General features: G+C 73.0%; 108 protein-coding genes, 3 tRNA genes and 1 pseudogene (1 of these 112 cut by a window edge). 66 read left to right on the forward strand and 46 right to left on the reverse strand.

Going from position 1 to position 112,165, the window contains the following annotated elements; genetic code table 11:
- Both ACIGG8_RS19755 and ACIGG8_RS19760 read left to right on the forward strand, forming a co-directional pair.
- A partial coding sequence (locus tag ACIGG8_RS19755; RefSeq protein WP_396549444.1) for a hypothetical protein occupies window positions 1–274 on the forward strand: 274 nt, incomplete at its 5' end.
- 105 nt (window positions 275–379) lie between these two features.
- Complete coding sequence (locus ACIGG8_RS19760) at window positions 380–949, forward strand: hypothetical protein (RefSeq protein WP_396549604.1); 570 nt, start codon at window positions 380–382, stop codon at window positions 947–949.
- A 54-nt stretch (window positions 950–1,003) separates the two neighbouring features.
- Here ACIGG8_RS19760 and ACIGG8_RS19765 read toward each other — a convergent pair whose 3' ends face one another.
- Together ACIGG8_RS19765 and ACIGG8_RS19770 are read right to left on the reverse strand one after the other, a co-directional pair.
- A complete protein-coding gene (locus tag ACIGG8_RS19765; protein WP_396549446.1) occupies window positions 1,004–1,762 on the reverse strand; it encodes a glycosyltransferase family A protein in 759 nt (252 codons plus the stop codon).
- A 2-nt stretch (window positions 1,763–1,764) separates the two neighbouring features.
- Window positions 1,765–2,553, reverse strand: coding sequence for a GntR family transcriptional regulator (locus tag ACIGG8_RS19770; protein WP_396549448.1), 789 nt, complete (start codon window positions 2,551–2,553; stop codon window positions 1,765–1,767).
- Window positions 2,554–3,034: 481 nt separating this feature from the next.
- Between ACIGG8_RS19770 and ACIGG8_RS19775 the strand changes: the two genes are divergently transcribed.
- The 16 genes from ACIGG8_RS19775 to xerC all read left to right on the forward strand — a co-directional run bounded on the left by ACIGG8_RS19775 (window position 3,035) and on the right by xerC (window position 14,532).
- Window positions 3,035–3,334, forward strand: coding sequence for a hypothetical protein (locus ACIGG8_RS19775; protein WP_396549449.1), 300 nt, complete (start codon window positions 3,035–3,037; stop codon window positions 3,332–3,334).
- 145 nt (window positions 3,335–3,479) lie between these two features.
- Window positions 3,480–4,451, forward strand: a complete 972-nt coding sequence (locus tag ACIGG8_RS19780) for a DUF2637 domain-containing protein (protein ID WP_396549451.1) — start codon at window positions 3,480–3,482, stop codon at window positions 4,449–4,451.
- The gene (locus ACIGG8_RS19785; RefSeq protein ID WP_396549453.1) at window positions 4,448–4,804 is read left to right on the forward strand and encodes a hypothetical protein; all 357 of its coding nucleotides are present in this window, start codon (window positions 4,448–4,450) and stop codon (window positions 4,802–4,804) included. The genes ACIGG8_RS19780 and ACIGG8_RS19785 overlap by 4 nt, the downstream gene beginning before the upstream one ends.
- Window positions 4,801–5,187, forward strand: coding sequence for an RRQRL motif-containing zinc-binding protein (locus ACIGG8_RS19790; RefSeq protein ID WP_396549606.1), 387 nt, complete (start codon window positions 4,801–4,803; stop codon window positions 5,185–5,187). Before ACIGG8_RS19785 ends, ACIGG8_RS19790 begins: the two co-directional genes overlap by 4 nt.
- Window positions 5,188–5,234: 47 nt before the next feature.
- A complete protein-coding gene (locus ACIGG8_RS19795; RefSeq protein WP_396549455.1) occupies window positions 5,235–5,651 on the forward strand; it encodes a hypothetical protein in 417 nt (138 codons plus the stop codon).
- A gap of 164 nt (window positions 5,652–5,815) precedes the next feature.
- On the forward strand, window positions 5,816–7,951 hold the full coding sequence (locus tag ACIGG8_RS19800; RefSeq protein WP_396549608.1) for a cell division protein FtsK: 2,136 nt from the start codon (window positions 5,816–5,818) through the stop codon (window positions 7,949–7,951).
- Between the two features lie 148 nt (window positions 7,952–8,099).
- Window positions 8,100–8,354: a hypothetical protein gene (locus tag ACIGG8_RS19805; RefSeq protein WP_396549457.1), complete on the forward strand. Its 255-nt coding sequence runs from the start codon at window positions 8,100–8,102 to the stop codon at window positions 8,352–8,354.
- A 46-nt stretch (window positions 8,355–8,400) separates the two neighbouring features.
- Entirely contained in the window at window positions 8,401–8,589 is a 189-nt protein-coding gene (locus tag ACIGG8_RS19810) for a hypothetical protein (RefSeq protein WP_396549458.1), read from the forward strand.
- 11 nt (window positions 8,590–8,600) lie between these two features.
- Entirely contained in the window at window positions 8,601–8,813 is a 213-nt protein-coding gene (locus ACIGG8_RS19815) for a hypothetical protein (protein WP_396549460.1), read from the forward strand.
- On the forward strand, window positions 8,810–9,076 hold the full coding sequence (locus tag ACIGG8_RS19820; protein WP_396549461.1) for a hypothetical protein: 267 nt from the start codon (window positions 8,810–8,812) through the stop codon (window positions 9,074–9,076). The genes ACIGG8_RS19815 and ACIGG8_RS19820 overlap by 4 nt, the downstream gene beginning before the upstream one ends.
- The gene (locus tag ACIGG8_RS19825; RefSeq protein ID WP_396549463.1) at window positions 9,066–10,049 is read left to right on the forward strand and encodes a DNA cytosine methyltransferase; all 984 of its coding nucleotides are present in this window, start codon (window positions 9,066–9,068) and stop codon (window positions 10,047–10,049) included. The genes ACIGG8_RS19820 and ACIGG8_RS19825 overlap by 11 nt, the downstream gene beginning before the upstream one ends.
- A gap of 104 nt (window positions 10,050–10,153) precedes the next feature.
- Entirely contained in the window at window positions 10,154–10,351 is a 198-nt protein-coding gene (locus tag ACIGG8_RS19830) for a hypothetical protein (RefSeq protein WP_396549465.1), read from the forward strand.
- Window positions 10,352–10,454: 103 nt separating this feature from the next.
- Complete coding sequence (locus tag ACIGG8_RS19835) at window positions 10,455–11,309, forward strand: bifunctional DNA primase/polymerase (protein ID WP_396549467.1); 855 nt, start codon at window positions 10,455–10,457, stop codon at window positions 11,307–11,309.
- A gap of 2 nt (window positions 11,310–11,311) precedes the next feature.
- Window positions 11,312–12,787, forward strand: coding sequence for an ATP-binding protein (locus tag ACIGG8_RS19840; RefSeq protein WP_396549469.1), 1,476 nt, complete (start codon window positions 11,312–11,314; stop codon window positions 12,785–12,787).
- A gap of 423 nt (window positions 12,788–13,210) precedes the next feature.
- Window positions 13,211–13,402 carry a helix-turn-helix domain-containing protein gene (locus ACIGG8_RS19845; RefSeq protein ID WP_396549470.1) on the forward strand — a complete coding sequence of 64 codons (192 nt, stop codon included), beginning with the start codon at window positions 13,211–13,213 and terminating at the stop codon, window positions 13,400–13,402.
- The gene (gene xerC / locus ACIGG8_RS19850; protein WP_396549472.1) at window positions 13,399–14,532 is read left to right on the forward strand and encodes a tyrosine recombinase XerC; all 1,134 of its coding nucleotides are present in this window, start codon (window positions 13,399–13,401) and stop codon (window positions 14,530–14,532) included. Before ACIGG8_RS19845 ends, xerC begins: the two co-directional genes overlap by 4 nt.
- A gap of 55 nt (window positions 14,533–14,587) precedes the next feature.
- Here xerC and ACIGG8_RS19855 read toward each other — a convergent pair.
- Window positions 14,588–14,662, reverse strand: a tRNA-Val gene (locus ACIGG8_RS19855).
- A gap of 161 nt (window positions 14,663–14,823) precedes the next feature.
- Between ACIGG8_RS19855 and ACIGG8_RS19860 the strand changes: the two genes are divergently transcribed.
- A complete protein-coding gene (locus tag ACIGG8_RS19860; RefSeq protein WP_396549473.1) occupies window positions 14,824–16,233 on the forward strand; it encodes a hypothetical protein in 1,410 nt (469 codons plus the stop codon).
- Between the two features lie 147 nt (window positions 16,234–16,380).
- Entirely contained in the window at window positions 16,381–16,602 is a 222-nt protein-coding gene (locus tag ACIGG8_RS19865) for a zinc ribbon domain-containing protein (protein ID WP_350523191.1), read from the forward strand.
- Between the two features lie 107 nt (window positions 16,603–16,709).
- Here the strand turns inward: ACIGG8_RS19865 and ACIGG8_RS19870 are convergent, their stop codons facing one another.
- The 3 genes from ACIGG8_RS19870 to ACIGG8_RS19880 form a co-directional block, all read right to left on the reverse strand.
- A complete protein-coding gene (locus ACIGG8_RS19870; RefSeq protein WP_350523190.1) occupies window positions 16,710–17,531 on the reverse strand; it encodes an HAD family hydrolase in 822 nt (273 codons plus the stop codon).
- Window positions 17,531–20,326: a phosphoribosyltransferase gene (locus ACIGG8_RS19875; protein WP_396549474.1), complete on the reverse strand. Its 2,796-nt coding sequence runs from the start codon at window positions 20,324–20,326 to the stop codon at window positions 17,531–17,533. The genes ACIGG8_RS19870 and ACIGG8_RS19875 overlap by 1 nt, the downstream gene beginning before the upstream one ends.
- Before the next feature lie 266 nt (window positions 20,327–20,592).
- Window positions 20,593–21,804, reverse strand: a complete 1,212-nt coding sequence (locus tag ACIGG8_RS19880) for an HpcH/HpaI aldolase/citrate lyase family protein (protein ID WP_396549476.1) — start codon at window positions 21,802–21,804, stop codon at window positions 20,593–20,595.
- A gap of 413 nt (window positions 21,805–22,217) precedes the next feature.
- Between ACIGG8_RS19880 and ACIGG8_RS19885 the strand changes: the two genes are divergently transcribed.
- The gene (locus ACIGG8_RS19885; protein ID WP_396549478.1) at window positions 22,218–23,408 is read left to right on the forward strand and encodes a TerD family protein; all 1,191 of its coding nucleotides are present in this window, start codon (window positions 22,218–22,220) and stop codon (window positions 23,406–23,408) included.
- Between the two features lie 135 nt (window positions 23,409–23,543).
- On the opposite strand, the gene ACIGG8_RS19890 is transcribed toward ACIGG8_RS19885, so the two are convergent.
- Window positions 23,544–24,293, reverse strand: a complete 750-nt coding sequence (locus ACIGG8_RS19890) for a Tellurium resistance (RefSeq protein WP_396549480.1) — start codon at window positions 24,291–24,293, stop codon at window positions 23,544–23,546.
- Window positions 24,294–24,770: 477 nt separating this feature from the next.
- On the opposite strand from ACIGG8_RS19890, the gene ACIGG8_RS19895 reads away from it, so the two are divergent.
- Entirely contained in the window at window positions 24,771–25,949 is a 1,179-nt protein-coding gene (locus ACIGG8_RS19895) for a DUF2637 domain-containing protein (protein ID WP_396549481.1), read from the forward strand.
- 182 nt (window positions 25,950–26,131) lie between these two features.
- Here the strand turns inward: ACIGG8_RS19895 and ACIGG8_RS19900 are convergent, their stop codons facing one another.
- The 5 genes from ACIGG8_RS19900 to ACIGG8_RS19920 form a co-directional block, all read right to left on the reverse strand.
- Window positions 26,132–27,226, reverse strand: a complete 1,095-nt coding sequence (locus ACIGG8_RS19900; RefSeq protein WP_350523184.1) for a DUF475 domain-containing protein — start codon at window positions 27,224–27,226, stop codon at window positions 26,132–26,134.
- 146 nt (window positions 27,227–27,372) lie between these two features.
- Complete coding sequence (locus ACIGG8_RS19905; protein WP_350523183.1) at window positions 27,373–27,951, reverse strand: TerD family protein; 579 nt, start codon at window positions 27,949–27,951, stop codon at window positions 27,373–27,375.
- Between the two features lie 315 nt (window positions 27,952–28,266).
- Entirely contained in the window at window positions 28,267–28,842 is a 576-nt protein-coding gene (locus tag ACIGG8_RS19910) for a TerD family protein (RefSeq protein WP_350523182.1), read from the reverse strand.
- A 263-nt stretch (window positions 28,843–29,105) separates the two neighbouring features.
- The gene (locus ACIGG8_RS19915; protein WP_396549484.1) at window positions 29,106–29,564 is read right to left on the reverse strand and encodes a peroxiredoxin; all 459 of its coding nucleotides are present in this window, start codon (window positions 29,562–29,564) and stop codon (window positions 29,106–29,108) included.
- 306 nt (window positions 29,565–29,870) lie between these two features.
- The gene (locus ACIGG8_RS19920; RefSeq protein WP_350523984.1) at window positions 29,871–30,311 is read right to left on the reverse strand and encodes a DUF3052 domain-containing protein; all 441 of its coding nucleotides are present in this window, start codon (window positions 30,309–30,311) and stop codon (window positions 29,871–29,873) included.
- A 518-nt stretch (window positions 30,312–30,829) separates the two neighbouring features.
- On the opposite strand from ACIGG8_RS19920, the gene aceE reads away from it, so the two are divergent.
- Window positions 30,830–33,580: a pyruvate dehydrogenase (acetyl-transferring), homodimeric type gene (gene aceE / locus ACIGG8_RS19925; RefSeq protein ID WP_350523983.1), complete on the forward strand. Its 2,751-nt coding sequence runs from the start codon at window positions 30,830–30,832 to the stop codon at window positions 33,578–33,580.
- 180 nt (window positions 33,581–33,760) lie between these two features.
- On the opposite strand, the gene ACIGG8_RS19930 is transcribed toward aceE, so the two are convergent.
- Complete coding sequence (locus ACIGG8_RS19930) at window positions 33,761–35,365, reverse strand: MFS transporter (protein ID WP_396549486.1); 1,605 nt, start codon at window positions 35,363–35,365, stop codon at window positions 33,761–33,763.
- A 216-nt stretch (window positions 35,366–35,581) separates the two neighbouring features.
- On the opposite strand from ACIGG8_RS19930, the gene ACIGG8_RS19935 reads away from it, so the two are divergent.
- The 9 genes from ACIGG8_RS19935 (at window position 35,582) to ACIGG8_RS19975 (ending at window position 47,270) form a co-directional block, all read left to right on the forward strand.
- Window positions 35,582–36,262: a TetR family transcriptional regulator gene (locus ACIGG8_RS19935; RefSeq protein ID WP_350523981.1), complete on the forward strand. Its 681-nt coding sequence runs from the start codon at window positions 35,582–35,584 to the stop codon at window positions 36,260–36,262.
- A gap of 84 nt (window positions 36,263–36,346) precedes the next feature.
- Window positions 36,347–37,660: a sensor histidine kinase gene (locus ACIGG8_RS19940; RefSeq protein ID WP_396549488.1), complete on the forward strand. Its 1,314-nt coding sequence runs from the start codon at window positions 36,347–36,349 to the stop codon at window positions 37,658–37,660.
- Window positions 37,657–38,346: a response regulator gene (locus ACIGG8_RS19945; RefSeq protein WP_396549490.1), complete on the forward strand. Its 690-nt coding sequence runs from the start codon at window positions 37,657–37,659 to the stop codon at window positions 38,344–38,346. The genes ACIGG8_RS19940 and ACIGG8_RS19945 overlap by 4 nt, the downstream gene beginning before the upstream one ends.
- A gap of 125 nt (window positions 38,347–38,471) precedes the next feature.
- On the forward strand, window positions 38,472–39,593 hold the full coding sequence (locus tag ACIGG8_RS19950; RefSeq protein ID WP_396549492.1) for an alpha/beta hydrolase: 1,122 nt from the start codon (window positions 38,472–38,474) through the stop codon (window positions 39,591–39,593).
- 26 nt (window positions 39,594–39,619) lie between these two features.
- Entirely contained in the window at window positions 39,620–40,849 is a 1,230-nt protein-coding gene (locus ACIGG8_RS19955; protein ID WP_396549494.1) for an acyltransferase, read from the forward strand.
- A 192-nt stretch (window positions 40,850–41,041) separates the two neighbouring features.
- Window positions 41,042–42,982 carry a galactose oxidase-like domain-containing protein gene (locus ACIGG8_RS19960; protein WP_396549495.1) on the forward strand — a complete coding sequence of 647 codons (1,941 nt, stop codon included), beginning with the start codon at window positions 41,042–41,044 and terminating at the stop codon, window positions 42,980–42,982.
- Window positions 42,983–43,010: 28 nt separating this feature from the next.
- A complete protein-coding gene (locus ACIGG8_RS19965; RefSeq protein WP_396549496.1) occupies window positions 43,011–45,437 on the forward strand; it encodes a Dyp-type peroxidase in 2,427 nt (808 codons plus the stop codon).
- Window positions 45,438–45,519: 82 nt separating this feature from the next.
- Window positions 45,520–45,855, forward strand: coding sequence for an MmcQ/YjbR family DNA-binding protein (locus ACIGG8_RS19970; RefSeq protein WP_350523974.1), 336 nt, complete (start codon window positions 45,520–45,522; stop codon window positions 45,853–45,855).
- A 200-nt stretch (window positions 45,856–46,055) separates the two neighbouring features.
- On the forward strand, window positions 46,056–47,270 hold the full coding sequence (locus ACIGG8_RS19975; RefSeq protein ID WP_350523973.1) for an alpha/beta hydrolase: 1,215 nt from the start codon (window positions 46,056–46,058) through the stop codon (window positions 47,268–47,270).
- Between the two features lie 78 nt (window positions 47,271–47,348).
- Here ACIGG8_RS19975 and ACIGG8_RS19980 read toward each other — a convergent pair whose 3' ends face one another.
- Window positions 47,349–48,338, reverse strand: coding sequence for a WYL domain-containing protein (locus tag ACIGG8_RS19980; protein ID WP_350523972.1), 990 nt, complete (start codon window positions 48,336–48,338; stop codon window positions 47,349–47,351).
- 101 nt (window positions 48,339–48,439) lie between these two features.
- On the opposite strand from ACIGG8_RS19980, the gene ACIGG8_RS19985 reads away from it, so the two are divergent.
- Window positions 48,440–49,018 (forward strand): TIGR03086 family metal-binding protein, encoded by a 579-nt coding sequence (locus ACIGG8_RS19985; protein WP_396549499.1) that lies wholly within the window; start codon window positions 48,440–48,442, stop codon window positions 49,016–49,018.
- A 132-nt stretch (window positions 49,019–49,150) separates the two neighbouring features.
- On the opposite strand, the gene ACIGG8_RS19990 is transcribed toward ACIGG8_RS19985, so the two are convergent.
- Both ACIGG8_RS19990 and ACIGG8_RS19995 read right to left on the reverse strand, forming a co-directional pair.
- Window positions 49,151–50,164 carry an aldo/keto reductase gene (locus ACIGG8_RS19990; protein ID WP_396549500.1) on the reverse strand — a complete coding sequence of 338 codons (1,014 nt, stop codon included), beginning with the start codon at window positions 50,162–50,164 and terminating at the stop codon, window positions 49,151–49,153.
- Window positions 50,161–50,667, reverse strand: a complete 507-nt coding sequence (locus tag ACIGG8_RS19995) for a MerR family transcriptional regulator (RefSeq protein WP_396549501.1) — start codon at window positions 50,665–50,667, stop codon at window positions 50,161–50,163. Before ACIGG8_RS19995 ends, ACIGG8_RS19990 begins: the two co-directional genes overlap by 4 nt.
- 158 nt (window positions 50,668–50,825) lie before the next feature.
- Between ACIGG8_RS19995 and ACIGG8_RS20000 the strand changes: the two genes are divergently transcribed.
- On the forward strand, window positions 50,826–51,671 hold the full coding sequence (locus ACIGG8_RS20000; protein ID WP_396549502.1) for a serine hydrolase domain-containing protein: 846 nt from the start codon (window positions 50,826–50,828) through the stop codon (window positions 51,669–51,671).
- A 61-nt stretch (window positions 51,672–51,732) separates the two neighbouring features.
- On the opposite strand, the gene ACIGG8_RS20005 is transcribed toward ACIGG8_RS20000, so the two are convergent.
- Window positions 51,733–52,509: a pirin family protein gene (locus tag ACIGG8_RS20005; RefSeq protein ID WP_396549504.1), complete on the reverse strand. Its 777-nt coding sequence runs from the start codon at window positions 52,507–52,509 to the stop codon at window positions 51,733–51,735.
- A gap of 207 nt (window positions 52,510–52,716) precedes the next feature.
- On the opposite strand from ACIGG8_RS20005, the gene ACIGG8_RS20010 reads away from it, so the two are divergent.
- The 5 genes from ACIGG8_RS20010 to fabF all read left to right on the forward strand — a co-directional run bounded on the left by ACIGG8_RS20010 (window position 52,717) and on the right by fabF (window position 57,754).
- Complete coding sequence (locus ACIGG8_RS20010; protein WP_350523991.1) at window positions 52,717–53,913, forward strand: helix-turn-helix domain-containing protein; 1,197 nt, start codon at window positions 52,717–52,719, stop codon at window positions 53,911–53,913.
- 91 nt (window positions 53,914–54,004) lie between these two features.
- Entirely contained in the window at window positions 54,005–54,955 is a 951-nt protein-coding gene (locus tag ACIGG8_RS20015) for an ACP S-malonyltransferase (protein WP_350523966.1), read from the forward strand.
- Complete coding sequence (locus tag ACIGG8_RS20020; RefSeq protein WP_396549506.1) at window positions 54,952–55,983, forward strand: beta-ketoacyl-ACP synthase III; 1,032 nt, start codon at window positions 54,952–54,954, stop codon at window positions 55,981–55,983. The genes ACIGG8_RS20015 and ACIGG8_RS20020 overlap by 4 nt, the downstream gene beginning before the upstream one ends.
- A 79-nt stretch (window positions 55,984–56,062) precedes the next feature.
- Complete coding sequence (locus ACIGG8_RS20025) at window positions 56,063–56,305, forward strand: acyl carrier protein (RefSeq protein WP_189918130.1); 243 nt, start codon at window positions 56,063–56,065, stop codon at window positions 56,303–56,305.
- Between the two features lie 183 nt (window positions 56,306–56,488).
- Window positions 56,489–57,754 carry a beta-ketoacyl-ACP synthase II gene (gene fabF / locus ACIGG8_RS20030; protein ID WP_396549509.1) on the forward strand — a complete coding sequence of 422 codons (1,266 nt, stop codon included), beginning with the start codon at window positions 56,489–56,491 and terminating at the stop codon, window positions 57,752–57,754.
- A 63-nt stretch (window positions 57,755–57,817) separates the two neighbouring features.
- On the opposite strand, the gene ACIGG8_RS20035 is transcribed toward fabF, so the two are convergent.
- Window positions 57,818–58,312 carry a DUF3145 domain-containing protein gene (locus tag ACIGG8_RS20035; RefSeq protein ID WP_097238046.1) on the reverse strand — a complete coding sequence of 165 codons (495 nt, stop codon included), beginning with the start codon at window positions 58,310–58,312 and terminating at the stop codon, window positions 57,818–57,820.
- Window positions 58,313–58,677: 365 nt separating this feature from the next.
- Window positions 58,678–59,703 carry an NADP-dependent oxidoreductase gene (locus ACIGG8_RS20040; RefSeq protein WP_350523962.1) on the reverse strand — a complete coding sequence of 342 codons (1,026 nt, stop codon included), beginning with the start codon at window positions 59,701–59,703 and terminating at the stop codon, window positions 58,678–58,680.
- Between the two features lie 103 nt (window positions 59,704–59,806).
- On the opposite strand from ACIGG8_RS20040, the gene ACIGG8_RS20045 reads away from it, so the two are divergent.
- Both ACIGG8_RS20045 and ACIGG8_RS20050 read left to right on the forward strand, forming a co-directional pair.
- Window positions 59,807–60,271: a MarR family transcriptional regulator gene (locus tag ACIGG8_RS20045; protein WP_350523961.1), complete on the forward strand. Its 465-nt coding sequence runs from the start codon at window positions 59,807–59,809 to the stop codon at window positions 60,269–60,271.
- Between the two features lie 120 nt (window positions 60,272–60,391).
- Window positions 60,392–61,948: an LCP family protein gene (locus ACIGG8_RS20050; RefSeq protein WP_396549511.1), complete on the forward strand. Its 1,557-nt coding sequence runs from the start codon at window positions 60,392–60,394 to the stop codon at window positions 61,946–61,948.
- 45 nt (window positions 61,949–61,993) lie between these two features.
- On the opposite strand, the gene ACIGG8_RS20055 is transcribed toward ACIGG8_RS20050, so the two are convergent.
- From ACIGG8_RS20055 to ACIGG8_RS20075, 5 genes are all read right to left on the reverse strand, one after another.
- Complete coding sequence (locus ACIGG8_RS20055) at window positions 61,994–62,908, reverse strand: 1-aminocyclopropane-1-carboxylate deaminase/D-cysteine desulfhydrase (RefSeq protein WP_396549513.1); 915 nt, start codon at window positions 62,906–62,908, stop codon at window positions 61,994–61,996.
- 86 nt (window positions 62,909–62,994) lie between these two features.
- Window positions 62,995–63,642 carry a GPP34 family phosphoprotein gene (locus ACIGG8_RS20060; protein ID WP_396549515.1) on the reverse strand — a complete coding sequence of 216 codons (648 nt, stop codon included), beginning with the start codon at window positions 63,640–63,642 and terminating at the stop codon, window positions 62,995–62,997.
- A 38-nt stretch (window positions 63,643–63,680) separates the two neighbouring features.
- Window positions 63,681–63,923, reverse strand: coding sequence for a hypothetical protein (locus ACIGG8_RS20065; protein ID WP_396549517.1), 243 nt, complete (start codon window positions 63,921–63,923; stop codon window positions 63,681–63,683).
- A gap of 9 nt (window positions 63,924–63,932) precedes the next feature.
- Entirely contained in the window at window positions 63,933–64,880 is a 948-nt protein-coding gene (locus ACIGG8_RS20070) for an SPFH domain-containing protein (protein WP_396549519.1), read from the reverse strand.
- Between the two features lie 341 nt (window positions 64,881–65,221).
- Window positions 65,222–65,295 (reverse strand) — tRNA-Ile (locus ACIGG8_RS20075).
- Between the two features lie 191 nt (window positions 65,296–65,486).
- Here ACIGG8_RS20075 and ACIGG8_RS20080 point away from each other — a divergent pair.
- Both ACIGG8_RS20080 and ACIGG8_RS20085 read left to right on the forward strand, forming a co-directional pair.
- Window positions 65,487–66,341, forward strand: a complete 855-nt coding sequence (locus tag ACIGG8_RS20080) for a trypsin-like serine peptidase (RefSeq protein WP_396549520.1) — start codon at window positions 65,487–65,489, stop codon at window positions 66,339–66,341.
- Between the two features lie 120 nt (window positions 66,342–66,461).
- The gene (locus tag ACIGG8_RS20085) at window positions 66,462–67,208 is read left to right on the forward strand and encodes a trypsin-like serine peptidase (protein WP_396549522.1); all 747 of its coding nucleotides are present in this window, start codon (window positions 66,462–66,464) and stop codon (window positions 67,206–67,208) included.
- Window positions 67,209–67,333: 125 nt separating this feature from the next.
- Here ACIGG8_RS20085 and ACIGG8_RS20090 read toward each other — a convergent pair.
- A tRNA-Asn gene (locus tag ACIGG8_RS20090) sits at window positions 67,334–67,406 on the reverse strand.
- 231 nt (window positions 67,407–67,637) lie between these two features.
- Here ACIGG8_RS20090 and ACIGG8_RS20095 point away from each other — a divergent pair.
- The 3 genes from ACIGG8_RS20095 (at window position 67,638) to ACIGG8_RS20105 (ending at window position 71,116) form a co-directional block, all read left to right on the forward strand.
- A complete protein-coding gene (locus tag ACIGG8_RS20095) occupies window positions 67,638–67,943 on the forward strand; it encodes a hypothetical protein (RefSeq protein ID WP_396549523.1) in 306 nt (101 codons plus the stop codon).
- A 107-nt stretch (window positions 67,944–68,050) separates the two neighbouring features.
- Complete coding sequence (locus ACIGG8_RS20100; RefSeq protein WP_396549524.1) at window positions 68,051–69,484, forward strand: FGGY family carbohydrate kinase; 1,434 nt, start codon at window positions 68,051–68,053, stop codon at window positions 69,482–69,484.
- Window positions 69,485–69,982: 498 nt separating this feature from the next.
- Window positions 69,983–71,116 carry a DUF2690 domain-containing protein gene (locus ACIGG8_RS20105; protein ID WP_396549526.1) on the forward strand — a complete coding sequence of 378 codons (1,134 nt, stop codon included), beginning with the start codon at window positions 69,983–69,985 and terminating at the stop codon, window positions 71,114–71,116.
- Here ACIGG8_RS20105 and ACIGG8_RS20110 read toward each other — a convergent pair.
- The 5 genes from ACIGG8_RS20110 to ACIGG8_RS20130 all read right to left on the reverse strand — a co-directional run bounded on the left by ACIGG8_RS20110 (window position 71,113) and on the right by ACIGG8_RS20130 (window position 78,002).
- Window positions 71,113–72,309 (reverse strand): RNA polymerase sigma factor, encoded by a 1,197-nt coding sequence (locus ACIGG8_RS20110; protein WP_396549527.1) that lies wholly within the window; start codon window positions 72,307–72,309, stop codon window positions 71,113–71,115. The genes ACIGG8_RS20105 and ACIGG8_RS20110 overlap by 4 nt on opposite strands.
- A 120-nt stretch (window positions 72,310–72,429) precedes the next feature.
- Entirely contained in the window at window positions 72,430–74,334 is a 1,905-nt protein-coding gene (dnaG, locus tag ACIGG8_RS20115; protein WP_396549529.1) for a DNA primase, read from the reverse strand.
- Window positions 74,335–74,401: 67 nt separating this feature from the next.
- Window positions 74,402–75,709: a deoxyguanosinetriphosphate triphosphohydrolase gene (locus tag ACIGG8_RS20120; RefSeq protein ID WP_396549530.1), complete on the reverse strand. Its 1,308-nt coding sequence runs from the start codon at window positions 75,707–75,709 to the stop codon at window positions 74,402–74,404.
- Between the two features lie 123 nt (window positions 75,710–75,832).
- Window positions 75,833–76,831 carry an SGNH/GDSL hydrolase family protein gene (locus ACIGG8_RS20125; RefSeq protein ID WP_350523947.1) on the reverse strand — a complete coding sequence of 333 codons (999 nt, stop codon included), beginning with the start codon at window positions 76,829–76,831 and terminating at the stop codon, window positions 75,833–75,835.
- Window positions 76,832–77,057: 226 nt separating this feature from the next.
- Window positions 77,058–78,002 (reverse strand): PAC2 family protein, encoded by a 945-nt coding sequence (locus ACIGG8_RS20130; RefSeq protein WP_350523946.1) that lies wholly within the window; start codon window positions 78,000–78,002, stop codon window positions 77,058–77,060.
- A 645-nt stretch (window positions 78,003–78,647) separates the two neighbouring features.
- On the opposite strand from ACIGG8_RS20130, the gene ACIGG8_RS20135 reads away from it, so the two are divergent.
- Entirely contained in the window at window positions 78,648–79,382 is a 735-nt protein-coding gene (locus ACIGG8_RS20135) for a GNAT family N-acetyltransferase (protein WP_396549532.1), read from the forward strand.
- Here the strand turns inward: ACIGG8_RS20135 and ACIGG8_RS20140 are convergent.
- Window positions 79,372–80,621 (reverse strand): annotated as a pseudogene (locus ACIGG8_RS20140) (ADP-ribosylglycohydrolase family protein). The gene ACIGG8_RS20135 and the pseudogene ACIGG8_RS20140 overlap by 11 nt on opposite strands.
- A gap of 109 nt (window positions 80,622–80,730) precedes the next feature.
- Here ACIGG8_RS20140 and ACIGG8_RS20145 point away from each other — a divergent pair.
- The gene (locus ACIGG8_RS20145) at window positions 80,731–81,726 is read left to right on the forward strand and encodes a hypothetical protein (RefSeq protein ID WP_396549534.1); all 996 of its coding nucleotides are present in this window, start codon (window positions 80,731–80,733) and stop codon (window positions 81,724–81,726) included.
- A 45-nt stretch (window positions 81,727–81,771) separates the two neighbouring features.
- Here the strand turns inward: ACIGG8_RS20145 and ACIGG8_RS20150 are convergent, their stop codons facing one another.
- The 6 genes from ACIGG8_RS20150 to ACIGG8_RS20175 form a co-directional block, all read right to left on the reverse strand.
- Complete coding sequence (locus tag ACIGG8_RS20150; protein ID WP_396549535.1) at window positions 81,772–82,284, reverse strand: ribonuclease; 513 nt, start codon at window positions 82,282–82,284, stop codon at window positions 81,772–81,774.
- 378 nt (window positions 82,285–82,662) lie between these two features.
- A complete protein-coding gene (gene ppdK / locus ACIGG8_RS20155; RefSeq protein WP_396549537.1) occupies window positions 82,663–85,371 on the reverse strand; it encodes a pyruvate, phosphate dikinase in 2,709 nt (902 codons plus the stop codon).
- Window positions 85,372–85,935: 564 nt separating this feature from the next.
- The gene (dusB, locus tag ACIGG8_RS20160; RefSeq protein WP_396549539.1) at window positions 85,936–87,105 is read right to left on the reverse strand and encodes a tRNA dihydrouridine synthase DusB; all 1,170 of its coding nucleotides are present in this window, start codon (window positions 87,103–87,105) and stop codon (window positions 85,936–85,938) included.
- Window positions 87,106–87,208: 103 nt separating this feature from the next.
- Window positions 87,209–87,985 (reverse strand): DUF4097 family beta strand repeat-containing protein, encoded by a 777-nt coding sequence (locus tag ACIGG8_RS20165; RefSeq protein WP_350523937.1) that lies wholly within the window; start codon window positions 87,983–87,985, stop codon window positions 87,209–87,211.
- Entirely contained in the window at window positions 87,982–88,626 is a 645-nt protein-coding gene (locus tag ACIGG8_RS20170) for a response regulator transcription factor (RefSeq protein WP_350523936.1), read from the reverse strand. Before ACIGG8_RS20170 ends, ACIGG8_RS20165 begins: the two co-directional genes overlap by 4 nt.
- The gene (locus ACIGG8_RS20175) at window positions 88,614–89,828 is read right to left on the reverse strand and encodes a histidine kinase (RefSeq protein ID WP_396549541.1); all 1,215 of its coding nucleotides are present in this window, start codon (window positions 89,826–89,828) and stop codon (window positions 88,614–88,616) included. Before ACIGG8_RS20175 ends, ACIGG8_RS20170 begins: the two co-directional genes overlap by 13 nt.
- Window positions 89,829–89,963: 135 nt before the next feature.
- On the opposite strand from ACIGG8_RS20175, the gene ACIGG8_RS20180 reads away from it, so the two are divergent.
- Window positions 89,964–90,494, forward strand: a complete 531-nt coding sequence (locus ACIGG8_RS20180; RefSeq protein WP_396549543.1) for a hypothetical protein — start codon at window positions 89,964–89,966, stop codon at window positions 90,492–90,494.
- Window positions 90,491–90,886 carry a hypothetical protein gene (locus ACIGG8_RS20185; protein ID WP_396549545.1) on the forward strand — a complete coding sequence of 132 codons (396 nt, stop codon included), beginning with the start codon at window positions 90,491–90,493 and terminating at the stop codon, window positions 90,884–90,886. The genes ACIGG8_RS20180 and ACIGG8_RS20185 overlap by 4 nt, the downstream gene beginning before the upstream one ends.
- 53 nt (window positions 90,887–90,939) lie before the next feature.
- Here ACIGG8_RS20185 and ACIGG8_RS20190 read toward each other — a convergent pair whose 3' ends face one another.
- Entirely contained in the window at window positions 90,940–91,866 is a 927-nt protein-coding gene (locus ACIGG8_RS20190) for a helix-turn-helix transcriptional regulator (RefSeq protein WP_396549547.1), read from the reverse strand.
- 102 nt (window positions 91,867–91,968) lie between these two features.
- Here ACIGG8_RS20190 and ACIGG8_RS20195 point away from each other — a divergent pair, with 102 nt between their 5' ends.
- The 3 genes from ACIGG8_RS20195 (at window position 91,969) to ACIGG8_RS20205 (ending at window position 94,345) form a co-directional block, all read left to right on the forward strand.
- A complete protein-coding gene (locus ACIGG8_RS20195; protein WP_396549549.1) occupies window positions 91,969–93,459 on the forward strand; it encodes an MFS transporter in 1,491 nt (496 codons plus the stop codon).
- A 176-nt stretch (window positions 93,460–93,635) separates the two neighbouring features.
- Window positions 93,636–93,929 carry a type II toxin-antitoxin system Phd/YefM family antitoxin gene (locus tag ACIGG8_RS20200; protein ID WP_396549551.1) on the forward strand — a complete coding sequence of 98 codons (294 nt, stop codon included), beginning with the start codon at window positions 93,636–93,638 and terminating at the stop codon, window positions 93,927–93,929.
- The gene (locus ACIGG8_RS20205; protein ID WP_396549553.1) at window positions 93,926–94,345 is read left to right on the forward strand and encodes a type II toxin-antitoxin system VapC family toxin; all 420 of its coding nucleotides are present in this window, start codon (window positions 93,926–93,928) and stop codon (window positions 94,343–94,345) included. Before ACIGG8_RS20200 ends, ACIGG8_RS20205 begins: the two co-directional genes overlap by 4 nt.
- A 69-nt stretch (window positions 94,346–94,414) precedes the next feature.
- Here the strand turns inward: ACIGG8_RS20205 and ACIGG8_RS20210 are convergent, their stop codons facing one another.
- Window positions 94,415–95,011, reverse strand: a complete 597-nt coding sequence (locus tag ACIGG8_RS20210) for an alpha/beta hydrolase (protein WP_396549555.1) — start codon at window positions 95,009–95,011, stop codon at window positions 94,415–94,417.
- Window positions 95,012–95,159: 148 nt separating this feature from the next.
- Here ACIGG8_RS20210 and ACIGG8_RS20215 point away from each other — a divergent pair, with 148 nt between their 5' ends.
- The 3 genes from ACIGG8_RS20215 to ACIGG8_RS20225 all read left to right on the forward strand — a co-directional run bounded on the left by ACIGG8_RS20215 (window position 95,160) and on the right by ACIGG8_RS20225 (window position 96,480).
- Window positions 95,160–95,642, forward strand: coding sequence for a MarR family winged helix-turn-helix transcriptional regulator (locus ACIGG8_RS20215; RefSeq protein WP_396549556.1), 483 nt, complete (start codon window positions 95,160–95,162; stop codon window positions 95,640–95,642).
- Window positions 95,639–96,139, forward strand: a complete 501-nt coding sequence (locus ACIGG8_RS20220; protein WP_396549558.1) for a MarR family transcriptional regulator — start codon at window positions 95,639–95,641, stop codon at window positions 96,137–96,139. Before ACIGG8_RS20215 ends, ACIGG8_RS20220 begins: the two co-directional genes overlap by 4 nt.
- A gap of 107 nt (window positions 96,140–96,246) precedes the next feature.
- A complete protein-coding gene (locus ACIGG8_RS20225; protein WP_396549560.1) occupies window positions 96,247–96,480 on the forward strand; it encodes a hypothetical protein in 234 nt (77 codons plus the stop codon).
- 39 nt (window positions 96,481–96,519) lie between these two features.
- Here ACIGG8_RS20225 and ACIGG8_RS20230 read toward each other — a convergent pair whose 3' ends face one another.
- Together ACIGG8_RS20230 and ACIGG8_RS20235 are read right to left on the reverse strand one after the other, a co-directional pair.
- A complete protein-coding gene (locus tag ACIGG8_RS20230; RefSeq protein ID WP_396549610.1) occupies window positions 96,520–97,647 on the reverse strand; it encodes a serine hydrolase domain-containing protein in 1,128 nt (375 codons plus the stop codon).
- A gap of 151 nt (window positions 97,648–97,798) precedes the next feature.
- The gene (locus tag ACIGG8_RS20235) at window positions 97,799–98,245 is read right to left on the reverse strand and encodes an Lrp/AsnC family transcriptional regulator (protein WP_350523926.1); all 447 of its coding nucleotides are present in this window, start codon (window positions 98,243–98,245) and stop codon (window positions 97,799–97,801) included.
- 168 nt (window positions 98,246–98,413) lie between these two features.
- Here ACIGG8_RS20235 and ACIGG8_RS20240 point away from each other — a divergent pair, with 168 nt between their 5' ends.
- The 5 genes from ACIGG8_RS20240 to ACIGG8_RS20260 all read left to right on the forward strand — a co-directional run bounded on the left by ACIGG8_RS20240 (window position 98,414) and on the right by ACIGG8_RS20260 (window position 102,119).
- Window positions 98,414–99,148 (forward strand): LLM class flavin-dependent oxidoreductase, encoded by a 735-nt coding sequence (locus ACIGG8_RS20240; protein WP_396549561.1) that lies wholly within the window; start codon window positions 98,414–98,416, stop codon window positions 99,146–99,148.
- Entirely contained in the window at window positions 99,145–99,579 is a 435-nt protein-coding gene (locus ACIGG8_RS20245) for a nucleoside deaminase (RefSeq protein ID WP_396549563.1), read from the forward strand. The genes ACIGG8_RS20240 and ACIGG8_RS20245 overlap by 4 nt, the downstream gene beginning before the upstream one ends.
- 51 nt (window positions 99,580–99,630) lie before the next feature.
- Window positions 99,631–99,756, forward strand: coding sequence for a hypothetical protein (locus ACIGG8_RS20250; RefSeq protein ID WP_396549564.1), 126 nt, complete (start codon window positions 99,631–99,633; stop codon window positions 99,754–99,756).
- 110 nt (window positions 99,757–99,866) lie between these two features.
- Window positions 99,867–100,445, forward strand: a complete 579-nt coding sequence (locus ACIGG8_RS20255) for an NADAR family protein (protein ID WP_396549566.1) — start codon at window positions 99,867–99,869, stop codon at window positions 100,443–100,445.
- A gap of 489 nt (window positions 100,446–100,934) precedes the next feature.
- Window positions 100,935–102,119, forward strand: a complete 1,185-nt coding sequence (locus ACIGG8_RS20260) for a hypothetical protein (RefSeq protein WP_396549567.1) — start codon at window positions 100,935–100,937, stop codon at window positions 102,117–102,119.
- 167 nt (window positions 102,120–102,286) lie between these two features.
- Here the strand turns inward: ACIGG8_RS20260 and ACIGG8_RS20265 are convergent, their stop codons facing one another.
- On the reverse strand, window positions 102,287–103,669 hold the full coding sequence (locus ACIGG8_RS20265) for a glycine--tRNA ligase (protein WP_396549569.1): 1,383 nt from the start codon (window positions 103,667–103,669) through the stop codon (window positions 102,287–102,289).
- 191 nt (window positions 103,670–103,860) lie between these two features.
- Here ACIGG8_RS20265 and ACIGG8_RS20270 point away from each other — a divergent pair, with 191 nt between their 5' ends.
- The 4 genes from ACIGG8_RS20270 to ACIGG8_RS20285 are packed head-to-tail and all read left to right on the forward strand — an operon-like array spanning window position 103,861 to window position 107,037.
- Window positions 103,861–104,883: a metal ABC transporter substrate-binding protein gene (locus tag ACIGG8_RS20270; protein WP_396549571.1), complete on the forward strand. Its 1,023-nt coding sequence runs from the start codon at window positions 103,861–103,863 to the stop codon at window positions 104,881–104,883.
- A gap of 14 nt (window positions 104,884–104,897) precedes the next feature.
- On the forward strand, window positions 104,898–105,662 hold the full coding sequence (locus ACIGG8_RS20275; RefSeq protein ID WP_350523919.1) for a metal ABC transporter ATP-binding protein: 765 nt from the start codon (window positions 104,898–104,900) through the stop codon (window positions 105,660–105,662).
- On the forward strand, window positions 105,659–106,591 hold the full coding sequence (locus ACIGG8_RS20280; RefSeq protein ID WP_350523918.1) for a metal ABC transporter permease: 933 nt from the start codon (window positions 105,659–105,661) through the stop codon (window positions 106,589–106,591). Before ACIGG8_RS20275 ends, ACIGG8_RS20280 begins: the two co-directional genes overlap by 4 nt.
- Window positions 106,592–106,626: 35 nt before the next feature.
- Window positions 106,627–107,037 carry a Fur family transcriptional regulator gene (locus ACIGG8_RS20285; RefSeq protein ID WP_350523917.1) on the forward strand — a complete coding sequence of 137 codons (411 nt, stop codon included), beginning with the start codon at window positions 106,627–106,629 and terminating at the stop codon, window positions 107,035–107,037.
- A 106-nt stretch (window positions 107,038–107,143) separates the two neighbouring features.
- Here ACIGG8_RS20285 and ACIGG8_RS20290 read toward each other — a convergent pair whose 3' ends face one another.
- The 4 genes from ACIGG8_RS20290 to leuA form a co-directional block, all read right to left on the reverse strand.
- Complete coding sequence (locus tag ACIGG8_RS20290; protein ID WP_350523916.1) at window positions 107,144–107,977, reverse strand: isoprenyl transferase; 834 nt, start codon at window positions 107,975–107,977, stop codon at window positions 107,144–107,146.
- Between the two features lie 4 nt (window positions 107,978–107,981).
- Window positions 107,982–108,728 carry a DNA repair protein RecO gene (gene recO, locus ACIGG8_RS20295; protein WP_396549574.1) on the reverse strand — a complete coding sequence of 249 codons (747 nt, stop codon included), beginning with the start codon at window positions 108,726–108,728 and terminating at the stop codon, window positions 107,982–107,984.
- A gap of 329 nt (window positions 108,729–109,057) precedes the next feature.
- Entirely contained in the window at window positions 109,058–109,723 is a 666-nt protein-coding gene (locus ACIGG8_RS20300) for a TerB family tellurite resistance protein (RefSeq protein ID WP_350523914.1), read from the reverse strand.
- Between the two features lie 237 nt (window positions 109,724–109,960).
- Window positions 109,961–111,757: a 2-isopropylmalate synthase gene (leuA, locus tag ACIGG8_RS20305; RefSeq protein WP_396549575.1), complete on the reverse strand. Its 1,797-nt coding sequence runs from the start codon at window positions 111,755–111,757 to the stop codon at window positions 109,961–109,963.
- 335 nt (window positions 111,758–112,092) lie between these two features.
- Here leuA and ACIGG8_RS20310 point away from each other — a divergent pair, with 335 nt between their 5' ends.
- On the forward strand, window positions 112,093–112,165 hold the beginning of the coding sequence (locus tag ACIGG8_RS20310) for a M4 family metallopeptidase (protein ID WP_396549577.1). It continues 950 nt past the right edge of the window; 73 of the gene's 1,023 nt are visible here — the first part of the coding sequence; the start codon lies at window positions 112,093–112,095; the stop codon falls past the right edge of the window.

Consider the following 112,165-nt stretch of genomic DNA (forward strand, 5'->3'; position numbering starts at 1 on the left):
AGTCTTTGGCGTGGAGTCAATCTCCGCCGGAAGCCCCAGAAAGGTCCGAGTCAGGCTCGCCGACGAAGAGGATTACCACGCGGCCATCCGGGCACATGAGGAAGATTTGGCCTTGCAGGTGAGCGGCCGGCTAGAAAAAGAAGGAAATCTAAGCTGGCTTTACAATGCCACTGTAATGCGAATTCTCGGGCCGATCGAAGAGCTAGAACCCAAAAATTCAAAGAGGCGCCGATCCCGGGTAGACCAGCCATCACTATTCGACTCCACCGAGTAGCCTCGCGCGCCAGATGGCGCGCCATGACGGCGTTCGCCATGCCATTCTGCGGTCTATGATCAGCAGCTCAAAATACGAACGGCTCATCTCATAGGCGTGGGAGACATGGATACGGCTGCCCAGCTTGTGACCATCGCAGCGGTGGTCCTCGGCGCGTTGACGACGTACGCCACGAACGCCCTTATGGAGCGGAGCAGACGGAGGGACGGCTTACGGGTTCGGTGGGATGAGAAGAAGCTCGACGCCTACGCCGAGTACGTGGGGCAGGTCCGAACCACGCTCCACGCGGCGATCATGCTGTACGAGGTGCGCGAAGACCTCCGACGAATGCCTCGCGCCGAACACGAGCTACTGATGGACCTCACGGACGCCGGCGGCACTCAAGCTATGACCTTCGAGCGGGTCATGTTGCTCGCCGGAGCCGACGTGATTGAGGCGGCTCACGCAGTCCAGGAAGCCGCCGCCGCGATCGGCTGGCATGCGCGCGGGCTGGTGGAGGGCACCTTGGAGGAATGGCGGGCACTCCACACGAGCGCATTCAAGGCGATCAACCGATTCCACGAGGCCGCACGGGCCGACCTTGGGGTCGGGGGCCGCTTTGAGGGCGACCAGCACACCGCTCGCGGGCTCCTGCTCCCGGGTTCCCGCACTGCGGAAGCACCAGCAGAGAGTTGAGCTGATGCAAGCGGCCCCGACGGACATCCGTCGGGGCCGCTTGCATTTGGCGCATCACGCGACGTCGAACCGCCAGTTCTCCAGCGCGAGAAGCACCTCCGCGCGAGCTTGGACGATCGCCATGCGGGCCGCCCTCTCGACTTCGTGACTGTGTGCGGCGTGGTGAGTGCTCTGCCCCGGCCACTTCCGGTACAGCAGTCCCGTCTCCGCGAGGAACCAACCGCGGCTCACCGCGTTGAGCGCCATGAGCAGGCCGGTGTCCTCGGAGGCCGGCAATGCCATCCAACCCCCGAGCGCGAGCAGTAGGTCCCGTCGAACGCAGAGCGTCGCCGGGTGAACCTGGGCGCGGAAGTCGTGCGCCTTCCAGTGGGCCAGCACCTCACCCCGCTCGATCGGCCCGGCCGACGGGTCCTGGTCGAATCCAACCGTGCTCCCATCCGGGAGGAGATCCAGCACCCGCGACGTCGTCCATGCCACGTCCGGCCGTGCGGCGAGCACCGCAGCGTCCCGGGCAAGCGTCCCGGGCGGCAACATGTCGTCGGCATCGAGCACCTTCACGAACTGCCCCGTGGCGCGGGACAGGCCCATCGTCCGCGCCATGCCCGCCCGGCCATGGCGCCCCTGGCTGAAGCTGATGCGTGCGTCGTCCGGGACATGAGGAGCAACGTCGTCCGTCTCCCCGTCTTGCTGAATGACCCACTGCCAGTCCCAGCCTTCCGGGAGCTGCTGATCCAGAAGGGATTTGTAGGCGTCCGCCAGGTACTCGGCGGACGGGCCGTGCACCGCCGTGATGACGGAGATGACGTTGGTCATGCTCACCACCTGTTCAGGGGAGTCGTGAACACCATCTCGGTGCGGTCGCCAGGCAGCGTGACTTCAGAGATCTCAACCGCCTTGCCCGTGGTGTCGTACGAAATCTTGCGGAGCACCATCACTGCGACGCCCGCCTTGAGGCCCAGTTCCTCGGTCTCCTCAGCCGTCGGCGGGCGGGCTGTGACACGTTCTTCGATGCGGTCGAGTTCGATCCCGAGCGTGAACAGCTGGTTCTGCGTTCCGCCCGGCCAGGGTTCCTGTGCAGGATCCAACAGGTCGGGATTGGCCTTGACCACGTCGTAGACGAGGTACGACCGGGCCACGTTGAACGGCTCATCTTCCTCGCGGTAACGCGTCCGGTAGATCCGCTCCAGCAGCTTGGTACCGACCGGAACCTCGAAGAGGCCAGCCAGATCGTCGCTCGCCTCAGCCTCACGGAAGTCCGCGCTGAACACGAGGTCCGACACGGTCAGCCCGGTGTCGTGTTCAGTTGCCCCCGTCTGCCGGCGGGTGTCCTCCGGCTCTCGCGCCCGGTCCTTCTCCCACTGGTGGCGTTCGTTGGTCCGTGTCACCGGCTTGCGCGGCTTGCGAACGAAGTTTCCGCGGCCGTGGACCTTGTCCACCAGCCCCTCGAATGCCAGTACGCCAAGAGCCTGCCGAACCGTGTTGAGGCTGGTCTTGTAGTGGGTCGTCAGATCCGGGGTCTCGGTCGGTAGCCGCTCGCCGGGCAGCCACTCCCCCGCCTGAATGCGGCCGCGAAGGTCGTCCGCAATCCGCTCGTACTTGGCCATATCGGGCCACACCGCCATTCACTCGAAGACCATGACAGCTTAAGTCCTCTCAAGCAGTTGACGCGAGACTGACGGACCCTCATAGTTTTCCTCACGTCCTCTAGAGGACTCAAGGAAGGGATCTCTAGAGCTTGGCAGGGCTTTGCCTTCTCCTGGGCACAGCTCTGACTTCGACGACGCCCGGAGGGGTGGGGTGACAGCCCCCCGAAGGCAGTGCTCGTTCCTTCACAACTCCATAGGTTCCGCCGAGAACCCCACGAAGGGAGGTGCCTGGGGAGAGGCGGAGGCAGACCAAGCGGACGGCCCGTAGCGGGCCCCTGCGGGGGCGAGGGTGCGACTCCCTCCCCGTCCACGTACAGCACGCCGCGCTCCCGCGCCGGCGGCTGTCTTCCTTGGGTCCGTGGATCGGGCCACCGCGCATTCCTTGGCCGGGCGCGCGGTGGCCCTCCCGGGTCCACCCACGACTACGAAGAGGTGAACTGTGAAGGCCATCATTGCAGGCAAGCAGCCCCGCACGCGGCTGGAGTTCGCTGAGCTGGCGCTCGGCATCGACAACGAGCCGTTCGACCCGCTCTTCGACCCGCTGTTCGGCGGCGTGGCCGGCGAGAGCACGGATGAGCACCGGGCCCGTACCGACGTCGCCCGTGAGGTGCTGGCGGAACTGTGGGAGACGGACCCCGAATCCGCCGAGATCGCGGCCGAGCTGCTGCGAACCGCTCCCACCCCGCTGTGCCGTCCGCGCCCCGCCGGCCGCCGGACCCGCTCGGGGGTGGCGGCGTGACGGCCGATGCTCGCGCGGAGGTCGAGCGGGCCGCCGCCGCTGCGGAGGCAGCCCGGATCGCCGCTGCGGCTGCTGCCGAGGCTGCCCGCTCCGCCCGCGAAGCGGCCCGGCCTCTGGTCTCCGCCGGAGCGCCGGGAGGTGCCCAGTGAGCCGCGCCGGGAAGGGGTGGCTGGTCACCGGCCTGCTGGCCGTGGCCACCATGGCGTTCCGCGTCTCCTGGAACGCGCTGAAGGACATCGCGTCGGCGATCGGGGCCGACCCGACCGCCGCCACCGTCTACCCGCTGGTCGTGGACGGCCTGATGGCACTGGCGCTGGTCGTCGCGCTGGTGCTGACCGACGCCGACCGTCGGTTCGCGCTGCGGGTCCTGGCCGGATACACCGCGGCGTCGCTGGCGCTCAACTACGTGCACGGCCTGGTGCCGACTCTGCACGGCGGCGGGCGGACCCGACTGGCCGAGTGGGCGCCCGCGCACTGGGCCCTGGTCCTGCTCGCGAGCAGCCTTCCGGTCGGGTCGATCTACTTCGGCTCCGACCTGGTCGCCAAGGTCCTGCACGCCAAGCCCAAGGGCGACAAAACAGACCAAACCATGACGAATCAGTCGGGGTCTGACCTGCCCGAACACGGGACGGCCGAACCGGACTGGCCGCTGTACGGGTCGGCCGACCAGACGCCCGAACCGGCCCCGACCACCCCGGAAGCCGAGCCGACCACAGCCCCGACCGAGCAGACGCCCGAACCGGCCGCCGAGCCGGTTCGCAAGCCGACCGCTCCGGCCCCGAACCGGCCGCGTCGGACGACCGGCACCGTCCCGAAGTCGGCCCGCACCACCCGCCCGAAGCGCACCAACGCCGAGCTGCTGACGGAGGCCCGGTCCGTCACGGCCGACTGGCCGGACACCGATCTGACCGCCGACCGGATCCGCGCCGCAGTCCGCACCTCCGCCGAAAACGCGCGCGGCCTGCGCGACACCCTCCGCGCCGAGCGCGCCACCGCGGCCGCCACCGAGCCGGAGCGGCCCGCGCTGCACGCCGTGCCCGACCCCGCCCCGACCGACGACAACGCAGCCGACACGACCACCGAGACCACCAACTCCCCCGAGGAGCAGGCATCGTGACCACCAGCACCGAAATCCGCCCCGTCGCCGCCGACCAGATCAACGCGGCCGGCGTGCTGCTGTCCCTGCTGAGCGCCCACTCGACGCTGCCCACCGCGATCGTTCAGCTCCAGTACCTGCGGGTGCCCGACACGCACGACTTCACATGGGGGCTGGACGTCGAGCTGCACAACGGCCTCGACCACTTCGAGCAGTGGCGGCAGGCCCTCGGCGTCGACCCGCGCATCATCGACCACGACACCGCCGTGTCCGGCACGCTCGCCTGGCTCACCGCCACCATCACCCACGGCGGCGTCCCGGTGAAACTGATCGGCTACTACTACCAGTCCGAACCCGCCGCCACCGAGGCCTGAGCGTGGCCCGGCCCCGGTTCTGGGACCCGGACGGCAGCCGGTTCGGGGGCATCCCCACCTACCCGTGGAAGATGGCCCCGCCTGGCCTGCTCACCCGCCGACAGCTCCGCGCTCACGGCCTACGCCCCGGCGGGCAGGACGTCGCCGCGCAGATCATGTGGCGCTCCCGCCGCTCGAAGTCCGGTCCCCGGGTCGCCTACCTCTACCGCCCCGACCTCGCCGCGCCTGTCCGTCCGATGACTGAGGGGCGCCGCCGGGCGCTGGCCGCCGCCAACGCGGCCCGCCGCACCTGCCCGACCTGCGGGCGCGATGCCGGATACGTCCTGCCCGCCCATCTCGGCGCCTGCCTGCCCTGCGCCGACGGCCTGCCGCTCGCGGCCTGAAGACCAGCGCCACCACCCCGGACACCCACCGAGACAAGGGAAACGCCATGTCCGACGTGCAGATCGTCTCCGACCCGAAGCTCATCGCCTACATGGCCGCGTTCCAGACCTCCGTGAAGCACACCGCCGACTGCGAACCGTGCCTGAACATGCAGCCCTGCAAGGCCGGTGACCCGCTCCACGACGACTTCACCGCCAAGCAGGCCGCCTGGACCGCCGAGCAGCGCCACCAGGCGTGCAACGAGCGCCGCCGGGCCAAGCGCCGTGCCGACAGCCGCGCTCGGATGGCCCGTCACGCCGCGAGCGAGCTGATCGCCTACGGCCCGTGGGAGAACGGCCGGCCGACCGCCACCCCGGCGAGCGTCGCCCACCGCGCGAACGGCATGTACGTCGCCTACCTCAAGGGCGAGCCCATCACCACCACCGAGGCCGCCGCCGCCCTGCAGGCGGTCCTGAGCCGCTGACCTCACCCCGGGACGGCCGACCAGGTCGCCAAACTCAACCGGCCGTCCCGGGCCCCCTTTCCGCACCACAACCAGCAGTGAGGAAGGAACCCCCAGTGAACCACCACACCCCCGGCGCCGGTGACGACGCCGAGAACGAGCTGTTCGCCCGCCTGGCCGCCGAGATGGCCGAGGACGGCGTGGTCGACCTCGCCAAGGCCCGCGCCGAACGCCGCCCCGCCACCGCGACCGCCGTGGACGACGACAGCGACGGCGACGACGAGCCGTCTGTCTACGTCGACCAGCCCGTCACCGTGCCGCTGCCGGTGCCGGAGGGCACCCGCCGCCCGATCCTGCCCGCCTGGCTGCTGTCCAAGGCCGAGCTGAAGACCCAACTCGCCTACACCGCAGGCCGGATCGGCCACACCGCCGCGTACCATGCGATCCGCACCCCGCTCTACGCCGCCCGTCTCGCCGCCCGTGCCCCGCGCGGCACCGCCCGGGCCCTGAACTTCCTGGGCCGGTGGACGTCCGACGCCGAGGGACAGCCGCTGCGCGCGGCCGCCGCCCGGCGCGAGGACGCGGAGCTGTACCTGAAGCTCACCCGCCAGCGCGACAACCGGGTGCGCCTGCGCTCCCTGATCTCCCTGCTCGGATCCGTCTTCGGCCTCACCGCGGTCGTGGTGTTGTGGGTTCTGACGAGCACCGCGACCCTGCTCGCGCTGGCCTCGGCCGTGGTGCTGGCGCTCGGCGTCGCCGGGGCGCCTGCCGATGAGCCGCTGATCGGCCGCGCGGTGGTCAAGGCGAAGGCCCCGAAGCTGACGTCGGACATGGTGGTGCGGGCGCTGGAGTCGCTGGGCATCGGCGGGATCACCTCCGCCAAGTCCAAGGGCTCCGGCATCACCTTCCCCGCGCCGATCATGCGCGACGGCCCGGGGTGGCGCGCGGACGTCGAGCTGCCGCACGGCGTCGAGGTGGCGGACGTGATGGGCAAGCGCGGTCAGCTCGCCTCCGGCCTGCGCCGCCCGCTCGGCACGGTGTGGCCGGAGCAGAAAGCCGGCGAGCACCCCGGCCGGATGATCCTCTGGGTCGGGGACCAGGACATGGCCAAGGCCAAGCAGCCCGCCTGGTCACTCGCCCGCAAGGGCACGGTCGACCTGTTCGACCCGGTCCCCTTCGCCACCGACCAGCGCGGCGCCTGGGTCACCGTGACCCTGATGTTCGTCTCCGGGGTCATCGGCGCCGTCCCGCGCATGGGCAAGACCTTCCTGCTCCGCCTGCTGCTGCTGATCGCCGCCCTCGACCCCCGGGCCGAGCTGCATACCTACGACCTCAAGGGCACCGGTGACCTCGACCCGGTCGGAGAGAAGGTCTCCCACCGGCACCGGGCCGGCGACGACGACGAAGACATCGAATACGCGATCGCCGACATGCGGGAGCTGCGGGCCGAACTGCGGCGCCGGGCCAAGGTGATCCGGTCCCTGCCCCGGGACGTGTGCCCGGAGTCGAAGGTCACCAGCAAGCTCGCCGACAACAAGAGCTTGCGGCTGCACCCGGTCGTCATCGCCGTGGACGAGTGCCAGGTGTGGTTCGAGCACCCCAAGTACGGGGCGGAGTTCGAGGAGATCGGCACGGACCTGGTCAAGCGCGGACCGGCGCTCGGCATGACGTTCCTCGCCGCCACCCAGCGCCCCGACGCCAAGTCCCTGCCCACCGGCATCTCGGCGAACGCGATCCTGCGGCTGTGCCTCAAGGTCATGGGGCAGACCGAGAACGACATGGTGCTCGGCACCAGCACCTACAAGAACGGCATCCGGGCCACCACCTTCACCCGCGACGACAAGGGCCTGGCCTACTACATCGGCGGTGAGGGCGCCGACGCCCAGATCATCCGATCGGTGTTCGTGGACGCCCCGGGCGCCGAAGCGATCGCCCAGCGCGGCCGCGAAGCCCGCGAGAGCGCCGGGCTGCTGACCGGCCACGCCGCCGGCGGCACCGACACCGCCCCCGCGACGGCCCCGCGGTTCGACCTGCTCGCCGACATCCTCGCCGTCATGGACCCGGACGAGCCCAAGCTGTGGTCGGAGACGATCGCCGCCCGCCTCGCCGAACTGCGGCCGGACGCCTACGGGCCGTGGGCCGAGCTGGAGGGCCGCGCGAAGGCCGACCAGATCGCCACCGCGCTCAAGCCCTACGGCGTCACCACCGGCCAGGTCTGGGGCACCACCGAGGGCGGCAAGGGCGCCAACCGGCGCGGCGTCGAACGCGACCACATCACCAAGGCTGTCACCGAGCGCGACAAGAAGCACGACGCCGGATAGCCCGGCGGGCCCCGAAACGGTCGCTAGGCCTAGCAACTGCACTCGCTAGACCTAGCGACCCCGCTAGCGACCCAAACACGCCCTGATCAGGGGCCTAGCGCCTAGCGAACCACCTGCTAGACCCCCGGAAACCGCCCCGGAGGCACCCATGACCCCCCTCATACTCGCCGCTGTGGCCGCCGCCCTGCTCGCCGCGCTCGCTTACGCAGCGTTGTGCGCCGCAAGCCCCTTCGGCGACTGCCGCCGCTGCGGCGGACTCGGCTTCCAGCTCACCCACGACCGGCGCGGCAAGCCCAAGCGCGGCAAGCACTGCCGCCGCTGCCGCGGCGTCGGCAAGCGCATCCGCGTCGGCCGCCACCTCTACAACGTCGCCCACCGCACCTGGACCGCCGGCACCAACTAGCCCACCCCGCAGACCACCCGCCACCGCTCAGCCCCGGGAGAACCGCATGAACGTGACCATCTCCGTCGCCGCCGTAACCGGCCTGATCACCATCACCCTCGTGTGGACCAAGCGAGTCGGCGCCGGCACCGCACTCATCGTCTGGCTGTCCGGCCTCACCGCCGCCTCCACCGGCCTCGCCGGACCCGTGAACAACCTGCTCGGCGCGCTCGTCAACGCCCTCAGCAGCCACTGAGGCCCGGCCCCGTGACCACCCCCGCCACCATCCGGCCGCTCGCCGCCGTCCACCTGCGCGAAGCCCTCACCGCCGCCGCCAACCGCGAACCGGCCGCCGCGCTCGCCGCGCTCATGCACATCGACTCCGAGTCCTGGACCGCCATCGAGCAACGCGCGTCGCTGCTCGGTGCGGACCTGGTCGACCTGCTCGCCCACGCCGCCCGCACCGGAGGAACCCCGTGAGCACCACCACCGACGCCATCACCGCCGCCGTCCTCTTCGGCCCCGGCGCCGTCCTCAGCGCCGCCGCCCTCATCACCCAGCACCGCGGCAAGGCCGACTCCGCCGCCGTAATGCAGGTCCTCGCCGAGTCCGCCGCCGAACGCGCCGAGCGCGCCGTCCCGCCGGACGGCGGCGAGGGTGCCCCGGCCCCGACCACCGGACAGTCCGCGCCGCTCGCCACCGTGCTGGCCTTCCCGGAGGGGCGGGTGCGGCGTGCTGCCTGACACCACCGCGTACACGCAGGCGGTCGATCTGTTCGCCGGGGTCGGCGGGCTCGACCTGCCCGCCCGCGCGCTCGGCGTCCACGTCACCGGGATCGAGATGAGTCCGGACGCGTGCGCCACCCGCCGCGCCGCCCGACTCGCCACCATTCAGGACGACGTCCGCCGCTACGGCCCCGGCGACTTCCCCGACGCCCAGATCCTGATGGGCGGGCCGCCCTGTCAGCCGTTTTCCGCCGCCGGTAACGGCGCCGGACGCCGGGCGCTCGGGGACATCGTGGCCCTCGCCCACCGGCTGGCCGCGCGGCACGCCATCGCACGCCACGGCCACGGCGGGACGGACGACCTCATCCGTCTCGTCCTGGAGCCGCTGCGGTGGGCGCTGGATGCGGTGGATGCCGGGCGGCCGTTCGAGGCCATCGTGTTGGAGCAGGTCCCGGCGGTCCTGCCCGTCTGGAACACCTACGCCGCGCTCCTGCAGGCCGAGGGCTACAGCACGGCGGCAGGGGTCGTACGGGCCGAGCAGTACGGCGTCCCGCAGACCCGCAAGCGGGCCGTGCTCATCGCCCGGCGTACCCGCGCCGCCACCCTGCCGGCACCGACGCACCGGCCCTACGCCAAGGGCGCGCCGCGCACGGCCGGTGACCCGGGGCTGCTGCCGTGGACAGCGATGGCCGACGTGCTGCCCGAACGCGGCCCGTTCACAGTCGTCTCCAACTACGGCACCGGCGGCGACCCCAAGGCCCGAGGACGCCGCACCAGCGGCGACCCGTCCGCGACCGTCACCGGCAAAGTCTCCCGCGTCCGGGTCGTCTCCGACGACGGCACCGAGGACCGGTTCACCTGGGCCGAAGCGGGCGCCCTGCAGTCCTTCCCGCCGGATCACCCGTGGACCGGCCGGGACATCGGCCAGCAGATCGGCAACGCCGTCCCGCCCCGCCTCGCCCACCACCTCATCACCGCTGCCATCGACTGACCGGCCTGTGCTGGCCCCAGCGCCGCCCGTCCCTCCCCCGCGCGCGGGGTGCGGAGGTGTGCGGGCCGGACAGACCGGCGCCCGCATCCACGAGGAGAAGCCCGATGCCGGACACCACCCCCGAACAGCGAATCGCTCAGCTCGCACGCCTTCTCGCCTCCGTGCTCGACACGCTCCCCCCGGAGCAGGCCCAGCCCATCCGCGAGGCACTGGACCAGGTCCAGGCGATCCCCGCCGACGAACGCGCCCGCCAGCGCATGGCCGTCGTCATGGCCCACAAGAACGCCTTCCGCCCGCGCTGACACGCACGGGTCGCACCGGGGACACGGCAAACGACAGCGGCGGCCCCCTTCCGCCAAGAACCGGGGCCGCCGCCAACCCAGCAGAGAACTGGAGGAATCCAGCATGACCCACCCGACCCACATCCGGGGAGAGCACCTGCTCACCGCGCTCTCCCTGGCCCCTCGCGGCGTGCCCGTGCTGCCGCTGCGCGCCGGGAAGGTGCCGTTCGGCAACTGCCGCACCTGCGCCGACAACGCGTGCGGCGGCCGGCCGAACATGAAGACCCCCGGCCCCTGCGAGTGCCCCCTGCCGTGCCACGGCTGGGCCGCCGCCACCACCGACCCCGACGTCATCAACTCGCCCGAGTGGGCACGGGCGTGGCGCGAGGCGGCGGCCGTGGCCTACCACCCCGGCGGCGCAGGCCTGACCGTCGTCGACCTCGACAACGCGCAGGCCATCACGTGGGCGCACGACCACCTGCCCGCCACCCGCACCGTGGCCACCACCCGCGGCGAGCACTGGATCTACCGGGGTTCCATGCCCTCCGCCAACCGCGTCAGGCCCGACGTGGACATCAAGTCGACCATGGCGTACGCCCGGTGGCTCGGCCCCGGCACCGGCACCATGACGCCCCTGCCCGACGCCGTCCGGGACCTCATCGTGAAGACGCCCGCCCCGGCTCAGCCGGCGGCCGTCACGGTGCCCGCATCGGCCCGCGGCGGGACCTGCCCCCACCGCACCCCGACCTACCTCGCCCGGGGCATCGCCATGGCCGAGCAGCGCATCACCGAAGCCGCCGGCGCCGTGCACAACACGGTGTTCACGACGTTCCTCGCCGTGCTCGCCACGCACGGCCGATGCGGCTGCCTCACCCCCGCCCACACGGAGCGGCTGTTCGCCGCCGCGCAGGCCCGGGGCGAGTCGCCCCGGCACTGCGCCGACGCGTGGACCAACGCCCTGACGAAGTTGGGGATGTAGCCGTGGCCGAGGACGAGAAGAACCCCGCGCGCGAGATCATCGCCGACTACGCGCAGACGTACTTCCGGTACTTCCGCACCGCCGACGGCACCGTCTACGCCCAGAAGACCGGCCACCCGGTCGCGCGCCCGATCCGCTCGCAGGGCACGACCGGCAGCCACCGCCAGGAACTCATGGTCGGCCTGTACCGGGACGGGATCGGCCTGTTCAACGGAACCGCACTCAAGGAGGCACTGGACTTGATCGAAGCACTCGCCCTGTCCGAGGACGTGCAGCCCGTCCACATCCGTGTCGCCCCCGGGTTCGACGGGGCCACGTGGCTCGACCTGGGCCGCGCCGACGGGAAGTCCGTGCGCATCCACCCCACCGGCTGGGACATCCTCACCCCGGACCCGCGTGAGGTCTGCTGGAAGCGCACCCAGCTCACCGGGGAACTGCCGCTGCCCGTCAAGGACACCAACGGCAAGGGCATCGACCTGCTGCTCAGGCTGACGAACTTCGCCAACGCCGCCACCGAGTGCCTGGCCCTCGCGTGGCTGATCGGCTGCCTCTCGCCGGGCGTGCCCGTCCCCGCGCCGTTCCTCACCGGCCCGCAGGGCGCGGGCAAGTCCACGGGCGGGCGGATGCTCGTGCGCATCATCGAGGGCATGAGCGGTGACCTGCGCCGGGCCCCGAAGGACGAGGAGAACCTGATCGCCGCCGTCGCGGCCGGATGGGTCACAGCCCTCGACAACCTGTCCCACATGACCCCCGACCTGTCCGACGCCATGTGCTGCATCGTCACCGGCGCCGAATCCGTCAAGCGCGCCCTGTTCACCGACGGAGACGTGCACCGCTCCGCCTACCGCCGGCCCCTGCTCCTGACCGGCATCGACGTCGGCGTCATCCGGCCCGACCTCGCCGAACGCCTCCTGCCGCTGCGGTTGGAACGGCCCCGCGTCCGCCGCACCGAGGCGGAACTGTGGACCGAGTACGCCGACGTGCTGCCCATCGTGCTCGGGTCCCTGCTCGACCTCACGGTTAAGGTCCGCGCGGCCGAGGCGGAAACCCCCACCGACCTGCGCATGGCCGACTTCGCCCACCTCTGCGCCCAGCTCGACGCCGCCACCAGCTTCGGGGCGCTCGCCGCATACCGGGCCAGCCTGGACGACCTGAACGACGACGTCATCGAAGGCGACCTGTTGGCCCAGACGGTCCTCAAGCACGCCGAGACCATCGAGCCCGGCACCGCGCAGCGAATGACGTCCACCGAGTGGTTGGCCTGTCTCGGGCGCCTCTACAGCGGCGACGAACTCCGCTCCCTGCCGAAGGGGTGGCCGACCACCGGCAAAGTCCTCTCCGACCGCCTCAAGCGCCTTCAGCCGACGCTCGCAGCCCGGGGCGTCCTCATCGACAGTGGCCGCGCACATGAGGGCCGCTACCTCGAAATGGCCCGCCCGGCCGTCCCGCCCCCGCACGAACAGCCCCGGCTCGTCTGAGCCGCCGCACGAACAAGCAAGAAGAGCACCAGCGCCCGGGTGCTCCTCTTGCTGTTCGGCGACGTCGGCCCCGGCGGTGCGGCTCCTTCTCCACGCCCTGAGGCGCACCGAACCACAAGCAAACAGCCCCTTTTCGTCCTAAGTGGGAGAACGCTGCGTCACCTGCGTCACCAGGCCCGGAAAACGGCCCCTGACCTGCATCGGAGGCCGTGACGCAGACGGCGCGCTCTGCGTCACCGCTGCGTCACCTGCGTCACCCGGTGACGCAGCCCATGGCGCAGCGGTGACGCAGCCCCAAGCACTGCGTCACGCAAAACTGCAGGTCAGAGGCTTGCGTGACGCTGGTGACGCGGTGACGCAGAAATCCCCACCTAGGACAACCACGCACCACGAGAAGCCCCCGCCACCGCCCTGGGAGCGCACGTGACCACCATCCCGCCGCTCGTCCTGGAAGTCCCCGAAGTCATGACGGCCCTGCGCATGAGCCGCAGCAAGGTCTACGACCTCATCCGCACCAAGAAGCTCGAAAGCTTCACGGAGGGCCGTCTCCGCCGCATCCCCGTCACCGCCCTGCACGACTACCTGCGCACCAAGAAGGAAGAGAACGCCCAATGACCAAGCGAAACCCCAACGGCGCCGGCACCGTGACCAAACGCAAGGACGGCCGCTACCACGCCGCCGTCTACGTCCCGCAGCCCGACGGCACGTGGGCTCGCAAGTTCGCCTACGGGGCGACCTGGGACGAGTGCGACAGCAAGCGCAAGGAGCTGGTGGAGCGGGCCAAGCAGGGCATCGTTACCCCGACCCGGTCAGCTCAGCTCGCCGAGTGGCTGCCGTACTGGCTGGAGCACTTCATTAAGCCCCAGAGGAAGAAGACCACGCAGGCCAAGTACGAGACGCACGTGCGCCTCTACCTGGTCCCGCTGCTCGGCTCCAAGGGGCTGGAGTCGCTGAGCCCGCGCGATGTGCGGACGTTCCTGGCGAAGGTCACCCAGCAGTCCAGCGCCGCCACCGCGAAGGAGTCGCACCGGGTGCTCCGGTCGGCGCTGAGCGCCGCGTGCCGGGACGAGCTGATCGTGCGGAACGTCGCGATGCTGGTTCCTCCGCCCCGGGTGACGAGCCGTGAGATCAAGCCGTGGACGCTCGACCAGACGCTCACCTTCCTCTCGGCCAGCCGGACCGACCCGCTCTACGCCGCCTTCGTGCTGGCCATCGCGCTCGGCATGCGGCGAGGTGAGATCGTCGGGCTCCGCTGGTCGGAGGTCGACCTCGACCACCGGGTCCTGGTTGTCCGCGAGCAGGTGCAGCGGGTCCGCGGCGAGCTGTACGCGGACACCACGAAGAGCGGGAAGCGCCGGCCGGTGCCGCTCCCCCGGATCTGCGTGGCGGCACTTCGCTGGCACCGGATGCGGCAGGACGAGGCCCGGCGCGCGGCCGGAGAGAAGTGGGAGGAGACCGGGTACATCTTCACCACCCGGACCGGCCGGCCGATCGAGCCGACCAACCTCTACCGCTCGTTCGTCCGGGTATCCAAGGCCGCCGAGGTCCCGGCGATCCGGCTGCACGATACCCGGCACGGGTGCGCGACGCTGCTCGTCGCCTGCGGGGTGCCGCCGCGGGTGGTGATGGAGATCCTCGGCCACAGCCAGATCGGGCTGACGATGAACGTCTACACCCACGTCACGCAGGACACCCAACGGGAGGCGCTCGGCAACATGGACCGGCTGCTCAAGCGCCGCCACTGATGTCAGTCTGAGATGTCAAATGCCCCGGACCATGATCGGTCCGGGGCATTTTGGCTGGTGGGCGCGGACGGTTTCGAACCGCCGACATCTGCTTTGTAAGAGCAGCGCTCTACCACTGAGCTACGCGCCCCCGTGCGTGGCCGGGTGGGCGCACGACGAGTGCCTAGGGTACCTGGTCCCGGGGGGTGGTGTGGGCCAGGTGGCCGGGTGGGGCGCGGGCGGGGTGGGGAGGGGGAGGCCGGGGCGGGAGGGGTGGGAGGGGGTGACGGGCCGGTGGGGTGATCGGGGAGAATGGGGGCCGGATCAGCGGGTCGGAGCAGGGAGCGCGCAGTGACGGGTGCCGGCGGGAGCGGGCGGGGGCGGCGTCGGGCGGGGAGTGCGCTGACGGACGCGCTGGTGCTGCCCGTGGTACTGGCGGGTGCGCTGGGCGCGGTGGGGCTGGCGTCGGCCGGGACCGGCGGTTGGTGGGGTCGGCGCGGCGGCGGCGAGGGCGTACGGGCGGAGGCCAGGGAGGCCCGGGCCGCGGCGCAGGAGGCGTTCTACGAGCTGGAGGAGACCCAGCGCGAGGTGCAGCTCGCGGTGGAGACGGTCCGCGCGGCCGAGGACGGGGCGACGGCGCAGCGTGCGCTGGCCGATCTGGCGGCGATCTCCGGCCGGGTCGAGCAGGTCACCGTGAACTACCTGGGCGCCCTCGACGCCCACAACCTGGACAGCGAGACCCTGGACGCGGGCACCGCCGCGCAGGCCAAGCGCCGGCTGGAGGACGTGAAGGGGCAGCTGGGCTCCGCCCGCGCCGAGCTGAACGACTTCCTGCGCCGACTGCAGCCGACCGTCGAGCACGCCGAGCAGCAGCTGATGCGGGTCACCCCGGCTGTCGAGCAGGCCAAGCGGGCGCTGCTCACGGCTTCCGACGCGCTGGACGCGGTGCGCGGCGCCGGCCTGCGGGCGGACGACCTGGCGGCCCGGCTGGCCGAACTGGCGCCGGAACTGGGGCGGCTGAACGAGGGCCCGGCCCGGCACGGGGTCGCCGGGACGCTGCAGCGTGCGGACGAGGTGAAGCAGCGCGCCGGGGCGATCGCCGCCGATGCCGCGCAACTGCCGGAGCGTGCGCGGGAGATCGATCGGCGGGTGGCGAGCCTGCGGACCCGGATCCAGGCGCTGGAGACCAAGGCCGCGACGGTCGAGCCCGCCCTGAGCGAGCTGCGCCGCCGGTTCAGCACCGCGTGCTGGCAGGACCTGCAGCGGGTCCCGGAGCAGGTCGCCGAGACCGGGCGCGCCGCCGAGGGCAAGCTCGGCGAGGCCGCCCGCGCCCGGGACGAGCAGCGCTGGGCGGACGCCACCGCCGCGATCGGGACGGTCCGCGCGCTGTTGGACACCGCGGACGGCTCGGTGGTCGCGGTGAACGACCGGCTCCGGCAGCTGAACGAGGTGCAGCACGACCCCAGCCGGGAGATCGAGCGTGCCCGCTTCGCCATCCGGGACGCCCAACGGCTGGCGATGGCCGGGCGCAACGCCCCGGACCCGCGGCACGCCACTCCGCTGGACGAGGCGGTGGCCCGGCTCGACCGCGCGGTGGCCGTGCTGGAGGCGGCCGGCCGGCACCCCGACTACTGGGCCTTCCTCACCGAGCTGGCGGCGGTGCGGGAGACGGCGGCACGGGTGATCGGGCTGATCCGCGGCGACCTGGGCGGACACCGCTAGTCGAGGACGGGCGGCGGACCGCGAGCGGCGGACGACGAGCGGCGGACGACGAGCGGCGGACGGCAGCAGAACGGCAAACGGCAACCGGCCCGAGAGCGGCGGGAGAAGGGCGGGTGCCGAGCGGGTCGGCTCGGTACCCTGCCGGGTATGCCACGCTACGACTTCCGCTGCCGCTCCTGCGGCGCCACCTTCGAACTCCGCCGTCCGATGGCGCAGGCCAACGACCCCGCCGTCTGCCCGCAGGGCCACGAGGACACCGTGAAGCTGCTGTCCGCCGTCGCCGTCACCGGCGCGGCCGCCGGCCGACCGGCCCCCTCCGCCGGAGGTGGGGGCGGCGGCTGTTGCGGCGGCGGCTGCTGCGGGGGCTGACCGAGAAGCCACCCCGAGCGACGCCGGCCCGAAAACGCGACGCCGGTCCGAGAAGGCGACCCCGAGCCGGCCCGACGGGCTCCCGGCGCGGACCACCCCCGCGCGGACTACCCCGCCGTGGCCCCCGCCAGGAACCGGCGGACGATCTCCTCCCCCGCCGTCACCCCCACCTCCTCCAGGGCGGTGACGCCGGGGGCCGTCCAGCCGCTGTCCGCGAGTTCGCCGTGCCCCGGCCGCCACGCCGCGTCCGCCGCGAGCAGCAGGTCCGCGTCGAGCAGCGAGTCCCCGGCCGCGAGCACGGTGGTCGCGCCACTGCGCCGTACGACCTCGGCGAGGGCCGCGCTCTTGGTGAGCGGCGCCGGGACGGCGTACACCTTGCGGCCCTGCAGCGAGACCGCCCAGCCGCGCTCGGCGCACCAGCCGGTCAGCTCCTCCAGCCAGCCGGTCGGCAGCGCGGCGCGCTCGACCACGAGGTAGGCGAACAGCTCGTCGGCGACGCGCCGCTTGTGCGTCCACTCCGGGTCGGCGCACAGCGCGAGCCGCCGGGACACCTCCTCCAGCGGGGCCGAGCCGGCGGCGATCCGCGCGGTGATCTCGGCACGCCAGTCGCCGTCCGGCACGCCGTCCACCAGCAGCTGCCCGCCGTTGGCGCAGATCGCGTACTCGGGTATCCAACCCGGCGTCGGGCCGGGCAGGTTGACCCGTGCGTACTGCTCCGGCGTCCGGGTGGTGGAGGGGACGAAGCGGGCCTGGCGGGCGAGTTCGGCGAGCAGTCCGGCGGCCTCTTCGGTCATGTAGGACAGCGGTCGGCCCTGGTACGTCTCGACGCAGAGCAGCCGTGGCGCGAGCCGGTCGGGGACGTCCAGGGCGAGCGCCCGGTCGGAGTAGATCAGCGTCCGGTCGAGGTCGCTGGCCACCAGAACACCCATCAGGATTCCCTCCCCGAAACCGAGCCCGCAGCCGGGCCCGGAACAGCATGTGAAACAGAGCCGGAGACCGGGTCCGAACCCGAACCCGAACCCGAACCCGAACCCGAACCGGCAGTCGACCCCGAGCCGGCGGCCGGGTCCGAACCCGAACCGGCGGACCGTCCGTCGGCCCCGGTCGCCCCGCGGCTGTAGCGGGGGTGGATCAGGCCGACGCAGGTGTACGGCAGGTCGTCCACCTCCTCGACCTCGACGCCGCGCTGGGCGGCGAGCAGCCGGACGTGGTCCAGGTCCGCGCCGGCCCCGCGGCGGGCGAGGATCCGCCAGGGGACGCGGCGCAGCAGCACCCGGGTGGTCTCGCCGACACCGGGCTTGACCAGGTTGACGTTGTCGATGCCGTAGTCGGCGCTGATCCGCTCGACGGCGGCCCAGCCGGCCCAGTCGGGCGCCCGGTCGGGGTCGTCGGACAGCCGGTCCGCACCCTCGACCACCTCCGCGCGCACCTCCCCGAAGCACGCGGCCACGGCGTCCAGGAAGGCCGCGGAGACGTCGCTGCCGGCCAGCTCGGCGTAGTGCTTGGCGCCGTGGAAGTCGTTCGGGCCGATCAGGCCGGCCCGCAGGACGGTGCGCGAAACCAGCCCGGACACCGTGGAGTTGAGGCAGGCGGACGGGATCAGGAAGTCGTCCCGGGTGCCGTAGGTGCGCACGCAGCGGCCCGGGTCGGCGAGCACCGCGAGGTCCGGGTCGAAGCCGGTGCCGACCAGCGCGTCGGCGAGCTCGCGGGTGATCGCGCCCTTGCCCGTCCAGCCGTCCACGAACACCACGTCCTCGGAGCGGTGGTGGGCGGCCAGGTACCGCAGCGCGACGGGGTCGATGCCGCGGCCGCGCACGATCGAGACGGCGTAGTGCGGTACGGACAGCTCATGGGCGAAGGCCAGCCAGCGGCGGATCAGGATGCCGACGGGCGTGCCGGCCCGGGCGAGCGAGGCGAGCACCAGCCCGGGGCCGCGTTCGCGCAGGAGCGTCTCGGCGACGGTGCCGACGGCGAGCGCGATCCGGCGGGCGGAGCCGTGCAGCGCCTGGTGGAACAGCTCCTGGTACCCGGGGCTGGGCTGGTACTCGACCGGCAGCGACTCGGCGTAGTGCGCGCCGCCGTTCTGGACGGCCTCCTCGCGCTCCTCGGTGGGGGCTTCCAGGGCGACCCCGGAGAGGTCCGTGAGCAGCCACGCCACCTCCTCGGCCCGGTACGAGGAGAACGCCGGCCCGTACAACGGGGTCGGCAGCAGCGACGAGGACAGCGGCGCCGGCACAAGCGTCGGCGCCGCGACCGCCGCGGCCCCGGTCACCGGCTCCGCGCCCACCGGAGCCCCGCCCACCGGCCGGTGCGAGGGCAGCACCGCGAGCACCACCCGGTCGGTGACCTGCCGCAGCTGGCCGAGCAGCGCCCGCTCGCCCCGGTGCAGCGCCGGGGTGTCGGCGACGTCGTCGACCACCAGCACGACGGCGTCGAAGCGCCGCGCCGGGTCGCTGCCGGGAGCGACGTTGTACGCGTAGCGCTCGCGCGGGGCGTCGTCCTGCGGGTCGTCGTGGGCGGGGAAGGCCAGCCGGGTGCGGATGGCGTAGCCGGGGTCGTCGACCGCCAGGACGGGCGAGCGGGTGGTGGTGGAGTAGCGGACGCGGTCGCCGCCGAGCCGCTCGGCCAGGGCGTCGGCCAGGCGCAGCGGTGTGTACATCAGCTCCTCGAAACCGAGCACCAGCACCCGCTGCGCCTCGGCGGGCAGGGCGTCGGCCAGCTGCCCGGCGAGCCGGGGCAGGGCGGCGTCCAGCCGGGCGCGGTCGCGGGCGGTGAAGCCGTGCCGGCCGCCGTCCGGGAGGCCCGCGGGCCAGTCCAGCTCGACCCGGGCCAGCGGCGCGGGCTCGGCCGCATCAGGCGCATCGGCCACATCGGTCACATCTGTCACATCTGTCACATCGGCCGAACCGGGCGCACCAGCCGAACCGACGCCGGCCACATCAGTCGCACCAGTCGCACCGGCCGCACCAGCCGCACCAGCCGCACCGGCCGCACCGGCCGCCGGAGGCAGCTCGGCCGCCGCCTCCGCGATCAGCCGTTCGGCCCGCTCCAGCACGTCCGCGGGCAGCTCGACGCCGCCGCTCGCGGTGGCGACCAGGTCGAGCCGGACGCCGAGTTCGGCGGCGGCGTCGGTCAGCCGGTCCCGGTCGTCGGCCGAGCGCAGGTCGACCAGCGCGACCACGACGTAGTGGTCGCGCGGGTGCCGGGCGTGCAGTTCGCGGATCGTGTTCAGGATCGTCCGGCCGGTCGAGAACTCGTCGTCCACCAGCACCAGCGGCCCGTCGCCGGCGAAGAGTTCGGGGTCGGCCGGGAGCAGCAGGTGCGAGGTGGCGTGCGAGTGCTCCTCCTCGAAGCCGCCGAGCGGCGGGATTCCGGGCACCGGGCGGCGGGTGGAGTGCAGGTAGGGGGCGTCGAGGCCGTCGGCGACGCTGTGGCCGAGGCCGGTGGCGGTCTCCGCGTAGCCGAGGACGACGGCCCGCGCGGCCATTTCCTCGCCGAGCAGTCCGCGGACCCGGCGGCCGAGTTCGAGCCCGGCGCCGTGGACCACCGAGGGGCGCTGCGGCACGTGCTTGCCGAGCACGTTGGAGACGAGCAGGTGGGCGCGCTTGCGGTTCTCCCGGAGGGCCAGCCCGACGAGTTCGGGGAGGCGCTCGGAGCCGGTCAGCACGATCCCGGCCCGGTCGGCGACCCAACGGCCGGTCCACGTCTGGGGTGTTGCTGTCACTGGTGGTCCTGCCTTCGGTGGTGCGATGGTGCGATGGTCATGTCCGGCTCGTCGGGTCCGCTCCGGGGTACGGGACCGTCCTGCCGACCGTACGGGAACCGTCCTACCCGACCGTACGGATACCGTCCTACCCGCCGTTCCGGAACCGGAGGGAACGCCCCGGCCTCGGCCGCACGAACAGCGGGAACGCCCCGGCCTCGGCCGCACGAACAGCAGGAGCGACCCGGCCCGGCCGCACGCACGGCGCGGACGCCCCGGTCCCGGCCTCAGGCGCACAGGCAGGCCGAGAGCAGCTCCGCGAAGCTGACGTCCTCACGGGCCACGCCGAACACCTCCGCCCGCAGCAGTATCCGCTCCGCCCAGGCCCGGTGCGGCCGGGCCTCGTTCATCTTGTTGGTGTACGCCGAACGCAGCACCCCGCCGCCGTCCTGCTCCTGGCGGAGGATGTCACGGGCGTCGCAGTACTCCTCGTGGGTGACCACGGAGAGGGCGTGCACGGCGGGCACGTGACTGGGGTGGATGCAGGTCTTGCCGAGCAGGCCGTTGGCCCGGTCGAGTTCGACCTCCCGGATCAGCCCGTCCAGGTCGTGTTCGATGATCCGCCGGCGGACCTCCTCGCCGCTGGCCCGGCCCGCCCCGACGGCGTCGGTGCCGAACGAGGCCTCGGTGAACGGGGTGCGGCGCAGCTGCGGCTTGAACATCCGCTCCTGCACCGGGAAGTACTCCCAGACCGGACCGGTGACGGTGTGCCCCGTGCCGTCCGCCCGGCCGAGCACGTTGACGACGTCCCCGATCACCGCCGCGACCAGCGCGACGTCGTAAGCGGTGAGGTCGGGCGAGCGCCGCAGGCCGTACGCCGAGCAGAGGTCGGTGACGCCGAGGCGGACGGCGAGCACCCGCTCCCGGTACCCGGCGAGCAGTTCGGCGATGCCGAAGAGCTGTTCGCGCCGGGTCTCCAGGTGGGCCAGCTCGGGCGATTCCAGGACGGGCATGGCGAACAGCCGCCGCCCGGTGGCGGCCTCGGCGGCGGCGAGCGCGGCCAGGTACTCGGCGCCGTTCTCCGGGGTGAACTTGGGCAGGACGAACCCGCTGAGCAGCTCGACGCCCGGACCGAGCCGCTCGGCCAGGTCGGGAATCTGAGCGGCGGAACGGACTCTGATGAAGAGCAGTGGATGACTTTGTGCGCAGTCGGTGAAATCCTTGACCAGGTCATTCAGCTGCTCGACCAGGTTCCGCTCCCCGGCGTCCACCTCGTGGTCGGCGATCGCGTCCTCCAGGCAGAGCACCATCGACACCACGCCCCGAGCCGCCTGCTTGCGGATGTCGGCGGCCAGTGCGGGCCTGGTGGCGGGGCTGTAGAGGGTGCCGCCGAGCGCGGTGGCGAGCACCCCGGGCTCGCTCTGCGCGGTGAACGTGCGCGGCTGCTCCAGGAAGAGCCGGCCGCGTACGTCCTCGGCGAGGTGGCCGAAATGGCGCAAGGTGCTCTCCTCCAGGAAGTGGACGGGCCTCCGGCCCCCTGCCGACGCTGCCCCTGCCGCCGGACGGCGTCCTCGGCGGCCGCCGACGGCCTCGTCGACCGCAGGACAGCACGCCGACCGGCCGACACCCTGGTCAACCGGCCGACCGGGCGCCGTGGTTCCCCGGACGCGCCGCCGGTGGACGCCCCTCCGTCGAACCCCCGGGGGCCTTCAGACCGCCCATCGTACGGACGGGATCCGGCCGCTCCCGGTTCCCCGGCACTGAACTCCCGGAACATCCCGGTCCACTTGGACGATCACGGGCCGGGCGACGGCAAACCCCGGGAAGCGCAAGTCTTGGCAAAGTCCGCCCCGGCGCGAACCGGTCCGGTCACGTTGTCCGAAGGGGTGGCGAACGGGCAGGATGGTCCGCTATGACGCACGTGATGGCCAAGGGCGCCAACATCGCACTGCCGGCGGCGGCGGTCCGCGCCGTGCTGCGCTGGAGCGCCGCGCCCGGTGCGCCGGACGTGGACGCGTCCGCGCTGCTGCTCGGCGCCACCGGCAAGGTCCGTTCGGACGCCGACTTCGTCTTCTACAACCAGCCGCGCCACCCGTCCGGCCTGGTCCGCCACCTGCCCAAGCAGCAGACCTCCGGCGGCGCCGAGATCATCGACACGATCGAGGTCGAACTCGCCAAGCTGCCCGCCGACGTGGACCGCGTGGTGCTGGCCGGCTCCTCCGAGGGCGGGCCCTTCCGCGCGGTGCCGGCGCTGCGACTGCTGCTGTTCGACGCCGCGGCCGGTGACGGCGCGCCCGCGCTGGCCGAGTTCGAGATCAGCGACGCCGAGAGCGTGACCGCGCTGGTCGCGGGCGAGCTGTACCGGCGCTCCGGGTCCTGGAAGTTCCGGGCGATCGGCCAGGGCTACACCTCCGGGCTGATCGGCCTGGCCACCGACTTCGGCATCACCGTCGAGGACGAGGCCGCGGGCGCGGCGCCCGACCAGGTGCCGGCCCCGGCGCCCGCCTCCACCGCCTCCCCGACCGGTGCGGTGGACCCGCGCAGCACACCGCTCCCGGACCCGCGCTCGACCGCCGCCGAGCCGGGCACCTTCACCCTGGCCCCGGCCGTCCCGCTGACCCCGCCCCCGGCCGCCGCCCCGACCCCGGTCGGGGCCACCGCGGGCGCGCCGACGGCCGCCCCCGCCGCACCGACGACCCCGCCGCCGCCCACCGCCCCGCCGACCCTGCCGCCCCCGCCGGCCGCCCCGCCCACCCCGCCGCCGGGCCACCGGCCCGGTACCGGCTACGGCTACCCCCAGCAGCAGCCCGGCACGGGGTACGGCTACCCGCAGCAGCAGCCCGGGACCGGCTACGGCTACCCGCAGGCCACGCAGCCGTACCAGCAGCAGCCGGGCACCGGGTACGGCTACCCCCAGCCGACCCAGCCCGTCCCGCCGCAGCCGCACCCGGGCAGCTACGGCTACCCGCAGCCGGGCACCGGCCAGCAGCCGCCCGTCCCGCCGCAGCCGCCGACGGCCCAGCCGACGAACGCGCAGCCCCCGGCGCCCACCGGCGAGGAGTTCGCGCTGCCGCCGCAGGGCCCGCAGTTCCAGCCCCGCTGACGCCCACCCGGGGTGGCGGCCGCCGGATGGCGGCGGCCCCGCCCCGGACCGCAGCCTCCCCGGCCCGGCAGCCGCCGCCCCGGCCGACAGCAACCCCCGACCGGACCGACAGGAACCCCGCTCCGGCGCCGCCCGTCAGTCGCCGCCCGGCTGGTTCTTGTAGCCGCGCTGCCACTGCATCCCGAAGCCGTACAGCCGGTCGATGTCCGACTGGAACCCGTTGACGTACCGCACCTCGCGGCGCACCGTGAGCTGGTTGTCCCCGGCGTTCTCGATCAGCACCACCGCGCAGGAGCGCGCCGCCCGGGCCCGCTCCTCCAGCTTGATCTCGATCCGCGGGCCGGTCTGCGGCACGATCGTCACCACCGCCTGCGACTGCTCGAAGGCCGGCGTGCCGTCGTAGATGTAGACGAAGATCAACAGCCGCTTGAACTTGTCCTTCTTCTCCAGGTTGACGTACATCGTCTCGCCCGACGGCGCCCCGTACTGGTCGTCGCCGCTGAGCTTGACGTACGGCGCGTTCTGGAGGTCGCCGAAGAGGCCGCCGAGCGGCTGCACCACACCCGTGGAGCCGTCGGAGAGTTCGTACATGCAGGCCAGGTCGAGGTCGACGTTCATCGTCTCGCTGCTCTGCGGCGAGTCCGGCTCCAGCGGGCTGAGGATCCGCGGGCTGAAGAACCGCTTGATCGTGTCCCGGGTGCTCGGCCGACCGGCGCCGGCCCGCATCGACCAGTGCAGGTTGACGTAGAGGTAGCCGGTGGTGGCGGCCGACCCGGTGATCGCGTGCTGCGGGGCCGACTTGGTGAGTATGACCTTGTGCTGACCGCCCGGGTTGTCGAAGGTGTAGCTCCGGTCCCCGCGCAGGTACTCCCAGATCGAGACCATCCCGTCCTCTCCCCCTGCTCCCGCCAGGCGATCTGACGGTCCGCCGACCAATGATCGGGCATCGGCCCGGCCGACGGATACCCCGTCCGCCCCCTCCCCTACCCCGTCCGGCCACCCACCCGCCACCGACGGGCCGACCACCGCACGCGCCGGCGCGCACGCCGGCGGGCACACGAACGGCCGCACGAACAGCTGCACGACCGGGCGCCACCTGCCGGACCACCAGGCGAACCACGGACGAACCCCGGGCGAACCGGTGGGTCGATTGGCCCCAGCCAGCCGCCCTCCCGTAACATGCCGCCCCTTCGGACGCGATATCGTCTAGCCGCACAGGTGTCCCGTCCGCCCCTGCGCGGGCGCGGTGGGCACACCGTGCGGCGACGAACGAACCGTCAGGCAGTGCCCGCACGGCGGGCCCTGACCGCCTGTGTCGCACTGTGAACCTGTCCCCTTCGGAAACCCGAGGCCCGACCCGCAATGAACCTGACCTCCATACAGCTGGTCTGGACCGTCGTCGGCGGCGCAGCCCTGCTGTTCGTCGCCGTCCTGATGGCGACGCTGCGTTTCAAGAACTCGAAGAAGGACGAGGCCACCGACTCCTGGGAGCGCAGCGAGGAGCGCCGCCGCCGCAAGGAGATGATCTACGGGATCTCCTCGTACACGCTGCTGTTCTGCTGTGCCGGTGTCGCCGCCGCGCTGTCCTTCCACGGCCTGGTCGGCTTCGGCAAGGAGAACCTGGGCCTGGCCGACGGCTGGGAGTACCTCGTCCCGTTCGGTCTGGACGGCGCCGCGATGTTCTGCTCGGTGCTCGCCGTCCGCGAGGCCAGCCACGGTGACGCCGCGCTCGGTTCCCGCCTGCTGGTCTGGGTGTTCGCGATCGCCTCGGCCTGGTTCAACTGGGTGCACGCCCCGCGCGGCTTCGGCCACGCCGGCGCCCCGCAGTTCTTCTCCGGCATGTCGATCTCGGCGGCGATACTGTTCGACCGCGCGCTGAAGCAGACCCGCAAGGCCGCGCTGCGCGAGCAGGGCCTCGTCCCCCGCCCGCTGCCGCAGATCCGCATCGTCCGCTGGCTGCGCGCCCCGCGCGAGACCTACGCGGCCTGGTCGCTGATGCTCCTGGAGAACGTCCGCAGCCTGGACGAGGCGGTCGAGGAGGTGCGCGAGGAGCGCCAGGCGAAGCTGGACGCCAAGGCCCGCGCCCGCACCGCCGACCGCCGCGAGCGCGCCGAGCTGAAGGCCATCTCCCGCCAGGGCGGCGGCATGCTGGCCCGGGCCCGTGGTGGCCGCCAGGTGCCCGCCCTCACGGCTGCCGGAGACGGCCCGAGCGCTACGGAGCCTGCCCTAGCCGCGGAGTCCGACGCCACCACCCCGACCTCGCAGGCCTCCACCTCCTCGCTGGAGCCCGCCGCCCTGGACACCGGCCGCCGCCCCCGCGCCGCCGTCGGCTCCTCGTACTCCTCCTCGTACTCGTCCCCCTCGACGTACTCGTCCTCCTCGTACTCCTCCACGTCCTCCACGTCCTCCTCGACCGACGCCCTCGGTTCGTCCCGTCGCAGCTCGTCCATCGACCTGACGGCCGACGACGACACCCTGTCGATGCCGAAGCTGGACTCGCTGGAGCGCAAGCTGCGCGCGATCGAGCAGCAGCTCGGCTGACCCGGCCGCCCGCACGACGCGAAACGGCCGCCCCCGGGGTTTCCCGGGGGCGGCCGTTTCGCGTGTCCGGCTCGGTGTCCGGCGCTGTGTCCGGCTCGGTGTCCGGCGCTGTGTCCGGCTCGGTGTCCGGCGCTGTGTCCGGCGCTTGTCCGACCCTGTGTCCGGCTACGTGTCCGGGCCGGCTACTTGCCCGACCCGACCAGCTCCGGCTCGTCCTCCGCGCCCTCGCGCCGGTTGCGCAGGATCGAGGAGCCGAGCGCGAGCCCGATGAAGGCGACGCCGATCAGGCCGGTGACGATCTCCGGGATGTGGTACTTGATCCCGACCAGCAGGATCGCCGCCAGCGCGCCGATCGCGTAGTGCGCGCCGTGCTCCAGGTAGACGTAGTCGTCCAGGGTGCCCTTGCGGACCAGGAAGACGGTCAGCGAGCGGATGTACATCGCGCCGATGCCGAGGCCCAGGGTGATCTGGAAGATGTCGCTGGAGATGGCGAACGCGCCGACGACGCCGTCGAAGGAGAACGACGCGTCCAGGACCTCCAGGTAGAGGAACAGGAAGAACGCGGCCTTGCCGGCGACCTGGACGACCGACTTGCCGGCCTTCTCGGCCTCCTCCTCGCGCTCGGCCTCGGCCTCCAGACCCGACTCGAAGATCGAGGAGAGGCCGTTGACCGCGAGGTAGGTGATCAGGCCGAGGACACCGGAGAGCAGGACGGTCTCGGCGTGCTCGGCGGCGAAGAAGCGGGCGGCCAGCACCAGCGAGACCAGGGCGATGACGACGGACAGGGCGTCCAGCTTGCCGATCTTCTCCAGCGGGCGCTCCAGCCAGCTCAGCCAGTTGTGCTCCTTCTCCTCGAACACGAAGTCCAGGAAGATCATGAGCAGGAAGACGCCGCCGAAGGCGGCGATGGCCGGGTTGGCGGCTTCCAGGTACTGGCCGTAGGTGAGGCCGTCGTGGGTCTTGTCGGAGTGCAGCGCCAGGTCGATGACCGTCGCCGGGTCGAGCTTCGCGGTGAGGCCGACGACCAGCAGCGGGAAGATCAGGCGCATGCCGAAGACGGCGATGAGCACGCCGACGGTCAGGAAGATCTTCTGCCAGTACGGGTTCATCCGCTTCAACACCGTGGCGTTGACCACCGCGTTGTCGAACGACAGGGAGATCTCCAGGATGGAGAGGATCAGCACGATGCCGAAGCCTTGGGCTCCCCAGAGCAGTCCGGCCGCGGCGAGGCCGATGGCGGTGATCGCGAACGACCAGCCGAATGTGCGGAGGAACACGGGAGTTGGCTACCTTTCGGGTTCTGGCCGTGCCGGGGGCGGCCTCGTCCCCGAGACGCCCTGACCGGGCCCCGCCCGGTCAGGTCACCCCCGCACTGCCCTCAGTTCTCATGATCGGGTCGGGTGCGATGGTCCGATTTCCGCCCTTACTGTACGTTCACCCCGAAGTCGAGCGCGATGCCGCGCAGGCCGGAGGCGTACCCCTGGCCCACCGCGCGGAACTTCCACTCGCCCGCGTAGCGGTACAGCTCGCCGAAGATCATCGCAGTCTCGCTGGACGCGTCCTCGGACAGGTCGTAGCGGGCGATCTCCTGGCCGTCGACCGAGTTGACGACCCGGATGTAGGCGTTGCGGACCTGCCCGAAGTTCTGCAGCCGCGGCTCGGCGTCGTAGATCGACACCGCGAAGACCACCTTGTCCGCCTGCGCCGGGACGAGGTCCAGGTTGACCAGGACCACCTCGTCGTCACCCGTGTCGTCGCCACCGGTGAGGTTGTCGCCCTGGTGCTCCACCGAGCCCTCGGGGCTCTTGAGGTTGTTGTAGAAGACGAAGTACTCGTCGCCGAGCACCCGCCCGCCACCGCAGAGCAGGGCGCTCGCATCGAGGTCGAACGGTGCACCCGTGGTCGAACGGGCGGACCAGCCGAGGCCGATCTGGACCTGCGTCAGGTTCGGCGCGGCCTTGGTGAGCGAGACGTTGCCACCCTTGGCGAGCGTGACCACCATGACGTTCTTCCTCCCTTGCTTCTCCCGGGGCGCCTTCCAGGTGTAGTCCCCCGCGGCCCCGGCCGACCGGCTCCGGTCGGCTGAACTTCCTGAACTCACATCCTCGCAGCGCGACGGGCCCCCGCGGGACCGGGTCGGACGAACGCCGACCCGCCGGCACCCGCCCACCCGCGCGACGCCCGAACTGCCGCCCGGACAGCCGTGAAGGCGGCAACGGCGGCGGTGGCGGCAGCGACCGGACGAAGCCGGGGCGGCCCGGACCCTCCGCGGGTCCGGGCCGCCCCGGCTGGAACGCGCCGCAGGGCGCCGAGTGACTCAGACGTTGACGCCGAAGTCCTGCGCGATGCCGCGCAGGCCGGAGGCGTAGCCCTGGCCGATGGCGCGGAACTTCCACTCGGCGCCGTTGCGGTACAGCTCGCCGAAGACCATCGCGGTCTCGGTGGAGGCGTCCTCGGAGAGGTCGTAACGCGCCAGCTCCGTGTTGTCCGCCTGGTTCACCACGCGGATGAAGGCGTTGCGCACCTGGCCGAAGTTCTGGCTGCGGCTCTCGGCGTCGTAGATCGACACCGGGAAGACGATCTTCTCCACGTCCGCCGGGACGCCGGCCAGGTTGACCTTGATCGCCTCGTCGTCGCCCTCGCCCTCGCCGGTGAGGTTGTCGCCGGTGTGCTCGACCGAGCCGTCCGGGCTCTTCAGGTTGTTGAAGAACACGAAGTTGCCGTCCGAGGCGACCTTGCCCTGGGCGTTGCAGAGCAGTGCGCTGGCGTCCAGGTCGAAGTCCGCACCGGTGGTGGTCCGGACGTCCCAGCCCAGGCCGACGATCACGGCCGTGAGCCCGGGCGCCTCCTTGGTGAGCGAGACGTTGCCGCCCTTGCTGAGGCTGACTCCCACGTGTCCTCCAAGATTCGGGAGGCACGCCCTGTGGTGCCCCCGGTGGTGCGGTTCGGGGCCCCGGGAACGCACCGGCTCCCGCACCCCACTCCGCCAACGGCCCGAGCGTAGTACGCGGTTCCCGTGCGCAGCGCGGATGCGGGCGGACACGACCGTCCGGCACCCGGGCGGCCGGGTTCAGGCCGGCCGTGGCCCCGCGGCGGCCGCGCCGTGGCCCCGCAGCGGTCCCGCCCCGGCCTCGCGGCGGACGGCCGGGGCGGGGCTCAGAGCCCGGCGAGGACCCTGAGGTACTCCTGCTCGTCCCGGGCGTCCGGGAGGCCGTTGACGACGCTCCAGCGCACCGTGCCGGCCTTGTCGATCACGAAGGTCCCGCGCAGCGGGCAGCCGCGCTCCTCGTCGAGCACGCCGTACGACCGGGTGACCCCGCCGTGCGGCCAGAAGTCGGCGAGCAGCGGGAACTCCAGGCCCTCGCGGTCGGCGAGGACGCGCTGGGAGAACTGCGAGTCGCAGGAGAGGCCGAGCACCTGGACGTCGTCGTTCTGCAGCCCGGCCAGCTCGCGCTGGATCGCGCCCAGCTCGCCGGTGCAGACGCCGGTGAAGGCGAACGGGTAGAAGACCAGGACGACGTTCTTCTCACCGCGGAAGTCGGCGAGCCGGACGGACTCCCCGTGCTGGTTGTTGAGCTCGAAGTCCGGAGCCCGGGTGCCGACCTCGATGGCCATGGACGGGACCTTTCTGACGCGACCGCGCCGCGCGGCGGGCGCAGCGGGCCCCATCCTCGCATCCGCTTACGCGCGTTCGGCCGAACGGATGAGGCGGGCCCGTCGGGCACCCGCCCGCTTCCGCCCTGAGCGAACGCGGCACGGCCTGCGCCGATCGGGTCGTGAGGCGGCCGGGAGGTCGCCGGAAGACACCGGAGACCGGCGGACGGTGCAGGAGACCGGGGCACCCCCGGAAGGCCCGGCAAAAGCGCCGGGCCCCGCCGGAGCATGGCTCCGGCGGGGCCCGGCGGGGGCTTCAGGACCCGTTCAGCGCTTGCCGCCCGGCTTCGCCGTGGACTTGGTCGCGAGCCTGGTGGCCGCCCAGTCCTTGACGATGTTGATCGAGCTGGTCTGGGAGAGGCCGGACGTACGGGCCGCCTCGTTGATGTCCGAGGCCTCGATGTGGCCGTCCCGCCCGGTCTTGGGCGTCAGCAGCCAGATGACGCCGCCCTCGGCGAGGTACTCCAGCGCGTCGACGAGGGCGTCGGTGAGGTCCCCGTCGTCGTCGCGGTGCCACAGCAGGACGGCGTCCGCGACGTCGTCGTAGTCCTCGTCGACGAGATCCGTCCCGGTGATCTCCTCGATGCCCTCGCGGAGGTCCTGGTCAGTGTCTTCGTCGTACCCCAGCTCCTGGACGATCTGGCCACCCTCGAAGTTGAGACGGGCCGCCGGGTTGGACTTGTCCGCGGGGTCCGCGGTCGCGCTCACGGGAATAACCTCCAGTATTCGGCTCGGCGTCCATGCCGAGGCTGTGGCCGTAGTCCACACGGGCGCGGCGGTTCGCGCAAGTACCCGACCCCCGATCCCCTCCAAAGGTTGACGTGTCGCACCGGGACACGCCGTTCGACGTGTCGGGAATCACACCGATTTGCCCTTCTCTGCATGGGACAAGGATGCTTCGGGTGGTCCGGGCCCACAGGCCGTACGCGTGCCCGAGATGCGAACGGCATTCGGGGTCCGCGCATGCGCGGGCGTAGAGTCTCCTGTTGGCCCTCACCCCGGCCGCCCGCCATCGGGCGGACGGGACACCAGGTCGGACCACCTCTTTTCGTAACACCAGGGGGTGTGCGGAGCGGACGAAGACGCCCGCGCCGCGCACCACCAGACCGGACCGCCCAACGGGCGGAACGGTTACCGATCGGTAGAGATGACGGATCTCCGAATGCGGTAGCACGATGGAGGCGGCGCGACACACCTCTAGTTTCGACCGACAGTGAAGGAACAGCGTGGCTTCCGGATCCGATCGCAACCCGATCATCATTGGCGGCCTTCCGAGTCAGGTCCCGGACTTCGATCCCGAGGAGACCGCGGAATGGCTGGAGTCGCTCGATGCGGCCATCGACGAGCGGGGGCGTGAGCGTGCCCGTTACCTGATGCTGCGGCTGATCGAGCGCGCCCGCGAGAAGCGTGTCGCCGTGCCCGAGATGCGCAGCACGGACTACGTCAACACCATCGCCACCAAGGACGAGCCGTTCTTCCCCGGCAACGAGGAGATCGAGCGCAGGATCCTCAACGCGACCCGGTGGAACGCGGCCGTCATGGTCTCCCGGGCCCAGCGCCCCGGCATCGGCGTCGGTGGCCACATCGCCACCTTCGCCTCCTCCGCGTCGCTCTACGACGTGGGCTTCAACTACTTCTTCCGCGGCAAGGACGCCGAGGGCGAGTCCGGCGACCAGATCTTCTTCCAGGGTCACGCCTCCCCCGGCATCTACGCCCGCGCCTTCCTCCTGGACCGACTCACCGAGCAGCAGCTCGACGCGTTCCGCCAGGAGAAGTCGAAGGCCCCGTACGGCCTCTCCAGCTACCCGCACCCGCGGCTGATGCCGGACTTCTGGGAGTTCCCGACCGTCTCGATGGGCCTCGGCCCGCTCGGCGCGATCTACCAGGCCCGGATGAACCGCTACCTGGAGCACCGCGGCATCAAGGACACCTCCGACTCGCAGGTGTACGCCTTCCTCGGCGACGGCGAGATGGACGAGCCCGAGTCGCTCGGCCAGCTGTCGCTGGCGGCCCGCGAGGGCCTGGACAACCTGACCTTCGTGGTGAACTGCAACCTGCAGCGCCTCGACGGCCCGGTCCGCGGCAACGGCAAGATCATCCAGGAGCTGGAGTCCCAGTTCCGGGGCGCCGGCTGGAACGTGATCAAGCTCATCTGGGACCGCAGCTGGGACCCGCTGCTCGCGCAGGACCGCGACGGCGTGCTGGTCAACAAGCTGAACACCACGGTGGACGGCCAGTTCCAGACCTACGCCACCGAGTCCGGCGAGTACATCCGCGAGCACTTCTTCGGCTCCGACCTGCGCCTGCGCAAGATGGTCGAGAGCATGACCGACCAGCAGATCCAGCACCTGGGTCGCGGCGGCCACGACCACAAGAAGATCTACGCGGCGTTCAAGGCTGCCCGCGAGCACAAGGGCCAGCCGACGGTCATCCTGGCCCAGACGGTCAAGGGCTGGACGCTGGGCCCCAACTTCGAGGGCCGCAACGCCACCCACCAGATGAAGAAGCTGACGGTCGAGGACCTGAAGCGCTTCCGCGACCGGCTGCACCTGCCGATCACCGACAAGCAGCTCGAAGAGGGCTACCCGCCCTACTTCCACCCGGGCCGCAACTCGGAAGAGATCCAGTACATGCACGACCGCCGGCAGGAGCTCGGCGGCTACGTGCCGACCCGCAAGGTCCGCCCGCGCAAGCTGGAACTGCCCGGCGACGACGCGTACAAGGCGGTCAAGAAGGGTTCCGGCAACCAGACCATCGCCACCACCATGGCGTTCGTCCGGCTGCTCAAGGACCTCATGCGGGACAAGGGCATCGGCAACCGCTTCGTGCCGATCGCGCCGGACGAGTACCGCACCTTCGGCATGGACTCGCTCTTCCCGTCGGCGAAGATCTACAACCCGCTCGGCCAGACCTACGAGTCGGTCGACCGGGACCTCCTCCTCGCCTACAAGGAGTCCCCGACCGGCCAGATGCTGCACGACGGCATCTCCGAGGCGGGCTGCACCGCCTCGCTGATCGCCGCGGGCTCGGCCTACGCCACCCACGGCGAGCCGCTGATCCCGGTGTACGTCTTCTACTCGATGTTCGGGTTCCAGCGCACCGGCGACCAGTTCTGGCAGATGGCCGACCAGCTGGCCCGCGGCTTCGTCCTCGGCGCCACCGCCGGCCGCACCACCCTGACCGGTGAGGGCCTGCAGCACGCCGACGGCCACTCGCACCTGCTGGCCTCGACCAACCCGGGCGTCGTCGCGTACGACCCGGCGTACGGCTTCGAGATCGCGCACATCGTCCAGGACGGTCTGCGCCGGATGTACGGCTCCAGCGCCGAGCACCCGAACGGCGAGGACGTCTTCTACTACCTCACCGTGTACAACGAGCCGATCAAGATGCCGGCCGAGCCCGAGAACGTGGACGTCGAGGGCATCCTCAAGGGTCTGCACAAGTACGCGCCGGGCACCGCAGGCCAGATCCCGGCCCAGATCCTCGCCTCCGGCGTGGCCGTGCCGTGGGCCCTGGAGGCCCAGCGCATCCTCGCCGAGGAGTGGAACGTCAAGGCCGACGTCTGGTCCGCGACCTCCTGGAACGAACTGCGCCGCGACGCGGTGGAGGCCGAGGAGTTCAACCTGCTGCACCCCGAGGAGCAGCAGCGCGTGCCGTACGTCACCCGGAAGCTCCAGGGCGCCGAGGGCCCGGTCGTCGCGGTGTCCGACTGGATGCGCGCGGTGCCGGACCAGATCGCCCGCTGGGTGCCGGGCCAGTACCAGTCGCTGGGCGCCGACGGCTTCGGCTTCGCCGACACCCGTGGCGCGGCCCGTCGCTTCTTCCACATCGACGCGCAGTCGGTCGTCCTGGCGGTGCTCACCGAGCTCGCCAAGCAGGGCAAGGTCGACCGCTCGGCGCTGAAGGACGCGATCGACCGCTACCAGCTGCTGGACGTCACCGCGGCCGACCCGGGCGCCGCCGGCGGCGACGCCTGATCACCCGGTAGGTGACCGAAGGGGCCGGACCTCCACGCGAGGTCCGGCCCCTTCGGCGTTCCGCACCACGACGGCCCCGGACTCCGCCGAGTCCGGGGCCGTGGTGCACGGGCGCGCGTCGACGTGCACGGCGAAGCGCGCGTCGGACGTGCACGGCGCGGTGCGCGTCAGATGTGCGCGTCAGATGTGCACGGCTGGGCCCGCGTCGGTGGCGCCGCGCCGGGTGAGCAGGCCGAGCACGGCGGCGCCGAAGGCCACCACGGCGGCGACCGCGAAGGCGAGCGACATGCCGCTGACGAAGGACTCGTGGACGGCGCCGGCCATCGCGTCCACCACCTGCTGCGGGGTGCCGGGCGGGGCCGGCGGGGCGATGCCGAGCTGGGCGGCCTGCTTGAGTCCCTCGGCCTGCGGGCCCTCGACCGGCGGCAGGCCGGCCCCGGCCCACTTGCCGGGCAGCACGTCGCCGACCTTGGCGGCCATCAGCGCGCCCAGCACCGCGGTGCCGAGGCTGCCGCCGACCTGCATCGCGGACTGCTGAAGGCCGCCGGCCACACCGGACAGCTCCAGCGGGGCGTTGCCGACGATGACCTCGGTGGCGCCGACCATGACCGGGCTGATGCCGAGGCCCATCAGGACGAACCAGAGCGACATCACGCCGTTGCCGGAGCCGGTGTCCAGGGTGGACATGCCGAACATCGCGGTGGTGGTGATCAGCATGCCCGCCACGATCGGGATCCGCGGGCCGAGCTTGCCGATCGCGATGCCGGCCACCGGCGAGCCGACGATCATCATGCCGGTCATCGGCAGCAGGTGGACGCCGGCCTCGACCGGCTTCATGCCGTGCACGTTCTGCAGGTAGAAGGTCACGAAGAAGATCGCGCCGAAGAACGCGAAGGCCATCAGCACCATCAGCAGGACGCCCGCCGACAGCGGCACCGAGCGGAACAGGCCCAGCGGGATCAGCGGTTCGCGTGCCTTGCCCTGCCAGAGCGCGAAGAGCACCATCAGCAGCACCGCGCCGCCCAGGAACAGCAGCGTCCGGGCGTCGCCCCAGCCCCACTCGGGGGCCTTGATGATGCCGAAGACCAGCGCGAACATCCCCGCGGACAGCAGCACGATGCCGGGGACGTCGAAGGACTTGGCGGCGTTCTCGGCCCGCACGTCCTGGAGGATCCACAGGCCGAGCGCCAGGGCGATCAGACCGACCGGGATGTTGATGAAGAACACCGACTCCCAGCTGACGTGCTCGACCAGCAGGCCGCCGACGATCGGGCCGGCCGCGGTGGAGGCGCCGATCACGCCGCCCCAGATGCCGATGGCCATGTTGAGCCTCTCGGCGGGGAAGGCGCCGCGCAGCAGGCCGAGCGCGGCCGGCTGGAGCAGCGCGCCGAAAAGGCCCTGGAGCACCCGGAAGGCGATCACGGTCCGGATGTTGCCCGCGAAGCCGATCGCGGCGGAGGTGGCGGCGAAGCCGACCGCGCCGACCAGGAAGGTGGACTTGTGGCCGAAGCGGTCGCCGATCTTGCCGGCGGTGATCAGGAAGACCGCCAGGGCGAGCAGGTAGCCGCTGGTGACCCACTGGATCTCGGAGGGCGCCGCGTTCAGCTTCTCCTGGATCACCGGGTTGGCGATGGCGACGATCGTGCCGTCCAGCGCCACCATCATGACGCCGACCGCGACGGTCAGCAGGGTCAGCCAGGGGTGCCCCTTGAGGCCGCCCCCGGACGGTGGCGTCGGCGGCGGCGCGGCGTCCGCCTCGGAGTTCTTGACGACGGACTGGCTCATCTGGGCCCTCCGGGGGCGTGGCTCGGTCGGAACGAGGTCGTGGCGCCCCGGCCCACCCGTCCCCACAGGTGCCCCGGCCCGACGGGCGCCACTCGCCGCAGATTATGTCAGCTGCTGACATTCGGCAAACAGTGACTTCTGGCCATTACTGCCATTTGTCAGAGCGCTAAGGTTGTCCTCCCACCCGCCACACCAGCGCCCCGGAAGGCCCCCGCCATGGCCGCTCACGCCCCCCGCCCCACCGGCACCCCGGAGGACCTCGGTCGGACACCCGGGCTGCGCGAGCGCAAGAAGCAGCAGACCCGGTACGCCCTGGTCCAGGCGGCCCACATGCTCTTCCTCAGCCAGGGCTTCGCCCGCACGACCGTCGACGAGATCGCCTCCGCCGTCGACGTCTCCCAGCGCACCTTCTTCCGCTACTTCGCCAACAAGGACGAGGTCGCGCTCGCCGTCATGGCCGAGGCCGAGGACTACTTCATCGAGTGCCTGCGCCACCGCCCCGCCGAGGAGTCCCCGCTGGAAGCCCTGCGCGCCTCGATCGTCAAGGCCTGGCGCGACCTCGGGAACGCCGAGGCCTCCGGCCCCGGCTCGATCACCAGCGCCCTCGAACTCATGCGGATGATCGAGGACGCGCCCACCCTGCTCGCCGCCCACCTGCGCCGGGTCACCGAACAGGAACGGATCGTGGTGCAGGTGCTCGCCGAACGCGAAGGCCTGGACCCGCGCGAGGACCTGCGCCCCACCGTGCTCGCCGCCGTCTTCGGCAGCGTGCTGCGCGCCGCCCACCTGTCCTGGACGGCCGACCGCGAACCCGACGGCCCGGAGGGCATGATCGCCCTGATCGAGCGCCACTTCGACCAGCTCGGCCCCGCCCTGGCCGGCCGCTGGCGCACCTGAACGCCCGTGTCATACCCGGGTACCACCCCGGATCCCACCCCCAGGTCGGACGCCGGGCGCCGGCCGCGCCCCTAGTCTGACCGGATGATCGACTCGTCCACCCGGTCCGGCCCCGTCGGCGTGGCGCGGGCCCTGCTCGGCACGCTCGTCCGACCGTCCGCCGACCACGCCCCGCTGCTGGCCCACTCCTCCCGGCCGTGGCTCCGCCACCTCCCGTACGTCCTCGCGGTGGCCGCGATCGCCTCGCTGCTGCCCAGCGGGATCAACGTGATGGCCAACGACTACGGGATCGACGGAGGGCTCGCCGCCGCCATCGCCGTGGCGCAGACCGCGCCGCTGCTGCTCGCGGTGAGCCGGCCGCTGGCCGCCTGGTGGATGATCGGCAGCACCGACCTGCTGGCCGCCGTCCTGGTGCTGACCACCGGGAGCGGGACCGGCGGCCCCTGGCCGTGGATCCCCACCGCCCTGGTCGGCTACCTCTTCCTGATGGTCCCGCTGTCCCTCCGCGAGCCGAGGCGCACCCTGGTCGCGGTCTGGCTGGTCACCGCGGGCGCCGGGTTCGCCCTGTCGCTCGCCGGGGCGGGCTCCCGCTACACCGGGGACAACGCCCTCCTCGCAACCGCCCTGACCGGCGCCGTCCTGGTGCTCGGCGGAGCCCTGCGGGAACGCGCCGAGGCCCGCCGGCTGCTCAGCGAGCAGGAGCACATCAGCGAGGTCGAGCGCGAACGGCGCACCCTACTGGAGGAACGCGCCCGGATCGCCCGGGAGTTGCACGACGTGGTGGCCCACCACATGTCGGTCATCGCGGTCCAGGCCGCCAGCGCACCGTACCGGATCCCCGACGTTCCGGCCGGGGCCGCCGAGGAGTTCACCGCGATCGCCGGCACCGCCCGCGAGTCGCTCGCCGAGATGCGCCGGCTGCTCGGCGTCCTGCGCAGCGAGGACTCCGGCGGGGAGAAGGCCCCGCAGCCCGGGGTCGGCCAACTCGCCCAGCTGGTCGAGACGGTGGGACGGGCCGGGGTCGCGGCCGAACTGACGGTGGCCCACGGCCTGGAGGAGGCGGTGCCGCAGGCCGTCGGCCTCTCCGCGTACCGGATCGTCCAGGAGGCGCTGGCCAACGTGGTGCGGCACGCCCCCGGCGCGCGGACCTGGGTGTCGCTCTCCTCGGACGGCCCCGAGCTGCTGGTGACGGTGGTCAACGGGCCGCCGCCGGAGCGCACCGAGTCGCTGGAGGCCTCGGTCGAGGGCACCGGGCAGGGCCTGATCGGAATGCGCGAACGCGTCCGGCTGGTCGATGGCAGGCTGGACACCGGCCCGCTGCCGGACGGCGGCTTCAAGGTGGCCGCCGTCCTGCCCCTCGGCACCTCCGACAACACCCCCCGGGAGCCCACCGCATGACCATCCGCGTGATCATCGTCGACGACCAGGCCATGGTGCTTGCGGGCTTCGCCGCCCTGCTGAACGCCCAGAGCGACATCGACGTGGTGGGCGACGCCGCGGACGGCGCCCAGGCCCTGGAGGTCGCCGGCCGCACCCACCCGGACGTGGTGCTGATGGACGTCCGGATGCCCGTGATGGACGGCCTGGAGGCCGCCCGACGGCTGCTCGAACCCGCCACCGGTCCACGGGAAGGCGGGGGCGCGCACCGGCCCAAGGTGCTGATGCTCACCACCTTCGACGTGGACGACTACGTCTACGAGGCGCTGCGCGCCGGGGCCAGCGGCTTCCTGCTCAAGGACGCCCCGCCGGCCGACCTGATCGCCGCGGTCCGGGTGGTCGCGGCCGGCGAGGCGCTGCTCGCCCCCTCGGTGACCCGCCGGCTGATCGAGGACTTCGCCCGCACTCGCCCCGCCAGGCGCCACGACCCCAAGGTGCGGCTCAACGGCCTGACCCCGCGCGAGACCGAGGTGCTGGAGCTGATCGCCCGCGGCCTCTCCAACCAGGAGATAGCCGCGAAGCTGGTGCTCGCCGAACAGACCGTCAAGACCCACATCGGGCGCATCCTCGCCAAGCTCGACCTGCGCGACCGCGCCCAGGCGGTGGTGCTGGCCTACGAGTCCGGCCTGGTGACCCCCGGCCAGTAGGGGGGACATCCCCCTGATACCCGGGTAGCACCCGGGAGTTGGCCCCGCGGTGTGACGCCCGCGGGGCCGTCGCGTTCCTACCTTCCTCTTCGTCGCAAGCCGAACGAACGAGGGGGAGAAGGACCATGCGCGGATTCCGGATCAGGCGGGCACTGGCCGCCGCGGTGGCGCTGGCGGCGGTGCTCGGCGCCGGCGGCTGGGCCGCCGACACCCAGACACCCGTCACCGGCCCGCCGCCCGGCAGCGCCGCCTGGACGGCCGACACCTCGCTCGGCCGGCGCCTGCCCGACCCGGCCACCACCGCCCCGGACGGGGTCGCCGCGTTCTTCGCCGCACTGGCACCGGCCGCACAGGACGCGCTGGCCGTCCGGCACCCACTGGTGGTCGGCAACCTGGACGGCGCCCCGGTCGCCCTCCGCTACCGCGCCAACGCCCTGGCCCTCGCCGCCGAACGCACCCGGGAACTCGCCCGCGCCGCCGACCCGGCCCGCACCCCGCAGGACCACGAGGCCGCCCGCACCCGCGCCGAGCGCTACCGCACCCTGCTGGACGGCGGACGGCAGATCCTCGCCTTCGACCCGCGCGGCCGCGGCCAGGTCGCCGAGGTGTACGGCGACCTCGCCGCCGCCCGCCGCACCGCCGTGATCGTCCCCGGCTCCGACATCGACCTGCTCGACTTCGACCGCACCGCCGATCCGTACGGAACCCCCGCCGGCATGGCCCGCGCCCTGTACGAGGCCACCGACCGGCAGACCGCCGTGATCGCCTGGACCGGCTACACCACCCCGGTCGGACTCGGCCTCGACGCCGCCACCGAGGACCTCGCCCGGGCCGGCGCCACCCGCCTCGACCGGCTGCTCGACGGACTCGCCGTCAGCACCCGCCCCCAGGCCCCGGCCACCGTGTTCTGCCACAGCTACGGCTCGGTGGTCTGCGGCCTGGCCCGCCCCACCCCCGACCGGACCTCCGGGCTGGTGGTGCTCGGCTCCCCCGGCATGGGCGTCGACTCGGCCGCCGGTCTCGACCCGCGCGTCCCGCTGTGGGCCACCGCCCGCAACGGCTCCGACTGGATCGGCGACGTGCCCAACGTCCGGCTGCTCGGCCTCGGCCACGGCGCCGACCCGACCGCCCCAGGCTTCGGCGCCCGCCCGCTGCCCGCCACCGGATCCCACGGCCACACCGGCTACTTCGCCCCCGGCACCGCCTCGCTCGCCGCCTACGCCGCCGTCGCCCTCGGCCGCGCCTGACCGCCCGCACCGGAAGGAGCACCACCATGGCCCACCCCCTCACCGCCCTGCGCCGCGCCGCCCGACAGGTCGACGCCCGGACCCCCGCCAGCCGCGACCGCGCCCTGGACGGCCTGCGCGCCCTCGCCCTGCTCGCCGTACCGGTCGGGCACTGGATGCTCGGCGGCCTCACCCGCTCCCCCGACGGCGCCCTGCACAACGCCAGCCCGCTCTCCTCGCTCGGCTTCTTCGCCCCGATCAGCTGGGGGCTCCAGATGCTCGGGGTGTTCTTCCTGGTCGGCGGCCACTCCTCGGTCCGCTCGCTGGAACGGGCCCGCGCCCGCGGCGAGTCCCACGGCGGCTGGCTGCGCGCCCGGACCGTACGGCTGCTGCGCCCGGTGCTCGGGGTCACGGCGGTCTGGGCGCTGCTGGTCCCGCTGCTGCCCGCGCTCGGCGTCCCCGCCGACACCCTGCGCACCGGCGCGACGCTGGTGGTGCAGCCGCTCTGGTACATCGCCGTCTACCTGGGACTGACCGCGCTCACCCCGCTCTGCGTGGCCGCCGGACGCCGGCTGGGCGGCTGGTCGGCGGGCCTGCTGGTGGCCTCCGTCGCCGCCGTCGACCTGCTGCGGTACGGGCCGTGGGCGCAGGCGGTGCCGTCCTGGGTCGCGCTGCTGAACATCCTGCCGGGCTGGCTGTTCGGCTACCAGCTCGGCGTGCTCTGGGCGCAGGGCCGGCTCGGGCGGCCGACCGCCCGGGTGCTGCTGTTCGGCGGCGGCGCGCTGTTCGCCACCCTGCTGCTGGTGTTCCACTACCCGGCCAGCATGGTCGGCGTGCCCGGGGCCGAGCGCACCAACTCGCACCCGCCGTCCCTGCTGGTGCTCGCCCTGGCGGCGGTCCAGTGCGGCGCCGCGGTGCTGCTGCGGGAGCGGCTCGGCCGGGTGCTGACCCGCCGTCCGCTGCTGTGGCTGCCGGTGGTCGTCGTCAACCTGTCGGCGATGACGATCTTCTGCTGGCACCAGAGTGCGATGCTCGCCGCGGCGGTGCCCGGCGCGGCCGTGCTGGGCAGCGTCCCGGGACTCACCACCGCGCCGGACTCGCTCGGCTGGGTGGCCGCCCGGCTGGCCCTCCTCCCGCTGTTCGCGGGCGTCCTGCTGGCGATCGGGTGGTTCACCCGGCGGTTCGACGGGCCGTGGACGTCCTTCTCCCGCGCCGGGAAGGCGGCGGCCGGCGCCGCCGCGGCCCTCTTCGCGGCCTACGCGCTGGGCGTGGTGTGACCCGCGCCGGGCGGGCAACGGCCCCCGCCGGACGCCGTCACCGGGGGGATGCACCCGCATGCGAACCACCACGCACTGTGATCTCCTGTGACCGTCGGCGACCAACGCAGGACCGCGCCCGCCCACGGCCCGTCCGTCCGCATTCGCCACCCCTCCCCCTCCCCCCGGCACACCCAACTCCCGAGGAGTCCCATGTCCTTGTCCCCACCACGCCCCCGGCCGCGGCGCGGGGCCCGCCGCCGACTGGCGGGCACCGCCGTGGTCCTCGCGGTGACCGCGGGCACCCTGCTGAGCACCGTCGCCCCGGCCCTCGCCCACGGCGGACCGGCCGCCCCCGGGGCCGACGACCTCACCCCGCACGTCGACTCCCCCCGGGTGATGGCCGAACTGCGCGAGGACGAGGTCGCAGCGCTCGGCCAGGAGCACGCCGAGGAGCACGCCCGGATGCGCGCCGCCATCCGCGGCATCGGCGACTACCCGCAGACCACCCGCACCAACCGGTACAACGCGCTGACCGCCTCCCAGGCCGATCGCAACAAGGCCTTCGACCCGGCGACCTTCGGCGCCTTCAACCAGTACTTCGACTCCCCCGACTTCGGCGACCACGTCGCGCTGCTGCCGACCGGAAAGGTGCTGCTGTTCTCCTTCGAACGAATCGAGACCAACCCGGAGAAGGAACCGGCACCCACCCAGACCACCGGCAAGGAGAACGCCGGCCGGGCCTTCCTCTGGGACCCGAAGAAGAACTACGGTCCGGACGCGTTCAAGCAGGTCAACCCGCCGGTCGTCGACATGCCGGACGGCCTCGGCGAGAAGCGCCCGGCGCCCTTCTTCTGCTCCGGCCACTCCTTCCTGCCCAACGGCATGCTCGGCGTCTTCGGCGGCAACCTCGGCGGCAACGGCGGGACGGGCGCCAAGCTCTCGCTGATCTTCGACCCGTGGACGGAGACCTGGACCCGCAACCCCGACATGTCGGTGGGCCGCTGGTACCCCTCGGTGGTGACCGGCGCCGACGGCCGCCAGCTGATCATGTCCGGCCAGTCCGAACTCGGTTACGGCACCCCGACCCCGGTGGTCGAGCGGTTCCCCGCCAAGCCCTTCGCGGTGCCGGTGAAGAAGACCGACCTCCCCACGAACACCCCGGTGGACCGGTTCAAGGTCGACGCCCCGTTCACCACCGACTACCCGCACCTGTTCTCGCTCAACGACGGCAACGTCTACGGCTTCGGCCGCCAGGCCGCCGAGCAGTGGAAGTTCGACCCGGTCGCCGAGTCCCGCACCGACCTGGCCGCCCGCCCGGACGGCCGCAAGCGCAACTACGGCTCCGCCGTGCTGCTCCCCAACGGCGCCAACGGCCCGGACTCCGCGCTGGTCCTCGGCGGCGACCGGGACAACCCGAGCACCCTGCGCTTCTCCAACGGCACTTGGACGGCCGAGAAGTCCCGCGCCTTCGGCCGCACCCAGGACGACACCGTCCTGCTGCCCACCGGCCGGCTGATGACCGTCAACGGCGCCTACGACATCCGCGACTACGGCAACGGCCCGTACAACCCCAACGCGGACCTCAAGTACCGCCAGATCGAGCTGCGCGACGACCAGGGCAACTGGCAGCTCGGCCCGGTCCAGCGCCTGCCGCGCGGCTACCACTCCAACGCGGTCGTGCTGCCGGACGGGCGCGTCCTGGTCACCGGCGACGAGCTCCAGCAGCTGGCCAACAACACGGACATCAACCGCACGGTGAGCGGCATCCCCGGCACCGCCGGCCCGGTCACCATGAACGGCACCATCGAGATCTACGAGCCCGCCTACCTGCACCAGGGCGGCGGCCGGCCCGACCTGGACGACGCGCCGACCGTGCCGATCGGCTTCGACAAGAAGTTCACCGTCTCCAGCTCGACCTCGGACCAGGTGGTCAGGGCCGTCCTGCTCGCGCCGACCACGTCCACCCACTCGGTCAACACCAGCCAGCGCTACCTCGACCTGCGGATCACCAGCCAGGCCGGCAACCGGATCCAGCTGCAGGCCCCGCCGGACGCCAAGGCCGCGCCGCCCGGCTGGTACATGATCTTCCTCCTCGACGGCAAGGGCGTGCCCAGCGAGGCGAAGTGGATCCAGCTCAGCCCCTCCGCCTGACCCCACCCCCCACCGAAAGGAACCCCCGATGGCAACGGACCTGAGTCTGCGCGAGAGCGACGAGATCCAGGGCGACATCCTCGCCGGCTTCAAGAAGGACAACGTCAGCGTCCTCTTCCTCAAGTTCGAGGACGCGGCACGGGCCCGCGACTGGCTCCGCAAGCTGACCCCGCAGATCTCCACCACCCGCGAGGTCGCCAGGTTCAACGAGGCGTTCAGCGAGGCCAGGGCCGCGTCCGGCGGCGACGACCCCAAGTCGCTGACCGCCACCTGGCTCGGCATCAGCTTCAGCTACGAGGGCCTGCAGATGCTCTCCACCACCGACCCTCTCCCGACGCTCCCGCAGGGCGACACCGGTCTGAAGGCGTTCAAGGAGGGCGCGGCCAAACGGGCCGGCGGGCTCGGCGACACCGGCGACAACTCCCCGGAGAACTGGCTCTTCGGCAACGGCAGGACCCAGTCGGTCCACGCCGTCCTGAAGATCTCCGCGGACACCGAGAAGGACCTGCAGACGGCCGTCGAGGCCCAGCGGATCGCCGCCGCCGAGTCCCGCGTCCTGGTCGTCTACCAGCAGAACGCGAAGACCCTCCTGGGCAGCCGCCGCGGCAAGGAGCACTTCGGGTTCAAGGACGGCATCAGCGAGCCCGGCGTCAGGGGCTTCGACCGGCCCAGCCCGACCGATCCGGAGCAGGTGGACGGCCACCCCGGCACCCGGATCATCCCGGCCGGCGAGTTCGTCTGCGGCCTGGACAACGACCAGTTCAGCTTCCCCAAGGACCAGTACCCGGCCTGGACGCTCAACGGCTCGTTCCAGGTGGTCCGCCGGCTCGCCCAGGACGTCCCCGGCTGGTGGTCGCAGGTCGCGGTCAAGCTGGGTGAGCTCCGGAAGGCCAAGGCCGTCCCGGACCACGCCACCACCGAGTGGCTGGCCGCCCGGATGGTCGGCCGCTGGCGCTCCGGCGCCCCGGTCTGCCACTTCCAGGACCGGGACGTCCCGAACAACCCGACCGCCGCCAACGACAACGCCTTCGACTTCTCGGACGACCCGGAGGGCCTGGTCACCCCGCTCTGGTCGCACCTGCGCAAGACCGAGCCGCGCGCCGGCCTGCAGGAGAGCCCGGACAAGCCCCCGTTCCCCGCCAAGGACCTCAACGGCAGGCGGATCATCCGCCGCGGCACCCCGTACGGAGAACCGTTCGACCCGGCCTCCGAGGGCCCGGGCGGCCCCGACGACCCGCGCGGGCTGCTGTTCGTCTGCTACCAGGCGGACCTCAAGCGGCAGTTCGAGTTCATCCAGGCCAGCTGGATGGACCGGGCGAACTTCCCGCCCAACCGCGACTCCCAGGACACCACCCCGCCCGGGCACGCGAACCCCAGGCCCGTACCCGGCCGGGACCCGGTCACCCAGAACTGCACCGACCCGGACACCGGACAGGTCACCCCCCTCGACTACGAGAGCCGGGACACCAGCGGCCTGATCCGGCACACCCCGCTGGACTTCGCGCAGTTCGTCCAGACCACCGGCTCGGTGTACGCCTTCATGCCCTCGATGAGCATCCTGCGGGGGCTCTGCGAGGGCCGGCTCGCCCCGGTCGGCGGCCAGGCTTCGGGCGGCCAGGGCACGGGCGGCCAGGGCACGGGCGGGCAGGGCGCCACCACGCAGCCGGGTGGCGGCGGTTGGCCGCAGCCCGAGCCGCAGCCGGTGAAGGCGTACCCGTGCGACGAGTTCGTCGGCGTCCCGGACCAGTACCGCCGGGCCGGCCAGAGCCAGTACTGGGCGTTCCACGGCGACCGCTGCCGGCTGATCTCGGTGGCCGACGGCTCCGCCCACACCGACCGCAAGGTCGAGGACGACACCTGGCTGACCGGCTGGTCCTGTCTGCAGGGCGTCGGCCGGGTCGACTGCTTCCTGCCCGTGCCCGACCAGCAGGACCCGGCCGGCAAGAGCTGGTACTGGGTCTTCCACAGCACCGCCGGCCGCCAGCAGTACCGGCTGGTCTCCGTCACCTGCGGCGGCGGCCGGTACACCACGGCGCTCGAACGCTCCGACCGCGACCTCACCTACTGGGGCTCGCTCAGCGGCGTCGGCCAGGTGGACTGCTGGCTGCCCGTCCCCGACCAGCAGCGGGTCGGCGGCAAGAGCTGGTACTGGTGCTTCCACACCACGGCCGGCCGCCAGCAGTACCGGCTGATCTCGATCGCGGACGGCTCCTCGCACAACGACGTGCGCGAGCGCACCGACCGCGAGCTCTCCCAGTGGAGTTCGCTCAGCGGCCTGAACCGGGTGGACTGCTTCCTGCCCGTGCCGGACTGCCGGCGGGTCGGCGGCAGCAGCGAGTACTGGGTGTTCAGCGGCCAGAACTACCGGCGGATCTCGGTCGCCGACGGCAGCGGCCACCCGGACCGGCTGGTCTCCGCCGACCGTTCCTGCGACGCCTGGGCCTCGCTCGCCTGAGATCGGTCCCCTCGACGCGCCCCCGCCGCGCCACCGCGCGCGCCGGGGGCGCGTTGTCACTGCCCTGCTCTAACCTGCCGCCATGGTGACGTTCGACGAGTTCCGCGCGATGGCCCTGGCCCTGCCGGAGGCCGCCCAGGAGCCGACCTGGGACATCGAGACGCTGCGGGTCCGCAGCCGGATCTTCGCGATGGGCGCGCCCGACGGGGACCGCGTCACCGTCAAGGCCTCGCCCGAGGACCAGGCCGAACTGCTCGCCGCCGAACCCGAGGTGTTCTCCTCCGCCCCCTACGTCGGGCGGCACGGCTGGGTGAGCGTCCGGCTGGACCTGGTGGACCGGGACGAGCTGCGCGACCTGGTCACCGAGGCCTGGCGGCGGACGGCCCCGAAGCGGCTGGTACGGGAGTTCGACGCCTGAGCGCACGGCCGTTCGGGCCCGGCCCGAACCACTGGGAGACGCCGCGAGGACACCCCCGGTTCATGTGATCCATCCCACAGTTTAGGCGCGCCCGCCGCCCCTTCGAGCCCCCTAGGCTTGCGCAGGGAAGTCAGCAGTCCTTATCGCACCCTCCGGGCACCGCCCGAGAAACGGTGACGGGCCCCAAGGGAGTTGGTGCGGTGCGCAACCGTCGACGCTGGAAGCGGGTACTGATCGGAGCGTTCGCGGGTTGCGCCGTGCTCGCCGACGCCGGCGCCTCGGCCGCCGCGGCCGCGGTCTCCTCCGAGCAGCTGGCGATCTCCACGCCCCCGGCCGGCAGCGCCGCCTGGATCCAGGACCACTCCTTCGGCCACGCCCTGCCCGACCCGGCCACCACCAGCCCGGCCGCCGCCGCGGAGTTCTTCGCCTCGCTCGCGCCCACCGAGCTGGACCGGCTGATCCAGCAGTACCCGCTGGTCGTCGGCAACTACGACGGCGCCCCGCTGGACCTGCGCTACCGCGCCAACCGGATCGCCCTGGCCGTCGAACGCGACAACGCCCGGACCCGCGCCGCGGACCGCAAGCTCGACTCCGACACCCGCGCGCTGGCCGTCTCCCGCGCCAACGACGTCGAGCACCTGCTCGCCCCCGGCCGGCAGATCCTGGCCTTCGACCCGCGCGGCCGCGGCCTGGTCACCGAAGTGTGGGGCGACCTCGCCGACGCCGAGCGGATCTCCGTCCTCGTCCCCGGATCGGACGCCGACCTCGGCCACTTCGACCAGACCGCCGAGCCGCTGCGCTCCCCGGCCGGCATGGCCCGCGCCCTGCACGCCGAGGAGCAGCGCCAGGCCCCGGGCACCCGGACCGCCGTGATCTCCTGGACCGGCTACGTCACCCCCTCCGGCCTCGGCCCGGACGCGGCCACCTCCCGACTCGCCGACGTCGCCGCGCCCCGGCTGGAGCGACTGCTCGCCGGACTCAAGGAGACCACCCGGCCGGACGCGCCCCCGTCGCTGCTCTGCCACTCGTACGGCTCGGTGGTGTGCGGCACCGCCGCCCCGAAGGTCCTCCGCGCGGCCGCCTCGCCGTCCGACACCTCGGGCATCACCGACATGATGGTGTTCGGCTCCCCCGGCATGGGCGTGCAGAGCGCCGCCGACCTGGGCACCGGCGTGCACGTCTGGGCCGCCCGCAACCCCAGCGACTGGATCGGCAACGTCCCGTTCCTGGAGGTCGGCAAGCTCGGCCACGGCGCCGACCCGACCGGCAGCGGCTTCGGTGCCGAGCAGATCTCCTCGGCCCGCGCGGTCGGCCACAACGGCTACTTCACCGACGGCACCGACAGCCTGCACAACTTCGCGGCGATCTCGCTCGGCCACTACCGGGACGTGGTCCGGACCGAGCCCAACTCCTAGTCGCAGCCAGCCGTGGCCGGTCCCGGTCACCATCCGCCCCGGTCACGACGACGGGGCCGGCGACGGCGTCCGACCCGGCTACGACGACTGGTCCTGGTACAGCCGCAGGGCGTCCGCCGCCGCCCGGGCCAGCTCGCGCCGGGCGGCCGGCGGGGCCAGCACCTCGACGTCCGCGCCGAAGGCCAGCAGCGACCGGACCGCCGCCGGGGCCGGAAAGGCCATCGCCACCTCCACCCACTCCTCGGCCGCCCCGGCGCCCGCCTCCGGCGGCTGTACGGTGACCCGGCCGCCGTGGATGCGCAGGAAGAGGTCCAGCCGCCCGCGACGGACCCGCACCCGCACCGGCAGCTCCTTGGGGAGCCGCTCCACCTGCTCGCGGAGCACCGCCCACACCTCGCCGAGCCCGACCCCGGCCCGACGCCGCACCGCCTCCTCCGCGGTCTCGGCGGTCAGCACCCGGTCGGCCCGGAACAGCCGCGGCTCGCCGTGCAGATCGGCCACCAGGTACCAGACCGAGGCCTTGCTCACCAGCCCGTACGGGTCGACGGTGTACTCCACCGGCGCGGGCGTGCCGCTGTGCCGGTAGCGCAGCCGCAGCCGGCGGTCGGCGAAGACCGCGTACTGCAGCTCGCCCAGGTCCGGGCCGGACGCGGCGGCGGACGCGGCGCCCTGCATCCAGCGGGCCGGGTCGACCAGGATCCGCTCGCTGATCCGCTCGGCGGCCGGGCGGTGCGGGGCCGGCAGCGCCGCCATCACCTTGCGCAGCGCCGAGCCGAGCGCGCCGTCCAGTCCGAGGTCGCTGTGCGCACCCTGGGCGGAGAGCACGAACAGCGCCCTGGCCTCGTCCGCGGTCAGGCCGGTGACGTCGGTGCGGTAGCCGGGCAGCAGGCCGATGCCGCCGTGCCGCCCGCGCTCGGTGAACACGGGCACGCCGGCGGCGGAGAGCGACTCCACGTCGCGGTAGACGGTGCGGACGGACACCTCCAGCCGCTCGGCGAGTTCGGTGGCGGACACCCGGCCGCGGGTCTGGAGCAGGAGGAGGATGGAGAGCAGGCGGTCGGCCTTCATACGACAAGAATCCCAGTAATCCTGACGGCAGTTGTCAGGTTTTACTGGGAGATTGCGTTCCGAGCCCGAAAGACCGACCCACAACGGGGAGTTGACCGCACGTGAACGCCGTCCAGGACGCCCGCCCGCAGTACCTGCTCGCCCTCGCCCAGCTGGAGAAGCTGTTCGCCGCCGTCACCCCGGCGGACCTCGACCGGCCCACCCCCTGCAGCGAGTTCACGCTGCGCCGACTGCTGAACCACGTCGTCGGCGGCATCCACCGCTTCGCGTACATGGGTGAGGGCGGCCGCGCCGAGGACATCGTGCCCGCCATCGAGGACCCGTCGGACGAGGGCTGGCCGGCCGCGCTCGCACGGGCGGCCGGCCGCGCCACCGCCGCCTGGGCGGACGACGCCAAGCTGGGCCGCCCGACCTTCGCCCCCTGGGGCGAGGTGCCCGGCGGGATGGTGGTCGGCGGCTACGTGATGGAGGCGGTGACCCACAGCTGGGACATCGCCACGGCCCTGGACAACGGCTTCGTGCTGGACGAGGGGCTGGCGCACACCGCGCTGGCCGTCGCCGAGATGGTGCTGCCGCCCGAGAGCCGGGTCGAGGGCGTCCCGTTCGCCGAGGTGCAGCCGGTCGCCGAGGACGCCGACATCCACGCCCGGCTGGCGGCCTGGATGGGCCGCACGGCCTGAACCGCGTGCCGGAGCGGGCCCGGGGAGCCACCGACTCCCCGGGCCCGCCCGGCTGTTCCGTCCCGGGCCGCGCCGCCCGCACGGACCGACGAGGACCGCGCCGCCCGCTCGGACTTCGCCGGCCGCGCCGGACTACTCCCGGCCGACCGAGGTGAAGCCCATGTCCGCGTAGCGGTCCCCCGCCACCCGGCCGGCCACCGGCTCCAGCAGCGCCAGCTCCTCCGCGTCCAGCAGCAGCGTCGCCGCAGCGGCGTTCTCGGCGAGACGGCTGCGCTTGCGGGTGCCCGGGATCGGCACCACGGTCAGCCCGTGCACCTCCGCCCGCCGGTGCACCCAGGCCAGCGCGACCTGGGCCAGGGTCACTCCGCGCGCCGTCGCGACCTCCCGCAGCGGCGCGAGCAGCTCGGCGTTGGCCGCAGCGTTGTCGCCGGTGAACCGCGGCTGGGTGCGGCGCACGTCGTCCGCCGCGAGCTGCTCGGCGGCCTGGAACGAGCCGGTCAGGAAGCCGCGTCCGAGCGGCGAGTACGGCACGAAGGCGACGCCCAGCTCGGCCGCGGCCGGCACCACCGTGCGCTCGACGTCACGGGCGAACACCGACCACTCGGACTGCACCGCCGCGATCGGGTGGACCGCGTGCGCCTCGCGCAGCTCGGCGCCGGTCACCTCGGACAGGCCCAGGTGGCGCACCTTGCCGGCCTCGACCAGCTCGGCCATGGCGCCGACCGAGTCGGCCAGCGGCACGGCCGGGTCACGGCGGTGCATGTAGTAGAGGTCGATCTCGTCCACGCCGAGGCGGCGCAGCGAGGCGTCCACGGCGGTCCGGATGTACGCGGGGTCGTTGCTGATGCCGCGGTAGCCCGGGTCCTCCTCCTTGCGCAGGAGGGCGAACTTGGTGGCGAGCACCACCTTGTCCCGGTTGGCCCGGACGAAGGGGCCGATGAACTCCTCGTTGCGCCCGTAGCCGTAGGCGTCGGCGGTGTCGAACAGGGTGACCCCGGCCTCCAGCGCGGCGGCCAGGGTGGCCAGCGCCTCGCCGGAGTCGGTGGGGCCGTAGAACTCGCTCATGCCCATGCAGCCGAGGCCCTGGACGCCCACCAGCGGGCCGTCGGTGCCGAGTTCGGCGGTGGGAAGGACGGGGTGAGTCATGCGCTCTGCTCTTCCTCTACACGGTTGTACTGGCATCGGACCGGGGCGCCGGTGGTGTCGACGGTCTTCCCGGCATAGAGATCGATCTTGTAGTCGAGGACGGCGAGGGTGGCCTGGAGGTCGGCGATCCTCTGCCGGACCTCCTCGCGCTGGGCCTCCAGCAGCCGGCGCCGCCCCTCGTAGGTCCGCTCGCCCTCGCGGGCCATGTCCACGTACTTGAGCATGTCCGCGATGGACATGCCGGTCAGGCGCAGCCGGCCCAGGAAGGCCAGCCGGTACAGGTCGGCGTCGCAGTAGCGGCGCTGCCCGCCGACCGCGCGGTCGACCGGGTCCAGCAGGCCGATCCGCTCGTACCAGCGCAGGGTGTGGGCGGTCAGGCCGCTCGCCGCGGCGACCTCGCTGATGGTGTGCCGAGGCGTGCGGTCCGGCTCCCCGCCCGGGGCCCGGTTGAACACTTCGGAGCAGCTGCGCAGGTCGATCTCGACGCGTGCGGGTGTGGCCATCGAACGTTTCCCCCTGTCCTGTGCGACGGAAAAGACGCTACCGAGTTGGAGTGCACTCCAAGCAAGCCGAACGGGCCCGGCAGCCTGGTGCGCGCACCACCCGGCTGGGACCGGGGTGCCCCGCCGCCCCGCGCCGGCCCCGACTACAGTCGGGACCCATGGAGAGCTTGCGCGTGATCGAGAACTGGCCGGTGCCCCACGCCGCGGCAGCGGTGGTCCGGGGGGCGGACGGCGCGGTGCTGGGGGCGCACGGGCCGCAGCAGCACCTCTTCCCGCTGGCCTCGGTGACCAAGCTGCTCACTTCCTACGCGGCGCTGGTCGCGGTCGAGGAGGGCGTGTTCGAACTGGACGACCCGGCCGGGCCGCCCGGTGCGACCGTCCGCCACCTGCTCGCGCACACCTCCGGCCTGGGCTTCGACGAGGACCGGGTGTTCGCCGAGCCCGGCAACCGCCGGCTCTACTCCAACGCGGGCTTCGACGCGCTGGCGCGGACGCTGTCCGAGGCCGCCGGGATCGAGTTCTCCCGCTACGTCGCCGAGGCGGTCTTCGAACCGCTGGGCATGACCGACACGCTGATCAACACCGCGCACAAGTCCCCGGCCGGTGCCGGCGGCCTGTCCACCGTCGCCGACCTCGCCCGGTTCGCCGCCGAGCTGCAGGCGCCCAAGCTGCTGGACCCGTCCACCGTCCTGCGGGCCACCCGCGAGGTCGCCTTCCCCGGCACCAGCGGCGTGCTGCCCGGCTACGGCCACCGCCGCCCGAACGACTGGGGCCTCGGCTTCGAGATCCGCGACGGCAAGAGCCCGCACTGGACCGGCACGGCCAACTCGCCCGCCACCTTCGGCCACTTCGGCCAGTCCGGCACCTTCCTGTGGGTCGACCCGCAGGCGGGTGCGGCCTGCGTCGCGCTCACCGACCGGGACTTCGGCCCGTGGGCGGTCGAGGCCTGGCCGGCCTTCTCCGACGCGGTCCTGGCCGAGCTCCACGAGGGGCCCGCGGCGTAGGCCCCCACCGCTCGCGGCCCGGCGCGCCGGGGCCCAGGCTCCGGGGCCCGGGTTCCGGGGCTCAGCCGTACGAGACCGGCGAGTGCATCTCCCACAGCAGGAGTTCCGCGCCGGCCTCGCCCGCCGTCGGGGCGGCGAAGGCGTCGCCGGTGATCCGCACGCTGTCGCCCGGGGCCATCGAGCGGCCGCCGCCCTTGGGCCCCGGGACGGTCCGGTAGCCCAGCGCCCCGGCCGTCAGGTGGGCGTACCGCCACGGGGCGGCGGGCAGTTCCGGCAGCGGCTGCCACGGTCCGGCGCTCACCAGCCACAGCGCGGCGTCGCTGCGGCGCAGCCGCAGGGCCTGCGTCCCGGCGTCGCGCTCCAGGCCGGAGGCGAGCAGTGTCAACCCGCCGTCCGCCGGTTCCACCTTGCGCAGCCCGTACGCGGGCGCCGCGTCGAACTCGTCCGGCTGGAGCCACATCTGGACGAAGCGGACCGGGCCGGTGGCGCCGCCGACGTTGCGCTCGGTGTGGGTGACGCCGGAGCCGGCGCTGAGGTGCTGGACCATCCCGGGCCGGACCACCCCGCCGTGGCCGTGGGAGTCCCGGTGGGCGAGCGCGCCCTCCAGCACCCAGGTGAGGATCTCGGTGTCCCGGTGCTTGTGCTCCTCGAACCCGGCGCCGGGGGCGAGGAGTTCCTCGTTGCACGCGAGCAGCGCGCCGAAGTGCGTGTTCTTCGGGTCGTAGTGGCCGGAGAAGGAGAACGCGTGGCGGGTCTCGACGCCCTCGGCCGGAGCGGAGCGGTAGCGCTCGGCGGTGCGGCGCAGGTCGGCACGGGGGCGGTCAGCGGCTTCGGTCACGGCCCCCACCGTAACGGGTGTGACCCTTGCCACCGCGCCGCTGCGCCGGGGGGTGTGCACGAGCAGTCACTCACGTGAGGCAGTCTTGTCCTTGTGCCAGCCGCATCCGCGAACTCCAAGAGCGAACCCAGTCCCGCCGTCGAGCCCACCGGGAAGAGCCCGGCTCCCCGGACCGCCCGCGACCGTCCCGGCCGCCCCGCGCCGCGCCTGACGGCCCAGGAGCGCAGAAACGCCGCCGAGCGGGCCGAGCGCCGGGCCGCGACGCTCAAGCGGCTGGAGAAGTCCTCGGGCAAGCTGGCCACCGCCGCGATCGCGCGGATGGACGACGAGCTCGGCTGGTACCGGCGGATGCCGCCGGAGCACCGGTCCTGGATCGGCCTGGTCGCCCAGGCCGGCATCGCCGCCTTCACCGAGTGGTACCGCCACCCCGAGGCCGCCCGGGCGATCTCCACCGACGTCTTCGGCACCGCCCCGCGCGAGCTGACCAGGGCGATCACCCTGCGCCAGACCGTCGAGCTGATCCGCACCACGATCGAGGTGATGGAGGAGGCCATCGAGGAGGTGGCCGCGCCCGGCGACGAGGCGGACATGCGCGAGTCGGTGCTGGTCTACGCCCGGGAGATCGCCTTCGCCACCGCCCAGGTGTACGCCCAGGCGGCCGAGGCGCGCGGCGCCTGGGACGCCCGGCTGGAGGCGCTGGTGGTCAACTCCCTGCTGTCCGGGGACGCCGACGAGGGCGTGCTCTCCCGCGCCGCGGCGCTCGGCTGGGGGCAGCCCAGCCAGGTCCGGGTGGTGATGGGCAGCGCGCCGGACGGCGACAGCGAGCTGGTGGTGGAGGCGATCCGCCGGGCCGCCCGGTACGCCAAGCTGAACGTGCTGACCGGGGTGCTGGGCAAGCGCCTGGTGGTCGTGGTCGGCGGCGAGAAGGAGCCGGTGCACGCCGCCCGGGCGCTGATCGGCCAGTTCGCGCCGGGGCCGGTGGTGGTCGGCCCGACCGTGCCCGACCTGCTCTCCGCGACCCGTTCCGCGCACGCCGCCGCGGCCGGTCTGCGCGCCTGCGCGGCCTGGCCGGACGCCCCCCGCCCGGTGCTGGCGGACGACCTGCTGCCCGAGCGGGCGCTGGCCGGCGACCAGGCCGCCCGCCGCCAGCTGGTGGAGGAGATCTACACACCGCTGGACGAGGCGGGCTCGGCACTGCTGGAGACGCTGAGTGTCTACCTGGAACAGGCCTCTTCCCTGGAGGGGGCGGCCCGGATGCTCTTCGTCCACCCCAACACGGTGCGCTACCGGCTACGACGTGTGACCGACGTCACGGGGTACGCCCCCTCCGACGTACGTTCGGCGTTCACTCTGCGGATCGCACTGGCCCTCGGCCGGCTGACCGCCGCCGGGGAGCCCGGCTGAGCCGGAGTGTAGGGACCATACAATCCCGGATGGTTTTCTTCGTTACCGTCGCCTACCCGCCCCTGGGCGCCTGGCGAGAGAGGGTTGAACCGTGCTCGTAATCGTCGCCCCTGGACAGGGTGCCCAGACCCCCGGTTTCCTCAGCCCCTGGCTGGAGCTCGACGGTGTCGCCGACCGCCTCCGCGGCTGGTCGGAGGTCGCCGGGCTCGACCTGGTGCACGCCGGCACCGAGGCGTCCGCCGAGGAGATCAAGGACACCGCCGTCGCCCAGCCGCTGCTCGTCGCGGCCGGCCTGGTGACCGCCCGTGAGCTGTTCCCGGACGAGGACGCCGCCCGCAAGCTGGTCGGCGCCGTCGCCGGCCACAGCGTCGGCGAGATCACCGCCGCCGCCGGCGCCGGTGTGCTCAGCGCCCGTGACGCGCTGACCTTCGTACGCGAACGCGGCCGGGCCATGGCCGCGGCCGCCGCCGTCACCGAGACCGGCATGACCGCCGTGCTCGGCGGCGATCCGGAGGTCGTCGCCGCGAAGCTCGCCGAGCACGGCCTGACCGCGGCCAACAACAACGGCGGCGGCCAGATCGTCGCCGCCGGCACGCTGGCCCAGCTGGAGACGCTGAAGGCGGACCCGCCGGCCGGCGCCAAGCTGATCGCCCTGAAGGTGGCCGGCGCGTTCCACACCGAGCACATGGCCCCGGGCGTCGAGCGGCTGGCCGAGCTGGCCCCGACCCTGACCGCGGCCGACCCGCTGGTCCGCTACGTCTCCAACAAGGACGGCGCGGTCGTGGACTCCGGCGCCGAGGTGCTCGCCCGCCTGGTGTCGCAGGTCTCCAACCCGGTCCGCTGGGACCTCTGCATGGAGACCCTCGGGCAGCTGGGCGCGACGGCCGTGATCGAGCTGTCCCCCGCGGGCACCCTCACCGGCCTGCTCAAGCGCAACCTCAAGGGTGTGGCCACGCTCGCCCTCAAGACCCCCGCCGATCTGGACAAGGCCCGCGAGCTCGTCGCGGAGCACGGCGGTCAGGACCAGGAGATCCAGGCATGACGAAGCCGCAGATCCGTCCCGCCACGGGTGCGCAGTACTCGCGCATCCTCGGCGTCGGCGGCTACCGCCCGGTCCGGGTGATCCCCAACGCCGAGGTCCTGGAGTGGATCGACTCCTCGGACGAGTGGATCCGCACCCGCAGCGGGATCGCCGAGCGCCGCTGGGCCGGCCCGGACGAGTCCGTCGCCGAGATGTCGGTCCAGGCCGCCGGCAAGGCCATCGCCCAGGCCGGGATCTCCCCCGACCGGATCGGCGGCGTGATCGTCGCGACCGTCTCGCACCTCAAGCAGACCCCCGCGATCGCCACCGAGATCGCCGAGCGGCTCGGCTGCGGCACCGCCCCGGCCTTCGACATCTCGGCCGCCTGCGCCGGCTTCGGCTACGGCCTGGGCCTGGCCGACGGCATGATCCGCGGCGGCAACGCCGAGTACGTCCTGGTCATCGGCGTCGAGCGGCTCAGCGACCTGACCGACCAGTCGGACCGCTCGACCGCCTTCATCTTCGGCGACGGCGCCGGCGCCGCGATCGTCGGCCCGTCCGACACGCCCGGCATCGGCAAGCTGATCTGGGGGTCGGACGGCTCGCAGGCCGACCTGATCGCCCAGACCGAGGCCTGGGACACCGCGTTCGCCAAGCCCGACGCCGTCAACGGCGCGGGCGAGGAGACCAGGTGGCCGGCCCTGCGGATGGACGGCCAGCCGGTCTTCCGCTGGGCGGTCTGGGAGATGGCCAAGGTCGCCCAGCAGGCGCTGGACGCCGCCGGGGTGACCGCCGACCAGCTCGGCGCGTTCATCCCGCACCAGGCCAACATGCGGATCACCGACGCCATGATCAAGGCCCTGAAGCTGCCGGAGTCGGTGCCGGTCGCCCGTGACATCGCGGAGACCGGCAACACCTCCGCGGCCTCCATCCCGCTCGCGATGGAGCGCATGCTGGAGACCGGCGAGGCCCACAGCGGCGACCTGGCGCTGATCATCGGTTTCGGGGCGGGTCTCGTGTACGCCGCGGCAGTCGTTACGCTCCCCTAGGCGCGTTTCGCCCACTGATCCACAAGCCTGTGTCCGACCGCCGGTCGGACACGATCAACACTGAAGAGGAGCAGCCAGTATGGCTACCAAGGACGAGGTCCTGGAAGGTCTCGCCGAGATCGTCAACGAGATCGCCGGTATCCCGACCGAGGATGTCGCGCTCGACAAGTCCTTCACCGATGACCTGGACGTCGACTCGCTGTCCATGGTCGAGGTCGTCGTGGCCGCCGAGGAGCGCTTCGACGTCAAGATCCCGGACGACGAGGTGAAGAACCTGAAGACCGTGGGCGACGCTGTGGACTACATCCTCACCAACGCCTGAGCGATCGACTCGTTCGACTCGGCCAGTCCGTCCGGCGTCCCGCACGCCTGCGACGGCTGACCTGTCGGCCCGGCTCACCGAGCCGGACCGACCCGCCGGCCGGGACGCCCCACCGGGGCGCCCGGCCGGGCCCATCCTCGGCTCCCGCCGACCCCCCGCACAACGTGAGAGAAGAAGAAACCAGTGACCGCTGAAAACCGCACCGTGGTCGTCACGGGTATCGGCGCCTTCACGCCGCTGGGCGCCGACGCCGCCAGCACCTGGGAGAACCTGGTCGCCGGTAAGTCCGGTGTGGCGGCCCTGACCGAGGAGTGGGCCGAGGAGCTGCCGGTGAAGATCGCCGCGCGCACCGCCGTCGAGCCCGGCGAGATCCTGCCCCGCCCGCTGGCCCGGAAGCTGGACCGTTCGGCCCAGTTCGCCGTGATCGCCGCCCGCGAGGCCTGGGCCGACGCCGGCTACGAGACCCCCGCCACCGAGACGTCCTCCAAGCTCGCCCCCGAGCGCCTCGGCACCGTCATCGCCTCCGGCATCGGCGGTGTCACCACCCTCCTCGACCAGTACGACGTGCTGAAGGAGAAGGGTGCCCGCAAGGTCTCCCCGCACACCGTCCCGATGCTGATGCCCAACTCCCCGGCGGCCAACGTCGGTCTGGAGGTCGGCGCCCGCGCGGGTGTGCACACCCCCGTCTCCGCCTGCGCCTCCGGCGCCGAGGCGATCGGCTACGCGATCGAGATGATCCGCACCGGCCGCGCCGACGTCGTGGTGGCCGGCGGCACCGAGGCGGCGATCCACCCGCTGCCGATCGCCGCGTTCGCCAGCATGATGGCGATGTCCAAGAACAACGACGACCCGCAGCACGCCTCCCGCCCGTACGACAAGGCCCGTGACGGCTTCGTGCTGGGCGAGGGCGCCGGCGTGGTCGTCCTGGAGTCCGTGGAGCACGCCGAGGCCCGGGGCGCCCGGATCTACTGCGAGGCCGTGGGCCAGGGCCTGTCCTCGGACGCCCACCACATCGCCCAGCCCGAGCCGACCGGCGCCGGCGTGGCCCGCGCGCTGGCCGACCTGTTCGAGCGCAACGAGCTGGACAAGGCCGAGATCGTGCACGTCAACGCGCACGCCACCTCGACCCCGCAGGGCGACACCGCCGAGCTGAAGGCGCTCCGCAAGGAGCTCGGTGACGACCTCGACCACATCGCCGTCTCGGCCACCAAGTCGATGACCGGCCACCTGCTGGGCGGCGCCGGCGGTGTCGAGACCGTCGCCACCGTGCTGGCCCTGTACAACCGCCTCGCCCCGCCGACCATCAACGTCGACGAGCTGGACGACGAGGTGGACGCGGACATCGTGCGCGGCGAGGCCCGCAAGCTGCCCGAGGGCCGGATCGCGGCGCTGAACAACTCGTTCGGCTTCGGCGGCCACAACGTGGTGCTGGCCTTCCGCACCCGCTGACGCCCGCGACGAAGGGGCCGGCGCTCTCCGCGAGCGCCGGCCCCTTCGTCGTGCCCACCGGTCTCAGACCACCTGGTGCAGCCAGCGCACCGGCGCGCCCTCGCCCGCGTAGCGGAACGGCTCCAGCTCGTCGTCCCAGGGCTTGCCGAGCAGCCGGGCGATCTCGGCCTCCAGGTCGGCGCCCTCGCTGCGGGCGCGCAGCAGGACGGCGCGCAGCCGGTCCTCGGGGATGAGGATGTCGCCGTGGATGCCCGTGACGGCGTGGAAGATGCCGAGCGTGGGCGTGCTGCTGTACCGCTCCCCCTCCGCCGTGGCGCAGGGCTCGCTGGTCACCTCGTACCGCATCAGCTGCCAGCCGCGCAGCGCGGAGGCGAGCTTCGAGGCCGTGCCGGGCTCCCCCTGCCAGGAGAGTTCGGCACGCCAATGCCCGGGTGCGGCCGGCTGGCGGATCCAGTCCAGGCTCACCCGCACACCGAGCACCCCCGCGACGGCCCACTCGACGTGCGGGCACAGCGCGCGGGGCGCGGAGTGGATGTAGAGAACTCCACGTGTCGTCACCGGGACCTCCAGGCTGTGGACGAGGGTCGCCTTCCCCAGCTGCCTCGTGCCTGCAGTTGATCCACAGTTACCCACGTTTGCCGACATTAAGCCACTAAATTGAGCAAAACGGACAGGCTTTCGCTCAATGCTAGTCGAATCCTCAACGAGGTCTACCCCTCGGCCGGATCTCTCCCCCGAACGGCCCCATCGCCAGGCGGGACCACCGTACCGCGCCGCCCCGCACCGTGGCTGACGCACTTTCGGATCCGGCCGGAATGCGGTAGTGCGGCCGGTCGCCCTGCGCCCGACTGCGAACCTTCCACGACGAACCGCCCCGCACGCCCGGTCGGGGCTGCGGGGCGGTCGGCAGTCGTGACGGTTCGTCAGCCGTCCAGGCGGACGACCATCTTGCCGGTGTTGGCGCCGCGCAGCAGGCCGAGGAAGGCGTCCACCGTGCTGTCGATGCCCTCGGTCACCGTCTCGCGGTACTTGAGCTCACCGGAGCGCACCCACGCCGAGACCTCCTCGACGAACTGCGGCTGCAGGTCGTAGTGGTCGCCGACGAGCAGGCCCTCCATCCGGAAGCGCTTGGCGATGATCTGCGCCAGGTTGCGCGGGGCCGGGGTGGGCTCGGTGGCGTTGTACTGCGAGATCATGCCGCACACCGCGATCCGGCCGTGCAGGTTCATCACCTCGATCGCCGCCTCAAGGTGCTCGCCGCCGACGTTGTCGAAGTAGACGTCGATGCCGTCGGGGGCCGCCGCCCGCAGCTGGTCGACCACCGGGCCGTTCTTGTAGTTGAACGCGGCGTCGAACCCGTACTCCGCCACGAGGAGCTCGACCTTGTCGTCCGAGCCGGCGGAACCGATCACCCGCGCCGCGCCCTTCAGCTTGGCGATCTGGCCCACGATGCCGCCCACCGCGCCGGCCGCGCCGGACACGAACACCACGTCGCCGGCCTTGATCTCCGCGATCCGGGTCAGCCCCGCGTACGCGGTGAGCCCCGGCATGCCGAGGACGCCGAGGTAGGTGGAGAGCGGCGCGGCGTCCGGGTCCACCTTGACGGCCGTCCGGGCGTCGAAGGTCGCGTACTCGCGCCAGCCGAAGAAGTGCAGCACGTAGTCGCCCTCGGCGAAGCCCTCGGCCTGCGAGGCGACGACCCGGCCGACCGCCCCGCCCAGCATCGGCTCGTTCAGCGCGTACGGCTCGGCGTAGGACTTGCGGGCCGACATCCTGCCCCGCATGTACGGGTCCACCGAGAGGTAGGCGTTGCGGACCAGGATCTCGCCCGGGCCCGGGGTCCGGACCGGGGCCTCGACCAGGGCGAAGTCGGTCGGCACCGGCCAGCCCTCCGGGCGGGCGGCGAGGTGCCATTCACGGGCGGTGGCGGGGGTGGTCTGCTCTGCCATGGGTGGCGCTCCTTGCGGTTCAGGCACATGAAAGGTTGAGCAACTGAAGTAACGATGGACATAAAAGGTTCACCTTGTCAACTTTTCAGGTAGACTCTGGCGCATGGACACTCAGCCGGTCCGGGACGCCACGCCGCAGCCCGACGAGATCACCCGCGAGGTCGTCGACCTCATGGCCAACCTGGTCGCGCTCTTCCACCGCGAGTACGAGGACGCCGCCGCCGCCCGTTCGCTCACCGGCGCCCAGGCCAAGGTGCTCGCACTGCTGCGGCGCGGGCCGATGCCGATGCGCCAGATCGCCCAGACGCTCAGCTGCGAACCGTCCAACATCACCGGCATCGTCGACCGGCTGGAGTCCCGCGGCTTCGTCACCCGCGAGGCGGACCGGCAGGACCGCCGGGTCAAGCTGGTCGCGGCCACCGACACCGGGTCGGCCGCCTCCGCCGAGCTGCGCGAGTCCCTGAACTTCGCCCGCGAGCCGCTGGCCGCACTCGGCCCGGACGAGCGGACGGTGCTGCGCGACCTGCTCCAGCGGATGCTCGCGGGCGCCTCCGGCCCCGGCGCGTGACCAGCATCACAGGCCCGACGGGCGATCCGTTCGCCCATCGGGGGTAACCGAACCGCCCCCCGGAACGTCTAACGTTCGAATCATCGAACGCGAGAAACCTGAAGACGGGGGGCACGGAGGATGGGCAGCAGCACGCGCCGGCGCCGGTACCTGCGCACCGCCATCGGCCTGGCCGCCGTTCTGGTGCTGTCGGTCGTGGGTGCCGGAGCCTGGTTCTACCACCGGCTGGACAGCAACATCACCACGTTCGACGCGGGCGGTGTCGCCACCGAACGCCCGCCGGCCCCCGTCCCGGCCAGCCCCGGCGCCTCCGTGCCGGTCAACGTGCTGCTGCTCGGCTCGGACACCCGCGACGACGGCAACAACGCGCTGGGCGGCGGCGACGAGGGCGTCGGCCACTCGGACACCGCGATCGTGCTGCACATCTACGCCGACCACAAGCACGCCGTCGGCGTCTCCATACCCCGCGACACCCTGGTCACCGTCCCGTCCTGCCGGCTGCCGAGCGGCGCCTGGACGACCGCCAAGAACGACCAGATGTTCAACTCCGCCTTCACCGTGGGCGACGCCCCCAAGGGCAACCCCGCCTGCACCCAGAACACCGTGGAGAAGCTCACCGGGCTGCGGATCGACCACACCGTGGTGGTCGACTTCAAAGGCGCGGCCGCGATGGCCGACGCCGTGGGCGGCGTGGAGGCCTGCGTGCCCAACGACGTCAACGAGTACGGCATCCACCTGAAGAAGGGCCTGCAGAAGCTCTCCGGCCAGTCCGCCGTGGACTACCTGCGGGCGCGCCACGGCATCGGCGACAACTCCGACGTGGGCCGGATGAAGCGTCAGCAGGCCTTCCTCTCCTCGATGATCAAGAAGGTCCAGGGCCAGGGCTTCTCGCTGCCCACCCTGCTGCCGCTGGCGGACGCCGCCACCAAGTCGCTCACCGTGGACGAGGGGCTGGGCACCGCGATGAAGCTGGTGGACTTCGCCCGCTCGGTGCAGGACATCAAGCTCTCCGACGTCACCTTCGTCACCGCGCCCTGGCGCTACGCGGGCGACCGGATCCGGCTGGTCCAGCCGGACGCCGACACCCTCTGGAAGCTGCTGCGCGAGGACCGCACCCTGGACGGGCAGAGCACCGCCGGGACGGGACAGGTGACCTCCTCCCCCACCGCCACCCCGGCCGCCGGGACGCCGCTCACCCCCGAGCAGGCCGCGGCGCCGATCACCGTGGTCAACGGCGTCGGCACCCCCGGCCTCGCGGGCTCCGCCGAGCAGACGCTCAAGGGGCGGGGCTTCCTGAACATCACGCTCGGCTCCAATGCCCCGGGGCACCAGGCCACCCGGATCGCGTACGACCCCGCGCTGAAGGCCACCGCCGACCAGGTGGTGGCGCTGTTCCCCGGCGCCCAGGCGGCCGAGGAGCCCGGCTCGGAGGCGGTCACCGTCACGCTCGGCGCCGACTACCGGTCGGCCGGCACGCAGATCAACGCGCTGTCCTCCCCGAGCCCGAGCCCGAGCCCGACGCCCGGCACCGCGGCCGACGGCACGCCGGGTGCCGCGCCGGGCACCGCACCGAGCACCGCACCGAGCACCGCACCGAACGGCGGCATCCCCACCGGCATAGCGGAGAACACCCGCAACGCCGACACCGATCCGTGCGCCAACCTCACCTTCGGCTGACCGGCCCGGCAGCGGGCCGACCGGGCCCGGCTGCCCGGCCCCCGGCTACTCGGGATCGGGCAGCCCGGTGACCACGGCGGTGAGGCGGGTGCCGGGCGGGAAGGCGCCCGCCCCGGCCAGGTCGGCCAGCGCGGCGAGCAGCTTGGCGACGTAACGCCGCTCCAGCGGGACGCCGTGGCGGCGCTCGAACCGCTCGGCGAAGGCCGCCAGCTCCGCCGGGACCCTGCCGTAGCCGCCGCCGTGGTGCGCGTGGTCGATCCGCCAGTTGTCGAACCCGCGGCCGTACGCGGCCCGGTGGAGCCGGGTGACCTCCGCCTCCAGGTAGCCCTCGCCGCCGCGCAGCACGGCCACGCCGAGCGCCCGTGCGCCCGGCGGCAGGCCCGCCGCGATGCCCGCCAGGGTGCCGCCGGTGCCGACCGGGCAGCAGACCACGTCGCGGGCGCCCAGACCGGGCAGTTCGGCCGGGATCTCGGCGGCGCCGACGGCGGCCAGGGCGTTGGAACCGCCCTCCGGGAGCACCAGGCAGGGGCCCCAGCGGCGCTGCAGCCCGTCGTCCGTCCCCCGGTCGAGGCCGGCCCGGCCGGTGGCCTCCCGGTACGCGGACCGGGTCAGGAACTCCAGCCGCATCCCGGCCTCCTCGGCGGCCCGCAGCGACCAGTTGCGCGGCCGGTCCGCCAGTTCCTCACCGCGGACCAGGCCCACGCTCTCCAGCCCGAGCGCCCCGGCGGCGGCCGCGACGGCCCGCAGGTGGGTCGAGTAGGCGCCGCCGAAGGTCAGCAGCCGGGTGTGGCCCCGCTCCACGGCGGCGGCCAGGTTGGGCGCGAGCTTGCGCCACTTGTTGCCGGGGACGCTCGGGTACAGCAGGTCGTCCCGCTTGAGCCGCAGTTCCACCCCGGCCCGGGCGAACACCTCGTCGGTGCAGTCCACCAGCGGGGTCGGCAGCAGGGCGGGTTCGAGCACCCGGCCAGCTTACGGGCCCCGGCGGGCCGTCCGGACGGCACGGAGCCCGGCCGCCGACCGGCGACCGGACTCGCGGGAGAGGCCGGTCAGCCCCCCGCCGCACCGTCGGCGCGGGTGGCGTTGACGGCCCGGCGCAGCGCCCGCGGGACGGGGCCGGCCGCGGGGGCCAGCTTGTCGATCCGGGCGCGGAACTCGCGCCGCCCGCCCCAGGTCAGGACCGTGCCCAGCTGGGCCGCGTCGACCAGGGCGACCAGGGCGGCGTCCGCCGGGTCGACCCGGCTGAGCGGGCCCTTCAGCGCCGAGCCGACCGACGCCACGAGCGACTTGCGCAGCCGGGGCTCCGTCAGGACGACCCTGGTGGACGGGAACAGTCCGAGCAGCCGGCGCGGCTCGACCCGGATCCGGCCGGCCGCCGCCAGGCCGTCCCGGACCACCCGCGCGGCGCGGGCGGTCGGGCCGCGGTTCCGGCCGACCCAGCTCTGCCAGCTGCGCCGCCGCTCCTGCCGGATCTGCTCCAGCAGCGCGGCGCTGAGCGGGTCCAGGCCGTCGGTCGGCCCGCCGGCGACGGCGGCCGGGTACCGGCCGTCCTCGCGGATCAGTCCGCGCTGCAGGAGTTCGACGAGCGCCGCCGCCCGCACCACCAGGTCGAGCCGGTCGGTGGCGGTGAGCCGCTCGCGCTCGGGGTGGTAGGCCAGCAGGTACAGCTTCTCGGGAAGGGTGACGGACAGGTCCATGTCGGTCTCCGAAAGGTGTTCGCGCGCCCGGCCTCCGGTCAGCTCTCGTCGGAGCCGCCGGGCTCCGGACCGTCCTCGGCCGGGCTCTCCTTGGGCGGGCGTCCGCGCCGGGGAAGCCGGTTCGCGCCGCTGGGCATCCGGCCCGCGTCCGTGAGGGCACGGCGGAGCAGGAACTCGATCTGCGCGTTGGTGCTGCGCAGGTCGTCCGCAGCCCATCTCGCGAGTGCGTCGTGAACTGAAGGGTCCAGTCGCAGCAGGATCTTCTTCCGTTCCGTCGCCACTGCCGCGCCTTACTGGTAGAGGGAGCCCGTGTTGACGACGGGCTGGGTGCCGCGGTCGCCGCAGAGCACCACCAGGAGGTTGCTCACCATGGCCGCCTTGCGCTCCTCGTCCAAGTCCACCACGTCGCGCTCGGCGAGCCGGTCCAGCGCCTCCTCGACCATGCCGACGGCGCCCTCGACGATCAGCTTGCGCGCCGCCACCACGGCCCCGGCCTGCTGGCGCTGCAGCATCACCTGGGCGACCTCCGGCGCGTACGCGAGCCTGGTGATCCGGGACTCGACCACCCGCACGCCGGCCGCCGCGACCCGGGCCGCGATCTCCGCGGAGAGCTTGCGGGCGATCTCGTCCGCGCCGTCCCGCAGCGACAACTGGCCCTCGTGGTGGGCGTCGTACGGGTAGCTGGTGGCGATGTGCCGTACGGCCGTCTCGGTCTGGATGGCGACGAAGTCCGTGTAGTCGTCCACCTCGAACACGGCCATCGCGGTGTCCTCGACCTGCCAGACCACCACGGCGGCGATCTCGATCGGGTTGCCGTCCGCGTCGTTGACCTTGGTGGTCTCGGTCTCGTGGTTGCGGATCCGCAGCGAGATGTGGCGCCGGTTGGTGAACGGGTTCATCCAGGTCAGGCCCTCGGCCCGGATGGTGCCCCGGTAGCGCCCGAGCAGCTGCACGACCCGCGCCTGGCCGGGCGAGACGACCGTCAGCCCGCACAGCAGCACCACCGAGGTGATCACCAGCAGCGGCCCGGCGACCACCAGCGCGGCGCCCAACCCGCCGTTCCCGTTGGTCAGTTGGACCACGCCGGTGATGAACGACGCGACCCCCGCGACCAGGCCGAGCAACGCGCCGAAGAGCACCGGCAGTCCGGCGGCCCCGGTGACGACGCGTTCGGTGATCTTGGGGACCGGCAGGTCCAGGGCAGGGCCGTCCTCGACGGCGAAACGCGGCGTGGTCATGGGACCGACTCCTCCAACGAGTGCTGCATCCGATGGCAAAGTGATATCACTTTTTCCGCGCACCGCGCCAGGGGTCGGCAGCCGGGGAAGCGCGGGCGGGGGAGGCGGCACGGGTGGCGACACGGAGGCGGCACGGAGGCGGCACGGAGCCGACGCGGGAGGCTGCCGCGAGGGCAGCGGGGGACGCCGGGGGCGATGTCCACGGGCGGGTGAATTCCGGCGCGCCACACGGGGAAAGGCGGTGGCCGCGGCCTAGACTCTGCGTCGTCGCAGGCGGCCGAGCTCCGGCTCGGAGGCCTGCCCTCGGAAGGTCCCGGGACCCTCCTCGCGCATCGAGAAGGTGGGGCGGGTGGGACTCGAACCCACGACCAAGGGATTATGAGTCCCCTGCTCTAACCGGCTGAGCTACCGCCCCGGTTCGCCGCGCGCGCCGGTCGTCGGCCACGGCAGCAGCAGACGGCCCCAGCGAGGCCGTCCCGGGCAGCATAGCCGGTCGATCACCCGTGGTGCGCGCCGGGGGCGCACCTGGGTGCGGGACGGTGCGCGCCTCTCCGGGCGGCGCAGCCCGGCTGGCGGCGCGGCGCCCCGCCGGGGCAGCCTGGGCGGATGACGACACGTAGGGCGGGGGCGGCGGCCGGCGCGTTCGCGGCGGCGGTGCTGGCCGTGGCGGGCTGCACCACCTCGGCCGGGCCCGGCGGGGGCGTCCCCACAGTCACCTCGGCGCCGGCCACGACCGCCCCGGGGGACAGCCACGGCTGGAGCAGGCAGCGGCTCAGGAGCGCGGTCGCCCGGCGCACCGGGGTCACCCGGACCGCCAAGCCCACCGTGCTCAACGGCCTGGTCGGCGCGGTGTTCACCCGCAACGCCGACGGCGACCACTTCTGCACGGCCAGCGTGGTCGACAGCGCCGGGCTCAACCTCATCGTCACCGCCGCCCACTGCGTCTGGGACCCGAAGCTCGGCCAGCGCAGCGACCTGGTCTTCGTCCCCGGCTACCGGGACGGGGACACCCCCAGCGGCGTCTGGCCGCTGCTGGCGGTCACCGTCGACGACGACTGGAAGGACCACGCCGACCCGGACGCCGACGTCGCCTTCGCGGTCGTCCAGGCCCAGAACGGGCAGCAGGTCCAGCAGGTGCTCGGCGCCAACCGACTGGGCGTCAACCGCGGCTACCGGCTCCCGGTGAAGGTCACCGGATACCCGGGCAGCAGCGACGTCCCGATCACCTGCTCGAACACCACCTCCGAGCAGAGCCCCACCCAGCTGCGGATCGACTGCCCCGACTACACCGGCGGCACCAGCGGCAGCCCCTGGGTCACCGACTTCGACCCGGCCACCAGGACCGGCACCGTGGTCGGCGTGATCGGCGGCTACCAGGAGGGCGGCGACACCCCGGACACCTCGTACAGCAGCTACTTCGGCGACCGCGTGCAGGCGCTCTACGACCGCGCCACCGGCTGACCGGGCCGACGCCGGGCACCCGAGACGGTGGCGCCGCCACGCACGGCCTGGTAGATCTTCCTCACGAACGGCGGAACGCACGGCCCCGGTGCCCGCCCCGAGGAACGAGACGGAGCCCCGATGGCCCCCCGCCCGGCACGGCCCGCGCGCACGGTACGCACGGCCGCCCTGGCCGCCCTGCTGCTCGCCGCCTCCACCGCGTGCGGCGGACAGGACGGGACGCCGACCGCCGAGGTGGCGGGCCAGAACCCCGCCCGGGACCGGATCGGCACGCTCTCCCTCCACACCGCGCAGGGCCCCCGGGCCTGCACCGCCAGCGTCGTGCAGAGCCCCCGGCACAACCTGCTGGTGACCGCGGCACACTGCGTGCAGAGCCGCCGGATCGGCCTGCTGGACGGCCTGGTGTTCACCCCGGGCTACCGCAACGGGTCCACTCCGTACGGGACTTGGCCGGTGCAGTCGGTCACCGTCGACCCGCACTGGGCCTCCGACGACGACCCGGAGTACGACGTGGCGTTCGTGACGGTGGGCACGGTCGACGGCCGGCAGATCGAGGACACGGTCGGCGGCAACCCGATCGCCACCGGGGAGGGCTTCGGCCTGTCGGTCTCGGTGACCGGCTACCCGAACGAGAGCGACGAGCCGATCACCTGCTCGGTGCGGACCCGCTCGCAGAGCGCCACCCAGGAACGCTTCGACTGCGGCGGCTACACCGACGGCACCAGCGGCAGCCCGTGGGTGACCGAGAAGGGCACCGTGGTCGGCGTGATCGGCGGCTACCAGGAGGGCGGGGAGACCCCGAGCACCTCGTACAGCGTGACCTTCGACCAGCGGGTGACCGACCTCTACCGGAAGGCGACCACCTGATTCCGGGGCCGTCCGGGGCGGCGTCACGACGTGACGTACGCAACACCGTGCGACGGCAACACGAAGGCCCCCCGGTCGACCGAGGGGCCTTCGCTCTGAGCAGTCACCGGGCGCACCCGGTGCAGCTCCCGCAATTGGACTCGAACCAATAACCTGCCGATTAACAGTCGGCTGCTCTGCCAATTGAGCTATGGGGGATCGGCTCCCGCCCCGGCCCCCGGTTTCCCGGACTCCGCGGCGCTCGCTGCGGGACATACATTAGCGCACTCGGGGGGGTGGTCCGCCAATCGCTTTCCCCGGCTGCCCCGGGGTTGCCGTCCGGCGTGCCCGGCGCGCGCGCCCGGCCGCGTCCGGGGATGCTGGGGGCGCGGACGGTTCGCCGTCCCGACGGACGGGTAGGGCAATGCGGCAGAAGGCCGCCAGGAGAGGGTGGATCCGACCATGTGGAAGCTGTCGTTGGCCGCGGGCTTCGCGGCCGGCTACGTGCTGGGCTCGCGGGCCGGGCGCCGGCGCTACGAGCAGATCGCCAGGGTCACCCGGCAGATCGCCCGGAACCCCACGGTGCAGAGCGCGGCCGACCGGGCGCGGCACCAGGCCGGCGCGGTGGCCGGGAAGGCCGCGGGCGCGGTCGCCGACCGGGTCGGCGACCGGCTGCCGCCGTCCGTCACCGACCGGGTGCCGTACTTCAACCGGGCCCGGGCGGAGGACGACGGCTGGGGTACCTTCCGCCCGTGACGGGACGGTGACCCGAAGGCGAAGCGGGACCCAACCGGTGGTCCCGAACGGGCAACGGCTCACCCGGCCCGGACGCGTCCCGGGCCGGGCTGAGGCATGATCTCGACATGGCCATCGTCGCGGGGATAGACAGCTCGACCAGCCGTACCCGGATCGTCGCGTGCGACACGGAGACCGGGGCCGTCCTGCGCTCCGGCAAGGCGCCGCACCCCGTCCCCGAGGACCAGGACCTGCGCCCCGGCGAGGCCGACCCGCAGGTCTGGCTGCACTCGCTCGGCGACGCCGCCGCCGGCGGCCTGCTGGAGGGCGTCCGGGCGATCGGCGTCAGCGCGCAGCAGCACGGCATGATCGGCCTGGACGCGGGCGGGGTGCAGGTCCGGCCCGCGATCCTCTGGAACGACCCGCGCTCCAGCGGCGCCGCCGCCAAGCTGCTGGACGCCCTCGGCGGCCCGGCCGGCTGGACCGCCGCGATCGGCGCCGTGCCCGCCCCGACGTACACCATCGCCAAGCTGCGCTGGCTGGCCGAGTTCGAGCCCGCCAACGCCCGCCGGGTCGCCGAGGTGCTGCTGCCGCACGACTGGCTGGTCTGGCAGCTGCTCGGCCACCCCAGGCGCCGCACCACCGACCGCGGCGACGCCTCCGGCACCGGCTACTGGTCGCCGATCACCGGCGAGTACCGGCAGGACCTGATCGAGCTGGCGCTCGGCCACGGGCTCAGGGTGCCCGACGTCCTCGGCCCCGCCGAGCCCGCCGGGCACACCCCCGAAGGCCTGCTGATCTCGGCGGGCACCGGGGACAACATGGCCGCCGCCCTGGGCCTGGGCCTGCGCCCGGGCGACGCGGTGGTCTCGCTCGGCAGCGCCGGGACGATCTTCGCGGTGCACGAGGAGGCCGTGGTGGACGCCTCCGGCCTGGTGTCCTCCTTCGCCGACGCCAGCGGCCGCCACCTGCCGATGGTCGCCACCCTCAACGCGGCCCAGGTCCTGCTCTCCACCGCCGCGCTGCTCGGCCGGGACCTGGAGGGCCTGAGCGAACTCGCCCTGCACTCCTCCCCCGGCGCGTACGGCCTGGTGCTGCTGCCCTACCTGGACGGCGAGCGCACCCCCGCGCTGCCGCACGCGGCCGGCACCCTGACCGGCCTGCGCGCCGAGGCGATGACGCCCCAGCACCTGGCCCGGGCCGCCGTCGAGGGCATGCTGTGCAACATCGCGGACGCGCTGGACGTGCTGCGCGCCCAGGGCGTCGGGGTGAAGCGGGTCTTCCTGCTCGGTACGGCCGGGCGGCTGCCCGCCGTCCGGCACATCGCCCCGATGCTGTTCGGCGCCCCGGTCGTGGTGCCGCCGCCGGGCGCGCACGCCGCCCGCGGGGCCGCCCGGCAGGCCGCCTGGGCGCTGGCGGGCACCGTGGAGCCGCCGGAGTGGGAGCTGCCGGACGCGCAGACCGTCGAGCCCGACGGGGAACAGGACCTGGCGATCGGCTCGGCGGTGCGGCAGCAGTACCGCGCCGCCCGCGACCAGATCCACCCGGAGGCGTCGGCCTGACCGACCGGCCGCGGTGGCGGCCGTCCGCACCCGCCGGTGCTGCGGCGCCGGCCCGCCCCGCCCGAGGAGCACGGGGTGCCGGCCCGGCGCGTCTGCGCCACTGGGCCGCCGCGGGAACGTCACGGCGGGAGGGCGCAGCGAAGCGCCCTCCCGCCGGTTGTCCCGGGCGGGCCGGGGCAGCCTCCCCCCGCGAGGCTGCCCCGGCCTGGTGGGGGAACCGGGACGGATTCCGGACGGCCGACGCGCGTCCGTCCGGAATCCGGACGGACCCGTCGGACGGCCGACCGCTCCGACCAGAGAACTCTGCACGACGGCCACATGGTTGTTCGAGCGTCACCTGGGCTTGTGAGACACTTCCGTCCGTCTCAGCGCCATGACCAGGGGATTGAGACGCCAGGCCGATGAGGTTGGAGACGCGGAGACACCCGAACGGCCCGGGCCGGAGCCCGTTCCGCCCGTTCACGTCCCCCGTTCCGCCCCTCACATTTGGAAGGCCGCATGGGTTCCGCCTGGAAGAACCTGCCCGAGGAGCTGTCAGAGCCCGCCAGACGCCTGGCCGAAGAGCTCCGGGCCATCAAGGACGCCGCCGGACTCTCGCTGTCCGAGCTGGCCTCGCGCACGCACTACAGCCGGGCCTCCTGGGAGCGCTGGCTGAACGGCAAGCGGGTCGTCACCGAGCAGGCGCTGGACGCGCTGATCGGGGCGGTGGACTGCGACGGGACGGCGCTGCGCGCGCTCTGGGAGCGGGCGGTGACGGCGCCCGGGGAACCGGCCGAGCCGTCGGGTGCCCCGGCGGGAACGCCGCCCCACGACGGGTCCGGCGAGCCCGTCGTCCCCGTCGCCCCCGTCGAGCCCGCCGAGCCCGGTGCGGGGTCCGCCGGGGAACCGGACGAGGCGCTGGTGACCGGCCAGGCGCCGGAGCCCGCCCCCGTCGCCTGGTGGCGGCGCCCGGCGGCGCTGCTCACCGGCGCGGCGGTGCTGGCGGCCCTGCTGGTGCTGGCCGGCCTGCGCGCCGCCCGGCACGACGGACCGCAGACCGCCGCCGGGCCGCACCCCGCCCCCTCCGCGGTCGCCACCGCCGCCCCGGCAGCCAGCCCGTCCCCGGCCGCGACCACCTCCGGCGCCCGGCCCATCCCGGCCGCTCCCACCTGCCAGGCCATGGGCTGCGACCACAAGGACCCCAAGTACACCGGCTGCGGCAAGGACGCGCGGACCCTGCACACCGACGTGATCGGCAAGGTGGTGATCTACCTCCGCTACAGCCAGGCGTGCCAGGCCGCGTGGGCCGCGATCACCGAGGGCGAGCCGAACGACTTCGCGACGATCATCGACAGCACCGGCGACAGCGAGCAGGCGCTCATCCACTACGGGTACGACAACTACTCGCAGATGCTGAACGCGTCGGACCCGACGATCGGGTTCCACCTCTGCGGGCACCAGCCGGCCGGGGACCTCTGCACCTCGGAGGTCTTCGACCTGGCCTCCGTGGTGGCGTCGACCCCGATCCCGATCGGCCCCGCCTCGCCGCCGCCGGGCACCGGAGCGGGCGCGGCCACCACCCCCGCGGCGGACCCGACGGCGGCCCCGGCGACGGCCCCGGCAGCCGCGACCGACTCGCCGACGCCGTCCTAGTCGAGGTACCCGCGCAGCTGCTCGGCGAAGGCGTGGTCGCGCAGCTTGACCAGCGTCTTCGACTCGATCTGGCGAATCCGCTCCCGCGTCACGCCGAACACCGCGCCGATCTCCTCCAGCGTGCGGGGGCGCCCGTCGTCCAGCCCGTAGCGGAGCTGGACGACCTGGCGCTCCCGCTCGCCCAGGGTGGCCAGCACCGCGTCGAGGTGCTGGCGCAGCAGCAGGAAGGTCGCGGACTCGGCGGGCGAGGCGGCGTCGGCGTCCTCGATCAGGTCGCCGAGCGCGACGTCGTCCTCCTCGCCGACCGGGGTGTGCAGCGAGATCGGCTCCTGGGCCAGCCGGAGCAGCTCCCGCACCCGTTCCGCGGTCAGCTCCAGGACGGCGGCGATCTCGGCCGCGGTCGGCTCCAGGCCGCGCTCCTGCAGCAGTCCCCGCTGGACCCGGACCACCCGGTTGATCAGCTCGACCACGTGGACCGGCACCCGGATCGTCCGGGCCTGGTCGGCCAGGGCCCGGCTCATCGACTGGCGGATCCACCAGGTCGCGTACGTGGAGAACTTGTAGCCGCGGGCGTAGTCGAACTTCTCCACCGCCCGGATCAGGCCCAGGTTGCCCTCCTGGATCAGGTCCAGCAGGGTCAGCCCGCGGCCGACGTAGCGCTTGGCGACGGAGACCACGAGGCGCAGATTGGCCTCGATCAGCCGGCGCTTGGCGATCCGGCCCCGCACCACCAGGGTGTCCAGCTCGCCGGCCAGCGGGTCGGGCGGCGGCGGGTGCCCGTTCAGCCGCTCCTCGGCGAACAGGCCGGCCTCGACCCGGCGGGCCAGCTCGACCTCCTCGACGGCGGTGAGCAGGCGGATCCGGCCGATCTCCCGCAGGTACTGGCGCAGCAGGTCGGCGGCCGGGCCGCCGTTCTCGGCCGCCTCGCGGCGCGCGTCCGCCGGGTCGACACCGGGGTCTCCCCCGGGGTCTCCCCCGGAATCCGCTTCGGGCCCGGCGTCGGGCTCGTGCTCGGACCCGGCCTCCGGACTGTCCGGGTGGCCCTCCGGCAGGCCCTGGGCAGGGACCCGCGCACCGCCCGGGGGCGCCGCCCCGGCCCGGCCGTGGTCGGTCTCCTGCTCCCCGGCCGGTCCGGCGGGGTTCGCTCTCGTACTGGTGGTGGTCGCTGCGGCGAGGCCTTGCTCCACGGGCATCCCCTCGGGGCGGGCGCGACTCTGGCGGACCCGCGCTGTACGGAGGTGGGACGCCCTCCAGTGTGCGGTACGCCACACTCCGTGGCCGAGACTCGTGCGCCGACTTTCTGCGCAACCGTCCTACAGCGCCGCGGCACCCCGGCTGCGCAGCGCCTGCCCGTACTGCTGGAGCTGCCACAGCTCGGTCTGCACCGCGTGCAGCTGCTCGGCGTCGGCCCGGTGGCCGAGCCGCTGGAGGTAGCCGCGGACCTCGTCGATCCGGCGGTCGACGGCCAGCCGGCGCAGCTTGACCAGGAACTCCCCCGCGTAGACCGCGTCCGCCTTGCGGCGCGAGCGCACCGGCTCGACGGTCAGCTCGGTGACCAGCGAGCGCACCCGGTCGTCCGGGGAGGCCTCGCGCACCGCGCTGGTGAAGTCCGGCAGGGTCGCACCGTACGCGGCGCCGCCTGCCTTGGCGATGGCCTGCCGGACGGCGGTGTACGGCGGGGTCGGGAACTCGTCCTCGCCGTAGTGGTCGAAGGCCGGGCTGACCAGGTCCGGGTGCTGCAGGGCCAGCTTCAGCAGCTCGCGCTCGACGAACTGGGCCGGGTCGCGCGGGTTGAGCCGGAAGGCGGACTGCGCGGGGCGCGGCGGCTGCACCGGCTCGGGGCGGCGCTGCGCGGCACCGCGCGGGTTCTGCTGGCGCTCGCGGTCCCAGCGGGCCAGCTGGGAGACCCGGCGCACCACGAAGGGCTCGTCCAGGATGCCGAGCATGCCGGCCAGCCGGACGGCGTACTCGTGCTGGATCGAGCGGTCCTTGATCTTGGCGACGATCGGGGCCGCCTCCTCCAGCGCCGCCGAGCGCCCCTCCGGGGTGTCCACCCGGTGCCGGGCCACCACCGAGGTCAGCGCGAACTCGAACAGCGGGACCGGGTTGTCGATCAGCTGCTTGACCGCCTCGTCGCCCTGGGCCAGGCGCAGCTCGCACGGGTCCATGCCCCCCGGGCTGACCGCGATGGAGGTCTTGGCGGCGAACTTCTGGTCGTCCTCGAAGGCCCGCAGCGCGGCCTTCTGGCCCGCGGCGTCGCCGTCGAAGGTGAAGACCGTCTCGCCCCGGTATTGGGAGGTGTCCATCAGCAGCCGACGGATGATCTTGATGTGGTCCTCGGCGAACGCGGTGCCGCAGGTGGCCACCGCCGAGGTCACCCCCGCCAGGTGGCAGGCCATCACGTCGGTGTAGCCCTCGACCACCACCGCCCGGCCCGACTTGGCGATCTCCTTCTTCGCCAGGTCGATGCCGTACAGCACGTGGGACTTCTTGTAGATCGGCGTCTCGGGGGTGTTCAGGTACTTCGGACCGTTGTCGTCCTCGCGCAGTCGGCGGGCGCCGAAGCCGACCACCTCGCCGGCGATGTCCCGGATCGGCCACACCAACCGGCCGCGGAAGCGGTCGATCAGGCCGCCGCGCTGGCCCTGCGAGGCCAGGCCACCGAGCAGGATCTCCTTGTCCGTGAAGCCCTTGCCGCGCAGGTAGCGGACCAGGTGCTCCCAGCCGGCCGGCGCGTAGCCGACGCCGAAGGCCTTGGCCGCTTCCTCGTCGAAGCCGCGCTCGGCCAGGAAGCGGCGGCCGATCTCCGCCTCCGGCGAGGCCAGCTGCTCCCGGTAGTAGGCGGCGGCCACCTTGTGCGCCTCGACCAGGCGGGTGCGCTCGCCCTGCTGGTGGCGCGGGCTGTAGCCGCCCTCCTCGTAGCGCAGCGTGATGCCCGCCTGGGCGGCCATCCGCTCGACGGCCTCGGCGAAGGTGAAGTGCTCGATCTTCATCAGGAAGGCGATGGTGTCGCCGTTCTCCTGGCAGCCGAAGCAGTGGAAGACGCCCTTGGCGGGGTTCACGTAGAAGGAGGCGGACTTCTCGTCGTGGAAGGGGCAGACGCCCTTGTACTCCCCGCCGCCACCGTTGGTCAGCTGTACGTAGTCGCCGACCACCGCGTCGATCGGCAGTGCGCTGCGCACCGCCTGTACGTCTTCGTCCCTGATCCGCCCGGCCACCCCGGAAGTCTACTGGGGTGGCCGGGGTTTCGAGCAGGGGCCGGAGCCGGGCCCGCGGGCCGCGGCGTCACGCCCCGGCGGCGCCCACGAGCTTGGCGTGCAGGGCCAGCGCCGAGGCGTCGGTCAGGGTCGCGATCTGGTCGATGACCGTGCGCAGGGCGGCCCGGTCGTCCTCGGCCTCGCGGTACATCGCGGCGAACACCGGGTCCAGGCCCTCGGGGGCGCGCCGGGTGAGGACGTCCGCCAGCTCGGCGATCACGACCCGCTGGCGGGCCCGCAGCTGGGCCTGCTCGTCGCGCTGCATGACGAAGCGGACGGCGAGCGCCTTGAGCACCGCGCACTCCAGCCGGACGTCCCGCGGCACCACCAGCTCGGCGGCGTAGCGGGTGAGCCGGCCGGGGCCGTAGCGGGCGCGGGTGGCCTGCTCGGCGGCCAGGCAGAAGCGGCCGATCAGCTGGCTGGTGAGGTCCTTCAGCCCGGCCCGGTCGCGCGCGGTGCCGTCGTACGAGCGGGGCCACCACTCCTGGGCGAGCAGCCGGTCCAGGGCGGCGGCCAGCTCCTCCGGCTCGGCGTCGGAGGCGTAGCGCCGGGCGACCTCGAAGACCTCGGTGCGCTCGCTCGGGGCGCGCAGCGCGGCCGGGTCGATGTGGCCGGCCTGGAGGCCGTCCTCGACGTCGTGGGTGGAGTAGGCCACGTCGTCGGACCAGTCCATCACGGTGGCCTCGAAGCACTTGCGCCCGGCCGGGGAGCCGGCCCGCAGCCAGCGGAAGACCGGCAGGTCGTCGGCGTAGACGCCGTACTTGGGCGAGGCCGGGTCGACGGGGTGGGCGCCCTTGGTCCACGGGTACTTGGTGGCGGCGTCGAGCGCGGCGCGGGTCAGGTTGAGGCCGACGCTGCGTCCCGGCCAGGGGGCGAGCCGGGTCGACGGCTCCTCCTTGGGGGCGAAGCGCTTGGGTTCCAGCCTGGTCAGGATGCGCAGCGACTGGGCGTTGCCCTCGAAGCCCCCGCACTGCTCGGCGGCCTGGTCGAGGGCCTCCTCGCCGGTGTGACCGAAGGGCGGGTGGCCGATGTCGTGGGCCAGGCAGCCGGCCTCCACCAGGTCCGGGTCGCAGCCCAGGGCCGCGCCCAACTCCCGCCCCACCTGGGCACATTCGAGGGAGTGGGTGAGCCTGGTCCGCGGGAAGTCGCTGCGCATCGGGGCGACCACCTGGGTGGTGCCGGCCAGCCGGCGCAGCGCCGCGGAGTGCAGCACCCGGGCGCGGTCGCGCTGGAACGCCGTCCGGCCCGGGCGCTTGTCGGGTTCGGGGACCCAGCGGGCCTCGGCGTTGTGGTCGTACGGGATCGGGTCGGAGAGGCGGTGCGCGGTGTCATCCATATGCCCCTCACGGTACGCCGCACCCCCGACACCCGGGATGTGCCGCGCACGAAGGGGCGTGGACGGGAGCGTGAACCCTTGCCCCCGCCCCTGCGCGCCAGTAGGAGGTGGTGCGATGGCGGTTCAGCCGCGGACGGCCTTCAGGACGACCCCGGCCACCGCCTCCTGCCCCTTGGCGTTGGGGTGGATCGGCGCCAGACCGCGGGCCGGGAACGGCGGCTCGATCCACCGCTCGCCCTCCCCCGCGCACATGTCGTGCCCCACCGAGGGCCCGGCCGTGTCCACGAACACCGCGCCGGCCTCCTCCGCGTGCTTCCTGAGCATCCCGTTGAGCTGCTTCTCCTTCTCCACCAGGAAGCCCAGGTCGGGGAGGGCCACCGTCCTGCCGAGCACCGGCAGGCAGCTCGACGGGTCGGCCGGCAGCAGCGTCGGGTACCCGATCACGTACACCCGGGCCTGCGGGGAGCGCCGCTTGATGTCCTGGAGGGCCCGGCCGAGCCGGTCGCCCGCCGTGTCCACCTTGCGCTGGACCTCGTCGGTGCCGTCGGCGGAGGAGTAGTGGTCACGGCACGGCGAGGCGGCGTGAGTCTGCTTGATCACGCCCTTCACCGCGTCCACCAGGTTGTCCTTGGCGCATTCGAGCACGACCTCCATGAAACCGGCGTCGTTGCCGCCGATCCCGAGGGTGACCAGCCGGGTGTCCGCATCCAGCGCGTCCAGCTGGGCCGGGTTGCGGCCGTTGCCCGTGGTCTGCGGTCCGGTCAGGTCCTCGGTGGTGGCGCCGCTGCAACTGACGTCCCGGAACTGCCCGGACGCCACACCGAGGCCCTTGGCCACCAGCGACGGGTAGTCGACCGCGGAGCGGAAACAGCCGCTCGGCTCGCCGGTCTGCGGCGGGATCTGCATGCCGGCGGTGTACGAGTCGCCGAGGGCGACGTACGGGCCGCCGGGCGGCGGGGTGGGTGTGGCGGACGGGGTCGCGCCGGCCTGCGCGCGAGCGGGCACGGCGCCCGCGAAGCCCTTCCCCCCGCTGTCCGCACCGCTGCCGCCGGTGCACCCGGCCAGCAGCAGCGCGGTCAGCCCGGCCGTCACGGCGACGGTCGGGCGTGTGGTCCTGGGCATGGCATCCCCCCCGGGGGTACGACGAGTCACGGTCGGCTCCTCATGGCAGCCCGTCCCCCGGGCACCTCAGGCTCCAACGTACGGCCGCCGGGGATGACTCCCGCCTCCGCGAAATCCTTCCAAGGGGAACCCGCGTCCCCGACGGGAACGCCATCGGGGCCGCCTGCGCGGGCCCCCTGCCCCGCTGCCGCGGTGCGCGTCTGCTGCGGTGCGCGTCGGCGTGCGGCTACTCCGCGCCGCGCTCGTGCTCGGCCAGGAACTGCTCGAAGCGCCGCCCCAGTTCGTCCGCCGACGGCAGGTCCGTCGGCTCGGCCAGCAGGCTCTCCCGGCCCTCGGCGCCGGCCACCGCGTCGTACTGGCCCTCCATGCCGCGGATCGCCGAGCGCAACTCGCCGTCCCCCTGCGTCAGCTGCTCCTCGATGTCGGCGTAGACCTCGCCGACCCGCTCGCGCAGCCGGGTGCCGGGCAGCACCAGCCCGGTGGCGGACTGCACCGCCTCCAGGACCAGTACGGCCGCCGCCGGGTAGGCCGAGCGGGCCACGTAGTGCGGGACGTGCACGGCGAAGCCCAGGACGTCGTGCCCGGCCTCCGCCAGGCGGTACTCCAGCAGCGCCTGCGCACTGCCCGGCACCTGGGCCTGCTCGAACCACTGCGGGTACCCGGGCGCGAGGTCGAGCCGGTTGCCGTGCGGCGTCAGGCCGACCGGGCGGGTGTGCGGCACGCCCATCGGGATGCCGTGGAAGTCGATCGAGAGGCGCACCTCGAAGCGCTCCACCAGCTCGCGGACGGCGCCCGCGAAGCGCTCCCACTCGACGTCCGGCTCGGGGCCGGTGAGCAGCAGGAACGGCGCGCCCGCCGCGTCGTGGACGAGCTGGAGCAGGATCTCCGGCGGGTCGTAGGACGTCCAGTGGTCGCGGTCGAAGACCATCGCCGGGCGGCGGGCCCGGTAGTCGACCAGCCGGTCGTGGTCGAAACGGGCCACCACCTGCGGCGATCCCGTCTCCAGCAGGTGGGCCACCACCTGGCCGCCGGCCTCGCCGGCGTCCATGAAGCCCTCGAAGTGCTGGAGCAGCACCAGACCGGCGCCGGTGTCGCGCAACTGCGCGGTGGCCGCGGCCACCGCGGCCACGCCCTGCTGATCCAGCTCGTACAGCGCCTGGAAGTCACGCACCGCGCACCCAACCCCGTTCTCTGCTCGTCGTCCGACCGGCTTCTCGTCCTCTCCAGCGTGCCGGGCGCCGCCGGAATTCCCGCCACGCCGGACGACTCCTCCGGGGCCGCGGCCGACCGCTCCGGACCATGATCGCACTCGGAGGAAGAATCCCTGGTCACGGGCGTGCGGGGGCCCGTTCCGGGGCGCGCCGGAGCGGCCCGCGCGGCCATTCGCGCGCCGCGAAGTGACGCACCGCCTTCTGGCGGGTATCGTCCTCTCGCTGCCTCGCATCGTCGCGTCGTCGTCACGTCGTCCGTAACGCCGTCGGCCACGTCCCGGTCCGGTGCTCGGCCAGCCACCCACGACGCATCTTGCCTTCACCTGGCCGCCTGCTTCCCTTCGCGCTCTCGTTTCCTTCTCGGCCATTTCGCGGACGCACACTGTCCCCTCGCTCTTCCCGCCGGACCGGTCCGAGGACCCGTGTCCGTTCCGGCACCCCGCGCCGCCCGTTCCGGGCCGCCGCCCCCGCCCCGCCCGACCGGATCCTCCGGCGTGCACGGCTACCCGGCGGACGGTCACGGGCCGGGGCGAAACGTCCACCGCACCCCGTGCCGCACCCCGGCCCGGGAGGCACCCTCCGACCGATGAAGGACCGAAGGTTCCGTGCCCGTACCTGTCATCCTCACCGGCCGCACCGTGCGGCTGGAGCCTCTCGCCGCGCACCACGCCGAGGCCATCGCCGAGGCCGGCGCCGAGGACCGTACGACCTACGCCTTCACCCCCGTCCCGCACGGCCTGGAAGCGGCCCGCGACTACATCGCGCGTGCCCTCGCCGACCAGGCCGCAGGACGGTCGCTGCCGTTCGCGACGGTGAACGTCGCCGACGGCCGGGTGGTGGGCTCCACCCGGTTCCTGGAACTGGACTACTGGCAGGGCCCGATGGTGTGGCCGCCGGTGCCCGGCGTGCCGTTCGGCGATCCGGCCACGGCCGTGCCGGACGCCGCCGAGATCGGCAACACCTGGCTCGCGCCGCGCGCCCAGGGCACCGGCATCAACACCGAGGCCAAGCTGCTGATGCTGCGCCACGCCTTCGAGACGTGGGGCGTGCAGCGGATCTCGCTGCGCGCGGACGCCCGCAACCAGCGCTCGCGCGCCGCGATCGAGCGGCTCGGCGCGACCTCGGAGGGCGTGCGCCGGGCCCACTCCCGCGGGCTGGACGGGGTGGTGCGGTCCACCGCGTTCTACTCGATCCTCGACGCCGAGTGGCCGGCCGTCCGGGACATCATCGAGCTGCGGATCGCCGCCGCCACCTCGCCGAGCGCCCCGGATCCGGCGATCAACCAGGAGTGCCTTAGACACGGCGGCAGCGGCGCCGGGCACCTGATGATCACGGCCTGAGCGGGTCCCGGGCGGCCGCGGACTGCAGGACGAGGGCGAGATCGGCGAGGTTCTCACCGGTCGGGCCCGGCGCGTAGCCGCCCGGGAAGGCCTCGACCAGGGCCGAGACCGGGCGCCGGCCGCCCCGGACGGCCGCGACCGTCACCTCCCACACCGGGTGGCCCCGGCGGTGGTGCACGCTGACCACGCCCTCCCGGGTGCGGACCCACCAACGCGTGCGCGGCGCGGTCCGCGGGGCGTCGGACCGGATGCGCTGCCACTGCTCGTCCGTCCAGAGCACGTCCGGGACGGGGTGCGGCTGCGGGAGCCGCAGACGAGCGCCGTCGCCGGGGTGGACGCTGCCCGGCTCCGGGAACGCCCAGGCCGGCAGCGGTTCCCGGACGGCCAGCCAGGCGCCGGGGATGCCCGCCGTGCCGGTGTGCGCGGCGACCACCCCGCCGGTGATCGCGGCCACGGTGTCCATGTCGCCGCCGGCCGCGATCGCCTCCCACACGGCGGCCGGATAGTCGGCCAACCGCCGGGCGGCGCACCACAGGGCGTACGGGACGGTGTCGGCGGCGGAGGTCCGGCTGCCGTTGCCGAGCACCTTCGCGGCGACCCGGAGGTCCGGTTCGGCGAGCAGTCCGACCGCCTCGGTCAGGCCGTCCCGGACGGCGCCGTACGGGGTGAGCGCGACCACGGCCCGCAGGAAGTCCTCGGGCGTCGTCGGCGCGGTCCGCGCCGCGGCGGCGTGGGCGGCCGCCACCGCGACCGCGATCGCGCCGTCCACGGCCTGCGGGTGCGTGTGCGTGATCACGGCCGTGTCGGCGGCGGGCCGCACCGCGGCGGCCGGTCGTCCGCGTACGCCGCCCCGAGCGGGGCGACCCGCATCGCGGCGCCGTTGCCGTACGAGCCCTGGCCGTCGAAGAGTTCGGCGGCCAGCCGCCGGGCGTCGCCGCCCTCCCGGACCAGCCGGAGCATCCGGTTGGCGGCCGGGCCGTAGCCGCGGTCGAAGTCGTGGCGGCGGGCGAAGGCGTGGGTGAGGTCGAAGGTGTCGATCGTGCCGCGCTCGGCGTGGGCGGCGTGCACCGAGCAGGCCATCTCGGTGTCGTCGGTCCACGGCCAGGGGCCGGGCGGGTCGGTACGGACGGCGAGGTGGGCGCGGGCGGTGCCGGGGACGAAGAACCGGGCTCCGAGGGCGTCACCGACGGAGAGGCCGTTGAGCGCGTCGAGCGCGGGGCCGGCGGATGGGATCGTCATATGGGCACCAGCTCAGCCGGTCGGGCGCCGCTTCGTCAACACGTTTGCCCGGCAGCCCCCGACGAGGGATGTTTCGCATACCTCCGATTCGGGCGGGCAGCACCCTGGCATGACCCGCACGAACCCGCTCCACCCGGTCGCCCTGCTCGGCGCCGACCAGCAGCACATCGCCACCCGGGCGCAGCTGCGCCGGCTCGGAGTGCCCTCCGGCACCATCGCCCACCGACTGCGGCCGGGCGGGCCCTGGCAGCAGGTGCTGCCCCGGGTGATCTGTCTGCAGAGCGGAAGGTTGACGGTCCATCAGAAGCTCCGGGCCGCCCTGGCCTACGCGACTCCGAAGGGGCGCGATCCGCAGGTCGGGGAGGTGCTGCTGACCGGCTTCGCGGTGCTGGCCGACGCCGGGCTGCCGAGCGCCGGCCACCCGGCCGACCTCGCCGCGGTCGATGTTCTGATTCCCCGTCAACGTCGTGTCTGCAACCGGGAGTTCGTCCGGATCCACCGCGCCTCCGGGGTGATGCCGGGCGGCTTCGAGCGGGACGACGGGCTGTGGGGCACCACCGTCGCGCGGGCCCTGGCGGACCTCGCGCCGGGCGAGACCGGGCAGCGCCGGTTCCGGGCACTGTGCGCCGAGGCCGTCCAGCGGCGGCACTGCGAACTCGGCGAGCTGCTCGACCAGTTGCTCACCCGGCCGGGCGCGCTCGGGCTGCCGCACGTGGCCCGGACGGTGGAGGACCTGACCTCCGGGGTGCGCTCGGTGGTCGAGGGCGAGGCCCGCGAACTGCTCGCGCACGCGGGCCTGCCCGAACCGCTGTGGAATCCGGTGCTCTTCCTGGACGGGCGCTTCCTCGCCGTCCCGGACGCCTACTGGCCGCACGCCTGCGTGGCGCTGGAGATCGACTCCCGCGCGTGGCACCTGCGCCCGGCCGACCACGAGCGCGGCCTGGCCCGCGCCAACCGGCTCACCGCCGCCGGCCTCCCGGTCGTCCGCACCACCCCGGTCCAGCTCCGCCGCGACCCGGCCCCGGTGCTCCACGAACTGACCGCCCTGGTCACCACCGGCCCCCACGGCCCCCACGGCCGCATCACCTGGCGCCGGGCCAGGTGATGCGAGGTGGCGTCGGGCGAGGTGGGACGGGGTGCCGACGGCCTTTCAGCAGCGGGGGTCGATCTCCTGGAAGGTGGCGTAGTGGTCCGCGGACCAGTACTGCTCGCCGGCGTTGCCGGTCACGACGCGGCGGGTGCCGCGGTCGTCGGAGCCCGGGGTGACGACGGTGTACTCGTGGTAGTAGCCATCGGACTTCCGGGGGAGGCGGCTCTCGCGGTTCTCGAAGACGATGCCGTCGCGGTTGTAGGGGTACGGGCCGCCCCTGGCGATCAGGCCGAGGGTGTCCTGGGCCTGGCTGGGGAGCTTGGTGCGGCAGACGTCCGCCAGTGCGGGGTCGGCGGGGACCCAGGTGCCGGACGGCGGCGACGACTTGGGGGCCGAGGGTTTGGGGGCCGCGGACCTGCCCGTCGAAGTGCCCGCGGTGGCGGCCGCCGTGGCGCTCGCGGCGGCCTTGGGGTGGCTGCCGCCGCCCTTGCCGGCGAGCAGGTAGCCGGCTCCGGCGAGGACCACCAGGATCAGGACGGCCACGACGACGAGCGGGCTCTTGCTTCTGGTCATGCGCCCCAGCTTGGCAGGCGCCGGTGCCGCGGGAGCCGCGTCACGCACGTGGCCGAGGCCACACGGACGTACGGCCGGGGGGGGGGGGGGGGGGGGGGGGGGGGCGGGGGCGGGGGGGTTGGTTGGGGGGGTGTGAGGGGGCGAGGAGCGGGGTGTTCGCGACGGGGTGGGGGGGGGGGGGGTGGTGGTGCCCGCCCCCCGGGGGGGGGGGCCCCCCCCGGGGGGGGGGGGGGGGGGCCCCCGGCGGCGGGGGCCCGCCCCCCCCCGGCCGTGTTACGTACGCCGGTTCTCCTGCGCCGAGCTCCGGTGTACGCCCTCCCGGTGGGAGGGGGAGCGGTCAGTCGTGCCCGCGCGTGAGGAGGGGATGCCTTCCCTCCCTCAGCGCGAGTCGCTGCCCGCCGACTCGATGGCGGCGCGGCCTGCCTCCAGGCGCGCCACCGGGATCCGGAAGGGGGAGCAGGAGACGTAGTCCAGCCCCACCTCGTGGAAGAAGTGGACCGAGTCCGGGTCGCCGCCGTGCTCGCCGCAGACGCCGAGCTTGAGGTCGGGGCGGGTGGCCCGGCCGGCCTCGACGGCGTGCTTGACCAGCGAGCCGACGCCGTCGCGGTCGATGGTCTCGAACGGGGAGACCCCGAAGATGCCCTTCTCCAGGTAGGCGGTGAAGAACGAGGCCTCCACGTCGTCCCGGGAGAAGCCCCAGACCGTCTGGGTCAGGTCGTTGGTGCCGAAGGAGAAGAACTCGGCGGCCTCGGCGATCTGTCCGGCGGTCACCGCGGCGCGCGGCAGCTCGATCATGGTGCCGAGCTTGATGTCCAGCTGGACGCCGGTGGACTGGGAGACCTCGGCGAGCACGCGCTCGCACTCGTCGCGGACCAGCTCCAGCTCCTGGACGGTGCCGACCAGCGGGATCATCACCTCGGGGCGCGGGTCCCCGCCGGCCAGCTTGCGCTCGGCGGCGGCCTCGGCGATGGCGCGGACCTGCATGCCGAACAGGCCGGGGATGACCAGGCCGAGGCGGACGCCGCGCAGGCCGAGCATCGGGTTCTGCTCGTGCAGCTTGTGCACCGCCTGGAGCAGGCGCAGGTCGTTCTCGTTCGGGTCCTTGCGGGCCTCGGCGAGGGCGACGCGCACCGACAGCTCGGTGATGTCGGGCAGGAACTCGTGCAGCGGCGGGTCGAGCAGGCGGACGGTGACCGGCAGGCCGTCCATCGCCTGGAAGAGCTCCAGGAAGTCGCCCTTCTGCATCGGCAGCAGGGTGGAGAGGGCCAGTTCCCGGTCCTTGTCGTTGTCCGCGAGGATCAGGTGCTCGACCTCCTTGCGGCGCTCCTCGCCGAGGAACATGTGCTCGGTGCGGCACAGGCCGATGCCCTGGGCACCGTAGCGGCGGGCGCGCCCGCCGTCCTCGGCGTTGTCGGCGTTGGCGCGCACGGCGAGCCGGCGGCGGCCGTCGGCGTGCGACATCAGGCGGTGCACGGCCTGGACCAGCCCGCCCTGGACGTCGGCACCGGCGTGCAGGGTGCCCTCGAAGTACTCGACCACGGGGGACGGCAGGACCGGTACCTCGTCGAGGTAGACCTTGCCGGTGGCGCCGTCGATGGAGACGACGTCGCCCTCGTGGATCACCAGGCCGTCGGCGGTGGTGAACTTGCGGGCCTTGGTGTCGACCTCCAGCTCCTCGGCGCCGCAGACACAGGTCTTGCCCATGCCGCGGGCGACGACGGCGGCGTGCGAGGTCTTGCCGCCGCGCGAGGTGAGGATGCCCTCGGCGGCGATCATGCCGTCCAGGTCGTCCGGGTTGGTCTCGCGGCGGACCAGGATGACCTTCTCGCCGGAGCGGGACCACTTGACGGCGGTGTAGGAGTCGAAGACGACCTTGCCGATCGCGGCGCCCGGCGAGGCGGCGAGCCCCCAGGCGATCTGCTTGGACTCACCGGTCGGGGCGAAGCGCGGGAACATCAGCTGGGCCAGCTGGCCGCCGGTGACCCGCATCAGGGCCTCGTCCAGGTCGATCAGGCCCTGGTCGACCAGCTGGACGGCGATCCGGAAGGCGGCCGCGGCGGTGCGCTTGCCGACGCGGGTCTGCAGCATCCAGAGCTTGCCGCGCTCGATGGTGAACTCGATGTCGCAGAGGTCGCGGTAGTGGTTTTCGAGCTTCTGCATGATCGCCATCAGCTCGTCGTACGACTTCTTGTCGAGCTTCTCCAGCTCGGCCAGCGGCAGGGTGTTGCGGATGCCGGCGACGACGTCCTCGCCCTGGGCGTTGGACAGGTAGTCGCCGTAGACGCCCTGGGTGCCGGTGGAGGGGTCGCGGGTGAAGGCGACGCCGGTGCCGGAGTCCTCGCCGAGGTTGCCGAAGACCATGGTGCAGACGTTGACCGCGGTGCCGAGGTCGTTCGGGATGCGCTCCTGGCGGCGGTACAGCCGGGCGCGGTCGCCGTTCCAGGAGTGGAAGACCGCGTGGATGGCGAGGTCCATCTGCTCGCGCGGGTCCTGCGGGAAGGCCCGGCCGGTCTCGCGCTGGACGATGCCCTTGAACACCTCGACCAGTTCCCGGAGGTCGGAAGCGTCCAGGTCCAGGTCGTTGACGGTGCCCTTGGCGTGCTTGGCCGCGTCCAGGGCCTCCTCGAACAGCTCGCCGTCGACGCCCAGCACGGTCTTGCCGAACATCTGGACCAGGCGGCGGTAGGAGTCCCAGGCGAAGCGCTCGTTGCCGGACTGGGCGACGAGGCCGGTCACCGAGGCGTCGGAGAGGCCGATGTTCAGGACGGTGTCCATCATGCCGGGCATGGAGAACTTCGCGCCCGAGCGCACCGAGACCAGGAGGGGGTTGTCGGCCTGGCCGAGCTTCTTGCCCATCTCGGCTTCGAGGGCGTCCAGGTGGGCGCTGATCTCCTCGTGCAGGGAGGTGGGCTCGCTGCCGGTCTCCAGGAAGACCTTGCAGGCCTCGGTGGTGATGGTGAATCCCGGGGGGACGGGGAGGCCCAGGTTGGTCATCTCGGCCAGGTTCGCGCCCTTGCCGCCAAGAAGATCCTTGAGGTCCTTGTTTCCTTCGGTGAAGGAGTAAACAAACTTCTGCTGGGACGGCACGGGTCGGTCTCCTCGTACGCGGTTGCCCTGACGCCGGAGAACATACCCATTTCGAAGGCACTTCTCTGCCCTGAATAGGCCACCCGAGGCCGGTACCGAGGGGTAACCCGCTAGATCGAATGTACATAAAGGCGTTCACCTCTGTTGGTGAAATCGTCCGCCTGACGCTAGCCAGCGTTCAACTCTTGAACGCTACGAAACCCGAAGATCACACGATCCGGACGCTGGGTAGCGGCCGTGGGTCCGTCGCGTTGCCCCGGCTTGATTTCCTGCACCCGGATCGCCCGATCTCCGGTCGACCGGCTTCGGGAAGCGATTCACGGCCGACCTGTCCATTTCGTCCACTGACCCGGCATCAGTCCCTGCGGCGTGTGGCAAGCGTCACCAGCGTGTCTCACCGGTCGAACGTAGAACGCCTCCGTCGATCGTCGCACAGCGTCCAGAAACGTGCCCGTTCCGTGACATCGGGACGCCGAAAAGGAGCCCTCCTGTCCAGAATGGACAAGAGGGCTGGGACCTAGTGGCAATCGGGCCGGAGGGGCCGAATTCGCCAGTCCGTACAGATCATCCGCCGGACGTGTCCGATTCGGCGTCCGCACCCGGCCGGGCGCAGTCGTACGGATCGTCCAACCACCCCTCCGGCAGGACCACCCGGTTGTTGCCGCTGGTGCGCCCGCGCGGGCCGTCCGCACCGGTCGGCCATCCCTGGGACTGCTCCACCTCGGACAGCGTTTCGGCCAGTTCGGCCAACGAGGACGAGTTGGCCAGCCGCACCCGCAGCTCGGAGCCGACCGAGAAGCCCTTGGTGTACCAGGCGACGTGCTTGCGGAAGTCGATCACGCCGCGCGCCTCGTCCCCGATCCACTCGCCGAGCAGCTGCGCGTGGCGCACCATCGCCCGCGCCACGTAGCCGAAGTCGGGGCGTGCGTAGTCGACGTCGCCCTCGAAGATCGACACCAGGTCCTTGAACAGCCACGGACGGCCCAGGCAGCCGCGGCCCACCACGACGCCGTCGCAGCCGGTCTCGCGCATCATCCGCAGCGCGTCGTCCGCCGACCAGATGTCCCCGTTGCCCAGCACCGGAACGTGCGCCGGGACCGACTCGCGCAGCCGGGCGATCGCCGACCAGTCGGCCGTCCCGCCGTAGTGCTGGGCGGCGGTGCGCCCGTGCAGGGCGATCGCGGACACGCCCTCCTCGGCGCCGATCCGGCCGGCGTCCAGATAGGTGAGGTGGTCGTCGTCGATGCCCTTGCGCATCTTCATGGTCACCGGCAGGTCGCCCGCGTTGGCCACGGCCTCGCGCAGGATCTCGCGCAGCAGGTTGCGCTTGTACGGCAGCGCGGAGCCGCCGCCCTTGCGGGTCACCTTGGGGACGGGGCAGCCGAAGTTGAGGTCGATGTGGTCGGCCAGGCCCTCGTCCGCGATCATCCGGGCGGCCTTGCCGACCGTCACCGGGTCCACCCCGTACAGCTGGATCGAGCGCGGCTTCTCGCTCGCGTCGAACTTGATCAGCTGCATGGTCTTGGCGTTGCGCTCGACCAGCGCCCGGGTGGTGATCATCTCCGAGACGTACAGGCCCTTGCCGCCGCTCTGCTCGCGGCACAGGGTGCGGAACGGCGCGTTGGTGATGCCGGCCATCGGCGCCAGCACGACGGGCGGCCACACCCGGATCGGGCCGATGTCGAGCGGCGCGAACTCGGCGTCGGGCGCGGTGGGTGCGGGCGTGGCTGTCATGCGCGGCTGACCTCGGGTAAGGGGACGGGACTCTTCATTGTCCCCCACCCGGGTGAGCGGCCCCGCGCCGCGACCGCGACGGCCGGCCCGCCGCGGCGTCCCGCTACGACGGGTTGATGCTGATCGACCCGGAGGTGACCGTCGCATGGATGCGGTTCGGGCTGTCGGAGTCCGCCAGCTCCGGGGCGATCCGGCCGTTGCCGGAGCCGACGTCGCTGGAGAAGGCGTAGCGGCTGCCCCTCGGCAGGGTCATCGTCAGCGAGCCCGAGGTGGCCGTGGTCGTCACCTGCTCCGGGGCCCGGTCGAACTTCAGCTCCGTCGAGCCCGAGGTGGTCCGGACGTCCACCCGCCGCGCCTGCAGGTTCCTGCCCTGGATCAGCCCGGAGGTGGCGCGTGCGGTCACGTCCCCGGAGGTGTCGACCAGCAGCAGCTCGCCGGAGGTGAGGCTCACGTCCACGTTCCCGCTCAGGCCCTCCACCTGGACCGAGCCGGAGCTCACCGACCCGGACACCTCGGTCGAGGCCGGCACGTCCACCTCGATCTCGGCGCTGCATCCCAAGTCCGCGACCGGCAGCACCTGCCGGCAGCGCACCCCGACGGTGACGAGGTCGTCCGTGAAGACGGTCGACACCACCGGCTTGCGCAGCATCCACTCCAGCCGCTGGTGCACCACCACGTGGTCCACCCGGCCGGCCCGCACCTTCACCGAGGCGTTGCCGGTCTCCAGCTTCAGGCGGTGCACCGGCCGGTCGTACGACCGTGAGCCGGTCGACCGCTGCTGCGCCACCACCGACCAGGTCTGCAGGCCGGCGCCGATCACGACCAGGACCGTCGCGAGCGTCCCGGTGACCCGCCAGGCCTTCGCCGTGCCCGCCGTCACCCGACCTCCAGGAATCGCAGCACGGCCATCACCCGGCGGTGGCTGTCCTCCGCCGGCGGCAGGTCGAGCTTGGTGAGGATCGAGTTGATGTGCTTGGCCACCGCACTGTCGCTGACCACCAGCGAGGCGGCGATCGCGGCGTTGGAACGGCCCTCCGCCATCAGGGCGAGCACGTCCCGCTCGCGCGGGGTGAGCTTCTCCAGCGGGTCCCGGTGGCGGCGCACCAGCAGCTGGGCGACCACCTCCGGATCCAGCGCGGTGCCGCCCTCGGCGACCCGCTGCAGCGCTTCCACGAAGTCGTCCACGTTGGCCACCCGCTGCTTGAGCAGGTAGCCGACGCCACTGGTGTTGGTCGACAGCAGATCGGCGGCGTAGCGCTCCTCCACGAACTGGGAGAGCAGCAGGACCGCGGTGTCCGGCCACTGCCGGCGGATCACCATCGCCGCCTTCACGCCCTCGTCGTGGAAGCCCGGGGGCATCCGGACGTCGGCGACCACCACCTTCGGGCGGTGCTCCTCCACGGCGGCCAGCAGTTCGGTGGCGTCCCCGACGGCGGCCGCCACCTCGAAGCCCACCGCCTCCAGGACCTTGACCAGGCCGACCCTCAGCAGGACCGAGTCCTCGGCGATCACAGCGCGCACGGCAACTCCACGGTGATGGTGGTGGGGCCCCCGAGGGGGCTGAGAACGGACAGCGTCCCGTCGACCGAGGCGGCGCGCTTGCGCAGACCGGTGAGCCCGGTGCCGCGCGCGGCGTCCGCGCCGCCCACGCCGTCGTCGCTGATGACCAGGCGCAGCCGGCCCCCGGCCGCCCGCACCGAGAGGTCGACCCGGCCGGCCCGGGCGTGCTTGGCCACGTTGGTCAGCGCCTCGGACACGGTGAAGTACGCGACCGCCTCGACGGTCGGCGCGATCGGCTCGGACAGGTCGACGTCCAGGCGCACCGGCAGCGGGGCGCGGGCCGCGATGCCGGACAGCGCCGCGTCCAGACCGCGGTCCTCCAGGACCGCCGGGTGCAGGCCGCGGACCAGGTCGCGCAGCTCGTCGATGGCCGCCTGCGCCTCCTCGTGCGCGTCGACGATCACCTGCATGACCTCGGGCGGGACGTCCTTGAGGGTGCGCCGGGCCAGGCCCAGGTTCATCGCCAGGGAGGTGAGGCGCTGCTGGGCGCCGTCGTGCAGGTCCCGCTCGATCCGGCGGCGCTCGGCGTCCACCGCGTCGACCAGCCCGGCCCGGCTCTCGGCGATCTCCTCGACCCGCCGCTCCAACGCCTCCGCCCGGTCGGGACCGAGCAGCCACTTCGCCGCCCACGCCTCCAGCCGGGCGATCGACGCCATCGGCCAGTGCGCCCCGAGCAGCAGCACCACACCGATCAGGGTGAGCCAGACGTCCTGACCCGCCAGGTCGGAGCGCAGCGCGGTGCCGGGAGGCATCAGCCAGATCCAGCCGTACAGGGTGGCCAGCACCAGGCCTGCGCCCCAGGCGTACAGCACCGCCAGCGCGGCCGCCGCCAGCAGCGGGCCGACCAGCAGGTGGTGGAGGGTCTGACGCCAGGTCATCCCCAGCAGCAGCATCCGGCGCCCGGACAGCGGCCGCGGCCGCGGGATCTCCACCCCGTACAGCGCGCGCAGCCGGCCGCGATGGAGGGCGGTCAGCGGGCGGGTGAGGAGCAGGAGGACGGCGAGCAGCGGGAAGAGCAGCTTGGAATCGGTGACGGCCAGCCAGATCGGCAGGGCCTGCGGTATTCCGGCGGCCGTGAAGCGGACGTCCCGTCGGACCTCGGGCGACCACGGTGCGCGCCGGAGGCTCCTGACGAGCGCTCGGCGCAACGTGGTGGAGGGCATGCCGGACAGCGTAGGGCCCGATGATCACCGGTCACCATGAAGGGGGGTACCCGACAGGGGGTGTAGCTGGCTACACCCCCGATTCGGGGTGGAGCACCACCGACAGGAAGACGCCCCGACGGAACACTTGAGGACATGACGAGCACCGCATCGCACTCCGCCACTCCGCCGCACGGGCGGCGCCTCCCCGGGCGCCACGGCGTTCCCGGGGGCGTGCTCCTCCCGGCGTCGGAGCCGGAGGGGACGCTGTCGGCATGGAGCGGGCCCTGGTCGGTCCGCAGCACCGGGTCCGGCCGCGGCCGGGCCGCCCTGGAGTTCTACCAGCACGGCGAGTTGGCCGACGTCCTGGTCGCCGCCCGGCTCACCCCGCAGCTGCTGCGCGGGGCGCGGCGCAGCCCGTCCGGCGGACGGGCCTGGCACGTGATCGCCTGGGGCCGGCTGGCCGCCGACGGCACGGCGCCCTCGGTGGTCTTCGCCGGGCGGCGGGCGTTCCGGTCGGTGAGCTCCGCCGTCGCGGCCCAGGTGGTCACGGTCGCCGGGCGGTTCTGGCTCGCCTGGGCAGAGGGGCCGTTCGACGCGGTGCTGGTCGATCACCCGACGGGCGGGCCGGCCGAGCGGCTGCCGTTGGAGCGGGTCCCGGCGCGCCGGATCGGGGGTGCGGCATGAGCACCGCCGCCCTCTCCGGCCGGGCCGCCTGCTCGCTCCCCGCCTTCGTCCTGCCCGAGCGCTTCGCCCGGGTGCCCGCCATGGCGGCGGTCGCGCTGCTGCCCTGGCTGGCGATCCTCGCCGTCTGCCACGAGACCCCGTGGGTCGTGCTCGACCTGGTGGAGTTCTCCGCCCTGCTCACGCTGGACGCGCTGCTGCGCCGGCACAACCCCGCCGCGCTGTGGGCGGCCGCCACGGTGGCGCTGCTGCTCGCCGCGGACGCGATGGCCGACATCGCCTGCGCCGGGCCGGGGCACGCGGTGCTCGCGGCGCTGGCCATGGCGGGCGGCATCGAGCTGCCGCTCGCGGTGGTGTGCCTGCTGCTCGGGCGCCAGGCGGCCGCCCGCGGCTGAGCCCGACGGGCCTGCGGGCCGGCGCGCTGGCGGGCCGGCGGGCGTCCGGGTCGTCAGAGCGCGGTGGGCAGTCGGTCCATCAGCGCGCGGGTCCCGTCGTCCAGCGGGGTGTAGGTGATCATCCGGCTGCCGTGCCGGGGACCGAGCCAGAAGTTGGTGTACTCGCAGCTCAGCAGACCGACTCCGGGCACCTGGAAGCGCTTGACGCCGTTGCTCGGCCGCATCACGTCGTGCCGCTGCCAGAGCTCCGCGAAGTCGGGCGAGGCCTTGAGCACCCGCGCCAGCAGCGCCTTCCACGCCGGCTCCGAACTGTGGTCGGCCATCGCCGAACGGAACCGGGCCACCATGCCGAGGCGTTCGGTGCGGTAGTCGACCAGCACGTCGCGGAACCGCGAGGGTGTGAACGCCATCCACAGCATGTTCCGGTCCTCGGGCGGCAGGGCGGAGAGGTCGCCGACGATCCCGGTGTACTGCGCGTTGTACGCCAGCACGTCATAACGGGAGTTGACCACCAGGGCCGGGTACGGCGCCATCTGCTCCAGCACCAGCCGCACGGTCGGCGTCACCGAGGGGCACTCCTGCACCGGCGCCGGGTCGTCCGCACCGGCCAGGGTGAACAGGTGCGCGCGCTCGCTCGGGTCCAGCAGCAGCGCCCGGGCCACCGCGTCCAGCACCTGGGTGGACACCTGGATGTCCCGCCCCTGCTCCAGCCACGTGTACCAGGTCACCCCGACCGCGGCGAGCTGCGCGACCTCCTCGCGCCGCAGCCCCGGCGTACGGCGGCGCCCGGTCATCGGCAGGCCCACCTGCTCGGGCGCGATCCGCTCTCGGCGGCTGCGCAGGAAGGCGGCCAGTTCGTGCCGGCGCGCGTCGCCGGGCGCGGCCGAGGCAGCGGGCGCGGCGGGCGCGGCGGAACCGACCGGGGTGGCAAGGGCGTTCGCGGCGGCCGGGGCTTGCGCGGTGCGGGTCGTCAGGCTCATGCTCCCCAGCATGCGCCACCCGTCAGCCTGTTGCCAGGTACTTCTCATACCCGGATAACCACACTCTGGTACCAGGGTATCGAGCGGCGGATCGTATGACCCGTGACCCAACAACTCGCCGTCGCCCCCGCCCCGCGCCGCACCGCCACCACCCCCGGCACCGCGGCCCCCGGCACCGCCGCTCCCGCCCCCGGCACTCCCACCCTCGGTGCGCCCACGCTCGGCACCGCCGGACTGGTCACCGTCCTGCTCGGGGCCTTCCTGCCGATGCTCGACTTCTTCATCGTCAACGTCGCCCTGCCCACCATCGACAAGGACCTGAACGCCGGGCCCGCCGTCCTCGAACTCGTCGCCGCCGGCTACGGCATCGCGTTCGCCGTCCTGCTCGTCCTCGGCGGGCGACTCGGCGACATCTTCGGCCGCCGCCGACTCTTCGTCGCCGGTGCCGCCGCCTTCGCCCTCACCTCCCTGGCCTGCGGCCTGGCCCCCGACGCGTGGTCCCTGGTCGCCGCCCGGGCCGCCCAGGGCGCCTCGGCCGCACTGCTGATCCCCCAGGTGCTCGGCACCATCACCGCCGCCACCGACGGCGCCCGGCGCGGCCGCGCCCTCAGCGTGTACGGCGCGGTCGGCGGGATCTCGGTGGTCATCGGGCAGGTGCTCGGCGGAATGCTGGTCGCCGCCGACCTCTTCGGCACCGGCTGGCGCTCGGTGTTCCTGCTCAACGTGCCGTTCGCACTGCTCGCCGTGGTCCTCGCGGTCCGCTACGTCCCGGAGAGCAAGGCCACCCGGGCCGCCCGGGTCGACGTGCCCGGCACCGTCCTGCTCACCGCCACCCTGCTCTCCCTGCTCGTCCCGCTGATGGAGGGCCGGGCCGCCGGCTGGCCGCTCTGGTCCCTGGTGCTGCTCGGGCTGTTCCCCGTCCTGGCCGTCGCCTTCGCCCTGGTCGAGCGCCGCGCCGAGCAGCGCGGCGACACCCCGCTGGTGCCGCCGACCCTGCTGCGCATCCCGGAGATGCGGCGCGGCCTCGGCATCGCGCTCCCCTACTTCGCGGGCTTCGGCGGCTTCATGTTCGTCATCGCGGTCGCCCTCCAGCAGGGCCTGAAGCTCGGCCCGGTCGCAGCGGGCTGGGCGCTCGTCCCGATGGCCGTCGGCTACTTCAGCGCCTCGCTCGCCGGCCCGCGCCTGATCGGCCGCTGGGGCAGCCGGGTGCTCAGCGCCGGCGCCGTCGTCCAGGCCGTCGGCCTCGCCGCCCTCGCCGTGACCGTCCTCGCCGACTGGGCACACTTCTCCCCGCTGCGGATGGCGCCCGGCGTCGCCCTTGCCGGCATCGGTCAGGGCCTGATCGGCACCCCGCTGTTCCGGGTCGTCCTCTCGAAGGTGCCCGCCGCCCGGGCCGGCGTCGGCAGCGGCGTCCTCGCCACCAGCCAGCAGTCCAGCCTCGCCCTCGGCGTCGCCACCCTCGGCACCCTGTACCTGTCGCTCTCCCCCAGCCTCGGCATGGGCCGCACGCTCGCCCTGTGCCTGGGCATCCAGCTCCTCGGCTCCTTCACCATCCTCTACCTGACCACCCGGCTCCCCCGCTCCATCGGCTGACCCGCCGGGCCTCCGGGCCCCGGGCGGCGGGCGGCGGCGGACGGCCCCGCGATCGCACATCGATCGCGGGGCCGTCGGCGTTCCGGCTCCGCCGGTCCGGTCGTCCGGCACTCGTTCGCGTGAAATCGACGCACATTCCTCGTGATCGCCGCACGATCAGCCCTACCGTGAGTCGTATGACAGCCAGAGTCCCGATCCGGCAGCTTCAGCAGCACGCCAGCGAGTTGATCGACCGCGTCGTGGCGGGCGAACGTGTCGAAATCACCCGCAACGGTCGGCTGATCGCCGTCCTCGCACCGCCGGACCCGGAACAGCGGGTGCTGGAGGATCTTGTTCGCGACGGCACCATCGACCCGGAGAACGCCGCCACCGCGCGCGGCCTCGCCGACTGGACGATCCCCGAGATCGGCGCCCGGCTCGGCTCGGCCGCCGACGCCCTGCACGCCATGCGGGAGGAGGAGGACCGTTGATCTACCTCGACTCCTGCGCGATCCTCAAGCTCCTGGTCCCCGAGGACGAATCCGCCGCGCTGCGCACGTTTCTCTCCTCACGCGGATCCGAGGGCCATGCCACCAGCGCACTGGCCCAGGTGGAGGTGCCGCGCGCGCTGATCCGGATCGGCGCACCGCCTGAGCTGCTGGACGCTTCGGCGGATCTGCTCGACCGGCTGCTCCGCATCCGGCTCTCCGATCCCGTCCTTCGGGCCGCGTCCCGGTTCGCCGCCCCGCACCTCCGCACGCTCGACGCCGTTCACCTCGCCACCGCCGAGCACCTGGAGCACGCGCTCACCGCCTTCGTCACGTACGACAAGCGCTTGGCCGAGGCCGCCGAGGGGCGGGACCTGCCGGTGATCGCCCCCGGTCGGCCCGTCGGCGGGCCCCGGTAGTCGGCCCGTCGGGCACCCGGGGGGCAGGCGGGTGCCCGCCGACACCCCGAACGGGCGACGAGATCGGGGCTACCGGCCCGTTCCCAGGGCGGCGACGAAGCGGTCCAGGCGGGCGGTGACGTGCCGCAGGATGTCGATCGAGCCCACTGCGTCGTCCGGCAGTTCGAGGCCGTGGCCCGCGCCGGGCACCTCCAGGACCTCGTGTCCGCTCGATTCGGCGATCCGGCGGTCCCACACCCGGTCGGCGCCGCCGCCGACCAGGAGGGTCGGGGCCTCGGTGCGGTGGAGGGCCCGGGCGACCGGCTCGAAGGTCAGGACGGGGGTCAGCCAGGCCGCCGCCAGGCCGCGGTCGGCCGCGAGGCCGCAGGCGAAGGAGGCCAGGGACTTGCCGACGAGCAGGCGGCAGGCGCCACCCTCGGCGTCGACGGCCCGGGCGACCTCCCGCTCGACCCAGGCGATCCGCTCCTGCGGCCCGAACCCGCCGAAGTCGTCCGGGACTTCCCACCACACTTCCTGGACCGTCCAGCCCTGCTGCTGGAGCACCGAACCGGCGAAGTGGAGCAGCGGCCTGGCCGGCGTGTACCCGACGCCCGGGAGGACGAGGGCGACGCGGTCGGGGGCGCCCTCGAAACGGGTGGGGATGGCAAGCGGGGAGGGAGTCGGCATGGGCGAAGGCTACGTGCCGACTCGATGATGCGGTGTCAATCACGAACCGATGCCGAGGACTTCGCCCGCCTCCGATCGGGCGGGCAGGCGCCACCGGGCGCACCCAAAATAGTAGCCATGGACATAGTAGCCATGTACTGTGCCTGTCGTGAGTTCACCAACCGAGGGCGCGACAGCGGGTTTCCTGGTCTGGCGCCTGTCGACGAAGTGGCGGGTGGCCGTCGACCGGGCGGTCGCACCGCTGGGCCTGACCCACGCCCAGTACGCGGTGATGGCGTCGCTGTACGGCATGTCGCGCTCCGGGCTGCGCCCCAGCCAACGCCGGCTCGCCGACCACACGGGACTGGAGGCGCTGTACGTCTCCAAGCTCGCCCGCGCCCTGGAGGCCAACGGGCTCGTCGCCCGCACCCGGGACCCGGACGACCCGCGCGCCGTACAGCTGTCGCTCACCGAGCAGGGACGCGACGTCACCCGGCGCGCGATCACGGTGGTCCAGGGCCTCCTGGACCGGCTGCTGGAGCCGCTCGGCGGCCAGGACAGCCCGCGCGCCCGGCAGTTCACGAGCGAACTGGCCGCCCTGCTCGACGCACCTCTTGATCCGCCCACCGAGAACGACGAGGAGCAACCATGACCACCGCCACCACCGCACAGGCCGCCCCCACCGCAGTCGACGGCCGGGTCATAGCCCTGGCGCACTACGCCGCGCGCGCCCTCCTGGAGGGCGTGCTGGACCGGCACGGCGCCACCTTCCACCACAGCGTGACGCTCCGGGTCGTCGCCGCCGCGGGCGGCTCCATCGCCCGGGACGCGCTGGTCCGCGACGTCACCGGCTCACTGAAGGCCGACGAGTCGGTCGTGGACGGCGTGGTCGAGGAGCTGACGGCCGCGCACCTGCTGGAGGCGGAGGATGCGGAAGAGGCGGAGGACGAGGCGGCAGCGGGAACGTCCCGGCTCCGGCTCACCGACGCCGGCCGCGCGCTGTACGAGCGCACCACCACCGAGACCGCCGGGATCACCGCTCGTCTCTACGCCGACATCCCGGCCGAGGACCTCGCCGTCGCGGGCCGCGTGCTGGCCCTGGTCACACAGCGCGCGAACGCGGAACTGGCCGCGGCCCGGGACGCCTGAGCCCCGCCCCACCCCTCCCCTGGCTGGGCCGAACCCTCCGCACCGATGATCCGATCGACGTTCCCAAACACGTTGGAATCCTTCGTATGCAGGGGGAGGATGGCCTCATGATCTTCGTCCTGGTGTTCCTGCTCGCGCTCGTCGCCGCCATCGTCGGCATCACCCTGCACCTGGTGCTCCGGGAGCGGGCGAGGCGGCTCCACTCGGACAGCGCGGAGGGGATGCTGATCGAACAGCAGCGGACGGTCCAGGCCGCGCGGATGCGGATGGCGTACACGAGTGCGTCCCTCCACCACGGCACCGGCCTGGTGACCGACGAGGTCTACCGCCACCACTCCTGAGGCGCCACCGGGGCCGCACCCGGGGCCGGACCGGCCGGCTCAGCGGCACAGGGCCGTGTCCACGACGCCCTCCAGCCGCCGGGTCACCTCGTAGTCGGCCGGAACTGTCGTCACCGCGATGGTGACGGCACGGCCGTCCTCGGTGACGCCGCCCCGGGTCTCGTACCCGGGGATGTCGCCGCCGTGGCCCCAGTAGACCCCGCCGCAGGACAGCGGCCGACGGAAGATCCCCAGGCCGGAGGCCATGCCGGTGGTCCCGACCGGGACGGTGGTGCGCATCTGGGCGAGCTGGGCCGGCGGGAGGAGGTGTCCGGCGAGCAGCTCGGAGAAGAACCGGTTGAGGTCGGAGTCGGTGGAGATCATCTGCCCGGCCGCCCAGCCCGCCGAGGGGTCCAGCTCCGTGAAGTCCCGCAGCGAGCCGGCGGTGTCCTTGCGGTAGCCCTTGGGGTGGGGCTCCCGGATCGTCCGGTCGCCCACGGCGGGGAAGTAGGTGTGCCGCAGTCCGAGCGGCCGGACGACGCGCCGGTCGATCTCCTCGGCGAGCGGCCGACCGGTGACCCGCTGGACGATCAGGCCGGCCAGCACGTAACCGGTGCTGCTGTAGCCGAACCTCTCCCCGGGGGCGAACTGCTGCTTCTGCCGGAGGGCGACGTCCAGGAGATCGCGCGGCTCGAAGTACCGGTCCCGAAGGGAGGCTTCGTCGATCAGCCCCTCGTAGTCCGGCAACCCGCTGGTGTGCTGCAGGAGTTGGCGTACGGTGATGCGCCGCCCGTCGATGCCGTCACCGCGGACCAGACCGGGGAGGTAGGTGTCGACCGGGGCGTCGAGGTCGACCTTCCCCTCCCCTACCAGCTGCAGCACCACCACGGCGGTGAAGGTCTTGGTGTTGCTGCCGATCCGCACCTGCCCGTCGACCGGCACCCGCGCCCCGGTGGCCAGGTCCGCCACCCCTGCCGTGTAGTGGCGGACACCGCCGTCCCGGCCCCGCACGGTCGCGAGGGCGGCGGGCACGCCGTCCGTGCGCACCAGCGCGTCCAGCCCCTGCTGCACGAGGTTCGGTCGCACGAGGTCCGGCCGCGCGGGGTCCGGCCGGCCGGTGCCGGAGGCGGCGGGTGCCGCCAGGACGCCTAGGGCGACCGCGGTCGCGGCCGAGAGGGACAGTGCCATGTGGCGGATCCGCTGGCGCACGGCTCAACTCCTGTGGAATCGCGGGATCGTGGAATCGCGGCCGGGAGGGGGCGAGCACCTCCCCGGCCACGACCGCCAGTCTGGCCGCACGGTTCGCGGACGACCTCCCCCGATCGAGGGACGGCAGGCCTCAGGGCCGGGCGGGCCCGCGCAGCGGCAGCGTCCGGCTGTAGACGACGCTCGTGGTCGTACTGCCGAAGCCGGCCAACTCGTCGACCAGGGTCTCCAGGTGCTCCATGGAGGTGGCCGCGACCTTCAGGGTGTAGCAGTCGTCGCCGGTGGTGCGCAGGCACTCCAGGATCTCGCGCCGCTCGGCGAGCAGGCGGCGCAGCGGCTCGTGCCGGTTGCCCGGGTACTTCAGCCGGACGACGGCGAGGACGGGGTAGCCGACCTTCGCGAGGTCCACCGTCGCGTGGTAGCCGCTGATGACGCCCTGCGACTCCAGGTTCCGGACGCGTTCGGTGGTGGCGGACGCGCTGAGGCTCACCCGCCGCCCCAGCTCGCTGAGGGAGATGCGGGCCTCGCGCTGCAGCTGCTCGATGATCGCCCAGTCGGTGTCGTCCAGATTCACGGCCATACGGCGAATCTACCGGGAGAACCACGGGAAACCACGTCGTACGGCGGGAGGATCGGGTTCCGGACGCCATGATCACGGGGATAGCCTCGAAGCATGCAACTTGGCGTCAACGTACCGAACTTCGGCCCGGGGACCGATCCCGGCGTGCTGCGCGCATGAGCCCGGACCGTGGAGGCGCTCGGCTTCGACCTCCTCATGGTGTCGGACCACGTGGCGGTGACCCCGGACGTGGCCGAGCGGTACCCGGAGCCGTTCCACGAGCCGTTCACCACGCTGTCCTGGCTCGCCGGGATCACCACCGGCCTGCGACTGGGCACGACCGTGCTCGTCCTGCCCTACCGCAACCCCCTGCTGGTGACCCGGATGGCCGGCACCCTCGACCGGCTCAGCGGCGGCCGGTTCGTCCTCGGCGTGGGGGTCGGCTGGGCCCGGCAGGAGTTCGACGCGCTCGGCGTGCCGTTCGGCGCGCGCGGCCGGCTGACCGACGAGTACCTGGGCACGCTGCGGGAGGCCTGGACGGAGCAGGGCCTGTCCGTGCCGGTCTGGGTCGGCGGCCACAGCGGGGCGGCGCTGCGCCGCGCGGTTCGGTTCGGTGACGCCTGGCACCCGCTGCGGCTGCCGCTCGCCCGGATGCGGTCGGTGCTGGCCGAGCGCCCGATGCCCGGCTTCGCGCCCCGCATCGCCCTGCGGTTGACCGACACCCCCGTCGACGACCCCGAGAGGCCGGCCGGCGTCGGCACCGTCGAGCAAGTCCTCGACGACCTGCGGCAGTTGCGCGACCTCGGCGCTCAGAGCGTCGTGTTCGACCCCTACCACGGCGATCCGGAGGAGACGCGCCGACCGCAGTCGGCGTGGCAGGCTCTCAGTACCGTCGCCACCCACTGGAAGGCAGCCCGTTCGTGATGACCGAAGCCGACGAGACCCTCCTGCGTCGCGCCGTCGCCGTCGCCGCCCGGGCGATCGACCTGGGCGACGCCCCGTACGGCTCCCTGCTGGCCGGACCGGACGGCGGGATCCTCGCCGAGGCCCACAACACCGTACGGCGCGACGACGACATCACGGCCCACCCGGAGCTGAAGCTCGCCCGCTGGGCGGCCCGCGAACTCGCCCCGGACACGGCCGCGCGCACCACGATGTACACCAGCTGCCAGCCGTGCGGGATGTGCCGCGGCGCCATCGTCCGGTCGGGCATCGGCCGGGTCGTGTACGCGCTGTCGACCGACCAACTCGTCGCGCTCAACCCGCAGTCGGGCGCCTGGCCGACGGTGCCCGAGGACGGCCCGGCGCTGTACGAGGAGGCCCGCGCCCCGATCGAGGCGTACTACCGGCCGTAGCGCCGGGAAATGCAGTCGGTCCGACCGCGTCACCGGTCCGACAATCACCGGATGACCGATGACCAGAGCGAGTTCCACCGGCGGCGCGCGGCCCGCACGTCCTGCAAGCGGTTCCTCTCCGGCGACCGCCTCCCCACCATCCGCGAGCGCCTCACCCGACTCGCGGCGAACTGCTGACGGCCGACGGCTGACGGCTGACGGCTGACGGGCGAGAGCACCTGTCGGCGGCCGCCCGGAGGGACCCAAACGGTTCGCGACCACCACCCCCTTTGTGTCAGACTGACGATATGAGCGAGATGCACGTGGGGGACCCCGCCGCCGTCCGCAGCCGCGAGCAGCTCGCGGCGCTGATGGCCGACGGGGTGCACCCGAAGTGGGTGATGTTCTGGGGCCACACGGCCCGCAAGGGCGGCGGCACCCGGCAGGAGTGCCTGAGCCAGTGGTGGCCCGGGGAGTTCACCGTAGACGGGGTGACGTACGCGTCCGCCGAGCACTGGATGATGGCCGGCAAGGCCCGGATGTTCGGGGACGAGGCCATCGAGCAGCAGGTGCTGGCCGCCCGCACGCCGGCCGAGGCGAAGAAGCTGGGGCGGCTGGTCGAGGGCTTCGACGACCGGACCTGGGCCGACGGGCGGTTCGAGCTGGTCGTCGCGGGCAACGTGGCGAAGTTCGGGCAGGACGAGGCGCTGCGCGAGTACCTGCTGGGCACCGGCCGCCGGGTGCTGGTCGAGGCCAGCCCGGTGGACCGGATCTGGGGCATCGGGCTCGCGGCCGACGACATCCGGGCCCAGCAGCCCGCCGAGTGGCGCGGGCTGAACCTGCTGGGCTTCGCGCTGATGGAGGCGCGGGCGCGGCTGGCCGCATGAGCACGGTCGCTCCGCTACTGGACGGGACGGTGGTGGCTTCGGCCGCCGCCGCCCTGGTCGTGGCGCCGCGGGTGCTCCGCGCCGGGCCACGGCCGCCGCCCTCACCGCGACCATCGGCCGGGCGCTCGCCCGCCTCCTCGTCCCCGCCCTCGCGATCCGCTACGCGGAGTCCTTCGGCACGCCCCGACTCGCCGTACTCGCCGGCCTCCTGGTGATCGGGGCGACCCTTCGACGCGACGCCCCGCGCCTGTTGCTGCCCGCCGTCGCCGGCACGGCGGTCGGCCACCTCACCGCGGTCCTCGTCCCGGGCCCCTACTACGAGGCGACCCTCCTCCGGAGCGCGACCGGCGCACTTCTTGCCGCGACCGCCCTCTGCGCGCTCCTTGACACCACTCGGGCACGACTGGTCGTGCGCTCTTAACTCCCTCGCCACATACCGACGCCAGGATGTCCTGCAGTCAGGGTCTGGATGGACAGGTTGGGGCGATCATGCGCATGCGGCCGACGGCACAATCCGCAGGCCAGCAGCTGGAGGGCGAGCAACAGGCCGCCGAACTCCGCGCAGAGCTGGACGAGTTACTCCGCGCGAGCCGCTACGCGAGTCAGCGCGAACGGCGGCTGAACGAGGCGATCCGGGCGACCCCGGGCCGCCAACGGCCGGAGGGCGAGCTGTTGCGGCAGCTCGCCCAGGCCCGCACCCTCCGTGAGGGGCTGGGGATCCGGTGTCGCCAACTCAGCGACCAGTTGGAGGCGTTGGAGATGCGCCTCAGACACGTACAGCAGAAACCACGGCAGCAGGACCCGGAACAGCAGGACCTGGGACAGCAGGAGCCACGGCACCAGGAACCTCTGCGACCGGGCCCGCGGCGGCCGGAGCCACGACAGCAGCACCGGCGAGCGGAGCCCGCACCCCCGCCGCCGCCCGCCCGTCCCGACATCGGCGCCCTCACCGAGCGGATCACCACCCTCCACCGCTCCGGCGCCCGCACCGAGGCCACGGAGCTGATCGACCAGGCGGCCGCCCGCCTCGCCCCCGCCGACACCGCGCTCCTGGTCGGCATGCTCGCCCGGTACGGCCCGACGGGCGCCTCCCTCCGACTCGCCCGCGGCACGGCCCGGTCCGCCCCCGAACACGCCGTCGCCGTCCTGGCCGAACTGCGCGAACTGGGCCTGGCCGAGGAGGCCGCCGAGCTGTTCCACGCCTTCTGGTCCTACCCCGCCGCCTCCGTCCCCGGGCTCCTCTCCGCACTGGAGCGGGCCGGGCAGAACGCGGACGGCGCGACGCTCCTGTGGGAGTGGGGATCGGCACCGACCGCCGAGCTGACCTCCCTCGCCGCCTGCCTCCAGCAGCACGACCGCCCCGGCGACGTCCGGACCCTGCTGCGCCAGGCCGCCGGCCGCCCCACCGCGGACCTCGCCGCGCTCTCCACCGAGCTGCCGCCCGCCCTCGCCACGGCCCTGCTGCGCGAACTCGCGGCGCTCCGCCCGCCCGTGGAGATCGTCCGCCTGGCGGCCGCGTTGGACAGCGCCGGCAGCCGGGAGCTGTACGGACAGCTGCTGGCCGCCCTGCTCGCCGACGAGGCCCGGCACCGCACCACCCTCGCCGCCCTCCGCGCGGCCGGCCTGCCGACCACCCCGCCCGCGGCCCCCCGCTCCCGCTGGGGACGGCGGTGAGCCCCGTACGGCGGTGAGCCCCGTACGGCGGTACGCCCCCGTACGGCGGTGAGCCCCTTCGCCGACGGCGGTGACACCCACCCCGCACAGCAACCCCCGCACACGGCAAGGAGCCCCCGCCCGCCCCGAAAGGGCGGACGGGGGCTCCCCGTACGAAGGACCCGGCCCTAGCAGCCGATCAGGCGCGCACCGAGGTACGCCTTGACCTGGTCCAGCGAGACGCGCTCCTGCGACATGGTGTCGCGGTCGCGGACCGTCACCGCGTTGTCCTCAAGGGTGTCGAAGTCGACCGTGACGCAGAACGGCGTGCCGATCTCGTCCTGGCGGCGGTAGCGCTTGCCGATCGCGCCGGCGTCGTCGAACTCGACGTTCCAGGCGGTGCGCAGGTCGGCGGCCAGGCCGCGGGCCTTCGGGGAGAGGTCGGCGTTGCGCGACAGCGGCAGGACCGCGACCTTGACCGGGGCCAGGCGCGGGTCGAGCCGCATGCCGACGCGCTTCTCCATGACGCCCTTGGCGTTGGGTGCCTCGTCCTCGAAGTAGGCGTCGATCAGGAAGGCCAGCATGGCGCGGTTGAGGCCGGCCGCCGGCTCGATGACGTACGGGAAGTAGCGCTCGCCGGACTCCTGGTCGAAGTACTTCAGGTCCTGGCCGGACGCCTCGCTGTGCACCCGCAGGTCGTAGTCCGTGCGGTTGGCGACGCCCTCAAGCTCGGAGAACTCGCTGCCACCGAAGTTGAAGCGGTACTCGATGTCCACCGTGCGCTTGGCGTAGTGGGAGAGCTTCTCCTTCGGGTGCTCGAAGAAGCGCATGTTCTCGGTGCGCATGCCGAGGTCGACGTACCAGTCCCAGCGCTGCTGGAGCCAGTACTCGTGCCACTGCTCGTCCTCGCCCGGCTTGACGAAGAACTCCATCTCCATCTGCTCGAACTCGCGGGTCCGGAAGATGAAGTTGCCGGGGGTGATCTCGTTGCGGAAGCTCTTGCCGGTCTGGGCGATGCCGAACGGCGGCTTCTTGCGCGAGGTGGTCTGGACGGCCTTGAAGTTGGTGAAGATGCCCTGGGCGGTCTCGGGGCGCAGGAACGCCAGGCCGCTGGCCTCCTCGGTGACACCGAGGTGGGTCTTCAGCATGCCCGAGAAGTCCTTGGGCTCGGTGAACTGGCCCTTGGTGCCGCAGTCGGGGCAGTTGACGTCCTTGAGGCCGTTCGGCGGCGGGAAGCCGTGCTTGGCCTCGTACTTCTCCTCCAGGTGGTCGGCCCGGTGGCGCTTGTGGCAGGAGAGGCACTCGGTCAGCGGGTCGTTGAAGGTGGCGACGTGGCCGGAGGCCTCCCACACCTCGCGGGCGAGGATCACCGAGGAGTCGAGGCCGACGACGTCCTCGCGGGCCTGGACCATCGCGCGCCACCACTGGCGCTTGATGTTCTCCTTGAGCTCCACACCCAGCGGCCCGTAGTCCCAGGCGGCACGCGTGCCGCCGTAGATCTCGCTGCAGGGGTAGACGAAGCCACGGCGCTTGCTCAGGCTGACGATCGTGTCGATCTTGTCGGCGGCCACAGTGCTCTCTTCAGTACGTACGGCACGGTCAGGGCACGGCTGGTTACGCGTACCCGAATACCTCAGGTTACCGGCCATACGGGTACGTGATTCAAATCGGTATCGTCCGGCCGCCCCCACTCCTCGTCATCTGCCGTTCACCCGTCCGAGTGAGTTGACAATCATTTCCATGTGAGATGAGAATGATTGTCATGATGATCGGACTGCTTCGTCGACGGACCCGCCGTTCCATAGCCATCGCCGCCACCGCACTCACCGCCTCCCTCGCCCTCACCGCCTGCGGAGGCAGCAGCAGCGCCGACAGCGGAAACGGCAAGCTGAAGGTCGTCGCCTCCTTCTACCCGATGGAGTTCCTCGCCCGGCAGATCGGCCAGGAGCACGTCGCGGTCACCGATCTCACCGCCGCCGGCGTCGAGCCGCACGACCTGGAACTCACCGCCAAGCAGGTCGGCACCGTCCAGAAGGCCGACGCGATCCTCTACCTCAAGGGCCTGCAGCCCACCGTCGACCAGGCCGTCGCGCAGTCGTCCAGCAAGCACAAGATCGACGCCACCGCCGCGAGCCCGCTGGTCGACCACCACCTCGACGAAGGCGCGGAGGAGCCCGGGAGCGGCCACAAGCACGAGGGCCCGGCCGGCGACCCGCACATCTGGCTCGACCCGACCCGCTACGCGGCGATCGCCCGGAGCGTCGGCGACGAGTTCGCGAAGGCCGACCCGACCCACGCCGAGGACTACCGCAGGAACACCGACGAACTGGTCACCAAGCTCACCGCACTCGACCAGGAGTTCCAGGACGGGCTGAAGTCCACCGGGACCAGGACCTTCGTCACCAGCCACGCCGCCTTCGGCTACCTCGCCGACCACTACGGCCTCACCCAGGTCGCCATCAACGGCGTCGACCCGGAGTCCGAGCCCACCCCGGCCCGCCTCGCCGCCGTGCAGAAGGCCGCCAAGGACAACGGCGTCACCACGATCTTCTTCGAGACCCTGGTCAGCCCCAAGCTCGCCGACACCGTCGCCAACGACCTCGGCCTCAAGACCGCCGTCCTGGACCCGCTGGAAGGCGTCAAGGACCCCGCCAAGGACGACTACCTCACCGTCATGAAGCAGAACCTGGCCAACCTCCGGACCGCCCTCGGCGCCACGGCCGGCCAGACCGCCCCCGCCGCGACGCCCACCCCCGACGCCACCACCCCTGCCGCCACCAGCTGACGGGACGGAACACCATGACCCACCCGATACCCCAGGCCGTCCGCCTCCGTGACGCCGTCGCCTCGCGCGGCGGCCGACCGGTGCTGCGCGGCGTCGACCTCACCGTCCGGCCCGGCGAGGTCGTCGCCCTGCTGGGCGCCAACGGCTCCGGCAAGTCGACCACCGTCAAGACCGTGATCGGCTCCGTCCCCCTGGAACGCGGCACCCTGGAGCTGTTCGGCACCCCGCACGGCTCCTTCCGCGCCTGGCACCGCATCGGGTACGTCCCGCAGCGCACCACCGCCGCCTCCGGCGTCCCGGCCACCGTGCGCGAGGTGGTCTCCACCGGACGGCTGCCGCAGCACCGCCTGCTGCCGTTCCGCCGCAAGGACCGCGAGGCGGTGGACCGCGCACTGGCCGCCGTCGGCATGCTGGAGCGGGCCGGGGACGGCGTGGCCGACCTGTCCGGCGGCCAGCAGCAGCGGGTCCTGATCGCCCGCGCCCTGGTCGGCTCCCCCGACCTGCTGATCATGGACGAGCCGATGGCCGGGGTGGACGCCGCCAGCCAGCAGGTGCTCGCCGACACCCTGCGCGCCGAGGTCGGCCGCGGCGCCGCCGTCCTCCTCGTCCTGCACGAACTCGGGCCGCTGGAACCGCTGATCGACCGCGCCGTCGTCCTGCGGGACGGCTGCGTCGCACACGACGGCCCGCCCGTGCCCAACACCGGCCTGCACGCACTGCCCGGCCACGACCACGTCCACCCGCACGCCGACCTGACCCCGCCGAGGCTGCTCGCATGACCGAGATGCTGTCCTACGACTTCATGCAGCGCGCCCTGCTCGCCGCCGTCCTGGTCGGGATCACCGCCCCCGCCGTCGGCATCTACCTGGTGCAGCGCCGCCAGGCCCTGATGGGCGACGGCATGGGCCACGTCGCGATGACCGGCGTCGGCCTCGGCTTCATCTTCCAGACCAGCCCGGTCTGGATGGCCGTCCTGGTCTGCGTGCTCGGCGCCGTCACCATGGAACTCGTCCGCTCCCGCGGCAACCAGCGCGGCGACATCGCCCTCGCCATGCTCTTCTACGGCGGCATGGCCTGCGGCAAGCTGCTCGTCTCGCTCTCCGCCGAAGCCGGCTCCGGCTCGCTGGAGAGCTACCTGTGGGGCTCGATCCTCACCGTCGCCCCCGCCGACCTGGCCGCCATCGCGGTGCTCGGCGCGGTGGTCATCGCCGTCACCGTCGGCCTGCGCCGCCAGCTGTTCGCCATCTGCCAGGACGAGGACTTCGCCCGGGTCACCGGCCTGCCGGTGCGCACCCTCAACCTGCTGCTCGCCGTGATGGCCGCCGTCACCGTCACCGTCGCCATGCGGGTGGTCGGACTGCTGCTGGTCAGCGCCCTGATGGTGGTCCCGGTGGTCGCCGCCCAGCAGCTCACCCGCTCCTTCGCCGCCACCCAGGCCGCCTCGATCGCACTCGGCGTGGTGGTCTCCCTCGCCGGGGTCACCGGCTCCTACGAGCTCGACGTGCCCTCCGGCCCGGCCATCGTGCTGCTCGCCATCGCGGTCTTCGCGGTGTTCAGCGCGCTCGCCGCGCCGCTCGCCCGGCGCCGCCACCGCGGCGACACCGAGCACGGGCCCAAGATCTGCGACGTCCGACTGCCCGCCCAGACACCGGAACGGACTTCCCCCGACACGACCACTCCGGAGGGGCGGGCGGGGCTGGCACAATGATGTGCGAGACGCCCACGACCCCAGGAGGACCCACGGTGACCACCGCAGGCCCGTCGCCGCGCGCCCGATCGACCCGGCAGCGTGCCGCCGTCTCGGCGGCCCTGGACGAGATCGCGGACTTCCGCAGCGCGCAGGAACTCCACGACCTGCTGAAGCACCGCGGGGACTCCGTCGGTCTGACCACGGTCTACCGCACCCTGCAGTCGCTCGCCGACGCCGGTGAGGTGGACGTGCTGCGCACCGCCGACGGCGAGGCCGTCTACCGCCGGTGCAGCAGCGGACACCACCACCACCTGGTCTGCCGGCACTGCGGCGCCACCGTCGAGGTGGAGGGCCCCGCGGTGGAGCGCTGGGCCAGCTCGGTCGCCGTCGAGCACGGCTTCAGCGACATCGCGCACACGCTGGAGATCTTCGGCACCTGCGCGGAGTGCGCCAAGAAGGCCTGAGCCCCGCCGCTCGTCCGCGGCGCGCCGCACGACGAGGAGGACCCACCGGGCTGATCCCGGTGGGTCCTTTTCGTCGTACCCGCGAACCCGCGGCGGCGCCCCGGCCTCAGTGCCCGGACGGCCGCGGCGCGGGCAGCTCGTTCGGGATCGCCCCGCCGAAGCGCCGGTCGCGCATCGCGTACTGCTCGCAGGCGCGCCACAGGTCGCGGCGGTCGAAGTCCGGCCAGAGCACGTCCTGGAACACGAACTCGGCGTAAGCCGACTGCCAGGGCAGGAAGTTGGAGGTGCGCTGCTCGCCGCTGGGGCGCAGGAAGAGGTCCACGTCCGGCATGTCCGGGTGGTACATGTACTTGGCGAGGGTCTTCTCGTTGACCTTCTTCGGGTCCAGCTTGCCGGCCGCGACGTCGCGGGCGATGCCCTGCGCCGCGTCCGCCAGCTCGGCCCGGCCGCCGTAGTTGACGCACATGTAGAGCGTCACGGCGTCGTTGTCCTTGGTGTGCTCCTCGGCGACCTGGAGCTCCTGGACGACGCTCTTCCAGAGCTTGGGCATCCGGCCGGCCCAGCGGATCCGCACGCCCATCTTGCCCATCTCGTCGCGGCGGCGGGCGATGACGTCCCGGTTGAAGTTCATCAGGAACTTCACCTCGTCGGGCGAGCGCTTCCAGTTCTCGGTGGAGAAGGCGTACAGCGAGATGTTCTTGACCCCGAGCTCGATGGCGCCGGCGAGGACGTCCAGCACGACGGACTCGCCGACCTTGTGGCCCTCGGTGCGGGGCAGCCCGCGCTCCTTGGCCCAGCGGCCGTTGCCGTCCATCACGATGGCGACGTGCTCGGGCACCAGCTCGCCGGGGATCTTCGGGGGCTGTGCACCGCTGGGGTGCGGGGTCGGAGGCGCGTACGCCCGCTGCTTGCCGCCGCCGAAGAGCCGTCGCGCTGCCATGTGCTCACTTCTCCACGTATCTCATCGAGCGGATGCCCCGCTCCAGGTGCCACTGCAGATAGGCCGCGACCAGGCCGCTGCCCTCCCGCCAGTACCGCGGCTCGCAGGCGTCGGCCGTCTGCCAGTCCCCTGACAGCAGCGCCCCGAGCAGTACCAGTGTCTCAGGGGAGGCTACGGCACATCCGGGCACTCGGCAGTCCGCGCAGAGCACCCCGCCCGCCGGGAGCGAGAAGAAACGGTTCGGCCCCTCCAGGCCGCACTTGGCGCAGTCCGTGAAGCTCGCGCCGTACCCGTTCACCGCGAGCGAGCGGAGCAGGAAGGCGTCCAGCACCAGGTGCGACTCGTGGCTCCCCGCCGCCAGCGTCCGCAGCCCGCCCACCAGCAGCAGGTACTGCTGGACGGCGGGCTCGCCCTCGTTCTCGGCGAAGCGCTCGGCCGTCTCCAGCATCGCGGTGCCGGCGGTGTAGCGGCCGTAGTCCGTGACGATCGAACCGCCGTACGGCGCGATGGTCTCCACCTGGGTGCACAGCGGCAACCCGCGGCCGACCAGGTCACTCCCCCGACTGAAGAACTGCACGTCCACGTGCGAGAACGGCTCCAGACGGGCACCGAACTTGGACTTCGTCTTCCGCACCCCGCGCGCCACCGCCCGCACCTTGCCGTGCTGGCGGGTCAGCAGGGTGATGATCCGATCGGCCTCGCCGAGCTTCTGCGCCCGCAACACGACGCCGTCGTCCCGGAAAAGACTCATGCCGACCATTCTCCCCCAGCCGCCGACAACGCCGGACAGCCGTGTTGCCCGCACCGGGGCCGTGGGGGAGGACCACTTCGGTGCGGGTCACGGCGGGCCCGGAGGGGGTCGGGCCCGTTTGTGGGGGATTCGGGATGGTCGACGGGTGGTCCACAGGGTGACGACAAGGAGAGGAACGACGGGGTGACGACGGTCAGGGGACGACGGGGTGACGACGGGGCCACGGCCTGCTGCGCGTCCGGGCCGACCGCCCCACCGCGCCCCGGCCTGCCGTGTGCCGGAACTCGACCACGTGTACGGCGCCCGGACCGGCCGCGCGCTCCGAACGACTACTTGTACGGCGCCCTGGTCGCCGCCTCCAGCAGCGCCCCGACCCGCGCCTGCGCCAGGTCCAGGCAGCGCCCGACCGCGGCCAGCGCCTCGCGCTCCTGCGGCAGGTAGCGCCCGTCGGCCAGGGCGATCGCCGCGCCCTGCAGCAGCAGCCGCTCGCGGCCCTGGTGGGCCAGGTGCGGGGTGAGCGGTTCGAGCACCGCGTGCAGCTCCACGGCCAGGCCACCGGACATCCCGTGGGCGTCGTGGAGCTCGCCGCCGAGCCCGGAGAGCGCGGCGAGCGCGGCCAGCACCTGGGCCTCGCCGCAGTCCTCGAACCCGGCTTCGCGCACCGCCGCGCAGGCCGCCTCGCGGGCCGCCCGGTGGGCGGTGCCGCCGGCCGCGAGCAGGGCCAGCGCCACGGTGTACTGGGCGTCCCGCAGCATCGCGCCGAGGCGCACGCAGGTCGGCTGCTCCAGACTCTCGACGCCGTACCGGCCGTGGCAGCTGGTGCACTGCACGCTGCCGATCACCGGTCCGAGCGGGAGCACCGGGGTGCCCAGCAACCGCAGCCACCGCCGGCCGTGCTGCCGGCGGTAGTTGCGGTCCCCGCCGCAGCCCGGGCAGAAGAAGTCACCGAGAACGTCAGTCCGCCACCGCGGGCGAACACCCCACAACCTGGTCACGGCGCCACTCCCCAGACATGGCAGGCGGCCTGCTCGACGATGGGCAGGTCACGCGACCGGACACCGAGCCGTCCCACCGACCCGGCTTTCCGGTGGATCGATGTTGCCACGGTTACCGGCACGTGTCAGTACCTCGAACGGCTTCCGATCCCAAAAAATGTGGCGCAGGCCACAATCGGCCGCCGGCACGGCGAAGGGCCGCCCGCAGGACGGCCCTTCGCACACCACCCGTACGAACTACCCCCGCTGCGAGCGGTTGACGGCGCTGATCATCGCCTTCAGCGAGGCCAGCACCGTGTTGCCGTCGATGCCCACGCCCCACAGCACCTTGCCGTCCACCGCGCACTCGACGTACGCGGCCGCCTGGGCGTCGCCGCCCTCGCTCAGCGCGTGCTCGGCGTAGTCCAGGACGCGCACGTCGAAGCCGATCCGGGCCAGCGCGTCCCCGAAGGCCGACACCGGGCCGTTGCCGGTACCGCTCAGCGCCACCGGCACGCCGTCCACCAGCGCCTCGGCGGTCAGCGCGTCCCGGCCGTCCTCGGTGGTCAGGGTGCGCGAGCCGCTCAGCGACAGCCGGCCCCACGGGTTGCCGGTGGTCGGCAGGTACTCGTCCTCGAAGACCCGCCAGATCTCCGCCGGGGTGACCTCGCCGCCCTCGGCGTCGGTCTTGGCCTGGATGATCCGGGAGAACTCGATCTGCATCCGGCGCGGCAGGTCCAGCTTGTGGTCGTTCTTCAGGACGTATGCCACACCGCCCTTGCCGGACTGGCTGTTGACCCGGATGACCGCCTCGTAGGTGCGGCCGACGTCCTTCGGGTCGATCGGCAGGTACGGCACGCCCCAGGTGTGCTCCTCCACCGGAACGCCCGCCGCCTTCGCGTCCGCCTCCAGGGCGTCGAAGCCCTTCTTGATGGCGTCCTGGTGCGAGCCCGAGAAGGAGGTGTACACCAGGTCGCCGGCGTACGGGTGGCGCGGGTGCACCTCCATCTGGTTGCAGTACTCGGCGGTGCGGCGCACCTCGTCGATGTCGGAGAAGTCGATCTGCGGGTCGACGCCCTGCGAGAACAGGTTCATCCCCAGCGTCACCAGGTCGACGTTGCCGGTCCGCTCGCCCTGCCCGAACAGGCAGCCCTCGATGCGGTCGGCGCCCGCCATGTAGGCCAGCTCGGCGGAGGCGACGGCGGTGCCGCGGTCGTTGTGCGGGTGAACCGACAGACAGACGAACTCGCGGCGCGACAGGTTGCGCGACATCCACTCGAACTGGTCGGCCTGGACGTTCGGGGTGGCCCGCTCGATGGTGGCCGGCAGGTTCAGGATGATCTCGCGGCCCTCGCCCGGCTGCCAGACGTCCATGACCGCCTCGCAGACCTCCAGCGCGAAGTCCAGCTCGGTGTCGACGAAGATCTCCGGCGAGTACTGGTAGCCGAAGACGGTGTCCTCGCCCAGCAGCTTCTCCGCGTACTCCATCACCAGCCGGGTGCCCTCGGTGGCGATCGCCTTGGTGGCCGCCTTGTCGTTGCGGAACACCACCCGGCGGAACAGCGGCGCGGTCGCGTTGTACAGGTGGACGGTCGCGCGCGGCGCGCCGACCAGCGACTCGACGGTCTTCTCGATCAGCTCCTCACGGGCCTGCGTCAGCACCGAGATGGTGACGTCCTCCGGGATCGCCCCCTCCTCGATCAGCGACCGTACGAAGGCGTGGTCGGTGGCGCCGGAGGAGGGGAAGCCGACCTCGATCTCCTTGTAGCCCATCGTGACCAGCAGGTCGAACATCTTGCGCTTGCGGGCCGGGGACATCGGGTCGATCAGCGCCTGGTTGCCGTCCCGCAGGTCGGTCGAGAGCCAGCGCGGCGCCTTGGTGATCACGGCGTCCGGCCAGGTGCGGTCCGGCAGGTCCACGGTGCCGAACGGCAGGTAGCGCCCGTACCGCATGCCGGACGGCTGCTGGCGCACCGAGGCGGCGGTGATCGGGGTGGGCCGGTCGACGAAGGCGCGAGCGGCGGGGATGGACGCGGCGGAGGTCTGCTCGGTCATGGAGGTGACTCTCGGCTTCCTGTGGATGCGTGGGTGCGGGCGGTCGGGAGGGATCAACACCGACTGGCCGGCCTCTGCTGCCGCTCACGACCCGCCGTTGGATCGCCGATTGCGCGCACAGCTCGTTCCCCGCGGCGAGGGAGCCGGCCCCTGTGGACTACAGGCCCTCGACGCGGCAGCTAAGAAGAAGCAGCCCGTTGCGCATGATGGGACCCAGCGTAACCCAGCGCCGCGCGCCCCCGAAGTGATCCGGGCTTCCGTTCCACCCCTTGAGACGCCGACCGGTCATGTCAAGAGTGGTGACAACCGGTCATGCAGGCCTCACCCTGGGCCACATGACTGCAGCAGTACCGATCTGCACGATCGTCCCGCCGTACGTCCTCGACCGCCTCGCCGAGGCCGGTCACG

Source organism: Kitasatospora sp. NPDC085464, assembly GCF_044541955.1.
Classification (GTDB): Bacteria; Actinomycetota; Actinomycetes; order Streptomycetales; family Streptomycetaceae; genus Kitasatospora.

Excerpts from the sequence above, each read along its gene's own strand:
- ACIGG8_RS19760 (WP_396549604.1), top strand. The coding sequence starts at position 380 with ATGGATACGGCTGCCCAGCTTGTGACCATCGCAGCGGTGGTCCTCGGC.
- ACIGG8_RS19765 (WP_396549446.1), bottom strand. The coding sequence starts at position 1,762 with ATGACCAACGTCATCTCCGTCATCACGGCGGTGCACGGCCCGTCCGCC.
- ACIGG8_RS19770 (WP_396549448.1), bottom strand. The coding sequence starts at position 2,553 with ATGGCCAAGTACGAGCGGATTGCGGACGACCTTCGCGGCCGCATTCAG.
- ACIGG8_RS19795 (WP_396549455.1), top strand. The coding sequence starts at position 5,235 with ATGTCCGACGTGCAGATCGTCTCCGACCCGAAGCTCATCGCCTACATG.
- ACIGG8_RS19800 (WP_396549608.1), top strand. The coding sequence starts at position 5,816 with ATGGCCGAGGACGGCGTGGTCGACCTCGCCAAGGCCCGCGCCGAACGC.
- ACIGG8_RS19805 (WP_396549457.1), top strand. The coding sequence starts at position 8,100 with ATGACCCCCCTCATACTCGCCGCTGTGGCCGCCGCCCTGCTCGCCGCG.
- ACIGG8_RS19810 (WP_396549458.1), top strand. The coding sequence starts at position 8,401 with ATGAACGTGACCATCTCCGTCGCCGCCGTAACCGGCCTGATCACCATC.
- ACIGG8_RS19830 (WP_396549465.1), top strand. The coding sequence starts at position 10,154 with ATGCCGGACACCACCCCCGAACAGCGAATCGCTCAGCTCGCACGCCTT.
- ACIGG8_RS19835 (WP_396549467.1), top strand. The coding sequence starts at position 10,455 with ATGACCCACCCGACCCACATCCGGGGAGAGCACCTGCTCACCGCGCTC.
- xerC (WP_396549472.1), top strand. The coding sequence starts at position 13,399 with ATGACCAAGCGAAACCCCAACGGCGCCGGCACCGTGACCAAACGCAAG.
- ACIGG8_RS19860 (WP_396549473.1), top strand. The coding sequence starts at position 14,824 with ATGGGGGCCGGATCAGCGGGTCGGAGCAGGGAGCGCGCAGTGACGGGT.
- ACIGG8_RS19865 (WP_350523191.1), top strand. The coding sequence starts at position 16,381 with ATGCCACGCTACGACTTCCGCTGCCGCTCCTGCGGCGCCACCTTCGAA.
- ACIGG8_RS19870 (WP_350523190.1), bottom strand. The coding sequence starts at position 17,531 with ATGGGTGTTCTGGTGGCCAGCGACCTCGACCGGACGCTGATCTACTCC.
- ACIGG8_RS19885 (WP_396549478.1), top strand. The coding sequence starts at position 22,218 with ATGACGCACGTGATGGCCAAGGGCGCCAACATCGCACTGCCGGCGGCG.
- ACIGG8_RS19890 (WP_396549480.1), bottom strand. The coding sequence starts at position 24,293 with ATGGTCTCGATCTGGGAGTACCTGCGCGGGGACCGGAGCTACACCTTC.
- ACIGG8_RS19895 (WP_396549481.1), top strand. The coding sequence starts at position 24,771 with ATGAACCTGACCTCCATACAGCTGGTCTGGACCGTCGTCGGCGGCGCA.
- ACIGG8_RS19905 (WP_350523183.1), bottom strand. The coding sequence starts at position 27,951 with ATGGTGGTCACGCTCGCCAAGGGTGGCAACGTCTCGCTCACCAAGGCC.
- ACIGG8_RS19915 (WP_396549484.1), bottom strand. The coding sequence starts at position 29,564 with ATGGCCATCGAGGTCGGCACCCGGGCTCCGGACTTCGAGCTCAACAAC.
- ACIGG8_RS19930 (WP_396549486.1), bottom strand. The coding sequence starts at position 35,365 with ATGAGCCAGTCCGTCGTCAAGAACTCCGAGGCGGACGCCGCGCCGCCG.
- ACIGG8_RS19935 (WP_350523981.1), top strand. The coding sequence starts at position 35,582 with ATGGCCGCTCACGCCCCCCGCCCCACCGGCACCCCGGAGGACCTCGGT.
- ACIGG8_RS19940 (WP_396549488.1), top strand. The coding sequence starts at position 36,347 with ATGATCGACTCGTCCACCCGGTCCGGCCCCGTCGGCGTGGCGCGGGCC.
- ACIGG8_RS19945 (WP_396549490.1), top strand. The coding sequence starts at position 37,657 with ATGACCATCCGCGTGATCATCGTCGACGACCAGGCCATGGTGCTTGCG.
- ACIGG8_RS19950 (WP_396549492.1), top strand. The coding sequence starts at position 38,472 with ATGCGCGGATTCCGGATCAGGCGGGCACTGGCCGCCGCGGTGGCGCTG.
- ACIGG8_RS19955 (WP_396549494.1), top strand. The coding sequence starts at position 39,620 with ATGGCCCACCCCCTCACCGCCCTGCGCCGCGCCGCCCGACAGGTCGAC.
- ACIGG8_RS19960 (WP_396549495.1), top strand. The coding sequence starts at position 41,042 with ATGTCCTTGTCCCCACCACGCCCCCGGCCGCGGCGCGGGGCCCGCCGC.
- ACIGG8_RS19965 (WP_396549496.1), top strand. The coding sequence starts at position 43,011 with ATGGCAACGGACCTGAGTCTGCGCGAGAGCGACGAGATCCAGGGCGAC.
- ACIGG8_RS19970 (WP_350523974.1), top strand. The coding sequence starts at position 45,520 with ATGGTGACGTTCGACGAGTTCCGCGCGATGGCCCTGGCCCTGCCGGAG.
- ACIGG8_RS19980 (WP_350523972.1), bottom strand. The coding sequence starts at position 48,338 with ATGAAGGCCGACCGCCTGCTCTCCATCCTCCTCCTGCTCCAGACCCGC.
- ACIGG8_RS19990 (WP_396549500.1), bottom strand. The coding sequence starts at position 50,164 with ATGACTCACCCCGTCCTTCCCACCGCCGAACTCGGCACCGACGGCCCG.
- ACIGG8_RS19995 (WP_396549501.1), bottom strand. The coding sequence starts at position 50,667 with ATGGCCACACCCGCACGCGTCGAGATCGACCTGCGCAGCTGCTCCGAA.
- ACIGG8_RS20000 (WP_396549502.1), top strand. The coding sequence starts at position 50,826 with ATGGAGAGCTTGCGCGTGATCGAGAACTGGCCGGTGCCCCACGCCGCG.
- ACIGG8_RS20020 (WP_396549506.1), top strand. The coding sequence starts at position 54,952 with ATGACGAAGCCGCAGATCCGTCCCGCCACGGGTGCGCAGTACTCGCGC.
- ACIGG8_RS20025 (WP_189918130.1), top strand. The coding sequence starts at position 56,063 with ATGGCTACCAAGGACGAGGTCCTGGAAGGTCTCGCCGAGATCGTCAAC.
- ACIGG8_RS20040 (WP_350523962.1), bottom strand. The coding sequence starts at position 59,703 with ATGGCAGAGCAGACCACCCCCGCCACCGCCCGTGAATGGCACCTCGCC.
- ACIGG8_RS20045 (WP_350523961.1), top strand. The coding sequence starts at position 59,807 with ATGGACACTCAGCCGGTCCGGGACGCCACGCCGCAGCCCGACGAGATC.
- ACIGG8_RS20050 (WP_396549511.1), top strand. The coding sequence starts at position 60,392 with ATGGGCAGCAGCACGCGCCGGCGCCGGTACCTGCGCACCGCCATCGGC.
- ACIGG8_RS20060 (WP_396549515.1), bottom strand. The coding sequence starts at position 63,642 with ATGGACCTGTCCGTCACCCTTCCCGAGAAGCTGTACCTGCTGGCCTAC.
- ACIGG8_RS20070 (WP_396549519.1), bottom strand. The coding sequence starts at position 64,880 with ATGACCACGCCGCGTTTCGCCGTCGAGGACGGCCCTGCCCTGGACCTG.
- ACIGG8_RS20080 (WP_396549520.1), top strand. The coding sequence starts at position 65,487 with ATGACGACACGTAGGGCGGGGGCGGCGGCCGGCGCGTTCGCGGCGGCG.
- ACIGG8_RS20085 (WP_396549522.1), top strand. The coding sequence starts at position 66,462 with ATGGCCCCCCGCCCGGCACGGCCCGCGCGCACGGTACGCACGGCCGCC.
- ACIGG8_RS20100 (WP_396549524.1), top strand. The coding sequence starts at position 68,051 with ATGGCCATCGTCGCGGGGATAGACAGCTCGACCAGCCGTACCCGGATC.
- ACIGG8_RS20105 (WP_396549526.1), top strand. The coding sequence starts at position 69,983 with ATGGGTTCCGCCTGGAAGAACCTGCCCGAGGAGCTGTCAGAGCCCGCC.
- ACIGG8_RS20110 (WP_396549527.1), bottom strand. The coding sequence starts at position 72,309 with ATGCCCGTGGAGCAAGGCCTCGCCGCAGCGACCACCACCAGTACGAGA.
- ACIGG8_RS20120 (WP_396549530.1), bottom strand. The coding sequence starts at position 75,709 with ATGGATGACACCGCGCACCGCCTCTCCGACCCGATCCCGTACGACCAC.
- ACIGG8_RS20125 (WP_350523947.1), bottom strand. The coding sequence starts at position 76,831 with ATGCCCAGGACCACACGCCCGACCGTCGCCGTGACGGCCGGGCTGACC.
- ACIGG8_RS20145 (WP_396549534.1), top strand. The coding sequence starts at position 80,731 with ATGACCCGCACGAACCCGCTCCACCCGGTCGCCCTGCTCGGCGCCGAC.
- ACIGG8_RS20150 (WP_396549535.1), bottom strand. The coding sequence starts at position 82,284 with ATGACCAGAAGCAAGAGCCCGCTCGTCGTCGTGGCCGTCCTGATCCTG.
- dusB (WP_396549539.1), bottom strand. The coding sequence starts at position 87,105 with ATGACAGCCACGCCCGCACCCACCGCGCCCGACGCCGAGTTCGCGCCG.
- ACIGG8_RS20175 (WP_396549541.1), bottom strand. The coding sequence starts at position 89,828 with ATGCCCTCCACCACGTTGCGCCGAGCGCTCGTCAGGAGCCTCCGGCGC.
- ACIGG8_RS20180 (WP_396549543.1), top strand. The coding sequence starts at position 89,964 with ATGACGAGCACCGCATCGCACTCCGCCACTCCGCCGCACGGGCGGCGC.
- ACIGG8_RS20185 (WP_396549545.1), top strand. The coding sequence starts at position 90,491 with ATGAGCACCGCCGCCCTCTCCGGCCGGGCCGCCTGCTCGCTCCCCGCC.
- ACIGG8_RS20190 (WP_396549547.1), bottom strand. The coding sequence starts at position 91,866 with ATGAGCCTGACGACCCGCACCGCGCAAGCCCCGGCCGCCGCGAACGCC.
- ACIGG8_RS20200 (WP_396549551.1), top strand. The coding sequence starts at position 93,636 with ATGACAGCCAGAGTCCCGATCCGGCAGCTTCAGCAGCACGCCAGCGAG.
- ACIGG8_RS20210 (WP_396549555.1), bottom strand. The coding sequence starts at position 95,011 with ATGCCGACTCCCTCCCCGCTTGCCATCCCCACCCGTTTCGAGGGCGCC.
- ACIGG8_RS20220 (WP_396549558.1), top strand. The coding sequence starts at position 95,639 with ATGACCACCGCCACCACCGCACAGGCCGCCCCCACCGCAGTCGACGGC.
- ACIGG8_RS20225 (WP_396549560.1), top strand. The coding sequence starts at position 96,247 with ATGATCTTCGTCCTGGTGTTCCTGCTCGCGCTCGTCGCCGCCATCGTC.
- ACIGG8_RS20230 (WP_396549610.1), bottom strand. The coding sequence starts at position 97,647 with ATGGCACTGTCCCTCTCGGCCGCGACCGCGGTCGCCCTAGGCGTCCTG.
- ACIGG8_RS20235 (WP_350523926.1), bottom strand. The coding sequence starts at position 98,245 with ATGGCCGTGAATCTGGACGACACCGACTGGGCGATCATCGAGCAGCTG.
- ACIGG8_RS20250 (WP_396549564.1), top strand. The coding sequence starts at position 99,631 with ATGACCGATGACCAGAGCGAGTTCCACCGGCGGCGCGCGGCCCGCACG.
- ACIGG8_RS20255 (WP_396549566.1), top strand. The coding sequence starts at position 99,867 with ATGAGCGAGATGCACGTGGGGGACCCCGCCGCCGTCCGCAGCCGCGAG.
- ACIGG8_RS20260 (WP_396549567.1), top strand. The coding sequence starts at position 100,935 with ATGCGCATGCGGCCGACGGCACAATCCGCAGGCCAGCAGCTGGAGGGC.
- ACIGG8_RS20270 (WP_396549571.1), top strand. The coding sequence starts at position 103,861 with ATGATGATCGGACTGCTTCGTCGACGGACCCGCCGTTCCATAGCCATC.
- ACIGG8_RS20275 (WP_350523919.1), top strand. The coding sequence starts at position 104,898 with ATGACCCACCCGATACCCCAGGCCGTCCGCCTCCGTGACGCCGTCGCC.
- ACIGG8_RS20280 (WP_350523918.1), top strand. The coding sequence starts at position 105,659 with ATGACCGAGATGCTGTCCTACGACTTCATGCAGCGCGCCCTGCTCGCC.
- ACIGG8_RS20290 (WP_350523916.1), bottom strand. The coding sequence starts at position 107,977 with ATGGCAGCGCGACGGCTCTTCGGCGGCGGCAAGCAGCGGGCGTACGCG.
- recO (WP_396549574.1), bottom strand. The coding sequence starts at position 108,728 with ATGAGTCTTTTCCGGGACGACGGCGTCGTGTTGCGGGCGCAGAAGCTC.
- leuA (WP_396549575.1), bottom strand. The coding sequence starts at position 111,757 with ATGACCGAGCAGACCTCCGCCGCGTCCATCCCCGCCGCTCGCGCCTTC.